This window comes from Bradyrhizobium sp. WSM2254 (genome assembly GCF_000472645.1).
Classification (GTDB): Bacteria; Pseudomonadota; Alphaproteobacteria; order Rhizobiales; family Xanthobacteraceae; genus Bradyrhizobium; species Bradyrhizobium niftali.
This window is the reverse complement of the sequence record NZ_AXAB01000030.1, coordinates 1-112,727: the sequence shown is the minus strand read 5'-3', so window position 1 is coordinate 112,727 and position 112,727 is coordinate 1. Positions and strand designations below refer to the sequence as shown.

Genomic DNA, 112,727 nt, shown 5'->3' with positions numbered 1-112,727 from the left:
TTCCGGCGTGCGCGTCTTCAGATGTGCCTCGAGCTCGGCGGGGCAATCGGTGTACTTGTCCATGTAGGCGCGGTCGGCATAGCCGTCGCGGAACAGGACGTGCATGACGCCGCAGGCGAAGGCGCCGTCGGTGCCGGGACGCAGGATGATCTTGATATCAGCCTGCTTCATGGTGTCGTTGTCGTAGATGTCGACGGCCGCGATCTTGGCGCCGCGCTCCTTGCGAGCGCGCGCAGCGTGCGTCATCACGTTGACCTGGGTGTTGACCGGATTGGTGCCCCAGATCACCACGAGGTCGGAGAGCGCCATCTCGCGCGGATCGACGCCGGCGATTTTGCCGGTGCCGATCGCATATCCGATCCGCGCGACGTTGGCGCAGATCGTCTGATAGAAGCGCGAATATTTCTTCACATGCGTGAGACGGTTGAGGCCGTCGCGCATCACCAAGCCCATCGTGCCGGCGTAGTAATACGGCCAGACCGATTCCGCGCCGAACTCGCGCTCGGCCGCGTTGAACCGATGTCCGATCTCGTCCAGCGCCTCATCCCACGAGATCCGCGCGAACTGCCCGGAACCCTTCGGCCCGGTGCGGCGCATCGGATAAGTCAGCCGTTCGGGGTGATGGATGCGCTCGGCGTAGCGGGCGACCTTGGCGCAGACCACGCCGGCCGTATAGGTCTGCTTCTTCGAACCACGGACACGGCCGATGCTGCGGCCTTCGACCACCTCGACGTCGAGGGCGCAGGCCGAGGGGCAATCATGCGGACAGGTCGAATGGCGGATTTCGATCTTGGCGTGCTGGTTCATGTCCCAGTTCGTAACACCAAAATACCGGCCGGCCGAGAGCATTTATCCGGCAATACCCATGCGATTTGCTCAAGCCGCACGCGCGGCCGGTTCCTGCCGCAGGCACGAAATGCGGCGCGGCTACCCCGAAAACCGCCCGATATTCCCGGCGCGATCGACCTTGTGAGGCGTCGACAGCACGCGTTCCCGGCCGCTACAGTGCATCCAACAAGAACGACATCAGGGAGGTGGGCGTGACGGCCCGAAGATTCATGCTGGCGCTGGCCGCCGGCCTGCTCGGCGTAGCCGCCGCAGCCCCCTCATTGGCGCAAGATTATCCCACGCACGCGGTCCGGATCGTCGTGCCCTTCGGCGCCGGCGGGCCGGCCGACGTCGCGGCCCGGCTGATCGGCAACGCGCTCCAGGAGAGCTTTGGCCAGCCCTTCGTGATCGAGAACCGCACCGGCGCGGGCGGTGTCATCGGCACCGTCGAGGCGGCGAAGTCGCCGGCCGACGGCTACACGCTGTTGATGATGTCCAACACCCAGACCGCGAATGAATCGCTGCTGACGCCGGAGCAACGCAAATACGAGCTGATGCGCGACCTCGCGCCGATCGCGCCGGTGAACTATTCCGACCTCGTCATCGTGGTGAACCCGCAGGTCCCAGCCAAGACGCTGCAAGAGTTCATCACGCTCGCCAAATCGCAACCGGGCAAGCTGAACTACGCCTCCTCCGGCCAGGGCACGCCCTATCACATGGCGGGCGAGCTGTTCAAAGCGATGGCGGCCATCAACGTCGTCCACGTGCCCTATCGCAACAGCGGCGAGGCGCGCAGCGGCGTGATCGGTGGACAGGTGCAGATGATGATCGACGCCGTGCCGGCAATGGCGCCGAATATCGCCGAGAACCAGGTCCGCGCCCTCGCCACCACCGGCCAGCAGCGCTCGGCGGTGCTGCCGAACGTGCCGACCGCTGGCGAGGCTGGCGCAGCAGGCTATGAGGCGACGATCTGGCTCGGCCTGATGGCACCGGCAGGCACGCCAAAGCCTGTTATCGACAAACTCAATGCCGCCGTAAACGCAATGGTGAAGCGACCCGACATCATAAAACTCTGGACCGCGCAGGGTGCCATGCCCATGTCGATGACGCCGGAGGAATTCGACAAATTCCTGCGCGGCGACATCGAGAAATGGGCCGACGTCGTCAAGAAGTTCGACAAGTCCTGAGGCCGTAGAACGACCATGCCGACCATTCAGTTCCAGCTCAACGGCGCGACCATGGCTGTGGAGGCGGATCCGGATCAGACGCTGCTCGAGGTGCTGCGCGGCCGGCTCGGCGTTACCGGTCCGCATTTCGGCTGCGGCGCCGGTGAGTGCGGGGCCTGTCATGTCATGGTCGGCGACCGCGCGATGGCCTCCTGCGACATGCCGATGTGGTCGGTCGCAGGCAAAGACGTCGTCACGATCGAAGGGCTCGGCACGGCCGAGCAACCGCATCCGCTGCAGCGCGCCTTCATCTCCGAACAGGCGATGCAATGCGGCTATTGCGTTGCGGGAATCCTGATCAGCGCGGCGGCGCTGCTGAAGCGCAATCCGTCGCCGACGGAGGCCGAGGTCAGAACGGCTCTCGACCGCAACCTGTGCCGTTGCGGATCGCATAACCGCGTGGTCCGCGCCGTGCTGCGCGCGGCCTCGGAGATGGCCACCACATGAAGCCCCCTGCCCCAAGCCTGCCGGTCAGCCTCGTCGCCAATCCAAGACTGTCGTCCTGGGTGCGGTTCACGGGCGAAGGCCGCGTGGCGATCTTGCCCGGCAAGGTCGAGATCGGCCAGGGCATCGTCACGGCGCTGGCGCAGATCGCGGCAGACGAGCTCGACGTCGACATCTCCAGGGTCGACATGATCCGCGCCTCGACCGCGACCAGCCCGAACGAAGGCGTCACCTCGGGCAGCCTTTCGATCCAGCAATCCGGCCGCGCGCTGCGCCACGTTTGCGCCGAAGTACGCCAGCGCCTCCTCGTCGCAGCGTCGGAACGCCTCGGCGTCGATACCTCGCTGCTCGATGTCGATGACGGCACGATCTCGGGTCCCGGCAATGTCAGGACCAGCTATTGGGAGCTGGCGGGTGACGTCTCGCTCGACCACGACGCCAGCGTGGGCGCGGCGGCGAAAACCGCCGCCAAGCGCGCAATTGCCGGGCGTTCCATCCAGCGCGTGGACATTCCCGACAAGGTGTTCGCACGGCCGCGTTTCATCCACGATCGTGCGTTGCCGGACCTGTTGCACGGCCGCGTGCTGCGGCCGGACATCTCGGACGCCAAATTGACCGCGCTCGATGAAACGGCCGCGCGCACCGTTCCGGGCCTCGTCGCGATCGCTCGCGACGGCGGTTTCGTCGGCGTGGTCGCCGACAGCGAGGTGGCGGCGGAAGCCGCGCTGAATGCCCTGCGCAAAGGCGCGACATGGTCCGCCGGCGAGCCGCTGCCCGACGAAAACGATCTGGCGGGCTTCCTGAAGAGCCAACCGGTCGAGACGACCACCATCGACACCAGAACAGCGGCATCGACGAATAAGGCCGCGCGCATTCTGCGCCGGCAATACACCCGCCCCTACATCGCGCATGCCTCGATCGCGCCGTCCTGTGCGATGGCGCGGTGGGACGGCGATCGTGTCAAGGTCTGGACCCACAGCCAGGGCGTCTATCTGCTGCGCGCCGATCTCGCGATCGTGCTCAGGCTGCCGGCAGAAAACATCGTCGTCGAGCATATGGAGGGCGCCGGCTGCTACGGGCACAATGCAGCCGACGACGTCGCGCTCGATGCCGTGCTGCTGGCGAAAGCGGCCGGCGGCCGTCCAGTCCGGGTGCAGTGGTCGCGCCACGACGAGATGTCCCACGCGCCGTTCGGCGCGGCCATGGCCATCGAGATCGCGGCCGATCTCGATGCAGACAACGAGATCGTCGGCTGGCGCCATGCGATCTGGAGCAACGGCCACGCGGCGCGGCCCGGGCGCGCGGCACAGCCGGCGCTGCTCGCGGCAACCGAGATCGCAAATCCCTACCCGCGCATGATCTCGACCAATCCGCCGGCGGCCAATGGTGGCGGCGGCGACCGCAATTCGGTTCCGCTCTACGATTTTCCGGCCTGGACGATCACCAGCCACCGCCTGCTGACCATGCCGGTGCGCACCTCGGCGCTGCGGACGCTGGGCGGGCAAGGCAACGTGTTCGCCATCGAATCCCTGCTCGACGAGATAGCCGTTTTGCGCGACGAAGATTCGGTCGCGTTTCGTCTGCGCCATCTGCGCGACGAGCGTGCAAAGGACGTCATCCGCGCCGCGGCCCGGCGCGCGCAGTGGAAGCCGGAGAAGCGAACCGGTATCGGCCACGGCGTCGGCTTTGCGCGCTACAAGAACACGGGCGCCTATTGCGCTGCGATTGCGGAGGTCGAGGGCTCCGACGACATCCGTGTGAGGCGGCTGACGCTCGCGGTGGATGTCGGCGAAGCCATCAACCCTGACGGCGTCATCAACCAGATCGAGGGCGGCGCGATCCAGGCGACGAGCTGGGTGCTGAAGGAGCGCGTCCGCTTCGACCGGACGCGCATTACCTCCACCTCATGGACGGACTATCCGATCCTGACATTCAGCGAGGTGCCCGCGGTGGATGTCGAGATCATCCAGCGGCCGGAGATCGAACCGGTCGGCGCCGGCGAGGCCGCGCATGGCCCGGTGACGGCGGCGATCGCGAATGCGGTCCACGATTGCCTCGGCGTGCGCGTGCGCGATCTGCCGATCACGCGCGACAAGATCATCGCAGCCATGGAGCTTGCATCGTGACGACATTGAATATTCTGAGCGGCGGCGCGGCGCAAGGCCTGGTGCGCGGCATTGCCGAGGCCTACAAGGCGCAGACCGGGTTCGGCATCGACGGCGAGTTCGGCGCCGTCGGCATCATGGCCGACAAGCTGCGTGCGAGTACGCCGGCAGATCTCGTGATCCTGACGCAGTCACTCCTCGCAAGACTCGCGGAGGACAAGCTCGTCGTCTCCTCCTCGATCGCAGATGTCGGCAGAGTTGAAACCGCGCTTGCGGTCCGTAACCGCGATCCCAAGGTGGCCGTGAAGACTGAAGCCGATCTGCGCGAGGTCCTGCGTGCCGCAGACGCCATCTATGTTCCGGACACCAGGGCTTCGACCGCGGGCCAGCACGTCGCAAAGGTCCTGGATCAGCTCGGCATCGCCTACGAGCTCGCATCGCGTCTCAAGATATTCCCGAACGGCGCGACCGCGATGCGGGAGCTTGCCACATCCGCCGCGACGCGGCCGATCGGCTGCACCCAGGCGACCGAGATCATCGCGACCGACGGCATTGCGTTGTCGGGATCGCTGCCGCCGGGCTGCGAGCTGGTGACGATGTACACGGCCGGCGTGACCACGCGGGCCGCACATCCGAAAGAAGCCGCCGCGCTGATCGCTTTGCTGACCGGCGCAGACCGACGGGAGCTGCGCCAGCGCGCGGGATTTGCCGGCTAGGCGCCGACTGTCGTCCTATTTGTGCAATTGGGTGAGCCCGGTCGGCGGACCGTCAACCGCCGTCCACCCGCCATCGACGAACAGCGTGCTGCCGCTGACATAGCTCGCGGCGTCGGAAGCGAGATAGGCCACCGCCGTTGCAACCTCGTCGGCGCTGCTCCAGCGGTTGAACACGGTGTGGCCGGCATAGAGATTGTAGATGTCGGGACGCTGCTTGAACGGGCCGGTGAGCGCGGTCTCGGCGATGCTCGGCGCGATGGCGTTGACGCGCACGCCGGCATGACCGACCTCGGAGGCAAAGCCCTTCACCAGCAGGCCGATCGCCGCCTTGGTCGAGCCATAGACGCCAAGGCCCGGTTCGATGGTCACCGCGCGCACCGAGGAGCAGGCGATGATGCTGCCGCCCTTCTGCTCGACCATGATGCGGCCGAAAGCCTGGAAGAACCAGACTGTGCCCTTGACGTTGAGGTTAAGGACGCGGTCGAGATCCTCCTCGGTGTAGTCGAGGATCGTCTTGCGGATGTTGAGCCCGGGCGTCGTCACGGCGATGTCGAGCCGCGGGAACTTCTGCATCACGGTTTTGGCCAGCGCGTTGACGTCCGCAGCACTCGCGGCGTCACACGCGGCCGCCTCGGCCCAGCCGCCCTTGTCGCGAATGCCGGCGGCGGTCGCTTCCGCTGCATCAATCGCACGATCGGCACAGACTACTCGAGCACCGAGCCCGGCCAGCGCCTCGGCCGACGATTTGCCGATGCCCGAGGCGGCGCCGAGCACCACGGCCGTCCTGCCGGTGAGATCGAAGAGCTTGCGATAGTCGGTCACGGACAGATTCTCCCTGTTGCTGTGACGCAAACTACGCAAGCCCGCTGCGCCGGCCAAGTGCCGGCGCGCGCACGGCAGCTATCCCTTGTATCCCATCAGCAGACGCGGCAGCCACAGCGAGAAGGCGGGGACGTAAGTGACGAACATCAGTGCTGCGATCAGCGCGGCATAGAACGGCAGGATGGTGCGCATCACCGCGCCCACCGAGATGCCGCCGATAGCGCAGCCCACGAACTGCGTCGTTCCGACCGGCGGGGTGTTCAGCCCCAGCGCGCAGTTGATCAGCATCAGCATGCCGAACTGCACGGGATCCATGCCCGCCTTCATCGCGATCGGCAGGAAGATCGGGGTGCAGATCAGGATGGTCGCCGCCATGTCCATGAAGGTGCCGAGCACGAACAGGATGACGTTGATGAGCAGGAATATGACCCAGGGTTGCGAGGACACCTTGCTCATCAGGTCGCCGGCGAAATCTGCGACCTCGTAGAGCCCCATCAGATACTGGAACATGGTGGAGACGCCGATCAGCAGCAGCACCACGCCCGTCGTCTTCACCGCCTTGGCGGCGGCCCGCAGGAAGTTCGGCAAGGTCATGGTGCGGTAGATGAAGAACGTCAGCACGATCGTGTAGGTGACCGCGACGGCTGCGGATTCAGTTGCGGTGAAAACGCCGGACAGGATGCCCGCCAGGATGATACCGACGATCAGAAGACCAGGCAGCGCGGCCGCGAACGAGCGGAAGACCTCGGTCCAGCCCGGGAACTTGCCGGCCGGATAGCCGCGCTTCACCGCGACCGCGTAAGCGGCGACCAGCATGCACACCATCAGGACGAGCGCCGGCAGCAGGCCGGCGGCGATCAGCGCGCCGATCGACACCTTGCCGCCGGCGGCCAGCGCATAGATGATCATGTTGTGGCTGGTCGGCATCAAGGCTCCGACCAGCGAGGCGTGGGTGGTGACGTTGACGGCGTAGTCGGTGTCGAAACCTTCCTTTTTCATCATCGGGATCATCACCGCGCCCATCGCCGACACGTCGGCCACGGGCGAACCGGAGACGCCGCCGAACAGCGTGCAGGCGACCACGTTCGACATGCCGAGCCCGCCGCGGATGTGTCCGACGAGATTCTTGGCGAGCTGCACGATCTTGTCGGCGACGCCGCCATGCAGCATCAGCTCACCGCTGAAGACGAAGAACGGGATGGCGAGAAACGAGAAGATGTTCATCCCCGACATCATCTGCTGGAAGATGACGGCAACTGGCAGGCCCTCGTAGAGGATGGTGCAGATCGCCGACAGGCCGATCGCGAAGGCGACCGGGACGCCGAGGATCAGGAAGCCGAAGAAGGAGGCGCCGAGAATGATCAATTCCATGAGGGGACGACCTCTTCGCCGCGCAGGAGAGCAATGATGTGCTCGATTGAAAAGGAAACGATCAAGACGCCGGAGGCGATAAGCGGCACGTAGCGGATGACCTCGGGCAGGCCGAGATTCGGAATCTTCACGGTGCCGACCGACGCTCCGAGGATCCAGCCATTGTAGGCCATCGCAATGCCGAACAGGGCGACCAGAACGTGAATCACGAGCTCGATCTTCTCGCGCACATTATCCGGAAGCATGACCAGCAGACTGTCCATGCCGATGTGTCCGGCATCGCGCACGCCGACGGCGGCGCCGATCAGCGTGACGTACAGGATCAGGACCAGTGCGAGGTTCTCCGTCCAGGTCGGGCTGGAATTGAGCACGTAACGTCCGAACACCTGGTAGAACACGATGGTGACGATGACGAGCAGGCCGGTCACGGACAGATACATGCCCGCGCGCGCAACGGGAGCATTGATCCGCGACAGCAGGCCGGTGGACGGGCGTCCGGCGACCTCCTGCTCGTGGCTTGCGACGTGTGGGTCTGTCATCGCGCGTCTCCCTCGCGAGGGTCCGGTGTCACCTTGCGGCGACGCCGGACCCGATCCGCCGTGTTCTTACTTCGTGTCCTGGATACGCTTGACGAGGCCCTGCAGCTTCTCGTCGCCGGCGAACTTCTGGTACACAGGTTTCATCGCGTCGACGAATTCCTGCTTGTTGGCGATGGTCACGACCTGAACGCCGGCAGCCTCGACGGTCTTGCGGGACGCCTGCTCGCGCTCGTCCCAGAGCTTGCGCATGACGGGCACCGATTCCTTGGCCGCCTTGCGGATCATCGCCTGGTCTTCCTTGCTCAGCGTGTCCCAGACCTTCTTCGACATCACGAGAACTTCGGGCGCCAGCGAGTGCTCGGTGACGTTGTAGAACTTGGCGGCCTCGAAGTGACGCGAGGACTCGTAGGAGGGCCAGTTGTTCTCGGCCGCGTCCACCAGGCCGGTCTTGAGCGCGGTATAGACCTCGCCATACGGCATCGGCGTCGGGTTGGCCCCGAGGCTCTGGATCATGCCGACCCACAGGTCGGATTGCTGGACGCGGATCTTCAGACCCTTGAGGTCCGCGAGCGACTTGACCGGGGCCTTGACGGTGTAAATGGAGCGGGCGCCGCTGTCGTAATAGGCAAGGCCGACCAGGCCCGCCGGCTCCATCGCCGCCAGGATCTCATCGCCGACCGGCCCGTCAAGGACCGTGCGCATGTGCTGCGTGTCCCGGAAGACGAAGGGCAGGCACAACGCGATGGTCTCAGGCACGAAGTTGTTCAACGGCGATGCGTTGATTCGCATCATGTCGAGCGCGCCGATCTTGAGCTGCTCGATGGTGTCCTTCTCGGAGCCCAGGGCACCGTTGGGAAACACCTTCACGCCGAGCTTGCCGCCGCTCGCCGTCGCGAGCTGCTTGCCCATGAACTTGACGGCCTCGACGGTTGGATAATCGGCGGGATGGATGTCGGCGGAGCGGAAATCGCGTGCGGTCGCCAAGGGCGCTGAGACCGCCAGCACAGCGGCTGCGATGATACCGGTGAGTGTCTTCATCTGGGCTTCCTCCTGAGTTGATTATGTCGTTGTCGGGCAAATGCTGCGCGCCGCCTTGGGTCGCTCCACTTCAGGTGTAAAGTCAAGCGTTACAAACGCACCACCTTGGTAGGATTGCGCGGCGGAGTCGAGCGGATTCGGCTGCTTCATGATCGCCGGCGCGGAAGATGCGGCCTTCATCGCGCTCCCCCGGGCGGGGGCCTGCGCGGCAAGCGCTCCCTGCCATCGCGCCTCGCCATCGGCCGATGCCGGATGCGAGCGAACGATGCTCGTCGTGTCCATGGATGTTCCTCTCGGTTTGTGCTCGACCGCTATTGATTGCGGCTTGGAGGTTCGGACGAGACGGTCGCCCTTCCCGGTGAACGCGCAGCGTCGGCGCGATGTCGCCAACATCGTCCGTAGGGCGGGCGGCATTCTGAGTCCAAGCCAAATCCGGCATCGATCGATGCAGGACTTGCATTGATCGATCACGCGCTGCCTCGGGGTGGTGATCAGCAGACACTTCCGATTTCCGGAATAGTTGGACCGTCCTCCGGCGTGAGGCGGCTCTCCGGCGCGTTACTTGACGCCACCGGAGCAGCCCCGACAAAATGCTCCGAAACAGCACCGGACCATCTCGAGGAAATGCCCATGCCGCGGACGCTGATCGATATCTCGGTGCCGCTCAAAAACGACGTGACGTCCGACCCGCCGGGCAATCACCCGACGATCCAGTACATCGATCACCAGCAGGGCCTGCCGCGCATGCTGCAGTTCTTCGACGGCCTCAGGGCGCAGGACCTGCCGGACGGCCAGGGCTGGGCCGTCGAACAGGTCTCGCTGTCGACCCACAATGGGACGCATCTCGATGCACCCTGGCACTTCCACCCGACCATGAACCGCGGCGAACGGTCATGGACGATCGACGAGGTGCCGCTGGAATGGTGCTTTCAACCCGGCGTGAAGCTCGACTTCCGGCACCTGCCGGATGGTTACGTCGTGACCGCCGACGACGTCGAAAAGGAACTCAAGCGCATCGGCCACACGCTGTCGCCGCTGGAGATCGTCGTCGTCAACACCAGCGCGGGCGCCAAATTCGGCCAGGCCGACTACGTCAATTCCGGTTGCGGCATGGGTTACGAGGCCACCATGTATCTGCTCGAGCGCGGCGTGCGGCTGACCGGCACCGATGGCTGGAGCTGGGACGCGCCGTTCGTCTACACCGCGAAGAAATATGCCGAGACAAGAGATGCCGGTCTGATCTGGGAAGGCCACAAGGCGGGACGGCACATCGGCTATTGCCATCTCGAGAAGCTGCACAATCTCGATCAATTGCCCCCGGCCGGGTTCACGGTCTCATGCTTCCCGATGAAGATCGAACGCGCCTCCGCGGGCTGGACCCGCGCGGTCGCCATCATCGACGGTTAAGCGAACGCAATCACTCGCCGCCGAGGCCGCTTTCGGCGAGCTCGCGCAGCGCATCGATATCGAGCACGACGATGGCGCCATGCTCGAGGCGGACCCAGTTGCGTCCGGCCCAGGCGCGCAATTGCTTGTTGATGCTCTCGCGTGTCATCCCCACCATCTCGCTGATCTCCTGCTGGGTGATGGCGAGCGTGCCGCTGCCGGAGTCGAACTTGCGCTCCTCGGTGAGACCGAGCAGCGCGCTTGCGAGCCGGCCCGGCAGATTCTGGAGGATGACCTGCTCGACCTGCTGGCTGGTCCAGCGCAGGCGCGCGCAGAGCAGCTCGATGAACTTCATCGCCAGCGCGGGCTGGCTCTTCACGAAGGGAAGGAAGTCCCGGCGGTCGATGATGTAGAGCTCGCAATTGGTGTTGGCGGTCGCGTCCGCCGAACGGGGCGCACCGTCGAGAACCGCGATCTCGCCAAAGATTTCTCCGGGGCCGATGAGATTGAGAATGGCGTTCCGCCCGTCGGGCGAGGAAGAGGATATCTTTACCGTCCCCGCGATCACCGCGAACAAATTGTTGCCGGGATCGCCCTTGGCGGCGATCGTCGCACCGCGCTTCACGGTGGTGTGCTTGGCGTAGCGGCAGAGCTGATCGAGCGCGTCCGGCTCCAGATCCGCGAAGATCGGGTGCTTGCGCAGGACCGATAGTTTGTTGCCCGCCGCTTGTCGGGGGTCGCCGGTCTTGTCCTGAGGCACGCCGCTGGGCTCCTAAGACTGCGAGGCACTGGAGTTCCTGCGTAGTCAGTGTTGCCCAGCATTTCAACCGGAAAGCATGTGCGTGGTTTGAAGCAAATGCGGCGAAAATGCTGCCGCCCGGCTCGAAGTCGGCATCCGAAGGATGCGCCAATGCGTCCCGATGGATGCAGAGTTGCAGGCACCGCACGCCGCGATTGCGTTAAGACGCTGCCGAACGGCCAAGGGCCGGCCGGGCGAGCATCGGCGGTTAGCCGCGTCGGACGAGATTTATGATCGGGAGCTTCAGCGCCTGGAATCAGGGTCGAGCCGGCCCGCACTGGTTTGTCGGTCCGCCCACGCCAGAGCTGCGGCGAAAGTGACGAATATCGCCACGACAACAATGGTCATCAGCAACGCGTCAGTAGGCATCATGCTCCCCCCGGGTTGTTTGAGGGGCATTATTTGCGGCCGGTGCCCGGGCGTCATTGATCGGGATCAAAAATCCGAGAGCGCTGTGGAAAGCGTGTCAGGCCGCGGCCAAGGCCTCGACGCGCGCCGGGTCGACCAGGCTGATACCGCCATGAATGATGGCGATCGCTCCGTGGCGTTCAAGCTTGGTGAAGGTGCGACTGACGGTCTCGATGGTCAGGCCGAGATAATCGGCGATGTCCTGGCGGCTCATCGGAAGTGGAACCGTGTCGGACGCCCCCTTGAGGGCGAGCAGCCGCTCGCGCCAGCTTAGCAGAAAAGCCGCAACCTTCTCGTCCGCCGAGCGTCGGCCGAGCAACACCATATGGTCGCGTGCCTGGCTCAACTCGCGAATGGCCAGCTCGTTGATCCGCCTCAGCAGTTGCGGCCGCTCCTCGATGAAACGCCCGAAGGGTGCCTTCGCGAACTGGCAAACGGTCACCGCCCCGATTGCATCGGCAGAAAAATTGTGGCGGCCGGACAGATTCATCCCCAGGAAATCGCCGGGCAAGGCGAAGCCGACGATCTGCCGCCGGCCGTCAGGGAGCAGCTTGTACAGCCGCATGACGCCTTCGAGAACATTGTAGAACGAGGTCGTGATGTCCTCCTCGGAGAACACAGTCTCGCCTGAGGAGAAATGGACACGGCGTCCGAGATGCTCGAATTCCCTGAGCTCGGCCGCATCCAGCGACGAACAAACCGCCGATGCGCGGATGGCACAATCGCTACAGAAATGCCCGTTCGGCTCAATAGTGACCACGGAAGGCTTCATCCACCGCTCCTAGCGTCGATCCAGCTCCGCCCCTCGGCCGAGTCCGCCACGCGCATTTGCATTTTACTGCGCTGTCAAAAACGCGATTGACCCAGATCAATCCTGGCGGGCCTCCTCTCTCTATTCTGCCTCGAGAGTTCGACGGGATCCCGCCTTCCATGTTTCAGCACGCGCTCCGCCAGGGCCTGATTGGCCTCTTTCTGATCACGCCTGCGCTTGCGGCGCCGACCGCCGAACAACGCGGAAAGGCCTTTGCCCGGGCCAATTGCGCGCGCTGCCACGCGATCGACCGCGTCTCCGAGAGCCCGCTCAAGGTCGCCCCGCCGCTGCGCACGCTGCACCGGAATTATCCGATCGCCACCCTTGGCGAGGCGCTCGCCGAAGGCATCTACACGGGCCACGCCGACATGCCCGCCTTCGAGCTCAGTCCGGACCAGATCCACGACCTCCTGTCCTACCTGAAGACGCTGGAATAGGCGGCCTCACACCGCCTGCACGCTCCAGCCGATCAGCTCCTTCGCGATGCGGGAAAAAGCCGCGTCGAACGCTGCGACCGCAGCGGCCGGTTCGACCTTGTCGAGCTTCTCGCTGGTCTCGACGAGGCGGGACGCGACCACCTTGCCATTCTTGTCGACGATCCGCGCCGATAGTCCGATCTCGACCCTTGTCTCGCCGTCCGTGGCAATCCGGAAGCGCCTGATGTCGATCAGCAGCTGGTAGTCCGCCTGCCCGAGATCGCTCGTGCGCAACGGCGCATGGGCGATGTCGTAATTCTCGAAACTGTCGATCAGCCGCGCCTGCACCAGCTTTGGAATGCTGTCGGCCCAGAGGAAATCGGCAAAGCCTGGATTATCCCCGCTAGGCGCAAACAGCATGCGCTGGGTCTGGAGCATCGCGACCGCGGTCGGCTCGGGAATGGCCAGCGACGCAGAAAGCGTCTTGCCGGCCGGTCCGAGATTCTGCGGCGTGCGCAGGTCATAGGTGACCTTTTGCGCGGGCGCGCCGCCGCCGGTCATCTTCTCGAGACCCGCCAGGATGCCGTCGAGCTTGCCAGTGTTGCGTGCGAGCCCGTCCGAGAATGTCTTGAAATTCGCGATGGTGTCCTTCAGCGGGCCGGAATTGTCCTCCAGCACCGAATCCGCCCGTCGCAGCGCATCGCGCGCCGCCTGCGTCATGCTCTGGCCGGCGCCGACCTCGGCAATCAAGCTCAGGGGCTCGCCGGACTTGGCGACGATCATGCCGCCCTCCAGCGTCACCACCGGCACGCCGGTCAGCCCCTGGAAATCGAGCCCGACCTTGGTGTCGGTGCGCACCGGCGTGGCCGAAGCAACGGAGATCGTCGCATTGACGAAGCGTGGATTGTCCGGCGCGAGTCCGAGCTGGGTCACCTCGCCGACACGGATGCCGTTGAACAGAACGCCGGCGCCGACCAGTAGCCCCGGTACCGGTCCCTGGAATTGCACCTGGTAGTTCGTGCGCGGCCCGATGCCGCCGGTGTTGTTCAGCCAATAGACGAAGCCGAACACCGCGAGGATCGCGGCCAGCACGAAGGTGCCGATCAGCACGTAGGGAGCGCGGGTTTCCATGTTTCATCTCATCTCGTGTTGCAGCATCTGCGAGCGCTTGCCGTGGAAATAGGCGCGCACCCAGGGATGCTCGGATTGCAGCAGGTCGCGCATCGGGCCAATCGCAACGATCTTGCCGTCGGCGAGCGCGGCGACGCGGTCGCAGACCGTCGTGAGGCTCGCGAGGTCATGGGTGACCATGAACACGGTCAGCCCCAGGGTCTTTTGCAGCGTCCCGATCAGCGCGTCGAAATCGCCGGCGGCGATCGGATCGAGGCCGGAGGTCGGCTCGTCCAGGAACAGGATCGGCGGATCGAGCGCGAGCGCGCGCGCCAGCGCCACGCGCTTGGTCATGCCGCCAGACAGCTCCGCGGGATATTTGTCGGCGTCCTGCGCCCGCAGCCCGACCATTTCGAGCTTGGCGATCGCGATCTCGTCCATCAGCTCCTGCGACAAGACGAGATTTTCGCGCAGCGGAAACTGGACGTTCTGGCGGACCGTCAGCGAGGAGAACAGCGCGCCCTGCTGGAACAGGATGCCCCATGTCGCGGCCGCGCCTTGCGTGCCGCGGTTCTGCGTGCCGCCGATCTCGTGCCCCATGACCTCAATGGCGCCGCTTCGGCGCGGGATGAGGCCAATGATGGTGCGCATCAAGACTGACTTGCCGCCGCCGGACGCCCCCACCAGGCCGAGGATCTCGCCCTTGCGGACGTCGAGCGAGAGATGGTCGAGCACCGTCTGGCGACCGAAGCCGACCACGAGGTCGCGGACGCGGATCGCGAACTGTTCCTGCGATTCTCCCATCGTCACATCCCGATCGAGGCAAAGAAGATCGCGAACAGGCCGTCGAGCACGATCACCAGGAAGATCGACTTCACCACCGACGTGGTCGTCTGCCGTCCCAGCGACTCGGCACTGCCCTTGACGCGCAAGCCCTCGCTACAGGCGACGATCCCGATCACCAGCGCCATGAACGGCGCCTTCAGGATGCCCACCTCGAAATGGGTGACGGAAACGGCCTCGTGCAGCCGTGCGATGTAGATCGCAGGCCCCATGTCGCCATAGAACTGCGCGACCAGGCCGCCGCCGTAGAGCGCGGCAATCGATCCGATGAAGGCGAGGATCGGCAGCGCGATGACCAGAGCCGCAACGCGCGGCAGGATCAGGACGTCGACGGGATCGAGCCCCATCGTCGACAGCGCATCGATCTCCTCGCGCATCTTCATCGAACCGAGCTCGGCGGTGTAGGCGCTACCCGACCGCCCGGCGACCATGATTGCGACGATCAGAACTCCGAGCTCGCGCAGCACGAGGATCCCGACCATATCGACGGTGTAGGACTCCGCGCCGAACCGGCGGAAATGGAAGAATCCCTGCTGGGCGATGATGGCGCCGATCAGGAAGGTGATCAGCGCGACGATGGGAATCGCCTGCCACCCGATGCGGTAGAGCTGATAGACCAGTGACGTCAGCCGCAGCGTCCGCGGCCGGCGCAGCACACCGATCACGGCCATGAACAATGCACCGAGCATTTGCAGGAAGATCGTGATGTCTTCCCGCGAGCCGATTGTGGCCTTGCCGAGATCGCCGAGCCTGAGCAGAACCGCATTGGGCTTGGCCGTCGGCGCCGGCGTGTGGCGGTTGACCTCACGCACCTCGTCCATCAGGCCGCTGAAATGATCGGCGAGGCCGACGAATTCGGCCGATCTGCCTGACGATGCGGCTCTGCGCGACAGCTTCTCCAGGACCCAGGCGCCGAGCGTATCCAGCGCGCTGACGCCCGACATGTCCAGGGTCACAACTCTCGACCGATCGACATCGGCTCCGACCGAATGGGATAGAGTCTCGAGCGTCGCCACATTCGCTGCGGTCCAGGACCCTTCCGGGCGCAATTTCAGCACATCGCCAGAAGGCGTTGCCAGCAACAGCGGTTCGGAGTTCACGCTTCCACCTCATCGGGACGATCGGTCCCCATTCAGCCGCCAGTTCTAGGCCAGCGTGTGGCGGGCGGGTTGACCTGTCTCAAGGGCAGGCCCCCGCGCACCCCTTGACGCAAATCAAGCGCGATCGCGCCGGCGGGTCTTAGGTTCGCTCCATTCAATGGAGACATCAAATCCATGTTCGACAGCGACAGGATGAGCGAAGAACTGCGGACGTTGAAGGTGGACGTCACCCGCCTGCTGAGCACGGCCGGCGAGGAGATGTTCGAGAGTTCGAAGGACCGTGCCGAGGCTCTGGCCGATCAGATCAAGGCCGCGCTTGCCGAGCTCGGTGAAACCGTCAGCGGCGAGCAGGAGCAGCTTCAGGGCCTCATTGCGGAGCGCCCGATGACATCGCTCGCCTCCGCCTTCGCGCTCGGCGTCGTCGTCGGCTTCATGCTGAGGAAACACTAGGTGAATACCGACAACGTCGTCAAACATCTGCGCGCGCTGTGGCGGACCGACAGGATCATCGCAGACATCAGGCTGCGCCATCTGCTGGTGGGTCTCGGCCTGCGCGTCTTTGCGGCACTGATCGCCGCGTTCGGGCTGTTGATGCTGGAGCTGTCGGCCTATTTCGCACTGGTCCAGATCTGGAGCGCCATTGCGGCGGCGGCCATCCTCGGCGCCGTCAATTTTGCCATCGCAGCGGTTCTCTTCGTCATCGCCGGCCGTGCTCCGTCCGGCCGCGACATCGAGCTCGCCAATGAGATTCACGGCGCATCCATCGAGGCCCTTCAGCTCGAGGCGCGCGCGCTCCAGGCCCAGGTGTCGGGCGCGGTGCATCATCCGCTGAGCACGATCGTGCCGGTGCTGGTGCCGCTGATCGCGATCATCGTCAAGAGCCTGCGGAAAACGGCCAAGGAGCCTGCCGCTGCAACGTCGGCCGAAGCGCGCTCATAAGGCGCGATCAGATTGGGATGAATCGCCATCGCGCTTCAGGTTGTCGTTTGAGCCAGCGCGCTCAGAGCTTCAGCCGGACGTCGCAGATATCGTGCTCGGTCGGATCAGGCTTGACCTCGAAACCGAGCTGCCGGCACATTTCGAGCATCACGGTGTTCTCCTGGAGCACGTCGCCCGATATGGCCTTCAGCCCTTCGGATCTCGCGTAGTCGATGATCAGTTGCATCAGGGCCCATCCAAGCCCCCTGCCCTTGAGATCGGACCGCAGCAGGATCGCGTATTCGCCGCTCTCGTAGATCGAGTCCGAATGGAGCCGGACCACGCCGACCATCTCGCCGGTGGCCTCGTCGAATGCGATGAAGGCCATCGCGCGCGCGTAGTCGAGCTGGGTCAGGCGCGCGATGAATTCGTGTGTGAACTCCTTCATCGGCGCGAAGAAGCGAAGGCGAAGGTCGTGAGGCGTCACATGGCGCAGGAACGCGTGGATGGTCGGCTCGTCCTCGGGGCGCAACGGCCGCACGAAGATGCGCCAATCGTCCTTGAGCTTGAGGCGGCGCTCCCACTGCGACGGATAGGCGCGCACGGCGAAATTGGCGGGGCCTGAGCCGGTGAATTTCCGCTGCGACGGCCCCACCGCGACGCGGGCGTCGACTGCCATCACGCCGGTCTCATCCGCGAGCAGCGGGTTGATGTCGAACTCGCGAATCTCAGGGATATCGGCCGCCATCTGGGCGAGCTTGACCAGCACCATGGCGACGGCGTCCTGCTTGACGGCCGGCACGTCCCGGTAGGCGCGCAGCAGCCGCGAGACCCGCGTGCGGTCGATCAGGTCGCGAGCGAGTTGCAGATCGAGCGGCGGCAGCGCCAGCGCCCTGTCATTGATGATCTCCACCGCCGTTCCGCCCCGGCCGAAGACGACGACGGTGCCGAAGGTGGGATCGTCGGCAAGACCGAGGATCAGCTCGCGCGCCTTCGCCTTGACGACCATCGCCTGGACGATGACGCCGCCGATGCGGGCCTCGGGCCGCAGCTTCCTTGCCCGGGCGAGAATGTCGGAGGCAGCCGCACGCACCGCCTCCGGCGTCGTCAGGTTGAGCACGACGCCGCCGACATCTGATTTGTGCACGATGTCGCGCGACAAGATCTTCAGCACGACGGTGGCACCTTGCGCGAACATCTCGTTCGCGTACGCCACGGCCTCTTCGACATCGGCCGCGGCATAGGTCGGCACCATCGCGATGTCGTAGGCTTCGAGCAGGCGCTTGATCTCGACGGGCTCGAGCCATTTGCGGTCATCGGCGATGGCTGCAGCTACGATCTGCCTGGCGGCCCGGGCGTCAGGCACGAACGTGTCGGGCATCGCGGGGGGAACCTGGCTCAGCTCCTCGACCACTTCGCGATGCCGGACCAGATGCATGAAACCGCGCACCGCATCGTCCTCGGTCGGATAGTTCGGAATGCGCCCGCCAGAGAGCGTCTGAATGATCGGCTGATCGGCCCCGACCCAGGCGGCGAGCACCGGCTTTGCCCAACTGCGGTGCTGCTCGCGATATTTGCCGACGAGCTCCGTTACGGTCGTCGCGATGTCGGAAGCCGAGGCGATCGCTGTCTGCACATTGAGGACGAGAACGGCGTCATTGTCGGGGTCGGCGAGCAGCACCTCGAGCGCCGCCGCATAGCGCGATGCATCGGCATCGCCGATGATATCGACGGGATTTGCGCCGGACCAGGTCGGCGGCAGCACGGCATCGAGTTTCTTGCGGGCATCCGCCGAGATGGACGCGGGAATTCCGCCAAGCTCGACCAGTCGATCGACGGCGAGGACACCGATGCCGCCGCCATTGGTCAGAATGGCGAGGCGCTTGCCGGTCGGCGATTCGACGCGGCCGAGCGTCTCGGCACAGTCGAACAGCTCGCGCAGATCGGAGACCCGCAGGACGCCCGCGCGGCGGAACGCCGCGTCATAGACGGCATCGGCGCCCGCGAGCGCGCCCGTGTGGGTCGCGGCCGCCTTCGCACCCTGCGCCATGCGGCCGGACTTCACCACGACAACCGGCTTGACGCGCGCCGCGGCGCGGGCCGCCGACATGAATTTACGCGCGTCCTTGATGGACTCGATATAGAGCAGGATCGCACGGGTCTTGTGATCCATCGCGAAATAATCGAGCAGGTCGGCAATATCGACGTCGATCTGGTCGCCGATCGAGACGATGCCGGAGAAGCCGACGCCGCGCTGCGCGGCCCAGTCGACCATGCCGGCGGCGATCGCGCCGGATTGCGAAATCAGCGCGAGACTTCCTGCTCCCGGCATGTGCGCGGCAAAACTGGCGTTGAGGCTCACGCCGGGCATCATGATGCCGAGGCAGTTCGGTCCGATCAGCCGCATGCCGTATTTGCGGGCTGCGGCGATCGCGGCCTCGTGCAGCGATCCCGATCCATGACCGAGTCCGGCCGAGACGATCAGCGCGCCCGCCGAACCGCGCCGCCCGGCCTGGTCGATGATGCCGGGAACCTCCCGGGCCGGCGCGGTGATGACCACGAGCTCGGGCACGAATTCCAGCCTGTCGAGGCTCGCCACTGAGGCAACGCCGCCGATCTCGGCATGGCGCGGATTGACGAGGCCAAACTGTCCCTTGAATTCAGCCTTGCGAATGTTCTCCAGAACGGCGCGCCCCACGGAAACCGGACGGGCGCTCGCTCCGACAAGCGCAACCGAACGCGGCGACAGCAGATTCTTCAGGCGATAGGTTGACATGAAAGCAAATGCGCCCCGTCGGTGGCGGTTCCGATGGTTGAAAGATCGGGCCGGAAAGCTGGCGGCGAGCCTAGTGCGAGATCATAACCCAGCACGGTGGCTGGCCAATGACGGTCTTTGTCACACCACCCCAGACGATCTCGTTCAGGCGCGAATGATGATAGGCGCCCATCACGATCGCATTGATGGCGTTGGAATTTGCCCAACTTCCGAGCACCTTTCCGATCGAGCTGCCGCCGCCCGTCGTCGTCTCGAACGAGGCACGGACACCGTGTTCCCCCAAATGATCGACGAGGGCGGTTCCGGATTGCACGATCGCGTCGGTCTTGTCGTCGGCCACGGTCACGACGCGGACCGAGGCCGCAGCCTGAAGGATCGGCAGCGCGTCGCCGACCGCCCGCGCCGCGCGCGCGGAGTGATCCCAGGCGATCATGACGTTCTCGAATTCCGGTCGCAGCGTGTCCACGTGCTGTTCCGGACACAGCAACAGCGGTCGCCCGGATTCGAACAGGAGCGTCTCGATAATGTGCTCCGTTCGGCTGTCATGCGGCTTCACAGGGATCAGGGTGAGATCGCTGAAACGCGCATGTTCAGCCAGGATCGACGCAATCTGGTCCGCCGGCACCTTGTCCGACCGGCCTTGGGCCCGAACGTTGGCGCGAGACGCCGCATCGGTAAAGGCATTCAGAAGATGCTGCATATCGCCCGCTCCAGAGGCCCCCTTTGCCTCGGCAGCATCGGGAGCATCGGGAAGCAGCACTTTCGGTCGCACGAAAGCATCTTCCTCGAGCGCAAGCGCGGTGATCCTGGCGCCGAGGTCGGCGGCGACGGCCACGCATTTCTCGATCGCAGCGAGAGCCGGTCCGCGCGGCTGGCCGACAAGCGGCAGAAAAACGTCTTTCAGGGGCATCGGGATTCTCCTTGGCCGCCAGCATAGGCCGGCTTCCGTCAAGACCATTGATCCTCGTCAAGCCAGGGGGAACCGTCCAGACGGGCAAGGGCGGGCATTGACGGAAGTCAAGGACTGGCCCCGCGGCGCCATTCTATGGATAGTTCGATCGGAGCGGTTCGCCCCGGAGAGACTGATGCGTGCGATGGTGTTGGCTGCCCCGCGAGCACGGCTGCGGATGGAGGAGCGCCCCGATCCAATCCCCGGCGAAGGTCAGATCCGGGTGCGAGTCAGCGCCTGCGGTGTCTGCCGGACGGATCTTCACGTCGTCGACGCCGAACTGCCCGACATCCGCTATCCCATCGTACCCGGCCATGAAATCGTCGGCCGCATCGATCTCATCGGCTCCGATGTCGCAACGCATGCGCGGGGCGACCGGGTCGGCATTCCCTGGCTCGGGTTCACCTGCGGAAGCTGCCGGTTTTGCCGGGAGGGTATGGAGAACCTCTGCGACCGCCCGCTTTTCACCGGCTATACGCGCGACGGCGGCTATGCAACGCACGCCGTCGCCGACGCGCGCTACGCCTTTCCGCTCGGCGAAGCCGGCGACGATGGGGCCATCGCCCCCCTGCTGTGCGCGGGCCTGATCGGCTGGCGTTCGCTGGTCCTTGCCGGCCAGGCAGAGAGGCTCGGCATCTACGGCTTCGGCGCCGCCGGCCATATCATCGCGCAGGTCGCGGTCTGGCAGGGGCGATCGGTCCACGCGTTTACCCGGCGCGGCGACGTGGCCGCACAGGACCTCGCCCGCCGGCTCGGCGCCGTCTGGGCCGGCGCCTCGGACGAAATGCCCGACACACCGCTCGACGCCGCCATCATCTACGCTCCCGCCGGCGAGCTCGTGCCGGCCGCGTTGCGCGCCGTTCGCAAGGGTGGCCGCGTGGTCTGCGCCGGCATCCATATGAGCGACATTCCGAGCTTTCCGTACGACCTGCTCTGGCAGGAACGACAGCTGATCTCCGTTGCCAATCTCACCCGACAAGACGGTCTCGATTTTCTCAGGATCGCTCCGCAGGCGGGCGTGCGCACCGAGACGACCGCATTCCCGCTCGATCAGGCCAACGAAGTCCTGGACATGCTGCGGAATGGACAGATTCTTGGCGCGGCCGTGCTCAGGCCCTGACCGCATCCCGGAAATACCAGCTTCGATGACAGACGAAACGGCTGCCCAGGAACGGATCTTCACAGCGCTTTGCGCGCATCCCGGCGTGACACGGATCGATACGCACGCCGCGTCGGTCTTTCTCGACGGCAGCCGCGCGCTGAAGATCAAGCGAGCCGTCCGTTTTCCTTTCCTCGACTATTCGACGCTCGAGAAGCGCAAGATGGCCTGCGAGGAGGAGATCAGGATCAACCGGCCGCTGGCGCCACAGATCTATCACCGCGTCGTGGCGATCACCGAAGAGCCGGACGGATCGCTGAAGGTCGACGGCCGCGGCCGGCCGGTCGAGTATGCGGTCGACATGTCCCGCTTCGACGAAAGCCGGACGCTGGATCATCTGGCGAAGGCTGGCCCGCTGGATGCAAACCTGGCCTCGGCTGTCGCTGATGCCATCGTGGCGTCGCATGCGATAGCACCTCGCGCCGATGGCAGGGCATGGGTAGCCTCCATCCCCGGCCTCGTTGATGGAAACAGCAACGGCTTGCGGAAGGGCAACCATCTCGAAGCCGAAGAGATCGAGCAGCTCGGCCAGGCCTCGCACGCGATGTTGCTGCGCCTGCGGCCGCTGCTCGAAGAACGCGGCCGTCAGGGATTCGTGCGCCGCTGCCACGGCGACCTGCATCTTGCGAATATCGTGTCGATCGACGACCGGCCAGTGCTGTTCGACGCCATCGAGTTCGATGCGCAAATCGCAACTGTCGACGTGCTCTACGACCTCGCTTTCACGCTGATGGACCTGCTGCACCACGATCAACAGTTTGCTGCCAATATCGTCCTGAACCGGTATCTCGACGCGACGCCACCCGAAAATCTCGATGCGCTCTCAGCCCTGCCGCTGTTCATGTCCATTCGCGCGGCAATCCGTGCCCAGGTGGCGCTGGCGCGGCTGACGCGGCCCGATGCCGACCGGACAGGAATTCTTCACGATGCACGCCGTTACTTCGATCTCGCCCGGGCTCTGATCCACCCGCCCGCCCCGCGCCTGATTGCGGTTGGCGGACTATCGGGCACCGGCAAGTCCGCCCTCGCCCGCGCGCTGGCGCCCCACGTCGCACCGCAACCGGGCGCCGTCGTGCTGCGCAGCGACGTCATTCGCAAGCAGCTGTTTCGGGTGGAACACACCCACCGGCTGCCGCCGTCCACGTACCGGCCCGAGGTCACCGCACGCGTCTATGAGGTGCTGGTGCAGCGCGCCCGACAGGTGCTGGTGCAAGGCCATTCCGCAATCGTCGACGCGGTCTTTGCAAGCGAGTCCGAACGGGACCAACTGGCCGCCATGGCCCGCCAATGCAACGTGCCGCTGCGCGGCCTATTCCTCGCCACCGACCTCGCGACTCGTCAGGCGCGCATCGGCGACCGCCATGGCGATGCCTCCGATGCCACGCAAGAGGTTGCTGCGCAGCAAGAGCACTATAATATCGGCCATGTCGGTTGGGCGACCATCGATGCATCCGGGACACAAGAGCAGACGCTCCAGCGTTGCCGGGACGCGATCGCAACGCAAATAAGGCAATCTGATTGACGCGGGCAAGGATGTCGCGACCCACCACGAGTTCGACCGCGGCCGCGCGCGCCAAGCCGGCGACGCGGCGCAATGCCCTGCCCGGCCGCCTCAGCCCCGGCATGGCCTGCGATACGGCGTTCCGCATCATCGCCCGCCGCCACCTCGATGCCGTCCTCGCCCAGCACGACGGCACTTGCCGCGGCGATCCCGACGCGCTGCACCAGATCCGTATCGCGCTGACGCATCTGCGCACCGCCATCCGCTTCTTCTCGCCGATGGTGGACGACACGCATCGGCCGCACGTCTGGGCCGAGCTGAAATGGCTGAACGGCCAGCTCGGCCTGGTGCGGGACCTCGACGTGGCGATCGAGCGGGTCGTCGCCGAGAGTGGCGACGAGCTCGCCGTGATTGCCGAGCTCCAGCACTGGGACGAGAAACGCGCCGAGAGCCACCGCCTGCTCGCACGGGCACTGCAATCCGCCCGCTACAGGCGCCTGGTCGAGGAGACCTCGGCCTGGATCGAGAGCGGGCCCTGGTCGACCCGGCGCAGCAAGGAAGCCTTCAGGTTGCGCCGCTGCTCGCTCGCCGACCACGCGACGGCGCGGCTGACCGAGTGGGAAGAGACGCTGCTCAGGAAGGCCCGCAAGCTGCGCAAGCTCGATGTCGAGAAACGACACAGGCTGCGGCTTCTCAACAAGCGGCTGACCTATTCGATCGAGTCGCTCACGGACCTGTTCGGTGACGACACCCTGACGAAGCAGAAGTCCATCCTCAAGCAATTGCGAAAGGCGCAAAGGTCCCTCGGACAATTGAACGACGATGCCCGCGGGCAAGCGTTAGCAGCGTCGCTGAACGGCGCCGGCCCCGAGGCCGGCATTCGCTTCCTCGACCGCAAGCGGGAAAAGAAGCTGCTGCGGACCGCCTCTACGGCCTACCGGAAACTGGACAAGGCCAAGCCCTTCCGCTCGTCAGACCTTGCGCCGAACGCGGAGCCTAAGGATTAGGTGTGGACGTAGTCTCCCGGCGCGTCGGGCAGGCCGTCAACGCACCCGACACCGATCGACGGTGGATCGCAAGGCGCGCCTGAGCGCGCCGCCAGCCATTTTGCCCATTCCGGCCACCACGATCCCTCAACATGCGGCGCCAGCTTCAGCCACTCGTCCGGGCCGACATAAGGCGCATCCGCAGCCTTGGTCATGACCTGATAGTTGTGCCAGGGCTCCTCGGGAGGCGCGACGACGCCGGCATTATGACCGCCGCTGGTCAACAGGAACGTCACGTCCGCATCGGCCTGATAGTGGATCTTGTAGACGGATCGCCACGGCGCCACGTGGTCGGCGAGTGTGCCCACCACGAACATCGGCGCGTGAATGTCGGAGAGCGAGACGCTCCTGCCTTCGACGCGATAGCGGCCTTCGGCCAGATCGTTGTCGAGGAACAGCTTGCGCAAATACTCCGAGTGCATGCGATACGGCAGCCGCGTGGCATCGGCGTTCCAGGCCATCAGATCGCTCGGCTGCGAGCTCTCGCCCATCAGGTAGTCGCGCGACAGCCGCGACCAGATCAGCTCGTTGGAGCGCAGCAGCTGGAACGCACCCGCCATCTGTGTCGTGTCGAGATAGCCGCGCTGCCACATCATGTCTTCGAGGAAGGCGACCTGGCTCTCGTTGATGAAGAGCGTCAATTCGCCGGCCTCGGTGAAGTCGGTCTGGGCGGCAAGGAGCGTGATGGTGCCGAGACGGCGATCGCCGTCCCGCGCCATGGCGGCGGCGGCGATCGACAGCAACGTGCCGCCCAGACAGTAGCCGAGCGCATGAGTCTTCCGATCGGGTATGATCCGGCCGATCGTGTCCAGCGCGGCCATCACGCCCAGCTTGCGATAGTCGTCGAAGGCAACATCCCTGTCCTTCGCATCCGGATTGCGCCAGGAGATCGCGAACACGGTGAAGCCCTGACCGGTCAGATACCTGACCAGGGAATTCTGCGGAGACAGGTCGAGGATATAATACTTCATGATCCAGGCCGGCACGATCAGGATCGGCTCGGGTCGCACCTGCGCGGTCGTAGGATGGTACTGGATCAGTTCGATCAGATCGTTGCGGTAAACGACCTTCCCGGGCGAAGCCGCCACCGTCCTGCCGACGACGAACTGCTCGTCACCCGCCGGCTTCGAGATGGAGAGCAGGCGCATCAGATCGCTGCACCAGTTCTGCCAGCCGAACACAAAATTCTCGCCGCCGCTCCGCAACGCTTTCTCCAGAACCTGCGGATTGGTGGCCGCGAAATTCGACGGCGCCAGCATGTCGAGCATCTGGCGCACCGAGAACTCGACGACGGCTTCATTTGCATGCGACACGCCACGCACGCCGGTCGTGGCATCGTGCCACCATCGCTCCGTGAGCAGGAACGCCTGTGCAAACAGATTGAACGGCGCGACTTCCCATTGCGGGTCCTTGAAGCGACGATCGCGTCCCTGCGGCTCAATCACGGACCACGGCTTTTGCGACGTCGCGTGCGCGACGGCTTGCAGGAACCGGCCGGTATCGCGAAGACCGCTGCGGAACATCTGCATCTGGCGCTCCGGCGCCGCGGCAAGATGCGCACTCCAATCGAGCCAGGCGAGCGACAAGGCCGCCGGCGAAATCCCGCCCGTGAACCGCGCCAGCATCGCATGAAACGCGCGGTCGAAGGGGTATGGCTCCGATGCAGGCAGGGAATTGGCGACGACCGGCTTCTCAGGGGTCGTTTCGAGGATCGTCGTAGAGGCTTCGGCGGCCGGATTGGCGGAGAGAGCCTGCGCCGGCGGCTCTTCGGCCCGTGGAAATATCTTGACGACGCTCATGGCTGAATGGTCCTGCGGGCCTCTGTTCTAGGTCGGCGGCAGGATATGGCGACGCTTCCGATGCGCGTTGAGCTGCATCAAATTCCGGCACGGATCACAATTGCTCACTCAGGGGAGAAATGGCCCGGATCGGTTGACCTGGGTCAAACCACGCGCCGACGGCCGAATTAGGTTTTGCGGATCGAAATTCGACGAGCCAGCGGAGTCTTCCATGCGCGCCCATCAGATCATGACCCGGTCGGTCATCTCGGTCAGCCCCGACACCAGCATTGTCGAGGCCGCAAACATCATGCTGAAGCGGCACGTCAGCGGCCTTACCGTGGTCGATGAGACCGGCAAGCTGGTCGGCGTCGTCTCGGAAGGAGATTTCATCCGTCGCAGCGAGATCGGCACCGGGCGCAAGCGGGGGCGCTGGTTACGGTTCATCCTCGGTCCGGGCAAATCGGCCAGCGACTTCGTCCATGAGCATGGCCGCAAGGTGTCGGAGGTGATGACCGCCTCGCCCGTGACCATCACCGAGGACACGGCACTCGCGGAGATCGTCGATCTCATGGAACGAAACAACGTGAAGCGCCTGCCGGTGGTGCGCGGCGATATGGTGGTCGGGATCGTGTCCCGCGCCAATCTGTTGCAGGCTGTCGCGGGGCTCGCCCGCGAGGTGCCGGATCCGACGGCCGATGACGATCACATTCGCGGCCGCATCATCGATACCATGGAGAAGAACGATTGGTGCCCGTTCGGACTCAACGTCATCGTCCGCGACGGCATCGTTCACCTCAGTGGCGTCATCATCGAAGAACGCGCACGGCAAGCCGCGGTCGTCGCGGCGCAGAACGTCGAGGGCGTGAAGAAGGTGCACGACCATTTGTGCTGGGTCGACACCATGTCCGGCGTCTATCTGAACTCACCCGAGGACGACGATCTCGCCAAAGCGAGCTAACAAGGCAAGCTGAAGGTGCAAACGCGACTCAGCGGGGAATGACGGCCGTGGCCTCGATCTCGACGCGCGCCGCCTTCTCGACCAGCCGCACCACCTGAAGCAGCGCCATCGCCGGATAGTGCGCACCGAAGATGGCACGGTAGGCCTTGCCGAGTTCCTTCAGGTTCGCGAGGTATTCGTCCATGTCGACGACGTACCAGGTCAGGCGCACGAGGTGCTCAGGGCGTGCACCGGCTTCGGCCAGAATCGCGGCAATGTTGCTCAGGGCCTGGTGGACCTGCGCAACAAAGCCGTCCGCGAGACGCTCCTCGGCATCCCAGCCGATCACGCCGCCGGTGACGACGATCCGCCCTTCAGCCGCGACGCCGTTGGCGTAGCCTTTCGGCACCGGCCAGCCGGACGGCTGGAGGATTTGCGCCACCGAGCGCGGGTCATTCTCATCGGCGGTCGACAGCACCGCGAGCTGCGGGCCTTTCGGCGTTGTCACGGACAAATGCTCCGTCCTTCCCTCATTCTGCCGCAACGCCCGACGACGTCGCCGCGGCCTGAGCCAGTTGCCGCAGGGCAAAACGCTTCAACTTGCCGGTCTCGGTCTTCGGCAACTGCGTCACAAACTCGATCGCGCGCGGGTACTTGTAGGGCGCGATCTCGCGTTTGACATATTCCTGCAACTCGGCCGCAAGTTGAGCATCCGGCGTTACGCCGGGCGCGGCGATGATATAAGCCTTCACGATCATTCCGCGCGCCTCGTCCGGTGCACCAACCACACCGCACTCGGCGACGGCGGGATGCGTCAGCAGCACCGCCTCGACATCGGTGCCTGCGATGTTGTAGCCGGCCGACACGATCATGTCGTCGGAGCGCGACTGGTACCAGAAATAGCCGTCGTCATCCATCAGGTAGGTGTCGCCGGTGATGTTCCAGCCATTCTGGACATATTTGCGCTGCCGCTCGTCCGCGAGATAGCGGCACCCGGTCGGACCGCGAACCACGAGGCGGCCCATCGTCCCAGGCGGCACGTCATTGCCGGCGTCGTCGACGATCTTCGCCTCATAGCCCGGCACCGGCTTGCCGGTCGCGCCCGGGCGGATCTCGTCCTCGGTCGCGCTGATGAAGATGTGCAGCATCTCGGTCGAACCGATGCCGTCCATCAGCTTGATGCCGGTCGCCTTGAGCCAGGCATCGAATGTCGGCTTGGGCAGTGTCTCGCCGGCGGAGACGCACTTGCGAAGCGAGGAAATGTCTCGGCCCGGAAGCTTGCCGATCATCGCGCGATACGCGGTCGGCGCGGTGAAACAGACCGTGGTCTTGTACTGCTCGATCGCCGTCAGGATGTCGTCCGGCGTCGTCTTCTCCAGCACGACGAAGGAGGCGCCGATATGCATGGGGAACAGCACGCCGCCGAAGCCGAACGTGAAGGCGAGCGGTGCGGAGCCGACGAAACGATCCTTCTGCTCGGCACGCAGGATGTTGCGCGCGTAGCCGTCGCAGACGGCCAGCATGTCGCGGTGGAAATGCATGGTGCCCTTGGGATCGCCGGTCGTGCCCGACGTGAAGGCGATCAGGCAGATGTCGTCGGAGGCGGTATCGACAGCCTTGAACTCCGGGCTTGCGTCGGCGATCAGCGCCTCGAGTGAATCGGCCGCGCCGTTGCCCCAATAGACGGCCTGCCTGAGACCGGGCGCTGCGGCTTTCGCCTTCTCCATCTCGTCGGCGAGCTTTCCATCGCAGAGCGCCAGCGTGATCTCCGCCTTCTGGATCGGATAGGACAGCTCCTTGGCGCGCAGCAGCGGCATCGTCGCGACGCAAATGCCACCGGCCTTGATCACCGCAAGATAGGTCGCGACCATCATCGGATTGTTGGCGGAGCGCAGCAGCACGCGCCCGCCGGTAACGAGGCCAAGCTTGCCGACCAGCACATTGGCGATACGATTCACCAGCGCTTGCAGCTCGCGATAGGTATAGCTGACAGCGGGGCTGATGACGCAAGGCGCGTCGCCATGGCCCTCTTCGACCCAGCGATCGAGGAAATAGCTGACGCAGTTCAATCGTGGCGGATATTGCAGCTCGGGCCGTGTGAAGACGAAGTCAGGCCAGAGCTCGCGCGGCGGCAGATGTTGCCGTGCGAACGTATCGACATGGGCCGTCGCAGCATTGCCGTCAGACGAGCCCGACATTTGAACCTTGGCGGCGTTGGCCATCGCACGCTCCTTTGCGCATGGAAGCACCCGGCAGCACTAACTGGAAATCATTTTAGGCTTAAAACAATTTGGCGCAATAGCGGATTTTGGGCATCCCATGCATTTTCCTGCGGCAAAGTGGGATTGGCGGGCGGATCGGCCCGCGGGACCTACGCCCGGCGTCGACCGGCCGACCTCTGCGCCGACGCCTTGGTCTTGGCGAGGAGCCGCATCAGCTCGCGCACATCCTTCGGCGTCAGGTCGGCGAAGAGATCGGCGATCCAGGTCTCGTGTTCCGCCGCCATCCGGCGAAACTCGGCGCGCCCGAGCTTTGTCAGGCGGATCACCTGGACGCGGCGGTCGGTCTCCGACGTGCGCCGGTCGAGATGGCCGGATTCCACCAGACGCTCGACGAGGCCGGTGACGTTGCCGTTGGAGACCATCATGCGTTTGGAGACATCGGACAGCGTCATGCCGTCAGGCGCCTTGTCGAGCTGTGCCATCAGATCGAAACGGGGCAGCGTGACGTCGAACCGCTGCCGCAGCCGGCCGCGGACCTCGCCCTCGATCAGGGTCGTGCAGGTAAGCATACGCAGCCACAGCCGAAGCTCTTCGGCGTGGTCCTCCGGCGTCTCGACGGCCTTGGTCTCGGAATCAAGCATCTGATGCAGTCATTGACGGCAGGCATTGGCGCCGGCACGGATTCCCAACGTTTTGAGCTTCAAATAAATTGAAGCCGGCCGCAAGTCCAAAGCTGCAGCAATCGACCGCACGTCGATTTCTTTAGGCTTCAAATAATTGGCGCGCCGCTTGCATGCTCGCTGTCGCGCGAGATGGCGGCGTCTTGAGCTTTGCTTGCCGCGGCGGCCATCATCGGCATAAGCTTGTATTGGAGTACGCGGCTTGCAGCGCAGGCCCTGATGTCACGGGGGACAGATCATGAAGACGCAAACGACCTTGGCCGCAGCCGCCTTGCTGCTCGGTACCGCAATGAGCCCCGCCCTCGCCCAGGAGAAAATCAAGCTCGGTGTGATCGTGACCCTGTCCGGACCCGCCGCCGCGCTCGGCCAGCAGGTTCGCGACGGCTTTGCGCTCGCGGTGAAGGATCTCGGCAGCAAGATGGGCGGCCGCGATGTCGAGGTCGTGGTGGTCGACGACGAGCTCAAGCCGGACGCAGCGGTGACCAAGGTCAAGGGCCTTCTGGAACGCGACAAGGTCGACTTCGTGGTCGGGCCGATCTTCTCCAACATTCTCCAGGCGATCCACCGGCCCGTGACGGAATCGAAGGTGTTCCTGATCAGCCCCAATGCCGGCCCGTCGACTTTTGCCGGCAAGGACTGCAACCCGTTCTTCTATGTGACCTCGTATCAGAACGATCAGGTTCACGAGATCCTCGGCAAGGTCGCGCAGGATCGCGGCTACAAGCGCATGTACCTGATGGTGCCGAACTATCAGGCCGGCAAGGACTCGGTCGCCGGCTTCAAGCTCGACTACAAGGGCGAGATCGTCGAGGAATCCTACATGCCGCTGAACACGCTGGACTTCCAGCCGGAGCTTTCCAAGATTTCCTCGCAGAAGCCCGATGCGCTGTTCACGTTCATGCCGGGCGGTCTCGGCGTCAATCTCGTGAAGCAGTACCGGCAGGCCGGCCTTGCCGACAGCATTCCGGTGCTCTCGGCTTTCACGGTGGATGAATCGACCTTGCCGGCGCAGCAGGACGCGGCCGTTGGCATGTTCGGCGGTGCGAACTGGGCACCCAATCTCGACAATCCCCAGAACAAGAAGTTCGTCGCTTCCTATGAGGCCGCCTACAGCGGCGTGCCCGGCACCTACGCCTTCCAGGCCTATGACGCCGCGATGCTGATCGACAGCGCCATCAAGGCGGTGAAGGGCGACCTCTCGAACAAGGATGCCGTTGCGGCCGCACTGAAGAAGGCCGACTTCACCTCGTTGCGCGGCGCCTTCAAGTTCAACACCAACGGCTATCCGATCCAGGATTTCTATCTCACCAAGGTCGCCAAGCGTCCGGACGGCAAGTTCCAGACCGAGATCGTCCAGAAGGTCTTTGAGAATTACGGCGACCGCTATGCCAAGGACTGCAAGGCGGCAAACTAAGCCGCATCGCGTTACGGGAGGACTGCAATGAAGAGCGAAATAACCGGCATCACGCGGGCCAATGAGGGCATTCAGGGCATTTCCTGGAACATCCTCGGCCAGACCTATGTGCCGAAGAGCTACACCGAGAACAGCTTCTCCTGGCACGCAACGCTGCCGCCGGGCACGTTCGTGCCGCCGCACATTCATCCCGACCAGGATGAGTATCTCTACATGCTGGAGGGCAAGCTCGATTTCATGCTCGGCAATTCGGAAGCACAGGCGACCGCGGGCGACCTGATCCGCCTCGGCATGGGCGTGCCGCACGGCATCTTCAACAAGTCGGAGCAGACCGCAAAAGTGCTGTTCTGGGTCTCGCCGAGCCGCAAGCTGTTCGACCTGTTCTGGGGCCTTCACAACATGAAGGAACAGAAGCCGGAGGACGTGGTGGCGATGGCCGCCGAGTTCAACGTCCACTTCCTGCCGCCGCCTCCCGGCGGCTAGCTACATGCCCCCCGGAAAAGCGCGAGGCGTTCTTCCGGAAGGGTCGTGCCCAATCAAGAAGCCAAAGGGCGATGATGGTTCATCGCCCTTTTGCGCGTCAGGCGCGCACCGCTGCGAGCCCGGGCACCGCGGCGAAGCCGGCCTTGGTGGCATAGCCCCGCACGATCGCCTCGCGCTGGGAATAGCTGAGGACGTTGTCGACATTGTCGAAGCCGTCGGGGGCAAGCTGCTCAACGGCGTCGATGACCCCTTCGGGGCCGCCGCGCCGGTTGGAGCGGACGATATCGGCGGTCATCGGCAGGCGCTTCTTCTCATATTCGACCAGCGCCTGACGCGGATGCTCGGCGCGCAGCAGCGCGTCGGCAAGGCAGCGCGCATCGAGGATCGCCTGCGAGGCACCGTTCGAGCCGACCGGATACATGGGATGCGCGGCATCGCCGAGCAGTGTGACGCGTCCCGACGACCAATAGGGCAAGGGATCGCGGTCGCAGGTCGGATATTCGTAGAACTCGGGCGTTGCCGAGATCAGGCTTTTCACATCGATATAGGGCACCGAGAAGCGCGCCACATGCGGCATCAGCTCCTCGCGCCGGCCCGGACGCGACCAGTCTTCTTTCCGCGGCGGCGGTGCGTTGCCCTCGCCGACCTTCACCAGCACCGCCCAGTTTGTGAGACGGCTCGCGGGGCTCGAGCCCTCCGCGATCGGGTAGATCACGACCTTGGCGTTGAGCCCACCGGCCACGATCATGGATTTGCCGGTGAGGAACAGCGGCCAGTCGCGCGCGCCGCGCCACAGCATCAAACCGTTCCAGCACGGCGGTCCTTCGTTCGGGAACAGCGTGTCGCGCACGCGCGAATGGATACCATCGGCACCGATCAGGATATCGCCGCGCGCTGTGTGGATGTGTGCCCCAGCACGATCGAAGAAGTAAGCCGTAACGCCGCCTTCGTCCTGCGTGAACGCACCAAGACGGCAGCCGGTGTGGATTGCGTCCGCCCCGAGCCGCTCCTCGACGGCGCGATGGATGACGCCCTGAAGCCGGCCACGGTGGATCGAGAATTGCGGCACGTCGTGACCCGCGTCGATGCCGCGGGCTTCGCGCCACACCTCCTGACCATGGCGGTTGAGGTAGTAGAGCTGATCGGTGCGGATCGCGACGTCGTCAAGCCTTTGCAACAGACCAAGGCCGGCCAGCTCACGCATGGCGTGCGGCAGCGTGTTGATGCCGACACCAAGCTCGCGAATGGTGTCGGCCTGCTCGAAAACCTCGCACGCGATGCCGCGCGAGCGCAGCATCAATGCCGTGGTGAGACCTCCGATACCGCCACCAACGATAATCGCCTTCATCGCCCTTACTCCACTCGAAATACGCCAGGCAATGGGGTTAGCGTCGCATGGGCGGTCACTCCGCCGCAAGCGGCTTTGTCGCCTTCGCCTTGAGCTCGGCCGGGGTCTTGGGCTTAGCCTTAATTCTCAGCTCGCAATTTCGCGCAAGTCCTCATTGCCGGCCTCGCCACGGGCAAAAGCCACTGCCTTAGTCACCCCTGAAGACCGGCTTGACCTTGTTGGCGAAGGCCTGGAAGGCACGCTCGAAATCCGCCGTGGTCATGCACAGGGCCTGAGCAACGGCCTCCGCCTCAATCGCCTCCTCCACCGACATCGCCCATTCCATCGCCAGCATCCGCTTGGTCATGGTGTTGGCGAAGGTCGGCCCTTCGGCGATCTGCTTTGCCAGCAGTTGCGCCTGGGGCAGCACCTGCTCCGGCGTGACGAGACGGCTGAAGAAGCCCCAGCGCTCGCCCTCCTCCGCGGTCATAAACCGGCCGGTATAGAGCAGTTCGGAGGCGCGGGACTGGCCGATGATCCGCGGCAGGATCGCACAGGCGCCCATGTCGCAGCCGGCAAGGCCCACCTTGTTGAACAGGAACGCGACCTTGGCCCCGCTCGCGGCAAGGCGCATGTCCGACGCCATGGCGACGATCGCACCGGCCCCCGCGCAGATGCCCTCGACCGCGGCCACGATCGGCTGCGGGCACGCCCGCATCGCCTTGACGAGGTCTCCCGTCATGCGGGTAAAGGCAGTGAGCCCCTTGGTATCCATCTTCACCAGCGGGCCGATGATCTCGAACACATCGCCGCCGGATGAAAAGTTGCCGCCGGCGCCGGTGACAACGACCGTCTTGACCGCATCATCGAACGCGCAGGCGCGGAAGAAATCCGTGAGCTCCCGGTAGCTCTCGAAGGTCAGCGGGTTCTTCCGCTCGGGACGATTGAGCGTCACCGTGGCAACGCCGTCGACCACGGCCAGCATGAAGTGCTGCGGCGAATAGTCCGCGAGCGGCAGGGTGACGGGATTGGCTGGTCTGCTCATGCGATCTCCTTAGCTTCCTTGTTCCGGGCCTGCGTCGCGCACGCTAGATCTCACCGCCGGCCACGGCAATCGCCTGCCCCGTGATCGCGCCGGCACCCTCGCCGCACAACCAAAGCACGGCGTCGGCGACCTCCTGAGGCGAGATCAGTCGCCCCTGCGGGTTGTGCTTGGCGAGCTCGGCGATCGCCTGCTCGCGGGTTCGCCCTGTTTTCTTCATGATGTTTTCGATGCTGCCGGCGACCAGATCGGTGTCCGTGAAGCCGGGACACACCGCATTCACGGTCACGTTGCTGCCGGCCATCTCGAGGGCGAGCGAACGCACGAGGCCAACCACGGCGTGCTTGGCGGCGACATATGCGCTGACATAGGCATAGCCCTTGAGCCCGGCAGTCGACGCGACCGCGACGATGCGGCCATAGGGGCGATCCTTCATCCCCGGCAGTACGGCGCGGACGGCGTGGACCACGCCCATGAAATTGACGTCCATCATGCGCGCAAACAGGGCACTGTCCGATTTGGAGAATGGCGCGGACTCCGCACTGCCCGCGTTGGCGATCAGAATGTCGATTGGCTTTCGCGCATGCGCCTCCGCGATGGCTGCTTTCAGCGCAGCTTCATCAGAGACATCGGCGATAGCTGCGAAATGCGCAGCTCCAGCACCGACCGCCTCGTCCAGAACTGCAGCATTCCGGCCAAGCACCGTCACGGTGGCGCCAGCGCCGACGAGGGATGCGGCAATCGCGCGGCCGATTCCACGGCCGCCACCGGTTACCAGTGCGTGCGGCGAGTGCGGCAATCCGGACATGCGCTGGCTCCTTGGGATCTGCTGATCGTGTCTCCGATATATTTTAACCTTCAAACTTTTGCAACGACGGCGCCGGTCGAGGTCGCGAAAGCCCACGCGGAACAGACCGGCCCGAAAATTGCTTTAAGTATAAAATTATCTCTTCCCATCGACGATAGGCCTGTTAGCATCGCCGGGCCCAGCAAGAGGATATCGCGTGCCGCAACCTGCGCCGATGATAACAAAGGACGGACGCTTCGCCTATGAAGCCGCCGGCGATCCGGGCGCGATACCCTTGATTTTCCTGCATGGCATTGGCGGCGCGGCGCGCGCCTGGCGGCACCAGCTTGCCACATTCGGCAACCGCTTCCGCGCGATCGCATGGGACATGCCGGGCTATGGCGGATCGGCGCCGCTTGCCAGCGTCAGCATCGCGGCCCTGGCCGATGCGCTCCAGCAATTCGTCGAGCAGCTCGGCGCAACAAGACCCCTTCTCGTCGGACATTCGATCGGCGGCATGATCGTCCAGAAATGGCTGGTGCAATCGCCGAAGCTGGCGCGCGCGGTCGTGCTGGCGCAGACCAGCCCGGCGTTCGGCAAGGCCGACGGCGACTGGCAGAAATCGTTCATCGCAGCACGGCTCGGGCCGCTCGATCGCGGTGAAACGATGAAGTCGCTGGCGCCTTCGCTGGTGAAAGAGCTGGTCGGCGACGATCCCGATCCAAAGGGGATGGAACTTGCGCGCGAGTGCATGGGAAGCGTGCCCGAAGCCAGCTATCGCGCCATGATGCTGGCCTTGATCGGGTTCGACCAGCGCAGCACGCTCATGGATATTTCCGTACCGGCGCTGCTGCTGTCCGGCTCCAAGGACAACAACGCGCCAGCGCCGATGATGGCGAAGACGGCGACCTACATTCCCTCGGCTCAGTATGTCGAGCTGGCCGGCGTCGGCCATCTCGCGAACCTTGAACGTCCCGACGCCTTTGACGAGGCTCTCGGCAAGTTCCTCGACTCCGTCGTTGCAAACCACAGGTGACTGCGCAATGACCATGCAAGTCAGCAAGACGATCGGCGCGAGCGACAAGGTCGAGCTGGATGCACCGATCTTCGATCCCGTCGCGTTCCGCCTCAGCGACGAACAGGCCGGCATCATCGCGCGCGCCCGCGAGATCGGCCAGAGCGTGTTCGCCGGGCGCGCTGCGACCTACGATCGCGAGGCGATCTTTCCGACCGAGAATTATCGCGACCTGCATCGCGTCGGCCTGCTCGGCATCGCCGTCCCCAAGAAGCACGGCGGACTCGGTGCGAACTACCAGACTTATGCGCTGGCCGCAGCCGAGATCGGCCGCTATTGCGGCGCGACCGCGCTGACCTGGAACATGCATGTCTGCTCAACCCTGTGGTCGGGCCCGCTCGCGGACGACCTCGACATGGACGCGGAGACCCGCGCCGAGCACGAGCGGCGGCGCGCGGTCCACTACAAGCGCATCGTCGAAGAGGGCGCGATCTACTCGCAGCCCTTCTCCGAAGGCGGTGCGGCGGCCGCGGGCGGCGTCGCCTTCGGAACGCAGGCAAAGCCCGTGAAGGGCGGCTGGATCGTCAACGGCAAGAAGATCTTTGCATCGCTGTCCGGTCACGCCGACTATTACGGCGTGCTCTGTACCGAAATCGAGGAAGGCGGGAAGGCCTCGCGCCGCAACACGCTTTACCTCGCGATTCCCGCGACGTCGCAGGGCGTCTCCGTCGTCGGCGATTGGGATCCGCTCGGCATGCGCGGGACGGTTTCGCGGACGCTGCTGTTCAAGGACGTATTCGTCCCGGAGGATTCCGCGCTGATGCCGCGTGGCGTCTATTTCCAGGCCGCGATGCGCTGGCCGCACATGTTCCTGACGCTGTCGCCGACCTATATGGGCCTCGCGCAAGCGGCCTATGATTTCACCGTGCGCTATTTGCGCGGCGAGGTGCCGGGCATGCCGCCGGTCAAGCGGCGGATGTACCCGACCAAGCAGATCGCGGTCGCGCAGATGCAGATCAAGCTCGAGCAGATCAAGTCGATCTGGTTCCAGGCCATCACAGAGGCGCGCGCCAATCCGAGCAAGGAGCAGGTGCTGCGCGCCTATGCCGCGCAATATTCGGTGATGGAGGGAGCCAATGAGCTCGCCGCGCTCGCGATCCGCACCTGCGGCGGCCAGGCGATGCTTCGCTCGCTCCCGCTGGAGCGGATCTATCGCGACAGCCGCTGCGGCTCGCTGATGCTGCCCTGGACCGCCGAGCTTTGCCTCGACCGTATCGGGCGCGAGGCGCTGTATGAGGCCGGTGAAACGGACGACTGACGGTGGACCTCTGTAGTCTGATCGACCGCAATGCGGCCTTCGCGCCAGACAAGACGGCCATTGCCTTCGAGGGGGAGCGGCTGAGCTACGCGGCATTTGCTGCGCGTATCGAGCAGACCGCCACGGCCTTGAAGCAGGAGCTCGGCGTCGGCCGGGGCGATCGCGTTGCGATCCTCAGTCTGAACCGGCCGGACTATCTGGTTCTGCTTTATGCCTGCGCGCGGCTCGGGGCGATGCTGGTGCCCTTGAACTGGCGGCTTGCCGTCGCCGAACAGCTCTTCATTCTCACCGATGCGGGTGCCAAGGTGCTGGTGCTCGAGCAGGCGTTTGGGGGAGTTCTGTCCGAGCTTGGGCGGACAGCGCCGGGGACATCCGTTGTTGGCTTCGACTTTGCGCCGCCGCGCGGCACGACTTTCGAAAGCCTGCTGGCGCATAGCGATGGCACCAGCCGAAATCCGCATACCGACCTCTCTAGCCCGCTCCTCATCGTCTACACGTCAGGGACCACCGGCCGGCCGAAAGGCGCTGTGCTGCGCCAGGAAGCGCTGTTCTGGAACGGCGTCATGAGCCAGCACATGCACAACATGACGTCCGACGATCACGTGCTGACGGTGCTGCCGTTATTCCACGTCGGCGGTCTCAATATCCAGACCACGCCGGCGCTTCAGCTTGGCGCGACCGTCACGATCCACGCCCGCTTCGCGCCGGATACGGCGCTCGCAACGATCGCGCGCGATCAACCCACGCTGACGGTGATGGTGCCGGCGATCATTCAGGCCGTAAGCGAGCATCCCGCCTGGACCACGGCCGATCTCTCATCGCTCAAGGCCGTGGCCACCGGCTCGACCATCGTGCCGCCGCACCTGATCGACCGCTTTGTCGCACGCGGTGTGCCGGTGCTTCAGGTTTATGGCTCGACGGAAACCTGCCCCATCGCGATCTATACGCGGCTTGGCGGCGATCTCTCACGTGAGGGATCAACCGGACTTGCGGGCCTGTGCTGCGAAGCGCAGGTGATTGATCAGACCGGCCGTGAGGTACCGGCGGGCACACCCGGGGAGATCGCGGTGCGCGGCCCCAACGTGTTCTTCGAATATTGGGGTAATGCGGACGCCACCCACGATGCGCTGCAGGATGGCTGGTATCGCACCGGCGATATCGGCCTGTGCGACGCTGACGGCTATTTCTGGGTCCGCGACCGCAAGAAGAACTTGATCATTTCCGGCGGAGAGAATGTCTACCCGGCCGAAGTCGAGCGCGTCCTGCTGGAACATCCCAATGTCAGCGAATGCGCCGTGATCGGCAGGCCGGACCCGCGCTGGGACGAGGTACCGATCGCCTATGTGATCCGGCGATCCGGCTGTCGGCTCGAGGCGGAGGAACTGAGAGCGCATCTCCAGTCGCAGCTTGCGCGGTACAAGGTTCCGCGCGACATCGTCTTCGTCACCGACCTGCCGCGTACGGCGCTGGGCAAGGTCCAGCATTTCCTGCTGAAGCAGCTTGATGCGCAGTCGCGCGCACGAGGAGAGGCATCTTGAAGATAGCAGTTCTGGGTGGGGGAAACGGCTCTTTCGCGGCCGCGGGCGATTTTGCGCTGTCGGGACATGAGGTCCGGCTCTGGCGTCGCGATGCAGATCAGGTCGCCGCGCATCGCGCCGAGGGCTCGCGCATCCTGGTGAAGGACCATAACGGCCGCCACGACATGAAGCTGGCGCTGGTGACGACCGACATCGCCGAAGCCGCGAACGGTGTCGAACTGATCCTGTGCCCTGCCCCCGCCTTCGCGCAGCCGGATATCGCGCGTTTGCTTGCTCCGCACCTGCGGGACGGCCAAGTCGTGTTTCTGCCGCCCGCGACATTCGGCTCGATGATCTTCGCGAAGGCCGCGCAGGACGCCGGCAACCGGGCCAAGGCGAGCTTTGCCGAAACCGGCACGCTGCCCTGGCTCACCCGCAAGCACGGGCCGTTCGAGGTCGCGATCACGATCCGCGCGAAGCGGCTGCCGGTTGGCGTCTTTCCGCTCGACCGGGCGCCACAGGCACTCGAAGTGATCGGACGCGCTTTCCCCGACGCAATCGAGCCCTGCGGAGATGCGCTGTCCGGCGCGCTGATGAATGCAGGTCCCATCATCCATCCGCCACTGATCGTGATGAACGCCGGCCCGATCGAACATTTCGAGCGATGGGACATCCACAAGGAAGGAACGCAAGCCTCAATCCGCCGGGTGACCGACGCGCTCGACGCGGAGCGGATCGCGGTACGCGAGGCGCTCGGCTACGGTGCACCGCATTTCCCGCTCGCTCACCACTACGCGAAGGAGGGCGAAATCTGGATGTATGGGCGCGGCTCGCATGACCGGCTGACGGACTCCGGCGACTGGCGCGAGCGCATCATGCTTGCCGAGCACCGCTACATGCGCGAGGATTTGCGGCTTGGGTTGTCGCTTCTGGTGTCCGTCGCCGGCGTTGCGGGTGTGGCTACGCCGCTGGCCAAGGCTTTTCTCGCCATCGGTGGCGCGGTCTGCGGTGAGGATTTTGCCCAAGGCGGCCGAACGCTCGATACGCTTGGTCTTGGCAGCCTCGGCAAGGCTGAATTGCAGACGCTGCTTCGCAATGGATTCTGATCGATGACCAGTCGCGCCAACATCGCCTGTCTCGGGGCCGGCCGCATGGGGCGAGGCATCGCCGTCGCGTTCGCCTATGCTGGGCACAGGGTCACGATGATCGACATCAAGCCCCGTTCCGCCGAGGACTTCGCCAAGCTGCAAGCGGATGCGCTGGGCGAAGTCAGGAAGACGTTTGCGAGCCTCTCGAACCTGGGACTGCTGGCCGAGGCAGATGTCGATCCGCTCATCGCGCGTGTCTCGGTGGTGGCGGCCGGCCAGAGCGGCGCAGCGCTGGCCGATTCCGGAATGGTTTTTGAGGGTGTCCCTGAAGTCGTCGAGCTCAAGCGGGAGGTGCTGGGGGCGGCCTCGAGACAGGTAAAGCCGGACACGATCATTGCATCGACGACGTCGACTATTCTCGTCGACGATCTCTCAGGCGCGATCGTGAACCCTCGCCGCTTCCTCAACGTGCACTGGCTCAACCCGGCCTATCTGATCCCGCTGGTCGAGGTTTCGCCCGGCAAAGCCACCGATCCCGCCGTCATCGACGAGGTCAAGGCGCTGCTTGAAGGCATCGGCAAGGTTCCGGTGGTCTGCGCGGCGACGCCCGGCTTCATCGTCCCGCGCATCCAGGCGCTGGCCATGAATGAGGCCGCACGCATGGTCGAGGAAGGCGTCGCCAGCGCGGAGGAGATCGACAAGGCGATCCGCTACGGCTTCGGCTTCCGCTACGCCGTGCTCGGACTGCTCGAGTTCATCGACTGGGGCGGTGGCGATATCCTCTACTACGCGAGCCGTTACCTCGAAGGCGCACTCGGCAGCGACCGCTATCGCGCGCCGGACGTCATCTCGCGCAACATGCACGAAGGCCGGATCGGCCTGCGAACCGGCGCAGGCTTTCTCGATTATTCCGGGCTCGATGTCGACGCCTATCGGGCAAAGCGGCTTCAGGCCATGGTCGACCTGCTCCGGCATTTCGAGCTGGCTCGCCCGCCAGTACTCGATCGCGACTAGCCGAAGACGTCCTGAAGCACGCCTTCCCGCACAACCGCGACGCCGTCCAGCTCGATGGTGGTCCCCATCATCGGCAGGTCGAAATGGCCCGCCGTGTAGCGGCCGGCAAATTCGTTCGCGCCGGTCGAGAACAGGAAATTGCCGGAGACCGCACGTATCTCGGTGCCGTTGGTGTCGCGCTGGTCGTACATCGACAGCGCTTCATAGCGCGCGGCCGGATTCATGCCGAAACCGACGTGCGAGACCGCATAGGCCTCGCGATCGCCCCAGGCGGCGAGATAGGCACGCATCATCGCGGCATCCGTGCCCTCGCCTTCCAGGCCGACGACGTAATCGTCCTTCAACGTCATCTTCACGGGGGATGTCAGGTAGCGCTTGAAGGTCAGGTTGATGTCGCCAGGCGCCATCACCAGCGTGCCGTTGATCGTTCCGTTCTTGGGAAAGCTGACGACAATGCCACCCGGCCAATGCGCCAGCGTGCCGGGCTTGTCGGTCCAGCCCCATACGCCGACCGTTGAAGCACCGACCATGTCCACGTCGAGCGCCGTGCCGGCTTTTGAGGTGACCCGCATCCGCTTGGTCCCGCGCAGCATCTTCGCCGCCGCGCGAACGCGCTTCTCGAGTGCGGGGTCCGGCACCATCCGCTCCAGCGCCTCCGGGTGCTCGTTGGAGATCACCAGAATCCGCGCGCCGGCCTTGAGGATCTCGGGCGTCTCCACCGCGTGCATCAGGCCCTCGATGGTGCAATCCACCACAAAGCCGGCCTGCTGAAGCGCGCTGATCACCGGGCCGAGCCGCTGGATCGCCTCGCTCGCCCCTGTCGAACGAACCGGAACGATATTGCGATTGCGCGGCGTCGGCATCACCACATGAAATGGCCGCGCACCCATCCGCAGCAGCGCGAGTTCCGCCAGATGCACATTCAGCGCACGAGATTGCGTTTCCGAGAGGATCGCCGCGGTATCCCCGGCCTTGACGGCGCATCGTTCGAAAATCTCGCAAAATGCGTCGATCCATTTTGCCTCGATGCGATCAGCCAGCATGGTTCGCTCCCGGTATCGTGCTTTCTTGTTCCGTCAGATCACGCTTCGGGAAAGCCCCGTAGGAGGTATGATCGCACGGCGCCCAGCAGCGCATTCAGGATCAAACCCAGCAGCGAGATCGTGATCAGCGGCACGAACATGTCGACGGCCTGGAACGTCCGGGCCGCCGTGACGAGGGCATGGCCCAGCCCGTCCGTCGACGTGATCATCTCGGCCAGAAACACCACGATGCAGGAAATGACAAGGCCGATCCGGCACCCGGTCAGGATCGACGGCATCGCCGCCGGCAGCACCACCTTGAAGAGGATTTCATAGCGCGGCGTTCCCGCCGCCATGGCCGACCAGATCAGTTTCTGCTCGACGGTCGAGGCGCCATAGTAGGTGGATAGAAGAATGGGAAACAGCGCATCCGCGGCCACCAGCGTGATCTTCGATCCGTGGCCGAAGCCGAGCAGCAGCAGCAGCGCCGGATAGAGCGCAACCTTCGGCAACGGCGCCAATACGCGCACGATCGGCCGAACCACGGCGTTGATCGCGGGATTGGCGGCCGCGGCGATGCCGATGCTGACGCCGAGCACGACCGCAATCGCAAAGCCGGCAAACAACCGGATCAAGGTTGCCACGATCTCCTGCTGAAATGTCCACGTCACGAGCTGCTGGAGCAAACGGCTGAAGACGAATCCGGGCGGTGGCAGCAGGACCGCAGGTGCAAAGCCGAATGACACCAGGCCTTGCCAAACCGCGATCACCAGCACGATTGGCGCAACTCCGAGAAAGACATTTGATGGGAGAATGCGCGGCGTCATGAGAAGCTCAACGGCATGTCGAACTGAGGTTCGGACCAGCGCACGAGCCTGGCGCGGACCCGCTCGAAGATTGCGTCGAGGCAGATGCCCATCGCCCCCACGATGATGATCATCGCGAAGACCGTGTCGTACTGGCCCATGTCGAGCGCATTGAACAGGATGTTGCCGGCGCCGGACTGACGGGCGATCATCTCGCTGGTGATCATCGTGATCAGCGCCAGCACCAAACCCGTGCGGCAGCCGGTCAGGACCTCCGGCAGCGCCGCCGGCAATACGATCCGGACCAGTCGTTGCAGGGGCGAGAGCCCCATGGCCGCGCCTGACCACAACATCTTCTCTTCGACCGCCCTGGCGCCCTCGAAGCTATGATAGATCACGGGCAGGCTGACGCCGAGGAAGATCACCAGCGTCTTCGCGATATCGCCGACCCCCAGCCACAGCATGATGATCGGCATCAGGGCCGCCTTTGGAACCGGGTAGATCACCATCAGAAGCGGATTGAAGAATGCCGCAACCGCACGGCTACGTCCCATCAGCAGGCCAAGAGGAATCGAAACAAGCACTGCAACACCGAACCCGATTGCCATGCGGCGGAGCGAGGCCAGGATGTTGATCAGCGACTCCTTGTCGCCGAGAATATCCGGAATCGCCCGGATCGCCTCGATCGCTGTCGGGAAGCTGTCGTTCTTCAGCGCCAGCGAGGCAACCTGCCATATCGCCAGCAGCCCGATGCAAGCGAACACCGGGGCAGCACGCCTGGCGGAGGTAGCCAGCAATGTCATGACGGCGATCCGGTCTCGTCGACCTCGTCGAACATGCGCTCGATGTCGACGACGTACTTCTGGTAGCGCGGATCGAGCAACAGCTCGTTGCGGCGGCGCGGCCGCGGCAGATCGATATCGATCACCTGCCGGATGCGGCCTGGAGATTTCGACATCATCACGACCTTGTCCGACAGGAAGACGGCCTCATCGACCGAATGGGTGACGAACAGCACCGTCTTGCGGTCGCGCTCCCAAATGTTCAGGAGATCGTTCTGCAAGCGTGTCCGGGTGTGAGCGTCCAGCGCGCCGAACGGTTCGTCCATCAACAGGACTTCGGGGTGGTAGGCGAGCGTTCGGGCCAGCGCCACGCGCTGCTTCATGCCGCCCGACAGCTCCTTGGGATAGAAGTTCTCGTAGCCTTTGAGGCCGACCATCTCGATCAGCGCCCGGCTCTGCGCTTCGGCCTCAGGCGTCCGCACGCCCTGCTGACGCGGCCCGTACATCACATTGCCCAGCACGGTTTTCCAGGGGAAGAGCGCAAACTCCTGGAATACTGGTCCGCGATCCGGACCGGGTCCTGTGATCGCCTGTCCCTTGATCTTCGCCGCGCCACTGGTCGGGCTGACGAAGCCCCCGACGATGTAGAGCAGTGTCGACTTGCCACAACCCGACGGACCAAGGATGGAGACAAAGGCGCCCTCGTCGATCGTCAGCGAGATGTCCGATAGCGCCAAATGATCCTTGCGCGCCGAGGTCTGAAAAACCTGCGAGACGCGGTCGATCTCGATGATCGCAGACTCCGGCTTTTGCGACGTCACCGGTCTCACCCATTCGCTCGATCTCGAAGGCACTACCTTCATCCCGTCTCTCACTTCACTCGCGCACGAACGCGCAACTTGTCTGCTGAATGTCCTCCATCAGCGGAAGGAGCTTAGCAAGAAACTTGCCAGACAGGTGGCCGTTCTCGCACAGGTACGCCGCGTCATTCGAACCAGGGCCATTCTGCCGGCCCCTCATGGGTAACCGCTCCGCCCGGCGCCTGGCCAACCAGTCGCGCATATTTTGCGAGCGCGCCTGCGCGGTGACGCGGCGGGCGTGGCTCCCAATCACGTCGGCGCGCCGCGAGTTCCTGCTCGTCGACCAGCATATCCATCCGCCGGTTTGCAGCATCAATCCGGATCGTGTCGCCGTCGCGAACAAGGGCCAACGGACCACCAACGAATGCTTCGGGCGACACGTAGCCGATGCACATGCCGCGGGTCGCGCCGGAGAACCGTCCGTCGGTGATCAGGGCCACCTTTTCGCCCATGCCCTGTCCGTAGATCAGCGCGGTGACGCCGAGCATCTCGCGCATGCCGGGGCCGCCGACCGGCCCCTCGTTGCGGATCACCAGAACCTCACCTGCCTTGTAGCTGCGGTCTCGAACCGCTGCGACGCAGGCCTCCTCGTCCTCGAAAACGCGCGCGACACCCTCGAAGAACTGGCTCTTCAAACCTGCGACCTTGATGACCGCACCGTCCGGACAGAGGTTGCCCTTCAGCACCGCCACACCGCCATCCGGCCTGATCGGCGCACTTGCCGCGTAGACGACCTCACCGTCCGGCGCGTTGGCCCCGCCATATTCTTCGGCAAGCGTGCGGCCAGTGATGGTGATGCAGCTACCATCGATGTGACCACTTTGAATCAGCTCCTGGATCACCACGGCGGCTCCACCCATATCGTAGACATCCTTCGCCGTGTATTTGCCTCCGGGCCGCAGGTTTCCGATCAGCGGCGTCCTGGCAAAGACCTCGCCGACATCATCGATCGTGAATGCGATGCCGGCCTCGTTCGCGATCGCCGGCAGATGCAGCGCGGCGTTGGTCGAACCGCCCGTAGCGGCGACGATCGCCGCGCCGTTCTCCAGTGATTTCCGCGTCACGATGTCGCGAGGCAGCGGTCCGCCGCGTTCCAGCATTTCCATGATCAGCCGCCCGGCGCGTCGCGAGATCTGCGCGCGCTCGGCGTAGACACCGGGCACCATCGAGACGTTGGGAATGGTGAGCCCCATCGCCTCCGACACCATTCCCATGGTGTTCGCAGTAAATTGGCCGGCGCATGCACCGATCGTAGGCAGGCAGGCGCGCTCGATCCGCTCCAGCGTGGCGCCGTCGATCTCTCCGGTCATGAAGCTGCCGACAGCCTCGTAGGAGTCAAGCACTGTCAAGGTTCGCCCGTCCACGCGCCCAGGCAGGGAACTGCCGCCGTAGATGAAAATGGACGGCACGTTGCAACGGACCATGCCCATCATTACGCCGGGAAGCGTCTTGTCGCATCCGCCGTATCCGATCAGCGCGTCATAGGCGAGACCATGAACGACAGCCTCGATCGAGTCGGCGATCAGCTCGCGAGAAAAGAGAGAGAACTTCATTCCCTCGTGATTCATGCTGATCCCGTCGGAGACCGACACGGTCGAGAATTCGCGCGGCGTGCCGCCGGCCTCCTCGATGCCCGTCTTGGCTGCGGCCACCTGGAAGTCGTGGGTCATGTTGCAGGGCGTCTGCTCGCCCTTCATGCTGACAACGCCCACCATCGGCTTGGCAATTGCCGCATCGTCCAGTCCCATCGCGCGCATGAATGCGCGGTGGGGGGCCCGGTCGAGGCCGTCGGTCGTTATCCGTGATCGCAACTTCTTCATACTTGCATCATCTTCGTGCGATGTCCCGCACGCGGCGGGACATCGCTATGCATCACTCAAAAAAGGCGGCGCGAACACTTATTGCAACGGTGCGACGATCGTCGGATGCTTGAACTGTGCGACATCCAGCTTCGGCAGCATTCCTGTCTCTGCGTAGATGTCCAGCATCTTCTGGATCGCCGGGAAGTTCGGCGCCGCACCAGGATCACGACCAAAGTCGTTGTCCTTGAGCAGGTAGGTCTCGAGCACCGGAACAGGCGCCTTCAGCACCTCGGACACCACCTTGAGGGTCTCTTCGCGGTTCGCCAGCGTCTTCTTCATGCCCGAAGTGATGTCGCGGACATAGGCTTTGACCAACTCCGGGTTCTTGTCGACGAAATCGGCGCGGCAGGCTTCCAGGATGTGCACGATGTTCGGCATCGCTTGGGACAGCGAGAACAGTTTCCTTGTGCCACCCTTCGCTTCTGCGCGTGCGGCAAATGGCTGGTTCATGTTGACCGCGTCGACGCGGCCCTGGCGCAATGCGTCCTCGGAGACGGCAAAGCCGACCTCGACCAGCTTGATGTCCTTGGCCGGATCGATGCCATTCTGCTTCAAGAGCAGGTTGAAAGGCCCTTGCGTGCCGCCGCCGATCACGGAAATACCGACGGTTTTGCCCTTGAGATCGGCAATGGTCTTGATCGGCGAGTCATCCATGACAGCCCAGTAGACCGAGAAACCGCCGGGCTTCTCGAAGACGTGCTGAGCCACGATGTAAGCCTTGAGATTGCCGCCGACCACACCGTTGGAGAGCGACAGCGGCGCCTGCGTCGCGCAATCCAGTGCGCCTGCCGCCAATGCCTGTGTCATCGGCGCCGTACCTTGAAATTGGGTCCATTCAATGTTGTAGGTCTTGCCGAGATTGGGGAATTCAGCCGGCCTGCGCATCATCCAGTATTTGGATTCCTCGGCCGGGATGGTCCATCCGACGCGGATCGTCTGCTGCGCCCGTGAGGGGCTTGCGCCCGCAATCAAGGCCGCCACCGCCCCCGTTGCTAGCATCAACCTCGAAACCGTTCGCATCGCGCCCACTCCGTTGCTCCGGCGCCGACCGGCGCCACCCAACCCGACCGGTGCAAATGTTTCATGGTTCAAACAATCAGGCAAGCCATGCAAGCTGTCCGGTTTCGCGGCGGGACGCGCCATGTATGGTAAAGCGGCGGTCGCGCCGTCGTGCTGCGACAGGAGGAGGCAACCTATGGCTGATGCGAGCAAGGCAAACCCGCAAGGCGTCGAGCGGTTCGGCTATCTCGGCCTTGGACTCATGGGAACGCCCATGACCCGGCGCCTGCTCAAGGCCGGCTATCAGGTCAGTGTCTGGAACCGATCGGAAGGCAAGGTCGCTCCACTCGTCGAAGCCGGCGCAAGGCATGGAGCCAGCCCCCGCGACATTATGGCAGGCTCGGACATCGTCTTCATGTGCGTGACGGACGCCGCGGCCGTGGAAGAGGTGATTTTCGGAGCCGAAGGTCTTTCAATGGCTCCCGGCGCAGGCAAGCTCGTCGTCGACTTCTCGTCAATTCATCCCGACGCCGCGCGCGACCTCGCAACACGACTGAAAGCTGCGAACGGCGCGGGCTGGATCGATGCACCGGTGTCCGGCGGCACCAAGGGCGCCGAGGAAGGCACGCTTGCCATCATGGCCGGCGGGGATGCTGCCGACATCGAGAGAGTGCGGCCCTATGTGCTGGCTATGGCCCGTAGGTTCACTCACATGGGCCCCACCGGCGCCGGCCAGACTGCAAAACTCTGTAACCAGGTGATCGTCGGATGCACGATGGCCGTTCTCGCGGAAGCAACACGCCTTGCCGTGAACGCCGGAATCGACGCCAATCGGCTGCCCGAAGCGCTCGCCGGCGGATTTGCGGATTCGATCCCACTTCAGCTGTTCGTGCCGAGGATGGTCCAGGGCATTCACTCACCGCCGCTCGGCCATATCGCCACGATGCTCAAGGACCTCGATACGGTTGCCGATGTCGCGCAGGCGACGTCGACGCCGGTGCCAATGGCTACGCTTGCGGGACAGCTCTTCAGACTGGCCAAAGCCGCGCGAGGCGCGGATGCCGACGCGCTGGAGATCTACAAGCTTTCAGCGGCAGAGCATTGAACCACCGGGCGGGACCTGGACGCTTTACGGTGTCTTCTTGCGTTCATCGTCGGCAAGGAACCGGCCATACGTCCCGCGTGCAAACAGCAACGCATCCTTGGCATTGTAGGCATAGGCTTCGACCGCCCCCAGAAAGATCACGTGATCGCCGCCATAATAGCGATTGACGGAGCGGCATTGAAAATTGGCGACGCTCTCGGCAAGTACGGGAGCGTCGCCGAGCCCCGGCGTCCAGTCGATGCCAGAGAATTTATCGTCGGACGATTTCGCGAATCTGTTTGCGAGCGCCTGTTGCGAAGCGCCGAGCACATGAACGGCAAAATGGCTTGCGTTCTGAAACACCGCCAGACTCGAAGAATAAACTCCGAGGCTCCAGAGAACGAGTGGCGGATTCAAGGAGACCGATGCAAAGGAATTGCAGGTGATGCCATACGGCTTTCCATCAGGTGCCGAGGCGGTGATGATCGTTACGCCTGTTCCGTAAGTGCCGAGCGCGGTGCGAAACTCGCGGGGGTCAATCGACGAGCTGTCGCTTGCGAGTTCGTTGGCTGGATCGGGAACGGCCGGCTGCTTCGGCAGATCATTCATCGGCCGGCCTCACAGCGTAAGGTTCTCGGACGGCAGGCCCAGTGCCACGCGTCCATAATTGGTCCCAGCCGCATCGAAATTGAATGCGAGATGCGAGTTGATCGCGTGCGCATCGCGGAACTGCCGCTGCAACACGCCCGCCGTGAAGAGGCCGCGCGCCCCGCTCGCCGCAAATAGCATTGAGACCGCGTCGGTACATAGATTGACCGAGAACGCACCGTCACGTCGGTACCTGGTCTTGGTCGCTATGTCCGGAATATGGCCGCGTCGTGCGTCCTCCATGGCATCGATACAGGCCGAACGCATGGTCCGACGCGCGGCATCGATCTTTGCCGAGGCCTCCGCGATCTTGATCTGGGTGCTTTGGAAGTCGCTCAGCTTGGCGCGGTTGTAGGTGGAAATGCGATGACGGACGACCTCGATATAGTCGTTCAGGCACGCCTGCGCATTGCCCAGCGCGACGCCGGACAGGACGTAAGGAAACAGCGAGAACACGGGTAGCGCATACAACGGATTGGGATTGACCTTGCTTCCAGGCGCCCGGCCGCCGGCAAGCTCTCCGACGGCAACCGTCATATGGTCGGCCACGAAGGCCTCCCTGACTTCCACGTCGCAAGACCCCGTACCGCGCAATCCGGCGACATTCCAGGTGTCGAGTACCTTGTAGTCGTGTTTCGGAAGCAAAAAGATCCGATACTCGATGCCGTCTGCTTCATCATCAGAGGAGACCACGCTTGCAAGCATGTTCCATTCGCAGGACGCAACGCCCGAGGAGAATGGCCAGCTTCCGTGCAGTTTGTATCCGCCCTCCACCCTCGTGGCGCGGCCCGCAGGAAAGATGAATGAGGATGCGATCAGCGCATCCGGATCACGGCCCCAGACCAGATCCTGCGCCTTTTTCTCGAACATGCCGAGCATCCAGTGATGGCTCGCCAGATTGGCGAGATTCCAGGCGGCGGACGCGTCCGCTTGTCCGAGCAGATCGGCGCAATCAATCAGGGCGACATAGTCGAGCTCGGCACCGCCAATGCGCTTGGGCTGGAGCATCCGGAACAGGCCGGCGTCGTGCAGATCCCGTTCAGTCTCGGGCGGAAGGAAGCGCAGCTCTTCGGTTCGGGCTGCCCGCTCTCGCAGTCGTGGCACGAGCGCCCGAGCCTTCGCGATCATTGCCGCATAGGCGCGTTCGCCGGATTCCGGCCCCTCAGGCTGGCCCACGCTCGGGTCTTGACCAGGCGCCATTCGCATCCCTCGCTTTCCCACATTTATGCGGCGGGAACCTCGCCAAATCAAGCCGATGCAATGCTAGCACCGCGTCTTCGCCCTGACCCCGGGCTGCTTGAAAAGGATGCGACGCCGCAAACGGCCGCATCGCGAAGCAGAGGTCGGCGCGCCGCGACGCCCGCCCCTCAAGGTTAACCATCCGGGCTCAAACCGCGGGCTTGCCTGATCCAAAGACGCCCCTTTGGGTGAGCTCCGCGATCCGGCGCTGGTCGTAACCTAGCGTGTCACGTAAGACGTTCTCGGTATGCTCGCCTAACAGGGGCGCTGCAACGGGATCGATCGCGCCCGTCAGGCTCATGGTAATCGGGGTTTCGATGTTGGGGACCCAGTCCGCCGTAGGATGCGGAATCCGGCTCAACCGATGGCGGTCGCGGGCCTCGGGTGCGTTAAAGCCCTCCTCGACGGTGCGGAGATAGCCGACCGGAATATTGGCCAGCTTCATTTTCGCCATCCAGTTCTCAAGAGTATCGCTTGCAAAGACCTCCGCAATAGCCGCCCGCAAGAGCTCCTTGTTCTCGGAGCGCGCTTTGCGCGTCGCAAATTGCGGATCGGTAATGAGATCGGGCCGGTTCAGCACCTCGACCACCAGCCGGCGATAGAGCCGGTCGTTGGCGCAGGCCATGTAAAGCGGTCCATCGGAGGCCTCGTAGACGCCGACAGTGGGAGACCCGCTCGGCGAATTGCCGAACCGTCCGGGGTTCTCACCGTTGATCAGATAGGCCATGCCGTAGAAGCTCGTCATCGCCATGGCGATGTCGAACAGGGCCACCTCGACGTGCTGGCCACGGCCCAGCCGATCGCGCGCCAGCAGAGCCAGAAGGATAGCGTTACAGGCCGTCATTCCCGTCGCGATATCCACGATGGGCGGGCCGGTGCGGACTGGAGGACCGTCGGCAAATCCGTTGAGGGACATGAAGCCGCTTTCCGCCTGCGTGATCGGATCAAAACCGGGACGAGAGGCGAAAGGTCCGGTGCGCCCGTAGGCCGAGATCGAGCAATAGACCAGCCGCGGATTGAGCGGCGCGACCGCTTCGTAGTCGAGGCCGAATTTCTTCATGACCCCGCTCGAGAAATTCTCGACGACCACGTCGGCGTTGCGGATCAGATCCAGCGCGATCTCGCGGGCTTCGGGCACGGCGAGATCGAGCGCGATACCGCGCTTGTTGCGGTTCAGGCTGAGATAAGCGGCGCTCTCGCCGCCGGTTTCGGCGTGTTCATACGCGCGCGTGTCGTCGCCGCCGTCCGGGTTCTCGATCTTGATGACACGCGCGCCGAAATCGGCGAGCGTCTGTGTGCAGGCCGGGCCGGCAACCACGCGGGTGAAATCGACGACCAGCAGACCATCGAGCGCCGTAGGCCCTCCCGTGACTCGCGACGAACGTTCCGGCAATTGAGGCTTGGTGGACATCGATGCTGCTCCGTTACATCGGCTTATGGTCGCCGAATTTCCTGCAGGAGCAAACTTAAAGCCCGGCGCCACCAACTCCGCAAGTGCTTCAGCCACATCGTCTGAAAACGCAAAAAAGGGCCCGGCAGCCGTCAAGCTGCCGGGCCTCTCGACATCTATCTTGGGCGTGCAAGGCTGCACCGGGTCTCGCGCGACCCGTTCTACGCCGCGAACACCGCGTTCCGCATCACGGGAAACGCCGGCGCCCCCAACTCAGCGCAGGCGTTTTCGCCAATAAAGCGTATGCGACCAGGCCCAGGGTACCTCGGGCTCATAGAGCCGATAGCCAGCCTGGATGAAGTTATTGGCAGATACCGGGTTGTCAGTCGTATCCGAGACGATGCTGTCCCATTACGCGTCCTTCGGCACCGTCAGCCACGGCCCAACCGGCCGATGCGCGCCGCAGGGCCCGCCCCCGGATGGCCTCACTCCTCCGCCAGCTTCCGCTCGATATAAGCGTCCACCGTCTCCGCGAACGAGCGTTGCACGCCAACCGCGAGGTCGTGCTGGTCGAGCGCATCGCGCTGGAGCACGCGCAGGCCGCGGCCGCGGGCGCTGACCGGCGCCGTGTTGAGATATTGATCGATGGCGCCCTTGGCGATCGGGATGGCCTTGGGGTCTCCCCTCGCGATCAAAAGGCGCAAAAGGCTCTGGCATTCGGCCAAGCCGGGCATGGGATCACCGCCTTCAGCCCTGCCGCGATTTCGGCTTCGGCCGCTTGACCGGCTGGGTGTGAGTACCGAACAGCGCCAGCAGGAACGCGACTTCTTCCTTCGAACCGATCTGGATCATGATTGTCTCCTTTTCGCTTGGTTGGTCGAGGCCGGCGGAAAAGGAGTTCAGGACAATCGGGTTTCAGGATTGTTTCAGGCGTGTTTCGTCGGGGGTTGTCGCGTTGCAGATGGCCGCGTGGAGCATCGGACCAACTGATGCGATGGGCCAATTGCAGACAAACTTTGTTGAGGAGCCTTCGTGAAGCTCATCAATAATCAGCGCCGAGGTCATGCGCTACAGCAGCTACCGACCGCCTCGCCACGCAGTTAGGCGCGGAATCCAACGCGGTACATTGATGCAGAACGCTTCGTATTCCGCGCCGAATGACCCTTTTAGCGTCGGCTCTTCGTAGCCCACGACAAAAAGGTGGAAGGCGCCCCAGAGGACTGCGCCGTAGGCGAACAGCCGCCAATCGCCGAACAGGAGCGCCTGGCCGAAAATGACGGCGGCGACCGCCACGTAGATTGGATTGCGCACATAGCGATAGAGGCCCGTAACGACGAGGTGTTGGGTCGGGGCGATCGGCGCCGGCGTGCCGAGCCCCTGCAGCGCGAAACGCGCGAATGAATCCACGAGCCCGGCTACGCCGGCAAGAATTAGCGCGGCGCCGACGAAGCGCGTGAGCTCGACGCCGAGAAACGGCAACCTGAACTCCCAGCGTGAAATCCACCACGGGACCACCCCAGCCAGCACGCAGGGCGCGAAGACGAAGAAGATGGCGGTGCCGATGACGGCAGCAGTTCTTGGCATAGGCACGATCCGTTCCCCGCAATTTTAACACACCGCACCGGGAGCGCGTCAGGTCCGCCTTGGGTCAAACTGAGAAGTCCGGGCGCTCAGCCGGCAGGTCGGCTTTGCCCCCAACGCCAGACAAACCGCTGCATCGGACCAACTGACGCGATGGACCAGAAGCCGACATCGCAACGACGCAAGCGGCCGGCATAGGATTGGCTACCGTGTCAATGGCGACTCATCGTCGGATGCGTTGCCGGTACAGGAATGCTGTGCTACAACCCGTAGCTGTCGGGACGGCTGTTCCGTCCCGGATTTGGGAGGTACCTTATGAGATTGTCATTTGGTTTCGCCGTGCCGTCAGTCGTCGCTACCTTGTCAACGGTCTTGCTGTGCAGCACAAGCGGCACCGCGATGTCGCAACCCACACCAAACTCCTCGATTCCCGCCGTCTCGGTCGAAGCGCCGAAGGCAAGATCGACCGTTGTGCCGCGGCAGGGGCCAACAACCGTAACCTCCCACCGGGCAACCGGCTCTTCAACCGCTCAAACGCCGGTGTTCGCGCCGAATACAGTCTTGGGGAAGATTGCCAAGCTGGAGCGTTCCGCCAGCACCTGCAACGGTGGCTGCGAAACAAGTTACAGGGTCGGCAACGCGCCCTGGGTTGGATGCAGTCATAGCAGCGAAATTTATATCGGAAATTTCTCGTCGACGTGCCGAGACACGCTCAGCTACAACACCTACGCACAGTGCGTAGATACCAAGGCTCTCCTTGGCGCGACCCCGAGAGAATCTCGGTGGATTTGCAGCAGCCTGCTAGCCGCAGGCAAGTTGCCCGGCGAAAGGCAAGTCGCCGAAGGCCGCCGCTAGTCCACGCAGCCCGCTGGCTATTTCAGAAAGAGGGATCGGATAGCATGGCTCGAAGGTCTCGAGCCATGCGGAATGCCCGCTTCGTCACCGAAATCGAGACTCACTCGATCGTCCCGTCGGCACGAGAGAGCAGCATCGGCGGCATTTCGACACCCAGCATTTTGGCTGTCTTGAGATTGACGACCAGCTCAAACTTAGTCGGCTGCTCAACGGGCACGTCAGTCACTTTTGCGCCCCTCAATAGCTTTGCGACCTGACGCGCGCATTGGTCGAAGACCTGGCTGAGGCGGGGACCGTAACCCATCAGCCCGCCTTCTTCCGCCTGCTCGGGCCACTGCAGAATGGCGGGCAGGCGGCGCAGGGCCAGCCGATCGCGGATCAGGTACTGGAATTTCGATGACAGGATCGGCGATGCCAAGAGGTTGACGGCCTCGACCTCTGCGGCCCTCATGGAGTCGATCACACGGATGAGATCTTCCTCGGATCGTGCGGCAAACGGAACGATCTCGATGCCGAACCTCTTGGCGGCACTTTCGAGAGCGCTCATGTTTGGTATCGGCAGGCGGTCGGCGAGGACGGCTATTCGCCGGGCATTGGGCAGTGCTTCATGCAGCAGCTCCAATCGCTTGGCGTCGAGCTGGAACGCAAAGATGGCAACACCAGTGGTGTTACCTTCGGGATGCGGCATGGAGGCGACGAGATTGCTGCCAAGCAAGTCGTCCGCGATCACCACGATTGGAATGCGTTGCGTTGCTTTCTGTGCCGCACGCCCTGCTTCGGCCCCGACCGCCACCAGGACATTTGGATTTGCCGCGGTTAGTTCAACGGCCATACTGGCGTAGGAGACGGCAGCCACGCCTTCGCCACGGCCGTCTATCTCAAGGTTGCTGCCTCTGACAAAGCCGGCTCTGCCCAGCTCATCGAAGAAGCTGGGGAATACCGGCCCCAATGTCGCAACGCGGTACTGCCGGCCAGACCGCTGTGCCCGGGCTTCGAGCGGCAATGCCGCAGCGCCAGCAATCAGCGTGATGAACTCGCGCCGCTTCATGGAGCCTCCGGGAGGATCTGACCCGGTTTCAGCCTAGCACATTGGAGGCGAGGTGTCGGCTACGGCTCAAGAGCCGGCGTCGTAGTCGCAGCGGCTAAAGTCCGCAAGGGTCGGAATCGGCCATGTGGGGCCCTCCAGGCTGATGCCCTCCCACGAGGGCGCAACCGGGATGGCGCTCTCACTGCCTCTGGATGATGTTGGGCGATTTGCTTGGCTGCGGTGGCGACGCTTCCTGGACCTGCGCAAGGTAGGCCTTGTCGTAATACTCCAAGGCGAGGATATGCATGGCCCTTGCTTTTTCCGTGTCGGATTCTGCCAGTGCCATCCGGGACGCAATTTCGGCTTGCTTCAAATAGTACTCAGCGGTCGGCACGATGGTTTCTCTCCAAACGACGCCCCCTAACGCACAGAATTGCAACTTGTTCCCGGGATAGATTCAAATTTCCGGGGCGGGCTTACCTAATCTGTTCAGGGTCAAAAGCCGGCGTCGCAATCGCAGCGGCTAAAATCCGCGGCCATGCCGGGGCTCACTGGAAATGCCCGATGCTGCCATCATGCCAGTGTTTTGCCCGACGGAGCAACTTTATTCAAATGCAGCAAATCGGATTTGGCGGAATGAAATCTGTTCGCGCCAGGATGGGACATGCCCTCCCACGAGGGTGCAACCGGAAAGGTTCGGAGAGAACGCCGATGTACTACGTCGCCGCCGCATTGCTGGGGTTGTCGGGACTGTTCTACTCCGCGAGCCATCACGAGCTCGGCCAGTTCGGCGCGGACGTGTGCCGCTACGGCGGTGCGTTCTGCGACAATCCAGTGGTCGTCTTCACCGGCGCGGCGCTGGCCGCGGCCTGGGGCATGTTCGTCAGCATCAAGTAGCCGGACGCGTAGCTCACGTCTCGTTGTTCTCATAGCGCTCGCGCACGATGCTGTCGGCGAGATGCCGCTCGGTGCGGCTGCGGTGGCGGTTGCGCAGCACGCCATAGATCAGCGCCACCAGCAGGACGAAGGCGCCGATGAAGAAGACTGCTTCCAGGCCCATGATACCCTCCGGCTATGTCAGCTACACCGCGAGCTCCTTGCGGACGGCCGCGGCCGCATTGCCGACCTTGTCGACGGCCTTTTGCAGCTCCTCCTTCGAGACGCCGAGCGCATGGGTCCAGTATTTGACCTCGAAGGCCTCGTCCATGTTGATCTTGCTGCGGTCCGGCTGCTCGCGCTTCGTCAGATTGTCCATCGACCAATTCCTCGCTTCCTGAAAACGGGAAACGTCGTCATCGGCACGCCGTTCCTAAATCCGGCCGGCGGCTTACGCCTCCAGCTTGCCGGGTCTCGCGGCGGCCGCTTCTTTGACGAGGGCCGAGATCGAATTGCCTGATTTCCGAAGGACATCGGCGAACTGATCGGGCGACAGCTTGAGGCGGACGGCACGACGCCGGCCATCGCAGGAACTTTGCTGCCATGAACGCGCTTAAGACCTGGATTCTTAAGACTTGGATTCTTAAGACCTGGATTCGCAATTCCGGAAGGTCCGTCCTGAAACACCGCCCCGCCGAGAACGACAGCGCCGACGCACCGACGAAGTCCGGGCCGACGCTGCTGCAACGACTGGGCCCCGGCCTCGTCACCGGGGCGGCGGACGACGATCCCTCCGGCATCGCCACCTATTCGCAGGCCGGCGCGCAATTCGGCTACGGGCTGCTCTGGACCGTTTTTCTGACCACGCCGTTCATGATCGCCATTCAACTCGTCAGCGCGCAGATCGGCCGGGTCACCGGAAAAGGGCTTGCCGCCAACGTGATGCGGATCGCGCCGCGCTGGGCGGTGCTGGCGCTCGTCGGCCTCCTCGTCACCGCGAACACCTTCAACATCGCCGCCGACATCGCCGCGATGGCCGAGGCGCTCTCGCTCGTCATCGGCGGCCTCAACCACGAGCACGCGCTGATCTTCGCGGCGGGCTCCACCCTGCTCCAGGTGTTCCTGCCCTATCGCCGCTATTCGCCGGTGCTGAAATTCCTCACTTTGGCGCTGTTCGCCTATGTCGCAACCGCCTTCACCGTGGAGATCCCGTGGAGCACGGCGCTGCTCGCGGCGGTGTGGCCGAAGGCGAATGTCAGCGCCGACTATTTCATGATGGTGGTCGCCGTGCTCGGCACCACCATCAGCCCCTATCTGTTCTTCTGGCAGGCCTCGCAGGAAGTCGAGGAGATGAACCAGGGCAAGCGCGACAAGCCGCTGCGCGAGGAGACGCGGCGCGGCGGCGATCCCGAGCTCGCGCGCATCAAGGCCGACACCACGCTCGGCATGCTGCTGTCGAACGGCATCGCCTTCTTCATCATCCTGACCACGGCCTCGGTGCTGAACGCCAACGGCGTCACGCGCATCAGTTCGGCGACCGAAGCCGCCGAGGCGCTGCGGCCGCTCGCCGGCGACTTCACCTTCGCTTTGTTCGCGCTCGGCATCATCGGCACGGGCCTGCTCGCGATCCCGGTGCTGGCGGGCTCGGCCGCTTACGGGGTCGCGGAGATTTTCGGCTGGCGCGCCACGCTCGAGGCGAAGCCCGAGAAGGCGGTCGGCTTCTACACCATCATCGCGGCCGCGACCGCGATCGGCTTCGGCCTCGGCTTCACCGGCATCGACTCGATCCACATGCTGGTCTGGAGCGCTGTGCTCAACGGCATCGTCGCCGTTCCGATCATGGCGATGATGATGCTGATCGTCTCGAGCCGCACGATCATGGGCCGTTTCAGGGCCCGGTCGTGGCTGGTCGCGCTGGGCTGGCTCGGTACCGCACTGATGGCGCTGGCCGTCCTCGCTCTGCTCGGCTCGTCGGCGATGGGCTGACTAACCTTGCAACCATGCTGCCGAAATCTGCGATGCGACGACGAAGGCCGCAAACACGGCCGGCACGCTGATGAACCGCAAGAACTGGTCTGTCGAAAGCAGATCATAGCTGTCCCCACCTGCTGCGGACTTCACGCCGGTCCGTGGTTGGCTTAACAGTTGGCCAGGGTCGGGCCGCGATTGGCCACAAGAAAAGAAGCCCCGACCAGACGACAGGGAGCGACATGACCAAATCATCAAAAGCAACAAGCCTCGAAATCCTCGCCTGCGATGCCGGCTGGAGAAACTACCACTTCGTCAAGCTGACGACCGACGACGGCGTCGTCGGCTGGAGCGAGTTCGATGAAGGCTTTGGCTCACCCGGTGTTGGCGCGGCGATCCAGCGCCTGTCCACCCGCATCATCGGGCAGAATATCTTCCGGCATGAGCGCATCTACGCCGAGCTGTTCGCCGCCACGCGCCCCGCCGCCGGCGGGGTGGTGGCGCAAGCGCTCGGGGCGATCGAGAACGCGCTGCTCGATGCCAAGGCGAAGTCTCTCGGCGTGCCCTGTTATGAGCTGCTCGGCGGCAAAATCCGTGACCGCGTCCGGGTGTATTGGTCGCATTGCGCGACGTGGCGGATCAATCATCCGTCCTGGTACAAGCCGCCGATCGAAAGCCTCGACGGCGTCAAGGCGATGGGCCGCGAGGTGCGCGAGAAGAAGTTCACCGCGCTCAAGACCAACATCTTCTTCTACGACGACGGCAAGCCGACCGGCTGGCGGCCCGGCTTCGGCTCGCCCTTCGCACCCGAGATCAACGTCGACCGCAAGATCCTGCGCGACCTGCGCATGCATCTGGAAGCGATCCGCGACGGCGCGGGCCCCGACGTCGACATCCTGCTCGACTGCAACTTCAACGCCAAGACCGAGGGTTACCTGAAGATCCTGCGCACCATCGCGGACCTCGACATGTTCTGGGTCGAGATCGATAGTTTCAATCCGGAGGCGCTCGGCTACATCCGCAGGCAGAGCCCGCATCCGATCTCATCCTGCGAGACCCTGCTGGGCCTGCGCGAATTCCTGCCCTATTTCCATGAGCAGGCGATGGACGTCGCGATCATCGACACGCCCTGGAACGGCGTCTGGCAGTCGATGAAGATCGCAGCCGCCGCAGAAGCGTTCGAGGTCAACGTCGCCCCGCACAACTTCTATGGCCATCTCTGCTCGATGATGAACGCGCATTTCTGCGCGGTCGTTCCGAACCTGCGCATCATGGAGATCGACGTCGATCGCCTGTCCTGGGACCGCGAACTGTTCACGCACGAGCCGGAAATCCAGAATGGCCATCTGATCATTCCGGATCGACCCGGCTGGGGCACCGAGCCGAACGAGGAGGCGCTACGCGCGCATCCGCCGAAGATGAGCGGAGGGCTTCTCAACTATGGTCGCAAGAGCTGACTAGAACTACGGCGTCACGGGATTGACGGTCGGGGACGTCTTCGGCCCCGGCCGCTCCGGCTCGACCGGCGATTTCGGTTCGGTGGGAAGCACCTTGGCGCCGGCGGCATGTGCCGCCTCGCCTGTGGTTGCATGCATCGCGACATGGGCCGGCTGCGCCTTGGCCCGGCTCCACGGCCCATGATCCACGATCAACATCGCAGCAATCGTCAAGGCGGCCACGATCAACGCAATCACGCCGGGATGACGAAGCGCCGTGGACATGGAGTTAGCGAAGCGATCAGCTACCATCGAAGGATCCGTGCTTTTTTCCTCTCGCAGGTTAATTCAATGACGTCCCGCGAGTTCCCTCTTCGCCGAAGCAAGTTCCAAGCCAGCGCAGGGAACCTCGCCCCCCGCCCCCGTTCACTTTTTGACGTCGGGACGCGCATCGCCGACAAACCTGTCGCGGTTCGGCATCTTCACGGCTGCAAGCGATTTCGCGTCGAGCGTCGCGTCCGCTCCCACCAGCCCGTTCAGGTTCAAGACATAGGCGGAGACCGCATAGACATCCTCATCGCTCAGCGACTGCGGCGCGTTCTGCGGCATGGCGCGACGGACATAATCGAACAGCGTCGGCGCATAAGGCCAATAGCTGCCGACAGTGCGAATGGGCTTGGCCGTTCCGATCGTGCCTTGCCCGCCGGCAAGCCGATCACCCAAGCCGCCCTCGCCTTTCTCGCCGTGACACGAGGCACATTGCTCGGCGAACACTTCACGGCCACGGCTGACTGAACCGCTCCCCTTCGGCAGATTGCTGCCGTCGCGCCCGATATCGATATTCCAACCCGCGATCTCGGCGGGCGTCGCCGGCCGACCGATGCCATAAGGGCTTTGCGCCTGCGCTCCGCTCCCAAAGGCACACAGCACGATTGCTAATGCGATGCCGCAAATCTCACGCCGGCGCATTGGTCACCTCGCCGTCCGCCGCGATGCGCCAGGGCCAGATCGCATTGTTGTGATAGAAATAATTCTCGCCGCGCACTGCGAGCAGTTCGGCCAGCGTCGGCTGCACATAGCCGGTCTCGTCAATGGCGCGGCTCTGGATCACAGCGGGCTTGCCGTCCCATTGCCACGGCAAGCGAAAGCGTGTCAGGGCACGCGTCAGCACCGGCTCTTGCAATCGCGCGTCCTGCCAGCTCCTCCCGTCGTCGACGGACACCTCGACGCGGGCGATCTTGCCGTGCCCGCTCCAGGCGATGCCGGTGACCTCGTGGAAGCCGGGCGCGCTCAGGCGCTGACCGCCGGATGGACGGGTGATGATCGACTTCGCTTCCATGTAGAAGGAGAACTCCCGCGCCGTGCCGTCGGGCAGGAGATCGGTGTATTTCGAAGTCTCCTCGCGCGAATACACGGGCTCGGCAGTCACATGCAGGCGGCGCAGCCATTTCACGCTCATGTTGCCTTCGAAGCCCGGCAGGAACAGCCGCAGCGGATACCCTTGCTGCGGACGCAGCCGCTCGCCGTTCTGGCTGTAGACCAGCATGGCGTCCTCGAGGCATTTCTCGATCGGAATGCTGCGCGTCAGCGCGGCCGCGTCAGCGCCCTCGGCAACCACCCATCTGGCCCCCGGCTTCAACCCCGCCTCCTGAAGCACCAGCTTCAGGCTGACGCCGGTCCATTCCGCGCAGCTCACCAGGCCGACGAGGTCCGATGCCGTCTTGCCATAGGGTTTGGTGTAACCGGGATTGCCGGAGCATTCGAGAAAGTGGATGCGCGACTCCGACGGGAAGCGCCGCAGATCGTCGATGTTGAAGATCAGGGGCCGTTCGACAAGGCCGTGAAGCATCAGCCGGTGCTGCGCCGGATCAATGGTCGGGACGCCGCCATGATGCCGCTCATAGAACAGCCCGTTCGGCGTGATGATGCCGTCGAGCTCCTGCAAGGGCGTCCGGCTTGACGCCGAGATATATTGCTTGAGAGTCTTCGAGATGTTCTTGACAACGCCCTCCTCGAAGGGCGATGGCGCACCATAGAGCTGGCCTCCCGTCGGCTCGCCCGGCGCCTTCATCCATTCGGGAATGTTGGGAGGAAGGTTATTCGTCTCTTCCCCCGCAGCCGCGCCCGCGCCAAGAACAGCGCCGCTCGCCACTGCGGTGCCGCCTTGCAGGAAGCGCCGGCGTGTTGTTGGCGCAGATTTATCGTCGACGTCGATCGTGCTGCTCATCGCGGATCCTCGGCTGAAGCTCGACCCGCATGAAACCCTCGGCGAACTGCATTTGCAATTCGCAGCTGTTTCAAAAGCAGGCGATTTCGATCATGACTGATCTAAATCCGCCGGCAGTGACAGCAGTTCCCTTCTTTGCAATGCACAAACGGCGCGCGCGTCACTCGCCCGGCGCGATCGCATTGCTTGGCGTCGGCCGGTCGGTAATCTGCTGCCCGAACAGGCTGCCTATCAACTCGACCGCGGTGCGCGCGGTTCGACCACGTTCGTCCAGGAATGGATTGAGTTCAACGATGTCGACCGACCCCACCACGCCGGAATCGTGCAGCAGCTCCATGATCAGATGTGCCTCGCGATAGGTCGCGCCACCCGGCACCGTGGTGCCGACCCCGGGCGCCACGCATGGATCGAGGAAATCGACATCGAAGCTGACATGCAGCACGCCATTGCTCGCCTTGACCCGCTCGATGACACGGCGGATCAGCACGGCGACGCCGAACTCGTCGATCTGGCGCATGTCGACAACCCTGATCCGGCGCGCGCGCATCAACTCCTTCTCGAGCTTGTCGATTGACCGCGCGCCGAACAGATCGAGCCTGTCAGGATCGATCGACGCACGCGGGTCATCGCCGAGCAGGCCATCGAGGCCCGGCTCGCCACACAGAAACGCGGCCGACATGCCATGCATGTTCGCCGTGATCGTCGTCTCCGGCGTATTGTAGTCGGCATGCGCATCGAGCCAAAGCACGAACAGCTCGCGTCCGCGCTCCTGCCAATGGCGCGCCATGGCATTGACCGAGCCCATTGACAGCGTGTGATCGCCGCCGAGGAAGATCGGGAGCGCACCGGTTTTCGCGATCTCATACCCTCTGCCGCTCAGCACGCGTGTCCAGCGCTGGATTTCGCGATAATGATTGGCTTTTTCGGGCGGCCTGTCGGCGAGGTCCCTGACCTCGGCCACGGAGAGATCGCCGTAGTCGACGACCTCGAAGTCCAGGCTCTCGAGCAGCGTCGCAAGGCCGGCGGTGCGCAGCGCCGCCGGGCCCATCAGGGTGCCGCGCTGCGAGGCCCCCATGTCGATGGGCGCGCCGAGCAAGGCGATGCGCCGGGCTCGATCCGGCATGGTCCGATCGGTCACGGCAGCCTCCTGACATCCACAAGGTGGTGCCAGCCTAACAGAGATTCGGACCCGTCGTTTCACGGGTATTTCCGGTGCAAAGACGCCGCGCGAGAAACCGTCCTGGAACAAAATCCCGCGCCCCGCATTTCCCCTGCAAGGCCGGCACCCGCCGTACATCACGGCGCCTGTCGCGGATAGCCAAAGGTCTTCGGACCCGCTAACGAGCGCTCGCGCGGATAGCCAAAGGTGCCGGCCTCATTCACTTCGTCAGGAGCGGAGTTCGCGAATTTGAGCACCGAAATTCCGCAGCCCCCGTCCCAGCCGGGCATGGCCGAGCGCGCCATCGACGCCGCGACCGACGTCTCCCACACGATCGGTGAGGTCGCGGGAGGCTTGCACGCCGCCGTCGACCGCTTGACCCATGTCATCGACGAAGCTCGAAAGCCGGGTAAACCGCTCGCGACGGTCGCCGCAATCACACGTGAAGCGCCGCTCGCGAGCCTGTTCGTCGCCTTCCTGTTCGGCGTTGCCATCGCCCGCCGGCGTTAGCAATCAAAACCCGCGTGACGTGGGCCAGCTAGGCCGCGCTGACGGATTGAGGCTGCGTCAGGAACTGGCGTTCGAAGGCATCCGCGGGCATCGGCCGACCGAAGAAATAGCCCTGCCCTTCCTTGCATCCCATGCTGATGAGGAAATCGGCCGTAGCCCGGTTCTCGATACCCTCGGCCACGACGGTGAGCCCGAGCTGCTTGCTGAGGCCGATGGTCGAACCGACGATCGCGGCATCGTCGGAATCGGCGAGCAGATCGAGCACGAACGACCGGTCGATCTTGAGCCCGTCGAGCGGAAACTTCTTCAGATAGCTGAGGCTGGCGTAGCCGGTGCCGAAATCGTCGAACAGGACGCGGACGCCGAGCTCCTGGATCCGCTTGAACATGTCGAGCACGCGGCCCTCGTCATGGAGGAGGATATCTTCGGTGACCTCGAGCTCGAGCAGCGCCGGCGTCAGCCCCGTCGCGTCGAGCAAGGCCGCGACCGCATGCGCGAGATCGCCGGAGTGCAACTGCGACGGCGAGAGGTTGATCGCGACGCGCACGCTGTTGCCGGACAATTCCCACGCACGCGCCTGCCGGCAGGCCGTCTCCATCACCCAGTTCGCGATCCGCTCGGACAGCGCTGAGGTATTGACCACCGGCATGAACTCCCCGGGGGAGACGTAGCCGCGCACGGGATGCCGCCAACGGATGAGCGCTTCCGCCCCGACCAGGCCGCCGTCGACCAGGCGAACCTGCGGCTGGTAGAACAGTTCGAACTCGCCGTGGTCCGCGGCAAGCGCCAGCTCGCTCTCAAGCGTCAAGCGGTTCTCCAGCTCCTGCCTGATCGCACTCTCGAAGATCACGTGGCTGCCGCGTCGCGTCGCCTTGGCGCGGCTCAGCGCGAGATGGCCGTTGCTCAGGAGGTCGTCCGCGTTGTGTCCACCGTCGGGATAGACGGCGACGCCGATGCTGATCCGCACGCGGTGCTGCCGCGTGCCCGTTGCAAGCGGCGCTTCGAACGCAAGCGCGATCCGCTCGGCGAATTCCACAATCGGCTCGCCAGCCTCCGCACAATCGAGCGCAATGGCGAATTCGTCGCCGCTGAGCCGGGCGACGACCGCTTTGCCATCGGCTTCGGACCGGAGCCGCTCGGCGACGGCCCGCAGCACGAGGTCGCCGGCCGAATGTCCGAGCATGTCGTTGATCTGCTGGAAGCCGTCGAGCCCCAGCACGAGCAGCGCGACGCCGGACGACCGCCGCTCCGCCGCGGAAATCAGACTGGTAAGGCCGGCATGCAGCATGTTGCGGTTGGCAAGACCGGTCAGCGCATCGTGTTCGGCGAGATATCTGACGCGTTCGACCTCACGCTTACGGACCGAAATGTCGCGCAGGATCGCTCCATACTGGAAGCCGTCCGTTCCCTGCCAGCCTGAGAAGCTCGCCTCGACGGGGAAGGTTTCACCATTCTTGCGCCGGCCCTCGAACTCGACGACGACCGCCCCGCCGGGGACGAGGAGCGCCTGGCGCGCGGCATCGCGCATGGACGGCCTTGCGGCGCCGTCCGCCGGCGCGGCGCACAGGGTGTCGAACGAGCGACCGATGATCTCGGCAGGCATATAGCCGAAGATCGCGCTCGCGCCGGGATTCCAGACCGTGATCCGGTGAGCCGCGTCAGTGCAGACGAGACCGTCGCCGAGCGACATGGCGATGCGATGAAAGCGGCTCTCGGCGATGCGTCCCAGGAGACCGCGGAAATCGATCTCGTCCAGCGCGATCGCGGTCAGATAAGCGATGATCGCGATGTGGAGTAGCGATGTGTCGACGACGAAGGGCCATCTTGCCTGCACAAGGGCCGCGGTCAGTTCGACCGCCGCCCCGGCTGCGATGAGGACCGCAACGCGATATCCCGATCCCAAGCGGCGCCACGAATACATCATCAGCAGGCAGATCACACCCAGGCCGAGGATCATGCCGGCATCGGACGTCCAGCGCAGCATCCGGTGCTGGAGGATCGATTCCGCCGCCAGCGCCTGCAGGACGGGCCCCGAGACGATGCCGCCATTTGGAACGCTGAACCGGTCACCCAGTTCGAGCGCAGTCGCGCCGACGATGATCTTCTTGTCTCTCAGCTTGTCGAGTGTGGCAGCATCGCCGTGCAGCACGTCGGCATAGGAGACACGCGGAATGGAGGCTGCTTGAATACTGAAGTCGATAAGGAAGGGGGACCGCCGATTGGCGTCCTGGCCAGCCAGCACGACGGCCATCGACGGCATCAACGCGTCGCCGAGCTTCTCGCCGACCGGATAACGGCGAACGAGCCCGTCGGATTCAACCGCGACATTGACGACGGCGGGCCAAGACTGGTTGCTGAACGGCTTCAGGGGGCGATTGATGTGAGCCGCGCCACCATTGGGCGCCGGCTGCCTGAAGGACGGCAGGATCGTCGAGCCGCCGACCTCTCGAAGCGCCTTGACGAACGCCTCGTCGGAGGCCGGATCCGACGGCGTGCTGAAATCGACATCGAAGGCTACGTCCTGCGCGCCGGCACTTTCGAGTTTGTGCAACAGCTCCGCGTGGAGCCGGCGCGGCCAGGGCCACACCCCGATCTGGTCGATCGAGGGCGCGTCGATGGCCACCACGACGACATTGCCGCTGGCGGCACGCGATTGCCAGGCGAATCGCAGATCGGTGAGCGCGTTGCGAAGCGCACCATGCCATCCCGTGGACAGCACGACCGCCAGCGCGATCACGACAAGAATATGCGGCCGGTAGCGTTTCACCCGATCCTCCTGCACACCCGCTTCGGCGAGTGCGCCCCCTCATCCCCTAGGAAATCGCCTTAGCGTCTGTTGTGACCGTAGGCATTCCCGTGGCCGTGGCTGCTGTTACCGCCGCCATTGTTGCCTTTGCCGTTACCGGTGGCACCGTTGTTGTCGTTACCGTTGTTGTCCTTGCTATTCCCGTTGCTTCCCTTTCCGGCGTTTCCTCCGGACGCATCGCTGGTCGACCCAGCGGTGGTCGCAACGGTCGTCGTCGCACTTGACGACGAGGTGGCCGCCGTTACGGCGGAGCTGCTGGCAGCCGTGGTCGTCGTGCTCGCCTTCGTATCGCTCCAGACCGTCTCGGTACCGGTGCTCGCGTTCGCGTTGCGCACGCGCCCCGGTGCAGTTGCGTCGTGGGCCAGCCCGTGCGTGACCTTATGGACGTTCAGCTTGACCTCGCCGAGCGAGCTCGAGATGCGCACGACACCGGCCCTGGGTGGCTGACCTCCGGCCGTCAGATGCGATGGCTTCAGCGCACCGTTTGCCTTGGTCCCCTTGTCGATCGGACCGAGCGCATGGATCGCATGGCCGCTCGCCGCATTGCGCGGCGCCGACAGTCCCGATTTCGGCACGGGAATTCGCTCGATCGTCGAGGCCCGCGGCTTGCCATGTTCGATCGGGTTGAACGTCCCCGCACCGCTCAGGCTGAGGCCGGGCTTGCCATGCTCAAAGGCAGTGGCCGCTTGTCCGGGCATGACCTGAGCGATCTGTCCCGTCTTGAAGTCGGAGACTTCGACCTGGCCGCGGAGCACGCCGACCCGGGTGCTGCCCGCATTCACGGTGACGCTGAACTGCGTTCCCTTGACCACGGCGGCGAGATAGGGCGTCTCGACCTCGAAATGCTTGACGTTGCGCTTCTCCACCTCGAGCAGGATCGAACCTGCCTGCTGGATGATGGTGGTCGAGAGACCCTCCTTCGTCTCGGCCGGCAAGCCGACCACCGAGTTGGGAGAGATCAGCATCGTTTCCTCGCCACGGACAAGCAGAACGCGCCCGTTACGCCCGGTGCGAATAGTGTCGCCGGGCTTGAGCGCCTCCTGCTGATTCAACGATACCTGCTGCGCGCCGTTGGTGGCGACCCAGACCTCGCCGACGGCTCTGCTGACCGACCAGACGCCATCCTCCGCAGCGAGTGCACCGGAAGCCATTCCCAGGGTCAGCACCGCCGCGAAGGTGCACCGCATTCCACTTGTGCCGAGCATGTCGATCCTCAGTCCGCGTTACAGCCAGACCTGAGGCGTATCCGAAATCACTCAAGAGAGAATTAGCGGGAACTGGCGAGCCGAGCAGCCGCATTAACCAATCATTGACCATAAAAAACTAAGAAAAATCATGCGACTAACGAACCCTTACCCCCTTATGAGAAAATCTCCGTCAAACTACGGAGACGGGTTCGCGGCGCGTGTTGAGAAGCGGTTCCTCCTTACCGCGTTGGTACTGCTGGCACCGATTTTCACGGGAGTTCCGCAATCATTCGCTCAGCAGGCGAACCAGCCGGGTTTTGATCCGCGCCAACCCGAGAAATACTTTGAAAACCAAACCGAGCGGGAAACGCTGAGCCGACCTCCGGTCAAGCTACCGACGGTCGGCCAGCCCAACACCGGCGGCGATACCAAGCCTCAGTTCGTGCTCCGCGGCATCAATGTCACTGGGGCCCACATCGTCTCCCGTGATCGCATCGCCGCGGTCTATCAGCCTTATCTCCGCAAGAAGGTCTCACAGGCGGACCTCGCCGCGATCGCCGGCGCGATCAGCGACCTTTACCGTGCCGATGGATTCCATCTGAGCAGGGCCGTCGTGCCGCCGCAGGACATTGCCGACGGCATGGTCCGGATCCAGGTGATCGAGGGCGCCATCGTGCAGGCTGAACTGAAAGGCGACGGTGCCGAGCAGTTCGGCGTGAGGCCGATGCTCGGGCCGGTTCTGGCCGAGCAGCCGTCGCGCCTGGCAACGCTCGAACGCCAGCTTTTCCTCATCAACGGCAGGCCGGGCGTCCGGATCACCGATACCGCGTTGGAGGAGATCGGCGGTGCGACCGGCCGCTTCCGCCTCACCGTCTATTTGAAGACCTGGCACGTGTTCACATCGTTCGGCCTGGACAATCTCGGCTCGTCCTCGGTCGGCCCTTGGCAGACCTATGCGACCGGCGCGTTCAATTCCTACCTCACGCCTGGCGACACGCTGGCGGTCAACCTGTCGACCATTGCCAACGATCCGCGCCAGCTCGGCTTCGCACGGCTGTCCTACGACGCGCCTGTCGGCGTCGACGGCGTGCGCCTTGGCGCGTCCGTCCTCTACAGCGCGGTCCGACCGGGCGATGCCCGCCGCCTCGACAGCGACATCACGACGACCGAAGCTTTCGAGGTACGGGCAAGCACCGTGCCCTTCATGTCGCAATCGTCGGCACTGACACTTACGGTGGCTGGGGCCTTCAGCAACGTGTCCGAGCATGATCTTTACGGCCCCTGGTACAACGACCACATCCGGACCGCGAGCCTGACCGCCGACTACCGGCTCCAGGACCGCTTCGGCGGCACCAATTTCGCAACGCTGACCTACCGTCAGGGCCTCGACGTCTTCGGCGCATCGCATTTCGACGACGATCTGTTGTCGCGCGACGGTGCCTCATCGAACTTCTCGGTGCTGAACCTCTGGTTCACGCGCTACCAGACGCTCAACGGCGCATGGTCGCTCAAGCTCGCGGCGGCGAGCCAGACGGCATCGCGGCCGCTGTTCACCTCGCAGCAGTTCTATCTCGGCGGCGCGGCCTTCGGCCGGGGCTACGGCGCAGCCGAGATCAGCGGCGACAACGGTCTTGCCGGCTCGCTCGAGTTGCGCTTCGACCAGAAGCTCAATTTCCGCTACTGGACCGGCTACCAGCTCTACGCCTTCGGCGACGCCGGCGCAGTCTGGAACGACGGCTACCGGCTGAGGGACGGCCTGTCGCTGACATCGGCCGGAGTCGGCGCGCGGTTCTTTCTGTGGGACGATCTCCAGGCCGATCTCGGGGTTGCCGTCCCCTTGAGCTACCGGGCGCCGGACAACGAGCGCCGCAGCCCGCGTTTCCTGTTCACGCTGTCGAGCGCATTCCGGCTCTGCCCCGAACGCGGCAGGAGCGGCTGCCTCTAGCTGCAAACCCCTCATGCCGCGTACCCGGCATGCGGCCCTTTTGCGGCCTTGCTCATAGACTTGCCTAAATTTAATCCCGTAACCTGGTCACGATCGCTCGATCCGGGGGCTTCCAATGACCATTTTCAGTCGAATGTGATTGGGACGGAACCATGAAGAGGGTGTTTGCAATTCTGGCGTTTCTTTGCGTCCTCGGCGTCGGCGAATATTTCGTCGTCAGCCGGTTCGCGATCCGCCATGAGGTTTGGACCCTGTTCGACGCCTCGCGCCAGCGGCCAATCTCGGTCGACATCGCGGTGCGGCGCGATTACGAGACCAAGGCCAATCTCGGTCTCTGGAAGCTGCCGCTCGCCATCATCAGCAACGGCAATACCGTCAGGGCCACCGAGTATTCCTTCCTCGCCAACGGGCTCGCGGCGCGGGGTTATCTCGTCGCCAGCATCCAGCAGGACCTGCCCAGCGATCCGCCGCTAATGACCCATGTCGGCCAGCAATTTGTCGGCCGGCGCGAAGTCTATATCCGCTGCGAGGCCAACATCCTCTTCACCTTGGGCGAACTGAAGAGGCGGCAGGAGAACGCCGACTACGACCACATCACCCTCGTCGGTCATTCCAACGGCGGCGACGTGTCCATGTATGTCGCCCATCAGCACCCGGAGCTGGTGTCGAAAGTGATCACACTCGACAATCTTCGGGTGCCTTTCGTGCTCAGCGACAACTTGAAGATCCTGTCGTTCCGCTCGAAGGATCCGCATTTCCTGACCGACCCGGGCGTGCTGCCGACGCCGGAAGAGGCCAAGGCGCGCGGCATCGACATCGTCCACACCGGTGCGCAGCACACCGAGATGAGCGATCGCGGACCCGACGCGGTCAAGGAGAAGATCCAGGCGACGCTCGACCGCTTCCTGCGTGACAGCGCCAGCAGCGCGCTCGCGCCGGCCGAAACGAAAAGTCCGATGATCATGAACCCCGGCGACTATTAGTTAGCCGGGGACGCCTTGCGGCAGATCAAGGCGGCTCCGGGCCAGCCACGATAGACACGGTCTCACAATCTCGGAGAGGCACGTGTCGCACTACATCGAAAGCCTTGATACGAAACGGCTGGGCCTGCCCGCGACAAGGACGCCCGGATTCGTGCGGCATCTCTATCGTTCGGCCCGCAGGCTGCTGCGGTCGATCATTGCCCGCATCGATCTCTCCCAATTTCCGGGATCATGCTGCGGATGAGCACGGTGGCCGCAAGCGAACGCATGAGGGTTGCCCGATGCACCAGCATTTGAGACGAATTTGCCTGCTGCTTGCCGTGGCCTCGAGTTCCTCATCCGCTCTCGCCGCCGATGCCGGTCACGGTGCCGACCTGGCCAAGCGCTGGTGCGCAAGTTGCCATGTCGTGGCCAATGGCCAGGCGGAAGCCAGCGCCGACGTCCCTTCCTTCGCATCCGTTGCGCGACGGCCGGACTTCAGTCCGGAGAAGCTCGCCTTCTTCCTGCTCGACCCGCATCCGAAGATGCCGAGCTTTCCCTTGAGCCGGACCGAAGCCGGCGACATCGCGGCCTATATCGGATCGCTGCGTCCATAGAGCGCCGGCCAATCGCGAAACTTGTCACAAAATGCAAATCCCTGCCGGAGGACCGACAGGGATCAGCAGAAAGGATGATGGACGGCGAATGAGAAACCATTCGGTGGCCCATCATGGACCTGCGCCAGCATCGAAATCCGGATCTCCATGCTGCGCAAGATCAATTTGTAGGCACGCAGCGCACAGACCGGGAATCAGGATTTGCCCTTGCCCGGCTGCATGAGACTGCCGGTCATCTGGCGCATGTGGTCTCCGGCGCTGGTGAACTGGCTGCGCAGGAAGTCGGACTGGATTCGCATCGCTTCCTGAAGGTCGGTGGCATGAACGAGCTTGCGCGCATGCTCGAACGCCGACTTCATGTTCTGCTCGGTGAAAGCGAGCGCCTGCTTCGACACTTCCGTCCCTGCTCCGGGAACCGATGACATCGATTTGGTGGCGGCATCGAAAAACATGCCGAATGCCTGTTCCGCCTGGTCGATCGTCTTCTCGGCCAAGTCGCGCAGTTCGGCCGGAACTTCGAGCTTCGGTTCGATCATGGTCGCACTCCTCCCTTTTTCTTAGCTGAATACCACACTTGCCGGACCGCATTCCAGCGGCGAACCCGGGGGCAAACGTCCCCCGGCGATCCGGCTTGGGCAGGAAAACGAAGGAAAAGGCGTTAGGACGTGCGCCCGGCTCAGGACAGGGGGTGTTCGGAAAGGGCTTCTTCGGTGGCGAGGTCTTCAACGAGCTTGATGACCTCGAAGCGCTGGCGAGGCGCGAGCTTCAAAAAAGCGCGGAGCAGGCGCAGGCTTTCGACCGTGCCGCTCGCAGGCGCGCCGAGCTTGAGGTGCAGTTCAGCGGCGAAATTGAGGTTCTTCATCTCGCACCCATGACAAGCATCGGCCTTCCTGATCGTCCCACTCGAGAGCCGAACACCATAACCGGGTGCCATGGAGAGGACGAACTCTCGGCTGCGGGCCCCGGCGGGTTAGCACGCTCAGGCTCAACCGAACAGGTTGTAGTTATGCCAAGAAACAACCCTTCCGGCAAGCCCGACCAACGGCTTAGCGATGCTTCGTCTGCATCGCACCACCGCGATTCCGGATAACAGGAATATGGACCGCCGTCACCCACCTGCGTCAAGAAGCGGCATCAGTCACGCACACGGCCCTGATTGCTGTCAACCAGCACAGCATTTCGCCTTGTTTCCGGCATGAATGGGCATTGATGCAGGCAATCTAACGCTTCTTCAGCGTATACACGTAATTGTTGAGTCCCACCTCGGCGGTTGTATCGTCGACGAAATGAACGTCGATCTCGCAACCGGTCTCCAAAGTCCTGATCGGGGCGCCCGCGAAGCCGAGCGAGGCGGCAAGCGCCTTGGGATCGGCCTTCTTGTCGGCACGTTGCATCTCGTCGAATGCGCCCTGGAAGATCATGTCGGGGCCATAATCCGTTACCTTGTACTGCGGCCTGGCGCAGGCAAAGGGGCGCGGCCCCGAGATTTCCTTCGCCTTCAGGACGACTGTCTTGCCCATCAGCCGCGCCCGCTCCGTGTCGTCAGGCTTGCGTTGCGCATCGGCCCATGGCGCGACCACGGCAGCCGCAAATGTCCAGCTTCCGATGTAGAAGGGATCTGCCGCCGCGGCGGTGCCTGCGGTACCGGCAGACACAAGAAGGCAAACAATGCGGGCGAATTTCATCTGACGTATCCCCTCGAGCCTTCTTGGACTCGCCTCTTCGCATCAAGGTTCATCGCTCCCGACATGTTGCCGCCGATGAACCATCGTTCAAGATCGGACGACCAAGCGTTGCGATACGGCCACGCAGATCACGGGCGCCATGGCTGACGGACTCAACCGATTCGGGCGCGCGTCAGCACCAAAGGACGACGGCATGCTTTCTCGCTGCGATCTCATCAAGGGCGCCGCGGTTGCGCTCTTCACCCTCTCGATACAAGGCGCATGGGCGCAGGAGACCAAGATGAATCTGTTCAAGATCGTCACCATCAAGGACGAAATCGTCGTCGGACTGTCGGCGGAGGAGCTTCAGGCGCTCGGCGGCAATGACGCGAGCGCGGTTGCGCACGCGCTGGCGCAGAAGGGTGACCTCACCGTCTGGCAATACAACGTGCATCGCGGCCCGAACGGCGAATTGCAGCAGGCACCGACCGCCAGGATCGGGCTTTTGGCCAACGCCTCGCTGCGTGTCGAGCCCTACACGACGCCTTACCAGATTGTACCGCATCCGTAAGCAGCAGACCGGCACGCCGGCGGCCGAGACCGCCGGCGGGCCGCAATCATCTGCGCTGGTCTGCACGCTGCGTCCCCGCCTCCGTCGCAAAGCCGTAGATCAGTGCCAGCCGGTCCAGGCATTCGCGAAACCGCCGCGCAAAATAGTCGTTCCAGCGCTGCGTACGGACGGCGCGACGCTGCCCGATCTGATCCATGGTCAGCCCCAGCACCAGCACGTCGTGCACCAGCGCGGCGCCGTCGGTGCCGAGTTCGCGCTCGATCCGGTTCAGCCGCAGCACCGCCTGTCGCTGGCTCTCGGTGACGGGCTCGCGCGTGCGGGCGCCATCGACATATTCGCGGGTTGGGTCCATCGCCTGAGGGCCCCGCTCCGCCCGCTCCCAATCGTTCTGGAAGGCGCGCCCGCCGCGATATTGTGCCTCGTCGATCTGGTGGTGCGAGTGCAGGCGGCCGAGCGGATCGCTACGGATCGACCGGATTGCCATGATCTTCTCGCCGGGATCGAGCGCCAGCGGATTGTCGATCTCGACCTCCGCCACTTCCGCATTGAATGGCACCTCGCGCGACCGCCGGTCGTAGATCTGTGCCAGTTTGTAGGATCTGTTGCGTCGGACACGTCCCACTCGGATACTCCTTGCAAGATTGACGATTGAACGGGCGAGCGCACTTTCAGGCGGCGGAGACCAGCCTCAGCACGACGGGACCCGCGACACGGGCGGACGCAGCCCCGGAGCGGCGCGTCAGGCGCGCATGCGGCGCGCAATAGCTGGAGGCCGGCTGGCGCGGGTGGCCGCAGAAGGCGAGCTCCTCCCCGTCCTTGTCACCTCCATAGGGGTAACGGCAGTCGGCCGGCGCAAGATCGACCAGCTGGACGAGACGCGGCTGAACGCCGACACAGCGCAACTTGGCCCGCGCGGGCTTCAGTGCAGACTTCGGCGGCAGATTTAACGCCGGCCGGCGCGGCGAAAGCAGACCGGTCTCGCCCGGCAGCGACGGCACGATCGACGGGCTCGTCACCCGTTCCGGCGCAACGAGCCCGAGCCGCTTGGCGCGGCCAGCCACTGCGCTGCGCGTATAAGCCGTTCCAAACCTTGCGTTAATCCGTCTTCCGATCTCCGCATAAGATATTCCCTTGAGAAAATTGTCGCGAAGCGCGTCGGAGTGCTCCGACGGCCAATGACCCGGTTCCATGCTGCTGTCCTGTGATGCACCTCCTCCGATCGCACGACCGGGAGGCGAGACACACATTCCGGTATTCCGAAGCGAGAGTCAAGCCGTAATTCTGATATTCATAATTGCATCAATTCCGAATTTCGGATTACAAGAGGCGAGACGATGGGCAATCGAGGGAATCACCATGTTGGACGTTGCAATGATCGAGCGGGGCCTGGAGAAGACGGGCAAAAGCAAGGGGGGCCTGGCGGCAGCGATGGGCGTGCGCCCCGGCGCGGTCTCGGAGATTCTTGGTGGCGAGCGCCTTGTGAAGGCCTCGGAGATCATTCCGATCATGGAGTATCTCGAGCTCAACCTCGCGCCGATCATGGGGCGCGTGGGTGCCGGCGCCGTGATCGAGCCGGACTATGAGCAGGTTCCTCCGGAGGGTCTCGGCGACATCGCGCTGCCCTTCCCGATCATGGAAGAGACGATTGCATTCGAGATCGTCGGCGATTCGATGCTGCCCAAATACGAGAGCGGCGACGTGATCGTGGTCTACAAGGACCAGCGTCATCCGCTGTCGAGCTTCTACGGCGAAGAGGCCGTGGTCCGGCTCAAGACCGGCGAACGCTATTTGAAGACCATCGAGCGGGGCAAATCCCCCTCCGTCGTCAATCTCACCAGCTTCAACGCCAAGCCGATCGTCGGCGTCAAGCTCGACTGGGTCGGGGAGATCTGCCTCTCCATGCCCAAGGGTCAGCTCGAGCGGCTGCGCGCCAAGTCGGCGCGCCCCCGCAAGAAGGGCAAATAGGTCGCCGATTTCCGATTTTTGGAAATCGAACTTGACTTAATTCTGTTTTTCGGAAATACTCTGCCGCGCTCCCGACCGCTGGGGCGCGGCAGGATCGTCTCCATGCAGTATTTCGTCGTGATGATCGACTACGGGCGGCGCGGCCGCGAGGCCGTCGTCGATCCTGAAATCACGAGGCGCGAGGTCATCGCCCGCGTTGCCTCGGGTGAATACCGGAACATCTCGTTCATCCACGAGATCGCGGAGAGCTCGGTCGAGGACGTCACCGAGGCCATCCTGACCGAAGCCGCCCTTCCCCACATTGCGCCTGAAGATGTCGACCTCCAGGCGATCGGACTCGATCACGTCCGCGACCTGCGCAAGCACGAACGGACGTGACGCAGGCCCGGGCGGTCTGCGTCAGCGTCCGGCAGAGCATCACACCAGGAGCACGGTCGATCCCGTCGTCTTGCGTGCCGCGAGATCGGCGTGCGCCTTAGCCGCGTCCTTCAGCGGATAGGTCTGGTGCACCTCGATCTTGACCGCGCCGGACTTGACGACGTCGAACAGCTCGCCCGCCATCGCCACCAGGCTCTCGCGCTTGGCGGCATAGGTGAACAGCGTCGGACGGGTGACGTAGAGCGAGCCCTTCTGGGCGAGCAGGCCGAGATTGAGTGGCTCGACCGCGCCGGAGGATTGGCCGAACAGCGCAGCGACGCCGAGCGGCGCGAGGCAGTCCAGCGATTTCAGGAACGTGTCCTTGCCGACGGAGTCGTAGACCACCGGCACCTTCTTGCCACCGGTGATCTCATCGACGCGCTTCACGAAATCCTCGCGCGTGTAGATGATGACATGGTCGCAGCCATGCGCCTTGGCCAGCTTTGCCTTCTCGTCGTTGCTGACGGTGCCGATCACGGTCGCGCCGAGATGCTTGGCCCATTGGCTCAGGATCAGGCCAACACCACCGGCCGCGGCATGGAGCAGGATCGTGTCGCCGGCCTTCACCCGATAGGTCTGCCGGATCAGATATTGCGTCGTCAGCCCCTTCAGCATCATCGCCGCCGCCGTCTTGTCGTCGACGCCGTCAGGCAGCTTCAGCAGACGGTCGGCGGGGATCAGCCGCGCCTCGGAATAGGCGCCAAGCGGCGAGGCGCCATAGGCGACGCGATCGCCCGGCTTCAGATCGGTGACACCTGGCCCGATCTCCTCGACGATGCCCGCTGCCTCGCTGCCGAGCCCGCTCGGCAGCTGCGCTGGATAAAGACCCGAACGGTTGTAGATGTCGACGAAGTTGAGACCGACGGCGGTGTGACGGATGCGGGCCTCGCCCGGTCCGGGCTTGCCGACACTGACCTCCTCCCAGACCAGGACTTCCGGCCCGCCGGTCTTGTGAAAGCGAATGGCATGCGTCATGGGGTTGCTCCCTTATCGTTGCAGTGAAGGTCCGAGAACCGGATCGGCCTGTGAAATAGGCATTTGATCTGCCCGTTACAGTACAGAGACGTAACAAGAATGTCACAGCGAACGACAAATGCCCGCCGTTCCGCCTCTGTTCGAAAGAGTTGATGACGGCCTCGGGGCAACCGGCAGTAGCTTTTGCGCGGGGTTTGGTGGTCGCCTGCGAAGGAGAACCGAGATGCCGGCTTATGTACAGCATCATCAGGATGTCGAGATCGCGCCTGTGAATTGCCCCACCTGCATGGGGTTCCTGCCGATGTATGTGCGCGAGGTCGAACCGCATTGGAGCCTTGCCAAGATCGACTTCGTCTATGAATGCGCCGATTGCGGCGCCGAGGTCCGGCAGACGATCCGGAAGCCGGAGCTGCTGCGGCACTGACCGCGCGATCGGCAAACCGCTCAAGTATTTGCGCTAAACGGAAAAAACGCCGTTCACGCGGGTCTGATGTCTCCCAAAGGAGGCTTGTCCTTTGCCTGGAACGCAGGCAGAACAGGCTTCAAGCAAGACCTTTGGGAGCGCCCATTCGTGGCTGAACAGAAGCCCTCGACCGCGATCGAGGCAGTGGAGAGCGGCCTCGCCGCGCAGGGTTATATCGCGAGCCGGCAGATCGCGACCGCCGTCTATTTGTCGCAGCAGATCGAGAAGCCGATCCTGGTCGAGGGCCCTGCGGGCGTCGGCAAGACCGAGCTTGCCAAGGCGATCGCCGCCTGGCGCGGCATGAAGATGATCCGCCTGCAATGCTACGAGGGCCTCGACGAGGCCAAGGCGCTCTATGAGTGGAAATACGCCAAGCAGCTTCTCTATACGCAGATCCTCAAGGACAAGCTCGGCGAGGTGCTCGGCGGCGCGCAGACGCTGCACGCTGCGCTAGATCAGCTCCACGATTTCGGCGACGTGTTCTTCTCCAAGGAGTTCGTCGAGCCGCGGCCGCTGCTCCAGGCGCTGGAGCAGCCGGGCGGCTGCGTGCTGCTGATCGACGAGATCGACAAGTCGGACGCGGAGTTTGAATCGCTGCTGCTGGAAATCCTTTCGGACTTCCAGGTCACGATCCCCGAACTCGGCACCGTCTCCGCCATCACACCGCCGACGGTGATCCTCACCTCCAACAGCGAGCGCGACCTGGGCGATGCTCTGAAGCGACGCTGCCTGCATCTGCATATCGGCTTCCCCGAGCAGCGTCTGGAAGAGCGCATCGTCGAGAGCCGCGTGCCCGGCATCTCGCAGACGCTGCGGCGGCAGATGGTCGGATTCATCCACGAGATCCGCTCGCTGGATTTGAAGAAGCTGCCCTCGGTCAGCGAGACCATCGATTGGGCGCGCGTGCTGGTGCTGCTTCAGGCTTCCGAGCTCGACACCGAGATCGTCAAGGACACGCTCAACGTGCTCCTGAAATACGAAGCCGATATCGAGGCGGCCCAGCCCCAGGTCACGACCTTCATTGCCAAGGCAGCACGATCCAACGTCTTCGGTTGACGCCGATGCGCGAGAACATCCATCGTTTCTTTCGGGCAGCACGTGGCGCGGGCGTACACGTCTCGCCCGCCGAAAGCATCGATGCGATGCGCGCGGTTGCGCAGGTCGGCTTTTCAGACCGAACCATCCTGCGCGACACCCTGCTTCTGACGCTTGCCAAATCGCAGGACGAGAAACTCGCGCTCGCCGACTGCTTCGACCTGTTCTTCAGCCAGCCCGAGCCGCGGCAGGAGCAGCCTGAGGGCGCTGACGAGGATGCGTCGCAGGATACGGATCAAGCTCCCGCTTCCGGCGCGGCCAGTGATGCGGGCGGCGGTTCGCCGCAAGAGGAATTGGGCCCGCTCGCGCAGATGCTGCTGTCGCAGGATCGCAATGCGACCGCGGCAGCGATCGCCAGCGCGGCCGGCGCCGCGTCCCTGTCCGACATCCGCTATTCCACGCAGCGCGGCATCTTCTCCAGCCGCATCCTCGACGCCATGGGCCTTCAGCGCCTGCGCGACGACCTCGACCAGCTGACCGCAACCAATCCCGCGCTGGCCGAGCGCCTGCGCGCCGCGCTCGACGCCTTGCGCGAGGCGGTCCGCGACACCGTCTCGCAGGGTCTTGCGCTCTATGCCCGCGAAGAAGCCGAGAACCTCCGCAACGATATCCTGCGCAATGCGCCGCTTGCGCGCATCGAGCGGCGCCAGGTCGTCGAGATGCGCGCCCTCATCCGCCAGATCGCGCGCCGCCTGCGCGAGCGCTATTCCAAGCCGCGCAAGCGCCAGCGCCGCGGCCATCTCGACGTCCGCCGCACGCTGCGTCGTAACGCGGCCTGGGGCGGTGTGCCCTTCCTCACGGCGTGGAAGCGCAAGCATCGCGACCGGCCGAAAATCGTCGCGCTCTGCGACGTCTCCGGCTCTGTCGCGCAGGTCTCCGATTTCTTCCTGCTCCTGATCCACTCGCTGCACGAGGTGGTCGACGACGTCCGCTCCTTCGCCTTCTCCTCGCACCTGATCGAGGTCAGCGACATCCTGGAATCGAAATCGCCGGAAGAGGCGATGGCCGAGATCATGTCCAAAGTCGGCTTCGGCTCATCCGACTACGGCTCGTCGCTGGTCGATTTCGAGAAGGATTTCATGAGCGCGCTGACGCCGCAGACGACGGTGATCGTGCTCGGCGATGCCCGCAGCAACAATCTCGATCCGCGCGCCGACATCCTGCGCCGGATCTCCGAGCGCTCGAAGCGGCTCGTCTGGCTCAATCCCGAGGGGCGGCTCGCCTGGGGCTTTGGCGATTCCGAGATGCCGCGCTATGCGACCTTTTGCAGCGTGGTGCGCCAATGCGCCACCGCGCACCAGCTCGAGCGCGCAGTGTCGGACATCGTGGCGACTTATCAGTAGACGGCGATCACGTCCGTCGTCTGGTGTCAGGCGGCAGCCAACTCGGCCCGGACGAGGTTGCACTCCCGAAAGTGATACGCAATTTCGTCGAGCGCGCGCTGCTCCCATTCCTGGGCCTGCGCGAGCCAGAACACCCGGCGCTCCGAATCCAGCGCGGCGCGCTCCCGGCACAGGAATTCCTGACTGCGAATTTCCACAAGCCTGTTCATGCACTCACACCCCTGCTGTGTGAAGCCAATCCCCTGCAAATCAACCTAGCAGAGTCCCGTACCCCTCGCCTCACGATTTCTGTGCATATCGCGACGCAGAATGGGACAGCAGTACTTCCCGTGCACTGCGGTAGCTCCGCACGATCAAGAGGCAATCATCAATTAGTGATCGGAGATCGGGACGATATTCGTGCGCGAACGATCTTAACTCTTGTGGCGCAACGAAGTGCGGCAATTCGTGAAGAGAAGTTCTAAACCACCCACCGAATTCCCGACTCATTGTCGTCGCATGGTCTTCATGCAGCGCCGTTAACAGAGGCGTGCGAACGGTACGATCGCTTGAGGCAACATGAGCAACGATTTCGACTTCGATCTTTCACCCGACCAATGGGAAGCGCTGAAGGCGCTTCGCAACCCGGTGTCGAACGGTCGCCTCGCGAAGGCTTATCTCGTCGAAAGCCTCGTCAAGCTCGGCCTCGTTGTCGTCGATGACGGCGCGCCCGCGATGACACCGGCCGGCCGCAAGGCGCTGGTGCGCGGATCGTGCAAATTGCTGGATCTCGCAGCGTAACGCCCGCGCGTCAAAAGATCTGGGCGATCACGATCGCGTAAGCGATGAACACGACACCGAGCCCCCACACCATTGCCGGAATCTGCGATCGCCGGCCGACAGCCACTTCCAGGGCGATGTAGCTCAGCGTGCCCAGGGCCATTCCGTTGATGAGGTTGTTGGTCAGCACGGTGACGAGCAGCGTCAGCACGATCGGAACCGCATTGACGAGTTCCGTCATGTCGATACGGGCAAGCCCCTGCATCATCAACACGCCGACCAGCACCAGCGCGGGCGCAGTCGCCTGTGGCGGGATGATGACGAAGACCGGCCAGAAGAACAGCGCGAGAAAGAAGAGTCCCGCAACGGTCAGCGAAGTCAGTCCCGTCCGGCCACCAGCCTGCACGCCGGTGATGGACTCGATGTACGCCGTGACGACGGAGGTGCCGAGTAGCGGGCCGACGATGGATGCCGTCGCATCGGTTGCAAACGCGGCGGTGGCGTTCGGGATCGAGCCATCGGGCTTGCGCAGATTGGCGGCGCCCGTGACGCCGATCAGCGTGCCAAGCGTCGAGAAGAACTCGGCACACAGGAAGTAGAACAGCAGCGGCAGCGCCACCACGAAATGGCTGAAGAGATAGCCGAAGTCGAGCGCCATGAAGGTGCTGGTCGGCCAGCGGGGCCATGACATGATCGCCGAAGGCACCGACGTCACCATCTTACCGTTGCCGCCGGGAACGAAGAAGCCGATCAGGGTGAGTACCGCGATCGACAGGATCAGCGCCGCCGGCACCCGGCGCGCCACCAGCACCGGCGTGAGCAGGAGGCCAAACAGCGTCAGCAGCACCGGCGGGCTGCGCAGCGATCCCATCGCGATGTAGGTCGACGGGTTCTGGACCACGAAGCCGGCGCCGCGCAACGCAATGAAGACGATGAGCGTGCCGACGGCCGCCTGGATGCCGATCTTCAGTGCCTCCGGAACGTCCTTCGCGACTTTCTCGCGCAGCTTCGACAGGCTGAGGATCAGGAACAGAACGCCGGTGAAGGCGACCATGGCGAGCGCGCCCTGCCAGGGCATACCCATCTGCTTGACGATGACATAGGTGAAGATGACGTTCGATCCCATCGCCGGCGCAACAGCGAGCGGCAGATTGGCCCACAGCCCCATCATCACCGAGCCGACAATCGCGGCGAGTGCCGTGGCGCTGACGAGATCGGCACGATCCATTCCGGCGTTGGACATGATCGCCGGGTTCACAGCGATGATATAGGCCATCGCCGCGAACGTCGTCGCGCCGGCCATCACCTCGCGGCCGACGCTCGTGCCACGTTCGGTGAGGCCGAAGATGCGATCGAGCAGTCCAGCGGCTGCGCGCGGCGCCGGCTCCGTGGAGGCGGCTTGCGGCTTCGTCATCTCGTTCATCCCAATCCTCCCCCTACCAGACCACCGGGTGTGCTTCGCCGGTCTGCACGTTGATGAAGCCGAGCGGCGCCTGCTCACACGGCGCCACCAGCACCCAGCTCCAGGGCGCGCAGGTCAGCGTCGCGAACATCAGCCGCTCGGGGAATCCCGGATACCAGCGTGGCCGGTAGGTCGGCTCATACATCCAGTCGACCTTGCGTCCCTCCGCGTAGAGCGCCTGCATCTCGGCATCGAGCGCTTGCGCCGAGCGGCAGCTCATCAGCCCGCCGACCTCGAAGCGCACGGTTGCAACGAGCTCGCCCTCGCGCACCAGCGCCCATCCGCCCTGAAGTTCGATCAGCGCGTTCACCGCCTTCGCCATCGCCGCGTCGGACGAGCCGACCACCCAGATATTGTGCTTGTCGTGCGCCACCGAGCAGGCAACCGCCGTCTCCGACGTGCGCGGTCCACAACCGCGCCAGAACATCTTTGCGATGCGCCCGTCGCCCGAAAAGCGGTCGACGATCGCAAATTTGGTGATGGCCTCGCTCTCGTCGCGCTGCACGGCACCGTCGCGCACCGGCAGTTCGAGGGTGTAGAATTCGGGATGCCAATGGAAGGGACGGATCACGGCCGCCTTCATCGTGGTACGGCCGGGCTCGGCCCGCAGCTCGAAATCCTGAGGCTGGATCGAGCGCTTGATGTTGACCGTCTTCGTTGCCCAGTCCGGCCAGAGGATCTCGGGCACTTGGCCAACGTAGCGCTTGCCTTCGGAGATCTGGGCGCCATCGGCCCACACTTCGGCGATCGTGAGTTTGGCAACATCCGAAAGCAGCACCACGTCGCCGAAACGGCCTGGAGCCAGACTGCCGACGAACGGCGTGAGGCGCATGTGGCGCGCCGGATTGATGGTGAGACACTGGATGGCGATTTCCGGCGCAAGGCCGGCCTCGATCGCGACGCGCGCATTGTGGTCGCTGGCGCCGAGCTCGAGCGTGTGGCTGGCACTGCGGTCGTCCGTCGTGAACGCGATCTGCGACCAGTCCTGCAAACCCTTCGCGAGCAGCCATCTGACGATCTCGTCCATGGCATAGACGCGCAGCTCGACGAACAGGCCGCGGGTGAGCTTGTCCCAGGTTTCCTCCGGAGTCTGCACTTCGTGGTCGGACGCGAGCCCGGCCGCGGCAAAGGCGTTGATGGAGGGCAGATCCCGCAAGCCAGAGGCATGGCCTTCGACGACGCCGCGCGCCGCGAATGTCGCCTCGATCATGCCCCAGAGCCGCTTGTAGGACGGATTGTCGGGATTCCAGACCGCTGGCCAGTCCATGACCTCGTCGAGCCCGGTCACCATCAGGCTCTCGCTCATGAAGCGTGCCTGCTCATCGCGGCCATACCAGCCGCCGCCCCATTCATAGGCCGTGGGCGGCACCGCCGAGCCGGGCTGCGGAAAGATCTTGAGCGGCGAGCCGCGGCGACGCGCTTCGAACCAGAACTCGAGATTGCGCGCGCCGTTGACGTTGGAGAACTCGTGGCTTGCCTCGCAGGTCCAGGTATTGCCATGCGGCAGCACCAGCGCGGCCTCCCATTCCGGCGTCAGATGCGAGCTTTCGATATGCTTGTGCACCTCGCCGAAGCCGGGTACGGCCGCGAGATCCGGCCGATGCACGCGCTCGCGCACTTCGCCGGGATAGCTGCCGGCGGGTCCGACCCAGGCGATGCGCCGGCCCTTGAAGACGATCTCCTGATCCTCGCTCCAGGTGCGGCTGTGCACGTCGAGCAACTTGCCGACCCGCAAGGAGCGATCGGCCGGGCGGTGGCCGAGCGCCGTCAGCACCAGGTCCTGGCGGATGCGAACCTCGTCGGGCGCGTTGATCATGAGATCGTCGGGGATCGCATTCATGGCCTGCCTCACTCTACGCCGGTACGTTCGCGGATCGTGGTTCGCTTCCGCGGAGATTTGCCGGCCTTGCCGCTGCGCGCCGCGGCGGCATCGCGCTGCCGGACGTCCTTCAGGAGGGTCGTGAGCGCCCACTCGATGGCATCGGCGATCTCGCCGCTGGTCATGCCGAAATCCTCGCGCATCGCATTCCAGGCCAGCACGTTGTTGAGATAGGACGCGAGCGCCTCCGCCTGACGGACCTCCTTCGCAGGGAGATGCTGCACCAGCGGCGCCATCGCCTTGCGATGCTGGTCGATCAGGTGCCGCCGGAAGCCGGCGCGTACCCGGCGGCCGGCCCGCGTCATCGCAATGGCGCGCGCCAGATGCGGATGGCGGTCGAACCGCTTGCACAGCTTGCGGAAGATCTCCGGCAGCTCGTCGGGCGAGGTGAAGGGAATGTAGCTGAAGACGTTGTCCTCGATCCATTCGCCGGCCGCAGCAAACAGTTCCGCGCGGGTCTTGAAGTGCCGATAGATGGTTCGTTCAGCCACCTTCGCGCGCTTGGCCACTGCCGCCATGGAAATATCGTCGGCCGCCTCGTCCTCCAGCGTCTCGACGAAAGCCGCAACGATGCGCTGCCGCGTCATCTCGGCATATTCGTCACGAAGATTGGCGATATGTCGCTTTGCTGTACTCATGTCAGAAGTCTGACATCAGGCAATTTGGAGGGTCAAGCCGAGATTTGAGGCACGCCGCGCCGCAGCAATGGGCGTCGGCACGCTCTGGGGACGGCGGGCGCTCCACGCGAGCACGACTTTCGGCCGCCCGCCTGAAAAATGGACTTTTGCGCGTCGTCGAAATCGGATTTGCTCTTCGACGAAACGATGGCGCGCAACGGCGCTGCGCTCTGGTTCCAGCAAGGGAGCTGATCATGAACGGGCTTGGCGGGCTGAACAAATCGCCTGAGGGCGTGGTCATCGGGCTGGTGCAGCTGCAACTGCCGAACGTCGTAACTCGGGCCGATCTGGCAAAGCAGACCGAGCGTATCGTCTGGATGGTCGGCAAGGCGCGCCGCAACCTTTCCACCATGGATCTGGTGGTGTTCCCCGAATACTCGCTGCACGGCCTCTCGATGGACACCAGCCCCGAGATCATGTGCCGGCTCGACGGGCCCGAAGTCGCGGCCTTCAAGCAGGCCTGCGTCGACAACGGGATCTGGGGCTGCTTCTCCATCATGGAGTTCAACCCGCACGGCAATCCCTACAACTCCGGCCTGATCATCGACGATCACGGCGAGATCAAGCTGTACTACCGCAAGCTCCATCCCTGGATTCCGGTCGAGCCGTGGGAGCCTGGCGACATCGGCATTCCCGTGATCGAGGGACCGAAAGGTGCCAGGATCGCGCTGATCATCTGCCACGACGGCATGTTCCCGGAGATGGCGCGGGAATGCGCCTACAAGGGCGCCGAGATCATGATCCGTACCGCCGGCTACACCGCTCCGATCCGCCAAGCCTGGCGCTTCACCAACCAGGCCAATTCGTTCCAGAATCTGATGGTGACGGCGAATGTCTGCATGTGCGGCAGCGATGGCTCATTCGATTCCATGGGCGAAGGCATGATCGTCAATTTCGACGGCACGGTGCTGGCGCACGGCACCACCGGTCGCGCCGACGAGATCATCACCGCCGAGGTTCGGCCCGACCTCGTGCGCGAGGCGCGGATCAATTGGGGCGTCGAGAACAACATCTACCAGCTCTGGCACCGCGGCTATGTCGCCGTGAAAGGCGGCGCGATGGACTGCCCCTATACCTTTATGCAGGACATGGTCGCCGGCACCTTCCGCCTGCCGTGGGAAGACCAGGTCAAGGTCACCGACGGCAGCTCCTGTGGCTTCCCGGTACCGACGCGGATGTTCGGCAAGACGGCGAAGGCGGCGGAATAGGGCCGTTTTCGGTTCCCACCGCGACATTCTGGCATGGTAGTTGCTCCTTTTTGACGTCCAAGACGCGTCAAATTGGGGAGTCCACCATGTCGACCATTGCCGCGGCCCCGGCCGCCGAGCGCAAACCGCTTTACGCCTCCCTGTTCGTCCAGGTCCTGGCCGCGCTGGCGCTTGGCGTCATCCTGGGGATGGCGGTCCCGGACTTCGCCATCGGGCTCAAGATCCTCAGCGACGCCTTCCTCAAGCTGATCTCGATGATCGTGGCGCCGATCGTGTTCTGCGTCGTCGTCCACGGCATTGCCGGCGCCGGCGACCTCAAGAAGGTCGGCCGGGTCGGCGTCAAGGCGCTGGTCTATTTCGAGGTCATGACGACGGTCGCACTCGTGGTCGGCCTGCTGCTCGCCTACCTCTTCGGCCCCGGCCACGGCATGAACATCGATCCCTCGACGCTCGACGCCAAGGCGCTCAACACCTACGCCGACAACGCCCACAAGCTGTCCGGCGGCGGCATCGGCGCCTTTCTGATGAACGTGATCCCGACCACCTCCTTCGATGCGCTGTCGCGCAACGACGTGCTTCAGGTACTGTTCTTCGCGGTGCTGTTCGGCGTCGGTCTTGCGCTCGTCGGCGGCGAGAAGGGCGCGCTCGTCACCTCCATCATCGACGCGGCCTCCACCGTGCTGTTCCGCGTCATGGGGCTTATCGTCCGTATCGCTCCACTTGGCGTGCTCGGCGCAGTCGCCTACACCGTCGGCAAATACGGCGTAGGCTCGCTGAAGCAGCTCGTCTCACTGGTGATGCTGTTCTACGTCTCGGTCGGCATCTTCGTGCTCGGCGTGCTCGGGGGCGTGATGGCGCTCGCCGGAATCAACATCCTCAAATTCCTCGCCTACCTGCGCGAGGAGCTCACCATCGTGCTCGCGACTGCGTCCTCGGACGCGGTGCTGCCCCAGATCATGAAGAAGCTGGAGCGGATGGGCGTGAAGGATTCCGTGGTCGGCCTCGTGATTCCGACCGGCTATTCCTTCAACCTCGACGCCTTCTCGATCTACCTCACGCTCGCCGTCGTGTTCATCGCGCAAGCGACCAATACGCCGCTGTCCTTCGGCGATCTCCTCTTGGTGCTCGGCGTGTCCCTGATCACCTCGAAGGGCGCGCACGGCGTGCCGGGCTCGGCCATCGTGATCCTGGCCGCGACGCTCAATGCGGTGCCGAGCATTCCGGCGATCGGCCTCGTGCTGGTGCTCTCGGTCGACTGGTTCATCGGCATGGCCCGCGCGCTCGGCAACCTCGTCGGCAACTGCGTTGCGACGGTCGTGGTGGCGGCCTGGGAAGGCGACCTCGACCGCGCCAAGGCGGCCAAGGTGCTCGAAGGCGGCGAGCTGGTGGACGTGACGGCGGGATAGCGCCGCGGATCAGTCATTCCACTGGAGGAGCGGCGTTCCATACGCCCTCCTCCAGACCGACAGGAAGCGCGGAAACCAGGAGTGCGCGACGGCGCCCTTGTAGGCCCAGGTGCGATATTTCAGACCCTGTTCCGAGATCAGTTCCTGATAACCGCCATGGACCTCGGTCGCGGTACGGATGTCCTTCAATATCCCTTGCGCGCAGGCCCGATAGGTATCCCCTCCCGAGAATTCATCAAAGTCCAGCATGCGATCGGCAAATTCGACGTTGAACGTCGGCCAGGACGAACGCCCCTGATAGGCGGGAGCCGCGATCTTGTGGATCATCTTGTTCCGGGGATTATCCGCGGACACCAGGAAATGAAACGTGCTGGGGATGCGGAAACGCGGTTCGGCAATGATCAGATCCGTCGTGGCCGCAAACAGCGCGCGCTCGCTGGCCTCGCTCATATCCCAAAATCCGCGATGCACGCCGACGAAGTCCAGGGCGACCGATGACACCGGCGAACTCGCCGGGCCATCCAGGGAGTGCCTGATATAGCCGCCCTTGCCGAACAGGCGGAGCAGGTCCTTCTTGTATTGCGCGAGGTCGCGCCCGAGCAGCCGCTTCAGCTCGTTCTCGTCGACGACCCCGAGCTGCACGCCCCATAAGAGCGTCGTGTAGACACAGGCATTGGTGACGAAGCGCCGGCGCTCTGCACGGGTGTCCGTCGCCGCAGACCGAGGGCCACTGGCATCGCACAACAGATACCTGGTGCCGTCGTCGTCGAATGGCTCCAGCTCGCTTGCAAGCTTCAGGATCGCACGCTTCAGGTCTGTGCCATACTCGGCCAGCAACAAGCGGCCGGCATGCGCGCATTGCGACATCGCCAGATGGGACGACGCCCTCTCCTCGGCAGAGAGCATCTGCTGGAGGCCGGCGAGAATGCCGAGCAGCGTGTCCGACGGGCGCGAGAAATAGTTCACGCCGAGATACCGCGCGCGTCCCGCCGGGACGATGGTCGTCGTGACGACATCGGCGCGAACCGCCTCCAGCAACAGGCGAACGCTCTTTTCGAGCAGGCGCACCCGCCGCACCGCGTCCTGCGCATCCATGATGGTCTCGGGGTCGAGAACGTCAGGATAAAACCAGGCGAAATCGCGCGGGTAATAGGCGGAGGCGTGCGGCGCCCCCGTGACGAGAAAGGACTCGGTCACCGAGAAGGCGCTGTCCATCGAATGCCGGTAGAGGTCCTCAATGGCCGACAACGAATGAGGCGATTGTCTCAGGAATCGATCGCCGAGAAAATTGACCGCCTGAAGGGCGTTGGCGACAAACGTCGCAGCCATCCCCTGGTAAAACCGGTTCTCGCGATGTGATGGAAAAGAGATGTCGCTGTTCATGTCCGTCAATCGGCTGATGTCTCGTGACCCCGGTGATGGCGGCCACCATTTTAAACATGACTGATTCGTATCTCTACCCGGTGACTTGCGGGCTCGTGACGCTCGCCTAGGCCGCCCGCGGCCTGAAATTCTCGATCACCCTGAGCAGCACCCGGGCGCCGGCGTCGGCGTCGGCGAGCTCGACATGCTCGTCCGGGTGATGGCTGACGCCGCCGCGGCAGCGGACGAAGATCATGCCGACATCGGCGATGTCGATCATGGCCATGCCGTCATGCCCGGCCCCGCTCGGCAGCTCGAACACGGAAACGCCTTCCGCGGCAATCGCCTGCGCGATCTGGTCCTTCAGCCAGGGCGCGCAGGGTGCGGTGCGGTTCTCATGGGTGACATCGAGCTGGAGCGCCAGCTGCCGGCGCTTGGCGATCGCCTCGATCTGGCGAACGATGTCGGCGACCGCGCGCTTGCGGTGCATGTCGGTCGGCGCGCGCATGTCGATGGTGAAGGACACCTCGCCCGGAATGACGTTGGTCGCGCCGGGCCTCGCCTGGATGTAGCCGACGGTGCCGACCAGGCCGCCCTCGTCGGTCCGGCAGAATTGCTCGATCGCACCGATGCATTCGGCTGCTCCAGTGAGCGCGTCACGGCGCAGCGCCATCGGCACGGTGCCAGCGTGACCGGCCATGCCGTTCAGCCGTGCGGCCAGCCGTGTTGCGCCTGCAATCGCGGTGACCACGCCGACGGGCAGGTTCTGGGCTTCCAACACCGGACCCTGCTCGATGTGCAATTCGAGATAGGCGAGTAGCTCGCGCCGGGCCCGCGCGGCCGCGCCGATATGGTCCGGGTCGAGGCCAAACTTGACCAGCGCATCGCGCATCGACACACCGTCGCGATCGCGCGTGTTCATGACGCTCTCGTCGAATGTGCCGGCCACCGCGCGGCTGCCGAGCAGCGTCGAGGCGAAACGTACCCCCTCCTCGTCGGCAAAGCCGATGACCTCGATCGCGAACGGCAGTCGCTTGCCGCGGCGGTTGAGATCGGCGACGCAGGCGATGGCCGTGATCACACCCAGCGGCCCATCCCATTTGCCGGCGTCGCGCACGGTGTCGTAGTGCGAGCCGAGCATCAGGCAGGGCGCCCCCGGTCGCTCGCCCTCATAGCGGCCGCAGACATTGCCGATCGCATCGAGATGCGCGCTCATGCCGGCCTCGCGCATCCAGCCGAGGATGAGATCCGCAGCCGCGCGCAGCTCCTTGCTGAGATAGATGCGGGTGAGCTTGTCGGTCTCTTCCGAAATCGCACCGAGCTCGTTGATGCGGCGAACGATCTCCTTGCCGAGCGATGCATCTTGAACGGCGGTGGCAGCACCCATCTCGGTCGAGCTTTCCATCTTCTGGGACCCGTAGCGGCGGCAGTCCTGGCGACAATCGATACAAGTTCGGTGCCAGCAAAATCACGCGGCCGGCGCCGTCCCAATCAGCGCGTGGTTAGCATGAATGCGCCTCGCCGGCAGACCGTTCGGCGCCGGTCATACACATGCGAACGCTGGTTGAGACTGCTTAACTCCACTGCATACAATCAAACAATATTGCCTATAAATTAATCTGCCATTTTCCTCGGCAGGAATCTCGAAAGAACTATATTCAATATTTTTCAAATACTTGCGTATGAATGCACGCTTCGTAGCCTCTGGCACAAAGCTTGCGACAACTTATCCCGGCTCCGCCAAACCGGCGGTGGCCGCGAGATCAAGGCGGAGCATCCGCCAAGGGGAGCAAGCAATGGATTTTGGCAGGATATCACGACGTCATTTGTTGCAGGGCGGCGCGGCCCTCACCCTCGGCGCGGCGGCGGGCGTCCGCCCGGCCTTCGCGGCCGACACCACCATCGGCTTCATCTATGTCGGCTCGCGCGACGACTACGGCTACAACCAGGCGCATGCGCAGGGCGCGGCGGCGTTGAAGAAGATTCCAGGGCTCAAGGTCGTCGAGGAAGAGAAGGTGCCGGAGACCGACGCGGTCGAGAAGACGATCGAGTCCATGATCAATCTCGACGGCGCCACCCTGCTCTTCCCGACCTCGTTCGGCTACTACAATCCACACATGGTCAAGATGGCCAACAAGTACCCGAAGCTGCGCTTCGAGCACTGCGGCGGCCTCTGGACCGACAAGGACCCGAAGAACGCCGGCAGCTATTTCGGCTATATCGACGAAGCCCAGTACATCTCCGGCATCGTCGCCGGCTACACCTCCAAGAGCGGCAAGCTCGGCTTCGTCGCCGCAAAGCCGATCCCGCAGGTGCTGCGCAACATCAACGCCTTCACCCTCGGCGCCAGGCTCGCCAACCCGAAGGCCACCACGCAGGTGATCTTTACCGGTGACTGGTCGATGCCGGTCAAGGAAGCCGAAGCCACCAACAGCCTGATCGACCAGGGCGTGGACGTGCTCACCTGCCACGTCGACGGGCCGAAGACGATGGTCGAGAACGCGGCGCGCCGCGGCGCCTTCGTCTGCGGCTATCACACCAACCAGTCGCCGCTTGCGCCGAAGGCGTATCTCACCGGCGCCGAGTGGAACTGGGAAGCGCTCTATCCCAAGTTCGTCAAGATGATCGCCGCCGGCGAGAGCATCCCGAACTTCTTCCGCGGCGGCCTCAAGGAAGAGATCGTCAAGACCTCGCCCTATGGCGAAGCCGTCTCCGCCGAGGCGCGCAAGCATGCCGACGACGTCAAGGCCAAGTTCTTGTCGGCCGAAGGCTACACGATCTTCAAGGGAGGCCTCCTCGACAACAAGGGCAAGACGGTGATCCCTGCCGGCACCGATCGCGGCCAGAAGGATCCCGAACTGGAGAAGATGGACTACCTGGTCGAAGGCGTGATCGGAGCGACTTCGTGACCACGGAAGCGGCGGATTCTGCCGAGGTGGCCGGGACAATTGCCCCGGCCGCCGACCCCGGCTTTCTCCAACGCCACGGCGGCACGATCGAATATGTCCTGATCCCGGGCGCGGCGCTCGCCGGCGCGCTGGTGGTCTTCGGCATCTTCGTCGCGATGTTCGGCAAGAATCCGCTCGACCTCTATTTCTACATGTACTACGGCGCTTTCGGCACCTGGTTCTCCTGGCAGAACACGCTGACGCGTGCTGCGCCGCTGATCCTCACCGCGCTCTGCACCGCGCTGCCCGCGCAGCTCGGCATGGTCATCATCGGCGGCGAAGGCGCGCTGCTGATCGGCGCGCTGTCCGCGACGAGTGCTGCGCTCGCACTCCAAGGCATGCCGCCGCTCGTCGTGCAGATCGCCATGATCATCGCCGGCGTGATCGGCGGCGGATTGTGGATCATGCTATCCGGTGCGCTGCGGCAGTATCGCGGCGTCAACGAGACCATCTCGAGCCTGCTGCTCGTCTATATCGCGCTCGCGATCCTCAACCATCTCGTCGAGGGGGCGATGCGCGATCCTGCCAGCCTCAACAAGCCCTCGACCCGCGAGATCGGCGCCGCCAACATGATCGGCAGCATTCCCGGCACCGACGTGCATTGGGGCCTCGTCTTCGGCCTGATCGCCGCGATCGCCGCCTACATCCTGATCTACCACACCGTGTTCGGCTTCGCCGCGCGGGTCGCCGGCGGCAACATCCGCGCCGCGAAGATCGTCGGCCTCGGCGTCAGCAAGCTGATCCTGACCGTTTGCTTCCTCGCCGGCGGTGCGGCAGGCATTGCCGGCATGGTCGAGGTCGCCGCCGTGCAGGGGCGCACCAACGCCAATCTCGCGGCTGGCTATGGCTTCACCGGCATTCTCGTCGCGTTCCTGGCGCGGCAAAATCCGCTCGCCATCATCCCCGTCGCGATCCTGCTCGGCGGCATCAGCGCCAGCGGCGGCCTGTTGCAGCGCCGCCTGGGGTTGCCCGACGCGTCCGTGCTGGTGCTCCAGGGCATCATCTTCGTCTTCGTGCTGGCCAGCGATGCGCTCTACGGCCGCATCGGATTCCTGAAGGGAAGATCCTGATGGCAGACGGATCGATCGGACTCTGGACCGTCCCGCTCGCCGTGCTCGGCGGTGCCATTCGCGTCTCCACCCCGTTCCTGTTCGTGAGTCTCGGCGAATGCATCACCGAGCGCTCGGGCCGCATCAATCTCGGCCTCGAAGGCACGCTGGTGATGGGCGCGATGAGTGCCTACGGCATCTCCTATCTCTCGGGATCACCATGGCTGGGTGTGCTCGCCGCCGGCATCACCGGCGCTCTGCTGGGCGCGCTGCACGCCGGCATCTGCTCGCTGCCGCGCGTCAACGACGTCGCGGTCGGCATCGCCTTGATGCTGTTCGGAACCGGGCTTGCCTTCTATCTCGGCAAGCCGCTGATCGAGCCAACCGCACCGCGACTACCCGCAATCGATTTCGGCTGGTGGAGCGACATCCCGCAGGTGCGCGCGGCGCTACGCGTCAATGTCCTGTTCCTGATCGGCGTCGCGCTCGCGCCGATCCTGTACTGGGCCTTCCGCACCACGCGCTGGGGCCTCTTGATCCGCACCGCCGGCGAAAGCTCGGATGCCGCACGCGCCATGGGCCACTCGGTGCTGCTGATCCGCCTGCGCGCCACCATGGTCGGCGGCTTCCTCGCCGGCATCGGCGGCTCGTTCCTGTCGCTGTTCTATCCCGGCAGCTGGAACGAGGGCCTGTCCTCCGGACAGGGTATCACGGCCGTCGCGCTCGTCATCTTCGCGCGCTGGGATCCCCTGCTCTGCCTGTGGGCCTCGCTCGCCTTCGGCGGCGCCGCGGCGCTGGGACCGGCCCTGCAATCGGTCGGCGTCACCTCCGGCTATCACCTCTTCAACGCCGCGCCCTACATCCTGACGCTGGCGATCATGATCATCACCTGCTCGCCGAAACGCACACTGACCGGAGCCCCGGCCGAATTGTCGATCACCCGCTAGAGAGCGAAATCATGCCCGAGCGCTACATCAAGTCCGAGCCCTACGCCTGGCCCTATAACGGTGACCTCCGCCCCGAGAACACGGCGCTGATCATCATCGACATGCAGACCGATTTCTGCGGCGTCGGCGGCTACGTCGACAAGATGGGCTATGACCTCTCGCTGACGCGGGCACCGATCGGGCCGATCAAGAAGCTGCTCAGCGTCATGCGCGCTCAGGGCTTTCACATCATCCATACCCGCGAGGGCCATCGCCCCGATCTCTCCGACCTTCCCGCCAACAAGCGCTGGCGCTCGCGCCAGATCGGCGCCGGCATCGGCGATCCCGGACCCTGCGGCCGTATCCTGGTGCGCGGCGAGCCCGGCTGGGACATCATCGAGGAGCTTAGCCCCCTGCCCGGCGAGCCTGTCATCGACAAACCCGGCAAGGGCTCGTTCTGCGCCACCGACCTGGAGCTGATCCTGCGCGTGCGCGGCATCGAGAACATCGTGCTGACGGGCATCACCACCGACGTCTGCGTCCACACCACCATGCGCGAGGCCAACGACCGCGGCTTCGAATGCGTGCTGCTGCACGATTGCTGCGGCGCCACGGACAAGAGCAATCACGATCATGCGCTCAAGATGATCAAGATGCAGGGCGGCGTGTTCGGTGCGGTCTCCACCTCGGACGCCTTCATCGGAGCGATTTCGTGATCATCGGCGAAACGCCCCCGCCCTCAGGTGCGTTCGGCGTTGACGCCATCGCCATGACCATGCGCTTCGGCGATTTCCTGGCGCTCGACAATGTCGAGCTGAAGGTGCGGCCGGGGTCATTCCATGCGCTGCTCGGCGAGAACGGCGCCGGAAAATCGACGCTCGTCAAATGCATCATGGGCTATTACCACGCAACCGAGGGCGACATCATCGTCGGCGGCCGCGAGCAGGCCATCGCCAATCCGAAGGACGCTCACGCCCTCGGCCTCGGCATGGTCTACCAGCACTTCACGCTGGTGCCGGCCATGACGGTCGCCGAAAACCTCGTGCTGGCCCGCGACAATGTGCCGGCCGTGGTGGACTGGTCGAAGGAGATGAAGGAGCTCGAGGCCTTCCTGGCGCGAATGCCCTTCAAGGTCCCGCTCTCTGCAAAAGTCTCCGACATCTCGGCCGGCGAACGGCAGAAATGCGAGATCCTGAAACAGCTCTATCTGAAGCGCCGCTTCCTGATCCTGGACGAGCCCACCTCGGTGCTGACGCCGGCGGAAGCCGACGAGGTGCTCGGCATGCTTCGCGACACGGTCATTAGGGGCGAGCTGACGATCCTGATGATCACGCACAAATTCCGCGAGGTCATGGCCTTCGCCGACGAGGTCACGATCCTGCGCCGCGGCAAGCTCGCCGGAGCCGGCAAGGTCGCTGAGCTCACGCCAGACGCGATGGCGCGCACCATGATCGGCGCGGAGCAGCTGACCGTGCAGCCGCCGCGCACCGGCGAAGCCGGCCAGGCGCGGCTGGAATTGGAGAAAATTCGCGCGCTCGACGACGCCGGCGCCATTGCCGTCCATGACGTTTCCCTGACCGTGCGCGCCGGGGAGATCGTCGGCATCGCCGGCGTCTCCGGCAACGGCCAGCGCCAGCTCGTCGAGGTGCTGGCCGGCCAGCGCGAGGCCGAGAGCGGCGAGATCCGTGTCGCCGGCGATTCCTATCACGCCAGCCGCGAGGAGATGCGGCGCCACAAGATGTCGCTGCTGCCCGAGGAGCCGCTGAAGAACGCCTGTGTCGGCGGCATGAGCGTCGCCGACAACATCGCCTTCCGCGAGTTCGATCGTGCGCCGTTCGCCAGCGGCGGCTGGTGGCTCAATCGCAGCGCCTTCCGCAACGACGCCAGGAAGAAGATCGGGCAGTACAAGATCAAAACCCGCACGCCCGATACGCCGATCTCGGCGCTGTCGGGCGGCAACGTCCAGCGCGCCGTGCTCGCCCGCGAGCTCGGCGGCGACGTCGAGGTGCTGATTGCCGCCAATCCCTGCTTCGGTCTCGACTTCGCGGCGGTGGCGCAGATCCACGCGGAGATCATGGCGGCGCGCAACCGCGGCGCGGCGGTGCTGCTCGTCAGCGAAGACCTCGATGAACTGCTCGAATTGTCCGACCGCCTCGTGGTAATGTTCCACGGCGCGTTCGTGTATGAAGCGCGGACCAGCGAGGCCGATCTCACCGTGGTCGGCCGGCACATGGCGGGACACTGACCAATCGTTTGAGCATGATCTTTTCGGAAAACCGCTGTACACTTTTCCGGATCATGCTTTGGGAGGACCGATGGACGGCGCAGGCGAACGCGACGAGCACTTTCTGCGCCTGTCCTTTGCGGTCGCCCGCCGTTCCCTCACCCATGGCAACCATCCCTTCGGCTGCATCGTCGTCGATGCGGACGGCAAGGTGCTGATCGAAACCGAGAACGGCTACATGCCGGACCGCGACGGCACTGCGCATGCCGAGCGCCTTGCGGCCACGCAGGCCTGCCGCTCGCTCGGCCGGGACGTGCTGGCAAAGGCCACGCTTTACTCCTCGGCAGAACCGTGTGCGATGTGCGCCGGGGCGATCTACTGGGCCGGCATCGGCCGCGTCGTCTACGGCCTCAGCGAGCACCGCCTGCGCGGCGTTACCGGCAACCATCCGGAGAACCCGACCCTCGACCTGCCCTGCCGCGCGGTCTTTGCCAGCGGCCAGCGACCGACGGAGGTCGTCGGGCCGCTGCTGGAGGTCGAGGCCGAAGCGCTGCACGACGGCGTGTGGACGAAGTAGGCGCCACCACAAACTCGGAAGCGTAGGGTGGGCAAAGGCGCTCTTGCGCCGTGCCCACCATTTGAATGCAATAGAAGCAGAAGTGGTGGGCACGCTCCCGCCTTCGCTCTTCGAGCTACGGCGGACAAGTCGCTTTGCCCACCCTACGGCAGCGTCTTCCCGTAAAAACGAATGGCGCCGCGCGGGTCATGCGCGGCGCCATCGCTTCAGCTTGGAGACTTCAGTCGATCAGAACTTCACCGTGATGCCACCATAGACCGTGGACTCGGTGCAGCTCTTGGTGCTCTGGCCAGTCGGCGCGATCGTGCAGACACCAGCCATGGCGTTGTGGTCGAGGCCGAACTTGTTCTGCCAGTAGCGGTAGGCAACCCACAGGTCGACGAAGTGCGAGTACTTGTCACCCCAGACCGCCTTCGAGGCATCGAAGGTCAGGCGGATCGGCTCGCTGTTCAGCTCGGTCTTGGACTTGGTGCTGAAGATGCCTGTGCCAGACAGCGCGGGAAGGCCGTTCGAGTCACCCTTCGGTCCGTACCAGCCGGCGCGACCGCTGATCGACCAGAACTGCATGTTCGGCGGCAGGAAGCCGAGGTCCATGTAGTAGTTGATTTCGACGGCCCAGGTCGGGTTGTAGCTGACATTGCCGTCGGAGTTACAGGTCACGCCGGGGACGCCAGCGCCGAACAGGCCGCACTGGGTGAAGGCGTTGTGGTTCGAGAACTCCCAGTACATCAAGGGCGCGACGTTGATGTAGCCCTTGTAGGGAAGGTCGAAGGCGAACTGGAGACCGGCGACGACGTCGCGCTTGGCGGGCGCGAGGAAGTTGTTCTCGGTGTTGGCATCCATGCCGACTTCGAACGAAATGTTGTGCAGCGGCCCCATGGTGAAGGCCTTGGTGTTGAAGATCTCGTTCCAGCCGAAGGTCGAGCGGAACAGGCCGTAAATTTCGGTGGCGCCCGCGCAATCGCTGGCGGTGCCGTTGATGTTCACGCCCGGCGCAACGCAAGGCGAGGCAGGGTCGTTATGACCCGACTTGAACATCGAGATGGTGAAGAAGTTGGTGCCGTAGGCCCAGAGGTCGAAGTGGGTGAAGGAGTAGACCTGCTTCGCGGTGGTGCCGTTGATGCTGCCGTCCGGACGGACGCTCCACATGCCGGGGTCGGTACCCTTGGGCATCCAGGAGAAGGACACGCGGTTGTCGATCACCAGGAAGAACGGGAGGTCGGCCGCCTTCTTGGCAGCCTTGACCGGCAGATCCGCCGCCTGGGCCAGGCCAGAGGTAGCGAGCGTAGCAAGTGACAGCGCGACGGCTGCAATTGCCTTGAAGCGAAACGACATCCTGAATACCCCCAAGTTTGGACACGTAAAAATGAGCGTCCCTTGGGTGCGACACTTGCGCCGATCTCCCGGGGTGAGAAGCCTCAACTTCTTTCAAGGCATGCCGCTTGTTTCGGCACGCGGCGGCATTTCACTGCGGAATTCCAGGGATTCTCGTGCGCTCCCTTCCGCCGGCCTACGGCAAGGCAAGGCGGGCTATTGCCGGACATTCCCGTTTGATTTTGTTCGGCTTTCATGTCGGCGCGAACGTGCAAGGCATGATGACCGACGGCCATCGTCACATTGGTCCGCAAATGCATACGCGCGGTGGCGCGACTTTGCTCAACTTCAGGTCAGGCCTGCACAGCCGGTTCCGATTTGGCTTGAACCGTCACAAATTTGCAACAGACGTCACGCGCAAGCCGCGCCCGCAAGGACAGTCCCGAGGCGCTGGAGCACGATCCGCACCCGGCGGGAGCGGCGACTCGCCGATATCAACCGCCTGCCGAAGCGTTGAGCAAGGGATGACGCTTTTCACACCTTACGCGGCGGTTCAAACTAGCTCACTATTGCGACACTTCACCCCATGCAAGCGCATCAGCGAATGTTAGATCCGACACCTAACGGCCTGCATTCCGGCGAGTCCCCGCTGCTTCAGACGCTCGGGCTCACCAAGCGCTATGGGGATTTTCTCGCCAATGATTCCATCGACATCGATATCTGGCCGAAGGAAATCCACGCGCTGCTGGGCGAGAACGGCGCCGGCAAGTCCACGCTGGTCAAGGCGATCTACGGGCTGATTCAGCCCAGCGCCGGCGAGATTCGCTGGCAGGGCCAGCCGATCGTCCTGTCCGGTCCGTCGGAAGCTCGCAGCCGCGGCATCGGCATGGTGTTCCAGCATTTCTCGCTGTTCGACAACCTCACCGTCGCCGAGAACGTCGCGCTCGGCCTCGACGGCAAAGAGTCCTTCAAGGACATGTCGGCGCGGCTGGAGCAGGTGTCGAAGACCTATGGACTGCCGCTCGATCCCAAACGCGAAGTCTGGCAATTGTCGGTTGGCGAGCGCCAGCGTATCGAGATCGTTCGCGCGCTGATGCAGGATCCGAAATTCCTGATCCTGGACGAGCCTACCGCCGTGCTGACGCCGCAGGAGGCCGACCAGCTCTTCATCGTGCTGGAGCGGCTCAAGGCCGAAGGCCGTGCCATCCTCTACATCAGCCACAAGTTGGAGGAGGTGAAGCGGCTCTGCGACACCGCCACGATCCTGCGCGGCGGCAAGAAAGTGGACACCTGCAATCCCCGGCTCGAAACCGCCGCTTCGCTCGCGCGCATGATGGTCGGCGGCGAGATCAAGGAAGTCAAAGCGCCCGCCGGCCGCAAGACCACGGTGCCGCGGCTCGTCGTCAACGACCTCACGCTCGCACCGAGCGAAGCGCACGGCGTTCGGCTTGAGCACATCTCGTTCGAGCTGAAGGGCGGCGAGATTCTCGGCATCGCCGGCGTCGCCGGCAACGGCCAGGACGAACTGTTCGCCGCGCTTTCCGGCGAGCGGCTGTCCAAGGACCCCGGCACGGTGGTGATCGAGGGCATCGCCGCCGGACATCTGTCGATCACGCAGCGGCGCAAGCTGGGGGCCGCCTTCGTTCCCGAGGAGCGGCTCGGTCACGGCACCGCGCCGCGCATGAAGCTGTCGGAGAACGCGCTGCTGACCGGGCACGCCGCCAGCGGCATGGTCCATCGCGGCTTCATCGACACCGCGGCCACGCTGAAGACCGTCGACCGTGCGACCGAAACGTTCGACGTGCGCAAGGCCAAGCGCGATCCGGAGGCTGCGAGCCTTTCCGGCGGCAATCTGCAAAAGTTCATCGTCGGCCGCGAGATCCTGCGCAATCCGGCGGTGCTGGTGGTGAGCCAGCCCACCTGGGGCGTCGATGCCGGCGCTGCCGCCGTCATCCGCCAGGCGCTGCTCGATCTCGCAACCGCTGGCGCCGCCGTGCTGGTGACCAGCCAGGATCTCGACGAGCTCGCGGAGATCGCCGACCGCATCGCCGTGATGTTCCACGGCCACCTGTCCGCGCCGCTCGCAACAAGCGAGGCGACCCGTGAAAAGCTCGGCCTTCTGATGGGCGGCAGCAGCCTGGAACCGAGGGAGGCCGCGCATGCAGTTGGTGCTTGAGAAGCGCGCCGAGCGCTCCAACACGATCGCGCTGGTCTCGCCGCTGATCGCGATCGGCCTGACGATCGTCACCATGACCATCCTGTTCGCGATCCTCGGCAAGAATCCGCTGCTCGCCCTGCATGCCTATTTCATCGCGCCGCTCACTGACAGCTATTCGCTCCAGGAGATCGCGGTGAAGGCGACACCGCTGGTGATGATCGCGATCGGCCTGTCGCTCTGCTATCTCGCCAATGCCTGGAACATCGGCGCCGAAGGGCAATTCCTGATCGGCGCAGTCGCCGGAAGCTGGATTGCGGTGAAGACGCAAGGCACAGACGCCGGGGCCTGGGTGTTGCCGGCCATGCTCGTGCTCGCAGCCGCCGCGGGCGCGCTCTATGCGCTGATCCCCGCGATCTGCAAGGTGAAGTTCGGCGCCAGCGAGATCCTGACCAGCCTGATGCTGGTCTATGTCGCCGATCTCTTTCTCGACTACCTCGTGCGCGGCCCCTGGCGCGATCCGCACGGCTTCAATTTCCCGACCACCGCCGAATTCGATCCGGTGGCCACGGTGCCGCTGCTAATCGAAGGCGGCCGGCTGCATCTCGGGTCGATCATCGCCCTGCTCGTCGTTGCGGCAGCGGCGATCCTGCTCGGGCGAACCATCAAGGGATTCGAAATCCGGGTGGTTGGCGCGGCGCCGCGCGCGGCGCGGTTCGGCGGCTTCAACGCCAACCAGCTGATCATCCTGACCTTCGCCGTGTCCGGCGCGCTCGCCGGCCTTGCCGGCATCATCGAGGTCGCAGGTCCGGTCGGACATCTCCAGCCCGGTATCTCGCCGGGCTACGGTTTTACCGCGATCATCGTCGCTTTCCTCGGCCGGCTGAATCCCCTTGGAATATTAATTGCAGGCCTTTTTCTCGCACTGACCTTTATCGGCGGCGAGCAGGCGCAGATCGCGATGAAGATCCCGTTGGACGTCACCAAGGTATTTCAGGGCATCCTGCTGTTCTACGTGCTCGCCTGCGACTCCCTCATTCTCTACCGCTTCAAGCTGGTCTTCCCGAACCGACAGGTGGCCCGTGGAACTGGTTGAAGCCATCATCCTTGCGGTGCTCGCCGCCTCGACGCCGCTTCTGATCGCGGCGACCGGCGAGCTCGTGACCGAGCGCTCCGGCGTGCTCAATCTCGGCGTCGAAGGCATGATGATCGTCGGCGCGGCCTGCGGCTTCGCCGGCGCCTGGCTGACCGGCTCGATCTTCGTCGGCGCGCTGTTCGGCATCGTCGCGGGCACGCTGATGTCGCTGATCTTCGCCCTGATGGCGCTCGGCCTCGCGGTCAACCAGGTCGCAACGGGACTGGCGCTGACCATCCTCGGCATCGGGCTCTCCGGCCTGATCGGCGCCGGCTTCGTCGGCGAGCGCATCACGCCGGCGGTGCATCTTGCCATTCCCGGCCTCACCGGCATCCCGCTGATCGGCCGCGTGCTGTTCGGCGAGGACGCCTTCGTTTATTTCTCCATCGCACTCATCATCGGCGTCTGGTGGTTCCTGTACCGCACGCGGGCGGGCTTGATCCTGCGCGCCTGCGGAGACAATCACGTCTCCGCGCACGCGCTCGGCTATCCCGTGCTGCGCATCCGTACTTTCGCCGTGATGTTCGGCGGCGCCTGCGCCGGGCTTGCCGGTGCTTACCTGCCGCTCGCCTACACGCCGTTCTTCATTCCCGGCATGACCGCGGGCCGCGGCTGGATCGCGCTGGCGCTGGTGGTGTTCTCGTCCTGGCGGCCGGGCCGGCTCGTGGTCGGCGCTTATCTGTTCGGCGCGGTGACGATCCTGCAACTGCACGCGCAGGGCTGGGGCGTCGGCATTCCCTCGCAGTTCATGTCGGCGCTGCCTTACCTCGCAACCGTCATCGTCCTGGTCCTGTTGTCCCGGGCGCGCACCGGCGGCTCGACCGCACCCGCCGCGCTCGGCACCGTGTTCGTGCCTGACCGCTGAGTGTTCATTTCCGCGGCGGGCGCGATGGGGCGCGCACGCTGCGGATCGTGGCTTTCCCCGACTATCTGGAGATTGATGATGAGAAAATCACTTCTTGCGCTGGCTGCCGGGCTTCTGCTCGCCGGAAGCGTCAGTGCCGCCTCCGCCGCCGACAAGCTGAAGGTCGGCTTCATTTACCTCGGCCCGGTGGGCGACCTCGGCTGGACCTACCAGCACGAACAGGGACGTCTGGCGCTGGTGAAGGAGTTGGGCGACAAGATCGAGACCACCACGCTCGAGAACGTCCCTGAAGGTCCCGACGCCGAGCGCGCCATCGAGCAGCTCGTCCGTGCCGGCAACAAGCTGATCTTCACGACGTCGTTCGGATACATGGATCCGACGCTGAAGGTCGCCAAGAAATACCCGAACGTGCATTTCGAGCACGCCACCGGCTACAAGCGCGACAAGAACATGTCGACCTATTCGGCCAAATGGTATCAGGGCCGCTACATCCAGGGCCTGATCGCGGCCAAGATGTCGAAGTCCGGCGTGCTCGGCTATATCGGCTCGTTCCCGATCCCCGAGGTCGTCTCCGGCATCAACGCGACGATCGTCGCGGCGCAGACGATCAATCCGAACATCAAGGTCAAGATCATCTGGGCCAACACCTGGTTCGATCCGGGCAAGGAAGCCGACGCCGCCAAGGCGCTGATCGACCAGGGCGCCGACGTCATCATGCAGCACACGGACTCGCCGGCGGCGATGCAGATCGCCAGCGAACGCGGCAAGCTCGCCTTCGGCCAGGATTCCGAGATGATCAAGTTCGGGCCCAAGACCCAGCTAACCTCGATCCTCGACACCTGGGGCCCCTACTACATCGAGCGCGTTAAGGCCGAGCTCGCCGGCACCTGGAAGTCCGAGGACACCTGGGGCGGCCTCGACAGCCACATGTTCGCGATGGCGCCCTACACCAACATGCCCGACGACGTGAAGAAAATGGCCGAGGATGCCCAGGCCGCGATCACCGCCGGCAAGCTGCATCCGTTCAAATGCCCGATCGTTGGGCAGGACGGCAAGGAGGTCGAGTGCAAGGGCGGCGCCAATCTCGCTGACGGCCAGATCCTTGGCATGAATTTCTACGTCAAGGGCATCGACGACAAGCTGCCGGGCAAGTAGCACGCTTCTTGCATTGCCTGGACCACCTGCTCCTCCCGGAGGAGGTTCGGAGGGGGTAGCCACAAGCACCCGGCACTTGTGGTTGCCCCCTCTTTCTATTCCGCCCCTATCCCGCCTGCATCGCCCGCGCCGCGGAACTGTGGCGGCGGATGAGATCGGCGACGTCCAGTCCCGGAATCGCGCCGTCGACGACGGCCCATTGTCCTGCCACCATGACCCGGTCGGCCCGGTGCGCCCCGCACAGCACCAATGCGGCCAGGGGATCGCCATGGCCGGAGAAGCGCAACTCGTCGAGCCTGAACAGCGCGAGATCGGCCGCCTTGCCGACGGCAATCTCACCGAGTTCCGGCCGGCCGACACAGGCCGCCGAGCCCTTGGTCGCCCAGCGCAGCGCATCCTTGTGGCTGACCTTCGTCACCCCGTAGCGCGCACGTTGCAGCAGGAACGCGGCCCGCACCTCCTGCATCAGGTTCGACCCGTCGTTCGAGGCCGAGCCGTCCACGCCGATGCCGATCCCGACGCCGGCCTCCTCCATCTCGCAGACCGGGCAACAACCGGATGCCAGAAGCTGATTGCTGCAGGCGCAATGGCTGACGGTCGTCCCGGCCTTGCCGAGCCGCTTCATCTCGTCCGGATTGAAGAAGATTCCGTGGGCGAGCCAGGTCCGCGCATTGAGCCAGCCGCATTGCTCGAGATAGTCGAGCGGACGGCAGCCATACATCTGCTGGCAGAACTTGTTCTCGTCCTCGGTCTCGGCGAGATGGGTATGCAGGCGCACGTCGAGCTTGTCGGCGAGATCGGCGGTCGCGCGCATCAGGGAGGTCGTCACCGAGAACGGCGAGCAAGGCGCGAGCGCGATCTGCACCATCGCATCCGCACCGCGCTGGTGATGCTTTGCGACCACGCGCGCGCTGTCGGCGAGAATCGTGTCCTCGTCCTGCACGACGCTGTCGGGCGGCAGGCCACCGTCGCGCTGCGACAGGTTCATCGAGCCGCGCGTCAGCAGCACGCGCACGCCGAGCCGTTTTGCGACACCGACCTCGATATCGACGGACTCCTCGAGCCCCGCCGGGAACACGTAGTGATGATCGGTCGTGGTGGTGCAGCCCGACAGCAGCAGCTCGGACATCGCCACGGTCACGCCGAGCTCCAGCGCATCAGGCGTCATCCTCGCCCACACCGGATAGAGCGCCTGGAGCCAGGGAAACAGCTCGCGGTCCATCGCCGCCGGAAGCGCCCGCGTCAGCGTCTGGTAAAAATGATGATGGGTGTTGATGAGGCCCGGCAGCACGACGTGCTCGCCCGCGTCGAACACCGCGACATCCGCGGTCGCAGGCGCGCCGCCGGCCGGCACGAGCTCGACGATTCGGCCATCCTTCACCACGATCCCGCGCCCGGCGCCGTCGGCGAGGATGGCCAGGGGATCCCTGATCCAGATCGGCTTTGCGTCGCTCATGATCCTGCTTCTCCCCACATAAGCTGACGGCAGACCGGCAAGGCGGCGGCCAGCCCGATCGCGTTCCAGCTGCGACTTCTTGTTGCGACTTGGCTCTGGTCTTGCAAGACTTTCCCTCGGTGCAAATCACTCGGTGCAAGCGCTGGCGCAGCCATGGACTTGAATACCATCACAGCCGTAGCCCATCCGCAAACGCGCGCGCAGCTGCCCGTTTGGACGCCAGGTGATGCTTGGCTCGCAGGCGGCACGTGGCTGTTCTCGGAGCCGCAAGCGCAGCTGACACGGCTGATCGATCTCACCGATCTGAAATGGCCGGCGCTGACGATCACCGAGAGCCATCTCGGCATTGCCGCAACTTGCACTGTCGCGCAGATCGATAGTTTCGCCTGCCCGCCCGACTGGCTCGCGGCGCCGCTGATCAACCAGTGCTGCCGCGCCTTCCTTGCGTCGTTCAAGATCTGGAAGACCGCGACCGTCGGCGGCAATCTCTGCATGTCGCTGCCGGCGGGTCCGATGATCTCGCTCACATCAGCGCTCGACGGTGTCTGCACCATCTGGAAGGCCGGCGGCGGCGAACAGAAGATTCCCGTCATCGACTTCGTCACCGGCAACCAGCGCAACCGCCTGACGCCGGGCGACCTGCTGCGGCAGATCGATATCCCGATTGCCGCGCTGAAGCGCCGCACGGCGTTTCGTCAGATCTCGCTCGCCCCGGTCGGCCGCTCGGCGGCGCTCCTGATCGGCAGCCTCGATCCCGATGGCACGCTGGCGCTGACCGTCACCGCATCGACGGTGCGGCCAATCCGGCTCTCCTTCCCCAAACCGCCGGACGCGAACGCGCTTCGCGACACGATCGTGCAGCAGATCACGGATGACCTGTACCACACCGACATCCACGGCAAGCCGCTCTGGCGCAAGCACATGACGCTGCGGCTCGCCGAAGAGATTCGCCGCGAACTGCTGGGGGCAACGCCGTCATGAGCTTCGAGATCAACGGCAAGACGTTTCCGCAGGAGCCGCGCGCCGGCCAGTGCCTGCGCACGTTCCTGCGCGAGCTCGGTCATTTCGGCGTCAAGAAAGGCTGCGATGCCGGCGATTGCGGCGCCTGCACCGTGCTGCTGGACGGCGAGCCGGTGCACAGCTGCCTGATCCCGGCGTTCCGCGCCGAGGGGCGCACCGTCACCACGATCGAGGGCCTCGGCGGCGACCACGGCGCGCATCCAATGCAGCAGGCCTTCCTCGATGCGCAGGGCTTTCAATGCGGCTTCTGCACCGCCGGCATGATCCTGACCTGCGCCTCGCTGAACCAGGCGCAGCGCACCGATCTCGGCGCCGCGCTGAAGGGCAATATCTGCCGCTGCACCGGCTATCGCGCGATCGAGGACGCGCTGCTCGGCAAGATCAATGTCGAGGAGAGCGTCGAGGCCGGCGCCGCCTTCGGCCGCAGCCTGCCTGCGCCCGCAGGGCCCGATGTCGTGCGCGGCAAGGCACGCTACACTTTCGACACGCAGATTGACGGCCTGCTGCACGTCAAGCTGCTCCGCTCGCCTCACGCCCACGCCAGGATCATCGCGATCGACAAGTCCGCGGCGCTCGGCGTTCCCGGCGTGCATGCGGTGCTGACGCATGAGGATGCGCCATCCGTCCTGATCTCGACCGCCCGGCACGAGAAGGACTGGATGGACCCGGAGGACACCCGCATCCTCGACGACGTCGTGCGCTTCATCGGCCAGAAGGTCGCCGCCGTCGTGGCCGACAGCGAAGGCGCCGCCGAGGAGGCCTGCCGGAGGCTCACGGTCACTTACGAGATCCTGCCTGCGCTGATCGATCCAGAGCAGGCGATGGCGCCCGGCGCGCCAATCATTCATCCCGACCGCACCACCGAGAACCGGGTCGCCGACGCCCAGCGCAACCTCGCGGCTGAGACCCATGGCGAGTTCGGCGATGTCGCAGCAGCACTCGCCACATCCGCCGTCACCTACGAGGCCACCTTCCACAGTCATCGCGTGCAGCATGCGGCGCTGGAGACCCATGGCGGCCTCGCCTGGCTCGACGCTTCCGGCGTGCTCAACGTCCGCACCTCGACGCAGGTGCCGTTCCTGACCCGGCGCGCGCTGTCCGACATCTTCCAGCTGCCCATGGACAAGGTCCGCGTGTTCTGCGAGCGCGTCGGCGGCGGCTTCGGCGGCAAGCAGGAGATGTTCGTCGAGGACATCCTGGCGCTAGCGGCGCTCAAGACCGGACGGCCCGTGAAGCTCGAGCTCACCCGCGAGGAGCAGTTCATCGCGACCTCGACGCGTCATCCGATGCGGGTCCACATCAAGGCCGGTGCCGATGCCGACGGCAAGCTCACCGCACTCCAGCTCGACGTGCTCTCCAACACCGGCGCCTACGGCAATCACGCCGGTCCCGTGATGTTCCACTCGCTGTCGGAGTCCATCGCCGTCTACAATTGTCCGAACAAGCGGGTGGACGGCTACGCCGTCTACACCAACACGGTGCCATCGGGCGCGTTTCGCGGCTATGGCCTGCCGCAGACGTTGATCGCGATCGAGGCCGCGATCGACGAGCTGGCCAGGCAGCTCGGCATCAGCCCCTACGACATGCGCCGGCGCAACATCGTCAAGCCAGGCGACCCCATGCTGTCGCCGCCGCCGTCCGAATTTCACGACGTGCTCTATGGCTCCTACGGGCTCGACCAGTGCCTCGATCTCGTCGAGCGCGCGATGCAGGCCGATGGCCAGCAACCGGCCCTGTCGCCGGAATGGCTGATCGGCGACGGTGTCGCGCTGACCATGATCGACACGGTGCCGCCGGCCGGCCACATCGCAGACGCCATGATCGCGCTCAACGACGACGGCGGCTTCGACCTCACCGTCGGCACCGCCGAGTTCGGCAACGGCACCAGCACGGTCCACAGCCAGATTGCGGCGACGACGCTTGCCACCACCGTCGACAGGATTCGCCTGCGCCAGTCCGATACCGCCCATGGCGGCCACGACACCGGCGCCTACGGCAGCGCTGGCACTTTCGTCGCGGGCAAGGCGACGCATGCAGCCGCCATGCAGCTTGCAACCGAGCTGAGGGCCGCGGCCGCAGACGCCTGGCTCTGCGACGTCGAAAGCTGCACGCTCGAGGGCGAGGCCGTCGTCAGCGGCGTACGACGGATGTCGTTTGCTGAACTGGCGACGCTTGCACGCGAGCGTGGTCAGCCGCTCGCGGCCAGCGGCAATTCCGGCGGCACGCCGCGCTCGGTCGGCTTCAACGTGCAGGGCTTTCGCGTCGCGGTGAACAAGGGCACCGGCGAGCTCAAGATTCTCAGAAGCGTGCAGGCGGCGGATGCCGGCATCGTCGCCAACCCGATGCAGTGCCGCGGCCAGGTCGAGGGCGGCGTCGCGCAGGCGCTTGGCGCCGCGCTCTACGAGGAGATGGTGATCGACGCGACCGGCCGCGTCACCAACCCGAAGTTCCGCGACTACCACCTGCCCTCTTTCGCGGACGTGCCGCGCACCGAGGTCTTCTTCGCCGAGACCTCCGACACGATCGGACCGCTGGGCGCGAAGTCGATGAGCGAGAGTCCGTACAACCCGGTCGCCGCCGCGCTCGGCAACGCGATTGCAGACGCCACCGGCATCCGCTTTACCGCACCGCCCTTCAAGCCGGACCGGCTGTTTCCGGCGCTGCACGACAAATTTGGTTAGGCCTATTTCAGGGGGATTCATTCATGAGCAGCGAGGTCCATCCCGTCGACGAGGTCCTGCCGGTCCCGCGCCTACTCGCACTCGGGCTCCAGCACGTGCTGGTGATGTATGCCGGCGCGGTCGCGGTACCGCTGATCATCGGACGCGCGCTGAAGCTGCCGCCGGAGGACGTCGCCTTCCTGATCAGCGCCGACCTGTTCGCCTGCGGGATCGCGACGCTGGTGCAATGCCTCGGCTTTCCCGGCGTCGGCATCCGCCTGCCGGTGATGATGGGCGTGACGTTTGCCTCGGTCGGACCGATGCTCTCGATGGCGGCCGCGCCCGATATCGGCCTGCTCGGCATCTACGGCTCCGTCATCGCCGCCGGCATCTTCGGCATCGTCGCCGCGCCCTTCGTCAGCCGGCTGCTGCCGCTGTTTCCGCCGGTCGTCACCGGCAGCATCATTCTCGTCATCGGCATCTCCCTGATGCGGGTCGGCATCAACTGGGCCGGGGGCGGCCTGCCGACGCTGACGAAGGTGGTCGACGGCGTCGCCGGCAGCTTTCCCAATCCGGCCTATGGGCAATTGCAGGGCCTTGGCATCTCGCTGTTCGTGCTGCTCTTCATCCTCGGCCTGATCAAATGGGGCACCGGCTTCCTCGCCAACGTTTCCGTGCTGCTCGGCATCGTCGCCGGTGCCGTCCTCGCAACCATTCTGGGCGTGATGCATTTCGACAAGGTCGCAGCCGCCTCCTGGGGCGCGCCGGTGATCCCCTTCCGCTTCGGCATGCCGCAATTTCATCTGGTGCCTGTTATCACCATGTGCGTCGTCATGATCGTGGTGATGATCGAGTCGCTCGGCATGTTCCTCGCGCTCGGCGACATCACCGGCAAGGCGGTCGACCGCGAAGCCCTGAGCCGGGGCCTGCGCGCCGACGGCGTCGGGACGCTGCTCGGCGGCATCTTCAACACCTTTCCCTACACCTCGTTCTCGCAGAATGTCGGCCTGGTCTCGGTCACCGGCGTACGCTCGCGCTGGGTGACGGTGACGGGCGGCTGCATCATGCTCGGGCTCGGACTGCTGCCGAAGCTCGCAGCGCTGGTCGAGGCGGTGCCGCTGGTCGTGCTCGGCGGCGCGGGCCTCGTGATGTTCGGCATGGTCGCGGCAACAGGCGCGCGCATCCTCACCTCGGTCGATTTCCGCACCAACCGCTACAATCTCTTCATCGTCGCGATCTCGATCGGCTTCGGCCTGATCCCGCTCGCCGCGCCCGGCTTCTTCCGGAATCTGCCGCATGATCTCCAGCCACTGCTGGAGTCCGGCATTCTGCTTTGTGCGGTGGTCTCGGTGCTGCTCAATGCCTTCTTCAACGGCTTGAGCGGTGGCGCTGCGGCCGAGGCAGATGCAGCGGCAGCCGCATCATCCGCGCAGCATGTTTAGCTGCCGCGATAGGTCGCGTAGCTCCAGGGCGTGACCAGCAACGGCACGTGATAGTGGTTTTCCGGTTCGCTGATCGCAAAGCGCAACGGGATCTCGTCGAGGAACGCCGGCTCCGACAGCGGCACGTTGCGCTCGGCGTAATATCTGGCGACGCGAAAGCGAAGCTCGTAGCGGCCGATCGGAAGCGGGCGCCCGCCGATCAGCGGCTGGTCGGTCCGCCCATCCGCATTGGTGACGGTGCGCGCGATGACGCGGCTCTCGCCGAGCGCGGAGAGCTCGATGAGCTCCACGGGGATGCCGGGCGCAGGTTTGCCGGCGTGGTTGTCCAGCACATGCGTCGAGAGCCGGCCGTGCACCTTGAGCTTGTCGTCGGCGACGACGAGCTGATCGAGCCGCAGCGCCGAGATGCGGCCGATCTCCTCGATCGCACGTCGCGTCTCGGTCTTGGCAATATTGAGCAGCCGCGTCTCGAAGTCGCGCAGCACGGAATCCCTGGTGTGGCGGCGCACGCAGACGATGTAGGGGAAGCCGAACTTTTCACGGTACGCATTGTTGACGCGCTCGAACGCGGCATATTCGGCGTCCGACAGCCGGTCGAGCCCCGCGCTGTTCTGCTCGTCGGTCGATTCCGCCGTCAGGCCCGCGGCGCGCTGGGTCTTGTTGGCGAGATCAGGATGCGCCCGGATCAGCGCCAGCTGCACGTCGGGTTCGGCGCTCTGGATCGCTGCCATCAGCGCGGTGTGCAACTGGTTGATGCCGGCGAATGGCCGTTGCCCCGCGAGCTTCTCCGCAATCCAGGGCGAATATTCGACGACATTGGCGAGCGCCGCGACGAAGCCGGCCTTGTCAGCGGCGTTGAGATCGGCGAGCGGGATTTGCGACATCGTTGCTTACCCGATCTCGAACGCGTCGGCGGCCAGGTGCGCGTGCTTGTCGTGCCAATGCTGCGCGATCTGGAGCCGCGTCGGCACCCAGACGCGCTCGTGCTTGCCGATGTAATCCAGGAAGCGGATCAGCCCCGCGGCGCGACCGGGGCGGCCGGCGAGGCGGCAATGCAGCCCCACCGACATCATCTTCGGCGCAGTCTCTCCTTCGGCGTAGAGCACGTCGAAGGCGTCCTTCAGATAGGTGTAGAACTGCTCGCCTTCGGCGAAGCCCTGCGGGTTGATGAACCGCATGTCGTTGGCGTCTAACGTATAGGGAATGATGAGCTGCTTGCCCCTGGCGCCCTTGACCCAATAGGGCAGATCGTCGGCATAGGAGTCGCAGAGATAGAGGAAGCCACCCTCCTCCATCAGGAGAGGGTTGGTGTTGATCGAGGAGCGACCGGTGTACCAGCCGAGCGGCCGCGATCCGGTCGCCTCGAGGTGGACGCGGATCGACTCGGCGATCTCGGCGCGCTCCTGCGCCTCGGTCATGTCCTTGTGCTCGATCCATTTCAGGCTGTGGCTGGCGATGTCCCAGCCGGACTCCTTCATCGCGGCAACGATTTCCGGATTGCGCTTGAGCGCGGTGGCGACGCCGAACACGGTGGTCGGCCATTTGCGCTCATTGAACATCCGCCACAGCCGCCAGAAGCCGGCGCGCGAGCCATATTCGAACATCGATTCGATATTGGCGTGACGCTGGCCCGGCCAGGGCTGCGCGCCGAGCACGTCGGACAGGAAGGCTTCCGAGGCGCGGTCGCCGTGCAGGATGTTGTTCTCGCCGCCCTCCTCGAAATTGACGACGAACTGCACCGCAACCCGCGCGTTGCCCGGCCATTGCGGATGCGGCGGGTTGCGGCCGTAGCCGCGGAGATCGCGCGGGTAGCGGGTATCAGTCACTCAGACTTCCTCGAAGCGGATCGGCAGCGCGCCCTTCCACAGCACGCTCTTGCCCAGCGTCGCCAGATTCTCCAGCCCCGAGGTCACCGTGATGAAGTGATTGCCGGCGAGCTGGCCCATCTTGCTCGCGAAGCTCACGCCGCCATAGGCCATCAGGATCTCGGTCTCGCTGATGCCGCCGGGATAGAGGATGATCTGGCCCGGTGCGGGATAGCTGGTGTGGTTCTCATAGCCGACGCCGAAATCGAGGTCGCCGAGCGGCATCCACACCGCCTCGCCGCTCCAGCGCACGTGGATGATGTGGCTTTCGAACGGCATGGCCTTGCGGAACGCGGCAACGGTCTTGGGCGCCGCTTGCTCCTCGAAGCGGGCATCGAAGGTGTAGTCGCCGGCACGGATAACGAGTTTGCTCATCTCATCTCTCTGGATCGGGGGCTAAGGCCCCACGGGGAACTTTCAAGCAAAGAGCATTCCATCGGGCTTCGCGCAAGGGGCGCGGCACCTCACCTGCGGTCGTAGGACCAGCCGAAAATGCCGCTCCGCCGCGTTTCCGGCTCGGGCTCGGCGGCAGGCGGCGCCGCCTCCTTGAGTTCCGCCTGCGGCGGGGGTGGAGGCGGTGCGGGAAGGTTCTCGCATTTCATCGAGTAGACCAGCTTGCCGTCCGCGGTCCGCCCGATCGGCGCGCAGGGGTCCGGATGCACCGCCGAACTCCTCGGAGTGGGCTTGACCTGCGCCGCCACCGGCGCGGCGATCAGGAGAAGGACCAGCAGATATTTCGACATCGTTGTCGCCTGAAAACCAATTCGCCCCATTCAACCGGATTGCCGGGGGCAAGTCCATCGGGCCCGACCGGCCGACTGCCGAATATTTAGCCGGGACCAAAAAAATGGCTCGCCGCAACGTGAAGGTGGCGCCGCTGATATTCGCAAGGCCCCATCGCCATGTCAGCCGCGACGACGAACACATTTCTCACAGCCGGAGCGTCGTCACGGGAGAAACAACGATGCAAAAAACTTTCGCCATTCTCGGCGCCACGCTGATTGCCGCCGCCACCATCCAGACCGCCGCTGCGAGCGACCGCCACCATAGCCGCAAGGCGCAACCAGCCCCCATCACCCAATCGGTGCGCGACTCCAACGCCGCGCTCTGGCCGTCGCAGCCCACCGCGCCCGACTGGTCGCGCTACGCCAACGGCGCCATGTCGGCACCGGCGGGACGGTGATACTGGAAGCGTAGAGCACAACTGCTTCAACATCGTCATTGCTGGATCCGTCATCCCCGCGCAACGGCGAAGCCGTTGTCGCTGGAGGTGCGAGTGATGGGGCGCGAAGCGCTCCATCGCGAGCCTCGAAGGATGCACGGCCGAGATGCAGCCGGGCCGTCGCCCTTCGAGGCTTGCTCTGCAGCGCTGCGCGCAGCAGAGCGCGCACCTCAGGGTGACGGTGATGGATTGGGACTCGCCGCCTCCACATCGTCATTGCGAGCGAAGCGAAGCAATCCAGAATCCCTCCGCGGAAAGACTCTGGATTGCTTCGCTTCGCTCGCAATGACAGAGTATGAGGCATCGACTTCGTCCTCCAAATACAACTGTCATTCCCCGCGAAGGCGGGGAATCCAGTACGCCGCAGCTTCTCGATTCAATCACCGCCGTCTCGGCGTACTGGATCGCCCGGTCAAGCCGGGCGATGACGGCAAGCGTGTGGTTGCAGACACGCCTTCCCGTTTTCGCGGCTCATTTCGCCCGAGCTTTGCTTCGTCTCTCCACCCTCTCAAAGCCAAGAGGGCGCAGGGAAGGCCGGGTGCCAGCTGGCACCTGCGGTCTGCTGCGCAAAAGGCACACGCAGAAGAAACCGCACAGCAGCATACAGGTGTAGCCAATCACTCGGCCTTCCCTGCGCAGTGGTTGGACGGCTTATGCCGTGCTCTCCCGGGAGCCGAGTTCCTT

General features: G+C 64.4%; 110 protein-coding genes and 1 pseudogene (1 of these 111 running past the window's edge). 51 read left to right on the top strand and 60 right to left on the bottom strand.

The window, feature by feature from the left end:
• A protein-coding gene (locus A3M7_RS0122740) for a molybdopterin-dependent oxidoreductase (RefSeq protein ID WP_027545956.1) crosses the window boundary here: on the bottom strand, positions 1-807 show its start. Its footprint begins 1,308 nt before the window's first position; 807 of the gene's 2,115 nt are visible here — the first part of the coding sequence; the start codon lies at positions 805-807; its stop codon lies beyond the left edge, outside the window.
• Between the two features lie 251 nt (positions 808-1,058).
• Here A3M7_RS0122740 and A3M7_RS0122735 point away from each other — a divergent pair, with 251 nt between their 5' ends.
• Genes A3M7_RS0122735 through A3M7_RS0122720 form a run of 4 tightly spaced genes read left to right on the top strand, consistent with a single transcriptional unit; the run spans position 1,059 to position 5,319 of the window.
• On the top strand, positions 1,059-2,015 hold the full coding sequence (locus tag A3M7_RS0122735) for a tripartite tricarboxylate transporter substrate binding protein (RefSeq protein ID WP_198033803.1): 957 nt from the start codon (positions 1,059-1,061) through the stop codon (positions 2,013-2,015).
• 15 nt (positions 2,016-2,030) lie between these two features.
• Positions 2,031-2,501 (top strand): (2Fe-2S)-binding protein, encoded by a 471-nt coding sequence (locus A3M7_RS0122730; RefSeq protein WP_027545954.1) that lies wholly within the window; start codon positions 2,031-2,033, stop codon positions 2,499-2,501.
• The gene (locus A3M7_RS0122725) at positions 2,498-4,624 is read left to right on the top strand and encodes a molybdopterin cofactor-binding domain-containing protein (RefSeq protein ID WP_027545953.1); all 2,127 of its coding nucleotides are present in this window, start codon (positions 2,498-2,500) and stop codon (positions 4,622-4,624) included. The genes A3M7_RS0122730 and A3M7_RS0122725 overlap by 4 nt, the downstream gene beginning before the upstream one ends.
• On the top strand, positions 4,621-5,319 hold the full coding sequence (locus A3M7_RS0122720) for a substrate-binding domain-containing protein (protein WP_027545952.1): 699 nt from the start codon (positions 4,621-4,623) through the stop codon (positions 5,317-5,319). The genes A3M7_RS0122725 and A3M7_RS0122720 overlap by 4 nt, the downstream gene beginning before the upstream one ends.
• A gap of 15 nt (positions 5,320-5,334) precedes the next feature.
• Here A3M7_RS0122720 and A3M7_RS0122715 read toward each other — a convergent pair whose 3' ends face one another.
• The 5 genes from A3M7_RS0122715 to A3M7_RS44835 all read right to left on the bottom strand — a co-directional run bounded on the left by A3M7_RS0122715 (position 5,335) and on the right by A3M7_RS44835 (position 9,371).
• Positions 5,335-6,141: an SDR family NAD(P)-dependent oxidoreductase gene (locus tag A3M7_RS0122715; protein ID WP_027545951.1), complete on the bottom strand. Its 807-nt coding sequence runs from the start codon at positions 6,139-6,141 to the stop codon at positions 5,335-5,337.
• A 78-nt stretch (positions 6,142-6,219) separates the two neighbouring features.
• On the bottom strand, positions 6,220-7,512 hold the full coding sequence (locus A3M7_RS0122710) for a TRAP transporter large permease (protein WP_027545950.1): 1,293 nt from the start codon (positions 7,510-7,512) through the stop codon (positions 6,220-6,222).
• A complete protein-coding gene (locus A3M7_RS0122705) occupies positions 7,503-8,051 on the bottom strand; it encodes a TRAP transporter small permease (protein ID WP_027545949.1) in 549 nt (182 codons plus the stop codon). Before A3M7_RS0122705 ends, A3M7_RS0122710 begins: the two co-directional genes overlap by 10 nt.
• 66 nt (positions 8,052-8,117) lie before the next feature.
• The gene (locus tag A3M7_RS0122700) at positions 8,118-9,089 is read right to left on the bottom strand and encodes a TRAP transporter substrate-binding protein (RefSeq protein ID WP_027545948.1); all 972 of its coding nucleotides are present in this window, start codon (positions 9,087-9,089) and stop codon (positions 8,118-8,120) included.
• A 21-nt stretch (positions 9,090-9,110) separates the two neighbouring features.
• Positions 9,111-9,371: a hypothetical protein gene (locus A3M7_RS44835; RefSeq protein WP_049823635.1), complete on the bottom strand. Its 261-nt coding sequence runs from the start codon at positions 9,369-9,371 to the stop codon at positions 9,111-9,113.
• Positions 9,372-9,719: 348 nt separating this feature from the next.
• On the opposite strand from A3M7_RS44835, the gene A3M7_RS0122690 reads away from it, so the two are divergent.
• A complete protein-coding gene (locus A3M7_RS0122690; RefSeq protein WP_027545946.1) occupies positions 9,720-10,496 on the top strand; it encodes a cyclase family protein in 777 nt (258 codons plus the stop codon).
• 10 nt (positions 10,497-10,506) lie between these two features.
• Here A3M7_RS0122690 and A3M7_RS0122685 read toward each other — a convergent pair whose 3' ends face one another.
• Positions 10,507-11,235: a Crp/Fnr family transcriptional regulator gene (locus A3M7_RS0122685; RefSeq protein ID WP_027545945.1), complete on the bottom strand. Its 729-nt coding sequence runs from the start codon at positions 11,233-11,235 to the stop codon at positions 10,507-10,509.
• Positions 11,236-11,740: 505 nt separating this feature from the next.
• Positions 11,741-12,454 (bottom strand): helix-turn-helix domain-containing protein, encoded by a 714-nt coding sequence (locus A3M7_RS0122675; protein WP_027545944.1) that lies wholly within the window; start codon positions 12,452-12,454, stop codon positions 11,741-11,743.
• 158 nt (positions 12,455-12,612) lie between these two features.
• Between A3M7_RS0122675 and A3M7_RS0122670 the strand changes: the two genes are divergently transcribed.
• Positions 12,613-12,930 (top strand): cytochrome c, encoded by a 318-nt coding sequence (locus A3M7_RS0122670; protein WP_027545943.1) that lies wholly within the window; start codon positions 12,613-12,615, stop codon positions 12,928-12,930.
• Between the two features lie 6 nt (positions 12,931-12,936).
• Here the strand turns inward: A3M7_RS0122670 and A3M7_RS0122665 are convergent, their stop codons facing one another.
• From A3M7_RS0122665 to A3M7_RS0122655, 3 genes are read right to left on the bottom strand one after another with little or no spacing between them, the layout of a single operon-like run.
• Complete coding sequence (locus A3M7_RS0122665; RefSeq protein ID WP_027545942.1) at positions 12,937-14,040, bottom strand: ABC-type transport auxiliary lipoprotein family protein; 1,104 nt, start codon at positions 14,038-14,040, stop codon at positions 12,937-12,939.
• Positions 14,041-14,043: 3 nt separating this feature from the next.
• Positions 14,044-14,823, bottom strand: a complete 780-nt coding sequence (locus A3M7_RS0122660; protein WP_027545941.1) for an ABC transporter ATP-binding protein — start codon at positions 14,821-14,823, stop codon at positions 14,044-14,046.
• Positions 14,824-14,825: 2 nt separating this feature from the next.
• Positions 14,826-15,962 (bottom strand): ABC transporter permease, encoded by a 1,137-nt coding sequence (locus A3M7_RS0122655; protein ID WP_027545940.1) that lies wholly within the window; start codon positions 15,960-15,962, stop codon positions 14,826-14,828.
• A gap of 174 nt (positions 15,963-16,136) precedes the next feature.
• Between A3M7_RS0122655 and A3M7_RS0122650 the strand changes: the two genes are divergently transcribed.
• Both A3M7_RS0122650 and A3M7_RS0122645 read left to right on the top strand, forming a co-directional pair.
• Positions 16,137-16,412, top strand: a complete 276-nt coding sequence (locus A3M7_RS0122650) for a hypothetical protein (protein WP_027545939.1) — start codon at positions 16,137-16,139, stop codon at positions 16,410-16,412.
• A complete protein-coding gene (locus A3M7_RS0122645) occupies positions 16,413-16,901 on the top strand; it encodes a phage holin family protein (protein ID WP_027545938.1) in 489 nt (162 codons plus the stop codon). It abuts the gene before it with no gap.
• 61 nt (positions 16,902-16,962) lie between these two features.
• On the opposite strand, the gene A3M7_RS0122640 is transcribed toward A3M7_RS0122645, so the two are convergent.
• Together A3M7_RS0122640 and A3M7_RS0122635 are read right to left on the bottom strand one after the other, a co-directional pair.
• Complete coding sequence (locus A3M7_RS0122640; protein ID WP_027545937.1) at positions 16,963-19,656, bottom strand: bifunctional acetate--CoA ligase family protein/GNAT family N-acetyltransferase; 2,694 nt, start codon at positions 19,654-19,656, stop codon at positions 16,963-16,965.
• 70 nt (positions 19,657-19,726) lie between these two features.
• On the bottom strand, positions 19,727-20,566 hold the full coding sequence (locus A3M7_RS0122635; RefSeq protein WP_027545936.1) for a universal stress protein: 840 nt from the start codon (positions 20,564-20,566) through the stop codon (positions 19,727-19,729).
• Positions 20,567-20,741: 175 nt separating this feature from the next.
• On the opposite strand from A3M7_RS0122635, the gene A3M7_RS0122630 reads away from it, so the two are divergent.
• The 3 genes from A3M7_RS0122630 to A3M7_RS0122620 are packed head-to-tail and all read left to right on the top strand — an operon-like array spanning position 20,742 to position 24,272.
• Entirely contained in the window at positions 20,742-21,725 is a 984-nt protein-coding gene (locus A3M7_RS0122630; protein WP_027545935.1) for a zinc-dependent alcohol dehydrogenase family protein, read from the top strand.
• A 25-nt stretch (positions 21,726-21,750) separates the two neighbouring features.
• Entirely contained in the window at positions 21,751-23,286 is a 1,536-nt protein-coding gene (locus A3M7_RS0122625; RefSeq protein WP_027545934.1) for a bifunctional aminoglycoside phosphotransferase/ATP-binding protein, read from the top strand.
• Positions 23,287-23,297: 11 nt separating this feature from the next.
• A complete protein-coding gene (locus tag A3M7_RS0122620; protein ID WP_027545933.1) occupies positions 23,298-24,272 on the top strand; it encodes a CHAD domain-containing protein in 975 nt (324 codons plus the stop codon).
• Here the strand turns inward: A3M7_RS0122620 and A3M7_RS0122615 are convergent.
• Entirely contained in the window at positions 24,269-26,110 is a 1,842-nt protein-coding gene (locus tag A3M7_RS0122615; protein WP_027545932.1) for an alpha/beta hydrolase, read from the bottom strand. The genes A3M7_RS0122620 and A3M7_RS0122615 overlap by 4 nt on opposite strands.
• Before the next feature lie 211 nt (positions 26,111-26,321).
• On the opposite strand from A3M7_RS0122615, the gene A3M7_RS0122610 reads away from it, so the two are divergent.
• Positions 26,322-27,050 (top strand): CBS domain-containing protein, encoded by a 729-nt coding sequence (locus tag A3M7_RS0122610; RefSeq protein WP_027545931.1) that lies wholly within the window; start codon positions 26,322-26,324, stop codon positions 27,048-27,050.
• 28 nt (positions 27,051-27,078) lie between these two features.
• Here A3M7_RS0122610 and A3M7_RS0122605 read toward each other — a convergent pair whose 3' ends face one another.
• The 3 genes from A3M7_RS0122605 to A3M7_RS0122595 form a co-directional block, all read right to left on the bottom strand.
• Positions 27,079-27,537, bottom strand: coding sequence for a RidA family protein (locus A3M7_RS0122605; RefSeq protein ID WP_027545930.1), 459 nt, complete (start codon positions 27,535-27,537; stop codon positions 27,079-27,081).
• Positions 27,538-27,559: 22 nt separating this feature from the next.
• On the bottom strand, positions 27,560-29,251 hold the full coding sequence (locus A3M7_RS0122600; RefSeq protein WP_027545929.1) for a benzoate-CoA ligase family protein: 1,692 nt from the start codon (positions 29,249-29,251) through the stop codon (positions 27,560-27,562).
• Positions 29,252-29,400: 149 nt separating this feature from the next.
• A complete protein-coding gene (locus A3M7_RS0122595; RefSeq protein WP_027545928.1) occupies positions 29,401-29,892 on the bottom strand; it encodes a MarR family winged helix-turn-helix transcriptional regulator in 492 nt (163 codons plus the stop codon).
• 277 nt (positions 29,893-30,169) lie between these two features.
• Here A3M7_RS0122595 and A3M7_RS0122590 point away from each other — a divergent pair, with 277 nt between their 5' ends.
• A complete protein-coding gene (locus A3M7_RS0122590; protein ID WP_027545927.1) occupies positions 30,170-31,345 on the top strand; it encodes an ABC transporter substrate-binding protein in 1,176 nt (391 codons plus the stop codon).
• A 27-nt stretch (positions 31,346-31,372) separates the two neighbouring features.
• On the top strand, positions 31,373-31,828 hold the full coding sequence (locus A3M7_RS0122585) for a cupin domain-containing protein (protein ID WP_027545926.1): 456 nt from the start codon (positions 31,373-31,375) through the stop codon (positions 31,826-31,828).
• A gap of 97 nt (positions 31,829-31,925) precedes the next feature.
• On the opposite strand, the gene A3M7_RS0122580 is transcribed toward A3M7_RS0122585, so the two are convergent.
• The 3 genes from A3M7_RS0122580 to A3M7_RS0122570 form a co-directional block, all read right to left on the bottom strand.
• Positions 31,926-33,176, bottom strand: a complete 1,251-nt coding sequence (locus A3M7_RS0122580; protein WP_027545925.1) for a flavin-dependent oxidoreductase — start codon at positions 33,174-33,176, stop codon at positions 31,926-31,928.
• A gap of 187 nt (positions 33,177-33,363) precedes the next feature.
• On the bottom strand, positions 33,364-34,200 hold the full coding sequence (locus A3M7_RS0122575) for an enoyl-CoA hydratase family protein (protein WP_027545924.1): 837 nt from the start codon (positions 34,198-34,200) through the stop codon (positions 33,364-33,366).
• Positions 34,201-34,243: 43 nt separating this feature from the next.
• Complete coding sequence (locus tag A3M7_RS0122570; protein WP_027545923.1) at positions 34,244-35,005, bottom strand: SDR family NAD(P)-dependent oxidoreductase; 762 nt, start codon at positions 35,003-35,005, stop codon at positions 34,244-34,246.
• A gap of 196 nt (positions 35,006-35,201) precedes the next feature.
• On the opposite strand from A3M7_RS0122570, the gene A3M7_RS0122565 reads away from it, so the two are divergent.
• Genes A3M7_RS0122565 through A3M7_RS0122545 form a run of 5 tightly spaced genes read left to right on the top strand, consistent with a single transcriptional unit; the run spans position 35,202 to position 40,936 of the window.
• A complete protein-coding gene (locus tag A3M7_RS0122565; RefSeq protein WP_027545922.1) occupies positions 35,202-36,020 on the top strand; it encodes an alpha/beta fold hydrolase in 819 nt (272 codons plus the stop codon).
• A gap of 7 nt (positions 36,021-36,027) precedes the next feature.
• Positions 36,028-37,317 (top strand): acyl-CoA dehydrogenase family protein, encoded by a 1,290-nt coding sequence (locus A3M7_RS0122560; RefSeq protein ID WP_027545921.1) that lies wholly within the window; start codon positions 36,028-36,030, stop codon positions 37,315-37,317.
• Positions 37,318-37,319: 2 nt separating this feature from the next.
• Positions 37,320-38,855 carry a class I adenylate-forming enzyme family protein gene (locus tag A3M7_RS0122555; protein WP_027545920.1) on the top strand — a complete coding sequence of 512 codons (1,536 nt, stop codon included), beginning with the start codon at positions 37,320-37,322 and terminating at the stop codon, positions 38,853-38,855.
• Complete coding sequence (locus A3M7_RS0122550; protein WP_027545919.1) at positions 38,852-39,940, top strand: NAD/NADP-dependent octopine/nopaline dehydrogenase family protein; 1,089 nt, start codon at positions 38,852-38,854, stop codon at positions 39,938-39,940. The genes A3M7_RS0122555 and A3M7_RS0122550 overlap by 4 nt, the downstream gene beginning before the upstream one ends.
• 3 nt (positions 39,941-39,943) lie before the next feature.
• Complete coding sequence (locus tag A3M7_RS0122545) at positions 39,944-40,936, top strand: 3-hydroxybutyryl-CoA dehydrogenase (RefSeq protein ID WP_027545918.1); 993 nt, start codon at positions 39,944-39,946, stop codon at positions 40,934-40,936.
• Here A3M7_RS0122545 and A3M7_RS0122540 read toward each other — a convergent pair.
• The 6 genes from A3M7_RS0122540 to A3M7_RS0122515 form a co-directional block, all read right to left on the bottom strand.
• A complete protein-coding gene (locus tag A3M7_RS0122540) occupies positions 40,933-41,979 on the bottom strand; it encodes a peptidase M29 (RefSeq protein ID WP_027545917.1) in 1,047 nt (348 codons plus the stop codon). The two genes, A3M7_RS0122545 and A3M7_RS0122540, sit on opposite strands and share 4 nt — an antisense overlap.
• Before the next feature lie 38 nt (positions 41,980-42,017).
• Positions 42,018-42,785: an ABC transporter permease gene (locus A3M7_RS0122535; protein ID WP_027545916.1), complete on the bottom strand. Its 768-nt coding sequence runs from the start codon at positions 42,783-42,785 to the stop codon at positions 42,018-42,020.
• Positions 42,782-43,567 (bottom strand): ABC transporter permease, encoded by a 786-nt coding sequence (locus A3M7_RS0122530; RefSeq protein ID WP_027545915.1) that lies wholly within the window; start codon positions 43,565-43,567, stop codon positions 42,782-42,784. The genes A3M7_RS0122535 and A3M7_RS0122530 overlap by 4 nt, the downstream gene beginning before the upstream one ends.
• Positions 43,564-44,409, bottom strand: coding sequence for an ABC transporter ATP-binding protein (locus tag A3M7_RS0122525; RefSeq protein ID WP_027545914.1), 846 nt, complete (start codon positions 44,407-44,409; stop codon positions 43,564-43,566). The genes A3M7_RS0122530 and A3M7_RS0122525 overlap by 4 nt, the downstream gene beginning before the upstream one ends.
• Before the next feature lie 122 nt (positions 44,410-44,531).
• Complete coding sequence (gene ilvD / locus A3M7_RS0122520; RefSeq protein WP_027545913.1) at positions 44,532-46,226, bottom strand: dihydroxy-acid dehydratase; 1,695 nt, start codon at positions 46,224-46,226, stop codon at positions 44,532-44,534.
• Between the two features lie 78 nt (positions 46,227-46,304).
• Entirely contained in the window at positions 46,305-47,288 is a 984-nt protein-coding gene (locus A3M7_RS0122515; protein ID WP_027545912.1) for an ABC transporter substrate-binding protein, read from the bottom strand.
• Positions 47,289-47,463: 175 nt separating this feature from the next.
• On the opposite strand from A3M7_RS0122515, the gene A3M7_RS0122510 reads away from it, so the two are divergent.
• Positions 47,464-48,372 carry an NAD(P)-dependent oxidoreductase gene (locus A3M7_RS0122510; RefSeq protein WP_027545911.1) on the top strand — a complete coding sequence of 303 codons (909 nt, stop codon included), beginning with the start codon at positions 47,464-47,466 and terminating at the stop codon, positions 48,370-48,372.
• 24 nt (positions 48,373-48,396) lie between these two features.
• Here A3M7_RS0122510 and A3M7_RS0122505 read toward each other — a convergent pair whose 3' ends face one another.
• The 8 genes and pseudogenes from A3M7_RS0122505 to A3M7_RS49795 form a co-directional block, all read right to left on the bottom strand.
• On the bottom strand, positions 48,397-48,960 hold the full coding sequence (locus A3M7_RS0122505) for a flavin reductase family protein (RefSeq protein WP_027545910.1): 564 nt from the start codon (positions 48,958-48,960) through the stop codon (positions 48,397-48,399).
• Positions 48,961-48,969: 9 nt separating this feature from the next.
• The gene (locus A3M7_RS0122500) at positions 48,970-50,199 is read right to left on the bottom strand and encodes an acyl-CoA dehydrogenase family protein (RefSeq protein WP_027545909.1); all 1,230 of its coding nucleotides are present in this window, start codon (positions 50,197-50,199) and stop codon (positions 48,970-48,972) included.
• A 187-nt stretch (positions 50,200-50,386) separates the two neighbouring features.
• Positions 50,387-51,649, bottom strand: a complete 1,263-nt coding sequence (locus A3M7_RS0122495) for a CaiB/BaiF CoA-transferase family protein (RefSeq protein WP_027545908.1) — start codon at positions 51,647-51,649, stop codon at positions 50,387-50,389.
• Between the two features lie 252 nt (positions 51,650-51,901).
• Positions 51,902-52,039, bottom strand: a pseudogene (locus A3M7_RS50625) (GNAT family N-acetyltransferase); the annotation flags it as partial.
• A 74-nt stretch (positions 52,040-52,113) separates the two neighbouring features.
• Positions 52,114-52,362, bottom strand: a complete 249-nt coding sequence (locus tag A3M7_RS0122490; RefSeq protein WP_027545907.1) for a hypothetical protein — start codon at positions 52,360-52,362, stop codon at positions 52,114-52,116.
• Positions 52,363-52,705: 343 nt separating this feature from the next.
• A complete protein-coding gene (locus A3M7_RS0122475; protein ID WP_027545905.1) occupies positions 52,706-53,212 on the bottom strand; it encodes an isoprenylcysteine carboxylmethyltransferase family protein in 507 nt (168 codons plus the stop codon).
• Positions 53,213-54,164: 952 nt separating this feature from the next.
• Positions 54,165-55,112 (bottom strand): ABC transporter substrate-binding protein, encoded by a 948-nt coding sequence (locus tag A3M7_RS0122470; protein ID WP_027545904.1) that lies wholly within the window; start codon positions 55,110-55,112, stop codon positions 54,165-54,167.
• A gap of 178 nt (positions 55,113-55,290) precedes the next feature.
• Positions 55,291-55,485, bottom strand: a complete 195-nt coding sequence (locus A3M7_RS49795; protein ID WP_198033800.1) for a hypothetical protein — start codon at positions 55,483-55,485, stop codon at positions 55,291-55,293.
• A gap of 317 nt (positions 55,486-55,802) precedes the next feature.
• Between A3M7_RS49795 and A3M7_RS0122460 the strand changes: the two genes are divergently transcribed.
• The gene (locus A3M7_RS0122460; protein ID WP_027545902.1) at positions 55,803-55,988 is read left to right on the top strand and encodes a hypothetical protein; all 186 of its coding nucleotides are present in this window, start codon (positions 55,803-55,805) and stop codon (positions 55,986-55,988) included.
• A gap of 13 nt (positions 55,989-56,001) precedes the next feature.
• Here A3M7_RS0122460 and A3M7_RS48790 read toward each other — a convergent pair whose 3' ends face one another.
• Both A3M7_RS48790 and A3M7_RS47010 read right to left on the bottom strand, forming a co-directional pair.
• Positions 56,002-56,151, bottom strand: a complete 150-nt coding sequence (locus tag A3M7_RS48790; RefSeq protein ID WP_156936964.1) for a hypothetical protein — start codon at positions 56,149-56,151, stop codon at positions 56,002-56,004.
• A gap of 21 nt (positions 56,152-56,172) precedes the next feature.
• Positions 56,173-56,346, bottom strand: a complete 174-nt coding sequence (locus tag A3M7_RS47010; protein WP_084302392.1) for a DUF3606 domain-containing protein — start codon at positions 56,344-56,346, stop codon at positions 56,173-56,175.
• 224 nt (positions 56,347-56,570) lie between these two features.
• On the opposite strand from A3M7_RS47010, the gene A3M7_RS0122445 reads away from it, so the two are divergent.
• Entirely contained in the window at positions 56,571-57,953 is a 1,383-nt protein-coding gene (locus tag A3M7_RS0122445; RefSeq protein WP_084302391.1) for an NRAMP family divalent metal transporter, read from the top strand.
• Positions 57,954-58,177: 224 nt separating this feature from the next.
• The gene (locus A3M7_RS0122435) at positions 58,178-59,392 is read left to right on the top strand and encodes a mandelate racemase/muconate lactonizing enzyme family protein (RefSeq protein WP_027545900.1); all 1,215 of its coding nucleotides are present in this window, start codon (positions 58,178-58,180) and stop codon (positions 59,390-59,392) included.
• A gap of 6 nt (positions 59,393-59,398) precedes the next feature.
• On the opposite strand, the gene A3M7_RS0122430 is transcribed toward A3M7_RS0122435, so the two are convergent.
• The 4 genes from A3M7_RS0122430 to rocF all read right to left on the bottom strand — a co-directional run bounded on the left by A3M7_RS0122430 (position 59,399) and on the right by rocF (position 62,736).
• Positions 59,399-59,683: a hypothetical protein gene (locus tag A3M7_RS0122430; protein WP_027545899.1), complete on the bottom strand. Its 285-nt coding sequence runs from the start codon at positions 59,681-59,683 to the stop codon at positions 59,399-59,401.
• Between the two features lie 114 nt (positions 59,684-59,797).
• Positions 59,798-60,340: a c-type cytochrome gene (locus A3M7_RS0122425; RefSeq protein WP_027545898.1), complete on the bottom strand. Its 543-nt coding sequence runs from the start codon at positions 60,338-60,340 to the stop codon at positions 59,798-59,800.
• Positions 60,327-61,598, bottom strand: coding sequence for a sulfite dehydrogenase (gene soxC, locus A3M7_RS0122420; RefSeq protein ID WP_027545897.1), 1,272 nt, complete (start codon positions 61,596-61,598; stop codon positions 60,327-60,329). Before soxC ends, A3M7_RS0122425 begins: the two co-directional genes overlap by 14 nt.
• A 160-nt stretch (positions 61,599-61,758) precedes the next feature.
• Positions 61,759-62,736, bottom strand: coding sequence for an arginase (gene rocF / locus A3M7_RS0122415; RefSeq protein ID WP_027545896.1), 978 nt, complete (start codon positions 62,734-62,736; stop codon positions 61,759-61,761).
• 270 nt (positions 62,737-63,006) lie between these two features.
• Between rocF and A3M7_RS0122405 the strand changes: the two genes are divergently transcribed.
• On the top strand, positions 63,007-63,267 hold the full coding sequence (locus A3M7_RS0122405) for a hypothetical protein (protein WP_027545895.1): 261 nt from the start codon (positions 63,007-63,009) through the stop codon (positions 63,265-63,267).
• A 28-nt stretch (positions 63,268-63,295) separates the two neighbouring features.
• On the opposite strand, the gene A3M7_RS0122400 is transcribed toward A3M7_RS0122405, so the two are convergent.
• Entirely contained in the window at positions 63,296-66,034 is a 2,739-nt protein-coding gene (locus A3M7_RS0122400; protein ID WP_027545894.1) for an EAL domain-containing protein, read from the bottom strand.
• 59 nt (positions 66,035-66,093) lie between these two features.
• On the bottom strand, positions 66,094-67,278 hold the full coding sequence (locus A3M7_RS0122395) for a FecR domain-containing protein (RefSeq protein ID WP_027545893.1): 1,185 nt from the start codon (positions 67,276-67,278) through the stop codon (positions 66,094-66,096).
• A 130-nt stretch (positions 67,279-67,408) separates the two neighbouring features.
• Here A3M7_RS0122395 and A3M7_RS0122390 point away from each other — a divergent pair, with 130 nt between their 5' ends.
• The 4 genes from A3M7_RS0122390 to A3M7_RS0122380 all read left to right on the top strand — a co-directional run bounded on the left by A3M7_RS0122390 (position 67,409) and on the right by A3M7_RS0122380 (position 70,784).
• Positions 67,409-69,205, top strand: coding sequence for a ShlB/FhaC/HecB family hemolysin secretion/activation protein (locus tag A3M7_RS0122390; protein ID WP_027545892.1), 1,797 nt, complete (start codon positions 67,409-67,411; stop codon positions 69,203-69,205).
• Positions 69,206-69,357: 152 nt separating this feature from the next.
• On the top strand, positions 69,358-70,188 hold the full coding sequence (locus A3M7_RS0122385; RefSeq protein ID WP_027545891.1) for an alpha/beta fold hydrolase: 831 nt from the start codon (positions 69,358-69,360) through the stop codon (positions 70,186-70,188).
• An 82-nt stretch (positions 70,189-70,270) separates the two neighbouring features.
• Entirely contained in the window at positions 70,271-70,432 is a 162-nt protein-coding gene (locus A3M7_RS48785; RefSeq protein ID WP_156936963.1) for a hypothetical protein, read from the top strand.
• Positions 70,433-70,469: 37 nt separating this feature from the next.
• Complete coding sequence (locus tag A3M7_RS0122380; RefSeq protein ID WP_027545890.1) at positions 70,470-70,784, top strand: cytochrome c; 315 nt, start codon at positions 70,470-70,472, stop codon at positions 70,782-70,784.
• Between the two features lie 194 nt (positions 70,785-70,978).
• Here the strand turns inward: A3M7_RS0122380 and A3M7_RS0122375 are convergent, their stop codons facing one another.
• From A3M7_RS0122375 to A3M7_RS0122365, 3 genes are all read right to left on the bottom strand, one after another.
• Positions 70,979-71,320 carry a phasin gene (locus tag A3M7_RS0122375; protein ID WP_027545889.1) on the bottom strand — a complete coding sequence of 114 codons (342 nt, stop codon included), beginning with the start codon at positions 71,318-71,320 and terminating at the stop codon, positions 70,979-70,981.
• A 140-nt stretch (positions 71,321-71,460) separates the two neighbouring features.
• Positions 71,461-71,646 (bottom strand): hypothetical protein, encoded by a 186-nt coding sequence (locus A3M7_RS49790; protein ID WP_027545888.1) that lies wholly within the window; start codon positions 71,644-71,646, stop codon positions 71,461-71,463.
• A 358-nt stretch (positions 71,647-72,004) separates the two neighbouring features.
• The gene (locus tag A3M7_RS0122365) at positions 72,005-72,469 is read right to left on the bottom strand and encodes a hypothetical protein (protein ID WP_027545887.1); all 465 of its coding nucleotides are present in this window, start codon (positions 72,467-72,469) and stop codon (positions 72,005-72,007) included.
• Between the two features lie 193 nt (positions 72,470-72,662).
• On the opposite strand from A3M7_RS0122365, the gene A3M7_RS0122360 reads away from it, so the two are divergent.
• Complete coding sequence (locus A3M7_RS0122360; RefSeq protein ID WP_027545886.1) at positions 72,663-73,019, top strand: hypothetical protein; 357 nt, start codon at positions 72,663-72,665, stop codon at positions 73,017-73,019.
• A 46-nt stretch (positions 73,020-73,065) separates the two neighbouring features.
• On the opposite strand, the gene A3M7_RS0122355 is transcribed toward A3M7_RS0122360, so the two are convergent.
• Together A3M7_RS0122355 and A3M7_RS0122350 are read right to left on the bottom strand one after the other, a co-directional pair.
• Positions 73,066-73,641, bottom strand: coding sequence for a hypothetical protein (locus A3M7_RS0122355; protein ID WP_027545885.1), 576 nt, complete (start codon positions 73,639-73,641; stop codon positions 73,066-73,068).
• A gap of 46 nt (positions 73,642-73,687) precedes the next feature.
• Positions 73,688-74,209 carry a GcrA family cell cycle regulator gene (locus A3M7_RS0122350; RefSeq protein ID WP_027545884.1) on the bottom strand — a complete coding sequence of 174 codons (522 nt, stop codon included), beginning with the start codon at positions 74,207-74,209 and terminating at the stop codon, positions 73,688-73,690.
• Between the two features lie 166 nt (positions 74,210-74,375).
• On the opposite strand from A3M7_RS0122350, the gene A3M7_RS0122345 reads away from it, so the two are divergent.
• A complete protein-coding gene (locus A3M7_RS0122345) occupies positions 74,376-74,984 on the top strand; it encodes a S24 family peptidase (RefSeq protein WP_027545883.1) in 609 nt (202 codons plus the stop codon).
• A 102-nt stretch (positions 74,985-75,086) separates the two neighbouring features.
• Positions 75,087-75,362, top strand: coding sequence for a hypothetical protein (locus A3M7_RS0122340; protein WP_027545882.1), 276 nt, complete (start codon positions 75,087-75,089; stop codon positions 75,360-75,362).
• A 39-nt stretch (positions 75,363-75,401) separates the two neighbouring features.
• Here A3M7_RS0122340 and A3M7_RS0122335 read toward each other — a convergent pair whose 3' ends face one another.
• A complete protein-coding gene (locus A3M7_RS0122335) occupies positions 75,402-76,376 on the bottom strand; it encodes a quinone oxidoreductase (RefSeq protein WP_011088878.1) in 975 nt (324 codons plus the stop codon).
• 223 nt (positions 76,377-76,599) lie between these two features.
• Here A3M7_RS0122335 and A3M7_RS0122330 point away from each other — a divergent pair, with 223 nt between their 5' ends.
• The 3 genes from A3M7_RS0122330 (at position 76,600) to A3M7_RS0122320 (ending at position 79,277) form a co-directional block, all read left to right on the top strand.
• Positions 76,600-76,800: a hypothetical protein gene (locus tag A3M7_RS0122330; RefSeq protein WP_027545881.1), complete on the top strand. Its 201-nt coding sequence runs from the start codon at positions 76,600-76,602 to the stop codon at positions 76,798-76,800.
• A gap of 147 nt (positions 76,801-76,947) precedes the next feature.
• Entirely contained in the window at positions 76,948-77,895 is a 948-nt protein-coding gene (locus tag A3M7_RS0122325) for a MoxR family ATPase (RefSeq protein WP_027545880.1), read from the top strand.
• A 5-nt stretch (positions 77,896-77,900) separates the two neighbouring features.
• A complete protein-coding gene (locus A3M7_RS0122320) occupies positions 77,901-79,277 on the top strand; it encodes a VWA domain-containing protein (RefSeq protein ID WP_027545879.1) in 1,377 nt (458 codons plus the stop codon).
• 26 nt (positions 79,278-79,303) lie between these two features.
• Here A3M7_RS0122320 and A3M7_RS49785 read toward each other — a convergent pair whose 3' ends face one another.
• On the bottom strand, positions 79,304-79,486 hold the full coding sequence (locus A3M7_RS49785; RefSeq protein ID WP_027545878.1) for a hypothetical protein: 183 nt from the start codon (positions 79,484-79,486) through the stop codon (positions 79,304-79,306).
• A 349-nt stretch (positions 79,487-79,835) separates the two neighbouring features.
• Here A3M7_RS49785 and A3M7_RS0122310 point away from each other — a divergent pair, with 349 nt between their 5' ends.
• Positions 79,836-80,057 carry a hypothetical protein gene (locus A3M7_RS0122310; RefSeq protein ID WP_027545877.1) on the top strand — a complete coding sequence of 74 codons (222 nt, stop codon included), beginning with the start codon at positions 79,836-79,838 and terminating at the stop codon, positions 80,055-80,057.
• A gap of 10 nt (positions 80,058-80,067) precedes the next feature.
• On the opposite strand, the gene A3M7_RS0122305 is transcribed toward A3M7_RS0122310, so the two are convergent.
• The 3 genes from A3M7_RS0122305 to A3M7_RS0122295 are packed head-to-tail and all read right to left on the bottom strand — an operon-like array spanning position 80,068 to position 84,015.
• Entirely contained in the window at positions 80,068-81,459 is a 1,392-nt protein-coding gene (locus A3M7_RS0122305; protein ID WP_027545876.1) for an NCS2 family permease, read from the bottom strand.
• A 13-nt stretch (positions 81,460-81,472) separates the two neighbouring features.
• Positions 81,473-83,338 (bottom strand): adenine deaminase, encoded by a 1,866-nt coding sequence (locus tag A3M7_RS0122300; protein ID WP_049823634.1) that lies wholly within the window; start codon positions 83,336-83,338, stop codon positions 81,473-81,475.
• 8 nt (positions 83,339-83,346) lie between these two features.
• Positions 83,347-84,015 (bottom strand): TetR/AcrR family transcriptional regulator, encoded by a 669-nt coding sequence (locus A3M7_RS0122295; RefSeq protein ID WP_025576448.1) that lies wholly within the window; start codon positions 84,013-84,015, stop codon positions 83,347-83,349.
• A 233-nt stretch (positions 84,016-84,248) separates the two neighbouring features.
• Between A3M7_RS0122295 and A3M7_RS0122290 the strand changes: the two genes are divergently transcribed.
• Positions 84,249-85,262: a formamidase gene (locus A3M7_RS0122290; protein WP_027545874.1), complete on the top strand. Its 1,014-nt coding sequence runs from the start codon at positions 84,249-84,251 to the stop codon at positions 85,260-85,262.
• A gap of 86 nt (positions 85,263-85,348) precedes the next feature.
• Complete coding sequence (locus A3M7_RS0122285; RefSeq protein WP_027545873.1) at positions 85,349-86,668, top strand: dicarboxylate/amino acid:cation symporter; 1,320 nt, start codon at positions 85,349-85,351, stop codon at positions 86,666-86,668.
• Positions 86,669-86,677: 9 nt separating this feature from the next.
• Here A3M7_RS0122285 and A3M7_RS0122280 read toward each other — a convergent pair whose 3' ends face one another.
• Together A3M7_RS0122280 and A3M7_RS0122275 are read right to left on the bottom strand one after the other, a co-directional pair.
• On the bottom strand, positions 86,678-88,051 hold the full coding sequence (locus tag A3M7_RS0122280) for a hypothetical protein (RefSeq protein WP_027545872.1): 1,374 nt from the start codon (positions 88,049-88,051) through the stop codon (positions 86,678-86,680).
• 106 nt (positions 88,052-88,157) lie between these two features.
• On the bottom strand, positions 88,158-89,417 hold the full coding sequence (locus A3M7_RS0122275) for an allantoate amidohydrolase (protein ID WP_027545871.1): 1,260 nt from the start codon (positions 89,415-89,417) through the stop codon (positions 88,158-88,160).
• 409 nt (positions 89,418-89,826) lie between these two features.
• Between A3M7_RS0122275 and A3M7_RS0122270 the strand changes: the two genes are divergently transcribed.
• From A3M7_RS0122270 to A3M7_RS0122245, 6 genes are all read left to right on the top strand, one after another.
• Positions 89,827-90,939 (top strand): BMP family ABC transporter substrate-binding protein, encoded by a 1,113-nt coding sequence (locus A3M7_RS0122270; RefSeq protein ID WP_027545870.1) that lies wholly within the window; start codon positions 89,827-89,829, stop codon positions 90,937-90,939.
• A complete protein-coding gene (locus A3M7_RS0122265; protein WP_027545869.1) occupies positions 90,936-92,048 on the top strand; it encodes an ABC transporter permease in 1,113 nt (370 codons plus the stop codon). Before A3M7_RS0122270 ends, A3M7_RS0122265 begins: the two co-directional genes overlap by 4 nt.
• On the top strand, positions 92,048-92,974 hold the full coding sequence (locus tag A3M7_RS0122260; protein ID WP_011088891.1) for an ABC transporter permease: 927 nt from the start codon (positions 92,048-92,050) through the stop codon (positions 92,972-92,974). Before A3M7_RS0122265 ends, A3M7_RS0122260 begins: the two co-directional genes overlap by 1 nt.
• An 11-nt stretch (positions 92,975-92,985) precedes the next feature.
• Complete coding sequence (locus A3M7_RS0122255) at positions 92,986-93,669, top strand: cysteine hydrolase family protein (protein WP_027545868.1); 684 nt, start codon at positions 92,986-92,988, stop codon at positions 93,667-93,669.
• Entirely contained in the window at positions 93,666-95,198 is a 1,533-nt protein-coding gene (locus A3M7_RS0122250; RefSeq protein ID WP_027545867.1) for an ABC transporter ATP-binding protein, read from the top strand. The genes A3M7_RS0122255 and A3M7_RS0122250 overlap by 4 nt, the downstream gene beginning before the upstream one ends.
• A 70-nt stretch (positions 95,199-95,268) precedes the next feature.
• Positions 95,269-95,754 carry a nucleoside deaminase gene (locus A3M7_RS0122245; protein WP_027545866.1) on the top strand — a complete coding sequence of 162 codons (486 nt, stop codon included), beginning with the start codon at positions 95,269-95,271 and terminating at the stop codon, positions 95,752-95,754.
• A 228-nt stretch (positions 95,755-95,982) separates the two neighbouring features.
• Here A3M7_RS0122245 and A3M7_RS0122240 read toward each other — a convergent pair whose 3' ends face one another.
• Positions 95,983-97,089: a hypothetical protein gene (locus tag A3M7_RS0122240; protein WP_027545865.1), complete on the bottom strand. Its 1,107-nt coding sequence runs from the start codon at positions 97,087-97,089 to the stop codon at positions 95,983-95,985.
• Positions 97,090-97,672: 583 nt separating this feature from the next.
• Here A3M7_RS0122240 and A3M7_RS0122235 point away from each other — a divergent pair.
• From A3M7_RS0122235 to A3M7_RS0122220, 4 genes are all read left to right on the top strand, one after another.
• Entirely contained in the window at positions 97,673-99,244 is a 1,572-nt protein-coding gene (locus tag A3M7_RS0122235) for an ABC transporter ATP-binding protein (protein ID WP_027545864.1), read from the top strand.
• Positions 99,228-100,319, top strand: coding sequence for an ABC transporter permease (locus A3M7_RS0122230; protein ID WP_027545863.1), 1,092 nt, complete (start codon positions 99,228-99,230; stop codon positions 100,317-100,319). The genes A3M7_RS0122235 and A3M7_RS0122230 overlap by 17 nt, the downstream gene beginning before the upstream one ends.
• Positions 100,306-101,223: an ABC transporter permease gene (locus tag A3M7_RS0122225; protein ID WP_027545862.1), complete on the top strand. Its 918-nt coding sequence runs from the start codon at positions 100,306-100,308 to the stop codon at positions 101,221-101,223. Before A3M7_RS0122230 ends, A3M7_RS0122225 begins: the two co-directional genes overlap by 14 nt.
• A gap of 78 nt (positions 101,224-101,301) precedes the next feature.
• On the top strand, positions 101,302-102,378 hold the full coding sequence (locus tag A3M7_RS0122220) for a BMP family ABC transporter substrate-binding protein (protein WP_027545861.1): 1,077 nt from the start codon (positions 101,302-101,304) through the stop codon (positions 102,376-102,378).
• A 106-nt stretch (positions 102,379-102,484) separates the two neighbouring features.
• Here the strand turns inward: A3M7_RS0122220 and A3M7_RS0122215 are convergent, their stop codons facing one another.
• On the bottom strand, positions 102,485-103,834 hold the full coding sequence (locus tag A3M7_RS0122215) for an 8-oxoguanine deaminase (RefSeq protein WP_027545860.1): 1,350 nt from the start codon (positions 103,832-103,834) through the stop codon (positions 102,485-102,487).
• Between the two features lie 153 nt (positions 103,835-103,987).
• Here A3M7_RS0122215 and A3M7_RS0122210 point away from each other — a divergent pair, with 153 nt between their 5' ends.
• The 3 genes from A3M7_RS0122210 to A3M7_RS0122200 are packed head-to-tail and all read left to right on the top strand — an operon-like array spanning position 103,988 to position 108,956.
• Positions 103,988-104,815 (top strand): FAD binding domain-containing protein, encoded by an 828-nt coding sequence (locus A3M7_RS0122210; protein WP_027545859.1) that lies wholly within the window; start codon positions 103,988-103,990, stop codon positions 104,813-104,815.
• Positions 104,812-107,535 (top strand): molybdopterin-dependent oxidoreductase, encoded by a 2,724-nt coding sequence (locus tag A3M7_RS0122205; protein WP_027545858.1) that lies wholly within the window; start codon positions 104,812-104,814, stop codon positions 107,533-107,535. Before A3M7_RS0122210 ends, A3M7_RS0122205 begins: the two co-directional genes overlap by 4 nt.
• A 23-nt stretch (positions 107,536-107,558) precedes the next feature.
• Positions 107,559-108,956, top strand: coding sequence for a nucleobase:cation symporter-2 family protein (locus A3M7_RS0122200; protein WP_027545857.1), 1,398 nt, complete (start codon positions 107,559-107,561; stop codon positions 108,954-108,956).
• Here the strand turns inward: A3M7_RS0122200 and uraD are convergent.
• The 4 genes from uraD to A3M7_RS0122180 all read right to left on the bottom strand — a co-directional run bounded on the left by uraD (position 108,953) and on the right by A3M7_RS0122180 (position 111,564).
• On the bottom strand, positions 108,953-109,840 hold the full coding sequence (gene uraD / locus A3M7_RS0122195) for a 2-oxo-4-hydroxy-4-carboxy-5-ureidoimidazoline decarboxylase (protein WP_027545856.1): 888 nt from the start codon (positions 109,838-109,840) through the stop codon (positions 108,953-108,955). The two genes, A3M7_RS0122200 and uraD, sit on opposite strands and share 4 nt — an antisense overlap.
• A 6-nt stretch (positions 109,841-109,846) precedes the next feature.
• A complete protein-coding gene (gene puuE / locus A3M7_RS0122190; RefSeq protein ID WP_027545855.1) occupies positions 109,847-110,782 on the bottom strand; it encodes an allantoinase PuuE in 936 nt (311 codons plus the stop codon).
• On the bottom strand, positions 110,783-111,196 hold the full coding sequence (locus A3M7_RS0122185; RefSeq protein ID WP_008134648.1) for a DUF3830 family protein: 414 nt from the start codon (positions 111,194-111,196) through the stop codon (positions 110,783-110,785).
• Positions 111,197-111,285: 89 nt separating this feature from the next.
• Positions 111,286-111,564, bottom strand: coding sequence for a hypothetical protein (locus tag A3M7_RS0122180; protein WP_027545854.1), 279 nt, complete (start codon positions 111,562-111,564; stop codon positions 111,286-111,288).
• A 104-nt stretch (positions 111,565-111,668) separates the two neighbouring features.
• Between A3M7_RS0122180 and A3M7_RS0122175 the strand changes: the two genes are divergently transcribed.
• Positions 111,669-112,004, top strand: coding sequence for a hypothetical protein (locus A3M7_RS0122175; protein WP_084302383.1), 336 nt, complete (start codon positions 111,669-111,671; stop codon positions 112,002-112,004).
• Positions 112,005-112,727: the final 723 nt, after the last annotated feature.

Bases quoted from the DNA above. Each gene is read 5' to 3' on its own strand.
- A3M7_RS0122735 (WP_198033803.1), top strand. From the start codon at position 1,059: ATGCTGGCGCTGGCCGCCGGCCTGCTCGGCGTAGCCGCCGCAGCCCCC.
- A3M7_RS0122730 (WP_027545954.1), top strand. From the start codon at position 2,031: ATGCCGACCATTCAGTTCCAGCTCAACGGCGCGACCATGGCTGTGGAG.
- A3M7_RS0122725 (WP_027545953.1), top strand. From the start codon at position 2,498: ATGAAGCCCCCTGCCCCAAGCCTGCCGGTCAGCCTCGTCGCCAATCCA.
- A3M7_RS0122710 (WP_027545950.1), bottom strand. From the start codon at position 7,512: ATGGAATTGATCATTCTCGGCGCCTCCTTCTTCGGCTTCCTGATCCTC.
- A3M7_RS0122705 (WP_027545949.1), bottom strand. From the start codon at position 8,051: ATGACAGACCCACACGTCGCAAGCCACGAGCAGGAGGTCGCCGGACGC.
- A3M7_RS0122700 (WP_027545948.1), bottom strand. From the start codon at position 9,089: ATGAAGACACTCACCGGTATCATCGCAGCCGCTGTGCTGGCGGTCTCA.
- A3M7_RS44835 (WP_049823635.1), bottom strand. From the start codon at position 9,371: ATGGACACGACGAGCATCGTTCGCTCGCATCCGGCATCGGCCGATGGC.
- A3M7_RS0122690 (WP_027545946.1), top strand. From the start codon at position 9,720: ATGCCGCGGACGCTGATCGATATCTCGGTGCCGCTCAAAAACGACGTG.
- A3M7_RS0122675 (WP_027545944.1), bottom strand. From the start codon at position 12,454: ATGAAGCCTTCCGTGGTCACTATTGAGCCGAACGGGCATTTCTGTAGC.
- A3M7_RS0122670 (WP_027545943.1), top strand. From the start codon at position 12,613: ATGTTTCAGCACGCGCTCCGCCAGGGCCTGATTGGCCTCTTTCTGATC.
- A3M7_RS0122665 (WP_027545942.1), bottom strand. From the start codon at position 14,040: ATGGAAACCCGCGCTCCCTACGTGCTGATCGGCACCTTCGTGCTGGCC.
- A3M7_RS0122660 (WP_027545941.1), bottom strand. From the start codon at position 14,823: ATGGGAGAATCGCAGGAACAGTTCGCGATCCGCGTCCGCGACCTCGTG.
- A3M7_RS0122650 (WP_027545939.1), top strand. From the start codon at position 16,137: ATGTTCGACAGCGACAGGATGAGCGAAGAACTGCGGACGTTGAAGGTG.
- A3M7_RS0122640 (WP_027545937.1), bottom strand. From the start codon at position 19,656: ATGTCAACCTATCGCCTGAAGAATCTGCTGTCGCCGCGTTCGGTTGCG.
- A3M7_RS0122635 (WP_027545936.1), bottom strand. From the start codon at position 20,566: ATGCCCCTGAAAGACGTTTTTCTGCCGCTTGTCGGCCAGCCGCGCGGA.
- A3M7_RS0122630 (WP_027545935.1), top strand. From the start codon at position 20,742: ATGCGTGCGATGGTGTTGGCTGCCCCGCGAGCACGGCTGCGGATGGAG.
- A3M7_RS0122625 (WP_027545934.1), top strand. From the start codon at position 21,751: ATGACAGACGAAACGGCTGCCCAGGAACGGATCTTCACAGCGCTTTGC.
- A3M7_RS0122620 (WP_027545933.1), top strand. From the start codon at position 23,298: ATGTCGCGACCCACCACGAGTTCGACCGCGGCCGCGCGCGCCAAGCCG.
- A3M7_RS0122615 (WP_027545932.1), bottom strand. From the start codon at position 26,110: ATGAGCGTCGTCAAGATATTTCCACGGGCCGAAGAGCCGCCGGCGCAG.
- A3M7_RS0122610 (WP_027545931.1), top strand. From the start codon at position 26,322: ATGCGCGCCCATCAGATCATGACCCGGTCGGTCATCTCGGTCAGCCCC.
- A3M7_RS0122600 (WP_027545929.1), bottom strand. From the start codon at position 29,251: ATGGCCAACGCCGCCAAGGTTCAAATGTCGGGCTCGTCTGACGGCAAT.
- A3M7_RS0122595 (WP_027545928.1), bottom strand. From the start codon at position 29,892: ATGCTTGATTCCGAGACCAAGGCCGTCGAGACGCCGGAGGACCACGCC.
- A3M7_RS0122590 (WP_027545927.1), top strand. From the start codon at position 30,170: ATGAAGACGCAAACGACCTTGGCCGCAGCCGCCTTGCTGCTCGGTACC.
- A3M7_RS0122585 (WP_027545926.1), top strand. From the start codon at position 31,373: ATGAAGAGCGAAATAACCGGCATCACGCGGGCCAATGAGGGCATTCAG.
- A3M7_RS0122580 (WP_027545925.1), bottom strand. From the start codon at position 33,176: ATGAAGGCGATTATCGTTGGTGGCGGTATCGGAGGTCTCACCACGGCA.
- A3M7_RS0122575 (WP_027545924.1), bottom strand. From the start codon at position 34,200: ATGAGCAGACCAGCCAATCCCGTCACCCTGCCGCTCGCGGACTATTCG.
- A3M7_RS0122570 (WP_027545923.1), bottom strand. From the start codon at position 35,005: ATGTCCGGATTGCCGCACTCGCCGCACGCACTGGTAACCGGTGGCGGC.
- A3M7_RS0122560 (WP_027545921.1), top strand. From the start codon at position 36,028: ATGACCATGCAAGTCAGCAAGACGATCGGCGCGAGCGACAAGGTCGAG.
- A3M7_RS0122545 (WP_027545918.1), top strand. From the start codon at position 39,944: ATGACCAGTCGCGCCAACATCGCCTGTCTCGGGGCCGGCCGCATGGGG.
- A3M7_RS0122540 (WP_027545917.1), bottom strand. From the start codon at position 41,979: ATGCTGGCTGATCGCATCGAGGCAAAATGGATCGACGCATTTTGCGAG.
- A3M7_RS0122535 (WP_027545916.1), bottom strand. From the start codon at position 42,785: ATGACGCCGCGCATTCTCCCATCAAATGTCTTTCTCGGAGTTGCGCCA.
- A3M7_RS0122530 (WP_027545915.1), bottom strand. From the start codon at position 43,567: ATGACATTGCTGGCTACCTCCGCCAGGCGTGCTGCCCCGGTGTTCGCT.
- A3M7_RS0122525 (WP_027545914.1), bottom strand. From the start codon at position 44,409: ATGAAGGTAGTGCCTTCGAGATCGAGCGAATGGGTGAGACCGGTGACG.
- ilvD (WP_027545913.1), bottom strand. From the start codon at position 46,226: ATGAAGAAGTTGCGATCACGGATAACGACCGACGGCCTCGACCGGGCC.
- A3M7_RS0122515 (WP_027545912.1), bottom strand. From the start codon at position 47,288: ATGCGAACGGTTTCGAGGTTGATGCTAGCAACGGGGGCGGTGGCGGCC.
- A3M7_RS0122510 (WP_027545911.1), top strand. From the start codon at position 47,464: ATGGCTGATGCGAGCAAGGCAAACCCGCAAGGCGTCGAGCGGTTCGGC.
- A3M7_RS0122505 (WP_027545910.1), bottom strand. From the start codon at position 48,960: ATGAATGATCTGCCGAAGCAGCCGGCCGTTCCCGATCCAGCCAACGAA.
- A3M7_RS0122500 (WP_027545909.1), bottom strand. From the start codon at position 50,199: ATGGCGCCTGGTCAAGACCCGAGCGTGGGCCAGCCTGAGGGGCCGGAA.
- A3M7_RS0122495 (WP_027545908.1), bottom strand. From the start codon at position 51,649: ATGTCCACCAAGCCTCAATTGCCGGAACGTTCGTCGCGAGTCACGGGA.
- A3M7_RS0122490 (WP_027545907.1), bottom strand. From the start codon at position 52,362: ATGCCCGGCTTGGCCGAATGCCAGAGCCTTTTGCGCCTTTTGATCGCG.
- A3M7_RS0122475 (WP_027545905.1), bottom strand. From the start codon at position 53,212: ATGCCAAGAACTGCTGCCGTCATCGGCACCGCCATCTTCTTCGTCTTC.
- A3M7_RS0122470 (WP_027545904.1), bottom strand. From the start codon at position 55,112: ATGAAGCGGCGCGAGTTCATCACGCTGATTGCTGGCGCTGCGGCATTG.
- A3M7_RS0122460 (WP_027545902.1), top strand. From the start codon at position 55,803: ATGTACTACGTCGCCGCCGCATTGCTGGGGTTGTCGGGACTGTTCTAC.
- A3M7_RS48790 (WP_156936964.1), bottom strand. From the start codon at position 56,151: ATGGGCCTGGAAGCAGTCTTCTTCATCGGCGCCTTCGTCCTGCTGGTG.
- A3M7_RS47010 (WP_084302392.1), bottom strand. From the start codon at position 56,346: ATGGACAATCTGACGAAGCGCGAGCAGCCGGACCGCAGCAAGATCAAC.
- A3M7_RS0122445 (WP_084302391.1), top strand. From the start codon at position 56,571: ATGAACGCGCTTAAGACCTGGATTCTTAAGACTTGGATTCTTAAGACC.
- A3M7_RS0122435 (WP_027545900.1), top strand. From the start codon at position 58,178: ATGACCAAATCATCAAAAGCAACAAGCCTCGAAATCCTCGCCTGCGAT.
- A3M7_RS0122430 (WP_027545899.1), bottom strand. From the start codon at position 59,683: ATGGTAGCTGATCGCTTCGCTAACTCCATGTCCACGGCGCTTCGTCAT.
- A3M7_RS0122425 (WP_027545898.1), bottom strand. From the start codon at position 60,340: ATGCGCCGGCGTGAGATTTGCGGCATCGCATTAGCAATCGTGCTGTGT.
- soxC (WP_027545897.1), bottom strand. From the start codon at position 61,598: ATGAGCAGCACGATCGACGTCGACGATAAATCTGCGCCAACAACACGC.
- A3M7_RS0122395 (WP_027545893.1), bottom strand. From the start codon at position 67,278: ATGCTCGGCACAAGTGGAATGCGGTGCACCTTCGCGGCGGTGCTGACC.
- A3M7_RS0122390 (WP_027545892.1), top strand. From the start codon at position 67,409: ATGCGACTAACGAACCCTTACCCCCTTATGAGAAAATCTCCGTCAAAC.
- A3M7_RS0122385 (WP_027545891.1), top strand. From the start codon at position 69,358: ATGAAGAGGGTGTTTGCAATTCTGGCGTTTCTTTGCGTCCTCGGCGTC.
- A3M7_RS0122380 (WP_027545890.1), top strand. From the start codon at position 70,470: ATGCACCAGCATTTGAGACGAATTTGCCTGCTGCTTGCCGTGGCCTCG.
- A3M7_RS0122375 (WP_027545889.1), bottom strand. From the start codon at position 71,320: ATGATCGAACCGAAGCTCGAAGTTCCGGCCGAACTGCGCGACTTGGCC.
- A3M7_RS49790 (WP_027545888.1), bottom strand. From the start codon at position 71,646: ATGAAGAACCTCAATTTCGCCGCTGAACTGCACCTCAAGCTCGGCGCG.
- A3M7_RS0122365 (WP_027545887.1), bottom strand. From the start codon at position 72,469: ATGAAATTCGCCCGCATTGTTTGCCTTCTTGTGTCTGCCGGTACCGCA.
- A3M7_RS0122360 (WP_027545886.1), top strand. From the start codon at position 72,663: ATGCTTTCTCGCTGCGATCTCATCAAGGGCGCCGCGGTTGCGCTCTTC.
- A3M7_RS0122350 (WP_027545884.1), bottom strand. From the start codon at position 74,209: ATGGAACCGGGTCATTGGCCGTCGGAGCACTCCGACGCGCTTCGCGAC.
- A3M7_RS0122345 (WP_027545883.1), top strand. From the start codon at position 74,376: ATGTTGGACGTTGCAATGATCGAGCGGGGCCTGGAGAAGACGGGCAAA.
- A3M7_RS0122340 (WP_027545882.1), top strand. From the start codon at position 75,087: ATGCAGTATTTCGTCGTGATGATCGACTACGGGCGGCGCGGCCGCGAG.
- A3M7_RS0122335 (WP_011088878.1), bottom strand. From the start codon at position 76,376: ATGACGCATGCCATTCGCTTTCACAAGACCGGCGGGCCGGAAGTCCTG.
- A3M7_RS0122330 (WP_027545881.1), top strand. From the start codon at position 76,600: ATGCCGGCTTATGTACAGCATCATCAGGATGTCGAGATCGCGCCTGTG.
- A3M7_RS0122320 (WP_027545879.1), top strand. From the start codon at position 77,901: ATGCGCGAGAACATCCATCGTTTCTTTCGGGCAGCACGTGGCGCGGGC.
- A3M7_RS49785 (WP_027545878.1), bottom strand. From the start codon at position 79,486: ATGAACAGGCTTGTGGAAATTCGCAGTCAGGAATTCCTGTGCCGGGAG.
- A3M7_RS0122310 (WP_027545877.1), top strand. From the start codon at position 79,836: ATGAGCAACGATTTCGACTTCGATCTTTCACCCGACCAATGGGAAGCG.
- A3M7_RS0122305 (WP_027545876.1), bottom strand. From the start codon at position 81,459: ATGAACGAGATGACGAAGCCGCAAGCCGCCTCCACGGAGCCGGCGCCG.
- A3M7_RS0122300 (WP_049823634.1), bottom strand. From the start codon at position 83,338: ATGAATGCGATCCCCGACGATCTCATGATCAACGCGCCCGACGAGGTT.
- A3M7_RS0122295 (WP_025576448.1), bottom strand. From the start codon at position 84,015: ATGAGTACAGCAAAGCGACATATCGCCAATCTTCGTGACGAATATGCC.
- A3M7_RS0122290 (WP_027545874.1), top strand. From the start codon at position 84,249: ATGAACGGGCTTGGCGGGCTGAACAAATCGCCTGAGGGCGTGGTCATC.
- A3M7_RS0122285 (WP_027545873.1), top strand. From the start codon at position 85,349: ATGTCGACCATTGCCGCGGCCCCGGCCGCCGAGCGCAAACCGCTTTAC.
- A3M7_RS0122280 (WP_027545872.1), bottom strand. From the start codon at position 88,051: ATGAACAGCGACATCTCTTTTCCATCACATCGCGAGAACCGGTTTTAC.
- A3M7_RS0122275 (WP_027545871.1), bottom strand. From the start codon at position 89,417: ATGGGTGCTGCCACCGCCGTTCAAGATGCATCGCTCGGCAAGGAGATC.
- A3M7_RS0122270 (WP_027545870.1), top strand. From the start codon at position 89,827: ATGGATTTTGGCAGGATATCACGACGTCATTTGTTGCAGGGCGGCGCG.
- A3M7_RS0122260 (WP_011088891.1), top strand. From the start codon at position 92,048: ATGGCAGACGGATCGATCGGACTCTGGACCGTCCCGCTCGCCGTGCTC.
- A3M7_RS0122255 (WP_027545868.1), top strand. From the start codon at position 92,986: ATGCCCGAGCGCTACATCAAGTCCGAGCCCTACGCCTGGCCCTATAAC.
- A3M7_RS0122245 (WP_027545866.1), top strand. From the start codon at position 95,269: ATGGACGGCGCAGGCGAACGCGACGAGCACTTTCTGCGCCTGTCCTTT.
- A3M7_RS0122240 (WP_027545865.1), bottom strand. From the start codon at position 97,089: ATGTCGTTTCGCTTCAAGGCAATTGCAGCCGTCGCGCTGTCACTTGCT.
- A3M7_RS0122235 (WP_027545864.1), top strand. From the start codon at position 97,673: ATGTTAGATCCGACACCTAACGGCCTGCATTCCGGCGAGTCCCCGCTG.
- A3M7_RS0122230 (WP_027545863.1), top strand. From the start codon at position 99,228: ATGCAGTTGGTGCTTGAGAAGCGCGCCGAGCGCTCCAACACGATCGCG.
- A3M7_RS0122220 (WP_027545861.1), top strand. From the start codon at position 101,302: ATGAGAAAATCACTTCTTGCGCTGGCTGCCGGGCTTCTGCTCGCCGGA.
- A3M7_RS0122215 (WP_027545860.1), bottom strand. From the start codon at position 103,834: ATGAGCGACGCAAAGCCGATCTGGATCAGGGATCCCCTGGCCATCCTC.
- A3M7_RS0122210 (WP_027545859.1), top strand. From the start codon at position 103,988: ATGGACTTGAATACCATCACAGCCGTAGCCCATCCGCAAACGCGCGCG.
- A3M7_RS0122205 (WP_027545858.1), top strand. From the start codon at position 104,812: ATGAGCTTCGAGATCAACGGCAAGACGTTTCCGCAGGAGCCGCGCGCC.
- A3M7_RS0122200 (WP_027545857.1), top strand. From the start codon at position 107,559: ATGAGCAGCGAGGTCCATCCCGTCGACGAGGTCCTGCCGGTCCCGCGC.
- uraD (WP_027545856.1), bottom strand. From the start codon at position 109,840: ATGTCGCAAATCCCGCTCGCCGATCTCAACGCCGCTGACAAGGCCGGC.
- A3M7_RS0122185 (WP_008134648.1), bottom strand. From the start codon at position 111,196: ATGAGCAAACTCGTTATCCGTGCCGGCGACTACACCTTCGATGCCCGC.
- A3M7_RS0122180 (WP_027545854.1), bottom strand. From the start codon at position 111,564: ATGTCGAAATATCTGCTGGTCCTTCTCCTGATCGCCGCGCCGGTGGCG.
- A3M7_RS0122175 (WP_084302383.1), top strand. From the start codon at position 111,669: ATGGCTCGCCGCAACGTGAAGGTGGCGCCGCTGATATTCGCAAGGCCC.